The sequence below is a fragment of the Gluconobacter kanchanaburiensis NBRC 103587 genome (assembly GCF_007988905.1).
Lineage (GTDB): Bacteria > Pseudomonadota > Alphaproteobacteria > Acetobacterales > Acetobacteraceae > Gluconobacter > Gluconobacter kanchanaburiensis.
Genome location: NZ_BJVA01000007.1, coordinates 1 through 115002 on the forward strand (window position 1 = coordinate 1; position 115002 = coordinate 115002).

The 115002-nt window shown below is 58.4% G+C and carries 105 protein-coding genes and 2 pseudogenes (1 of these 107 only partly in view); 70 read left to right on the forward strand and 37 right to left on the reverse strand.

Going from position 1 to position 115002, the window contains the following annotated elements:
* The coding region (locus tag GKA01_RS07090; RefSeq protein ID WP_307724940.1) for a carbohydrate porin at positions 1 to 1520 on the forward strand (1520 nt) is incomplete at its 5' end.
* A gap of 85 nt (positions 1521 to 1605) precedes the next feature.
* On the opposite strand, the gene GKA01_RS07095 is transcribed toward GKA01_RS07090, so the two are convergent.
* Positions 1606 to 2625 (reverse strand): LacI family DNA-binding transcriptional regulator, encoded by a 1020-nt coding sequence (locus GKA01_RS07095; RefSeq protein ID WP_146860737.1) that lies wholly within the window; start codon positions 2623 to 2625, stop codon positions 1606 to 1608.
* A gap of 186 nt (positions 2626 to 2811) precedes the next feature.
* On the opposite strand from GKA01_RS07095, the gene GKA01_RS07100 reads away from it, so the two are divergent.
* The 6 genes from GKA01_RS07100 to GKA01_RS07125 all read left to right on the forward strand — a co-directional run bounded on the left by GKA01_RS07100 (position 2812) and on the right by GKA01_RS07125 (position 9360).
* The gene (locus tag GKA01_RS07100) at positions 2812 to 3510 is read left to right on the forward strand and encodes a gluconate 2-dehydrogenase subunit 3 family protein (RefSeq protein WP_146860740.1); all 699 of its coding nucleotides are present in this window, start codon (positions 2812 to 2814) and stop codon (positions 3508 to 3510) included.
* A 13-nt stretch (positions 3511 to 3523) separates the two neighbouring features.
* Entirely contained in the window at positions 3524 to 5302 is a 1779-nt protein-coding gene (locus GKA01_RS07105) for a GMC family oxidoreductase (RefSeq protein WP_146860743.1), read from the forward strand.
* Positions 5299 to 6627, forward strand: coding sequence for a c-type cytochrome (locus GKA01_RS07110; RefSeq protein ID WP_146860746.1), 1329 nt, complete (start codon positions 5299 to 5301; stop codon positions 6625 to 6627). Before GKA01_RS07105 ends, GKA01_RS07110 begins: the two co-directional genes overlap by 4 nt.
* 164 nt (positions 6628 to 6791) lie before the next feature.
* Complete coding sequence (locus GKA01_RS07115) at positions 6792 to 7709, forward strand: LysR family transcriptional regulator (protein ID WP_146860748.1); 918 nt, start codon at positions 6792 to 6794, stop codon at positions 7707 to 7709.
* 104 nt (positions 7710 to 7813) lie between these two features.
* Entirely contained in the window at positions 7814 to 8596 is a 783-nt protein-coding gene (locus GKA01_RS07120; RefSeq protein WP_146860751.1) for a class I SAM-dependent methyltransferase, read from the forward strand.
* A 17-nt stretch (positions 8597 to 8613) separates the two neighbouring features.
* Positions 8614 to 9360 carry an SDR family oxidoreductase gene (locus tag GKA01_RS07125; protein ID WP_146860753.1) on the forward strand — a complete coding sequence of 249 codons (747 nt, stop codon included), beginning with the start codon at positions 8614 to 8616 and terminating at the stop codon, positions 9358 to 9360.
* 64 nt (positions 9361 to 9424) lie between these two features.
* Here GKA01_RS07125 and GKA01_RS13795 read toward each other — a convergent pair.
* Positions 9425 to 9986, reverse strand: a pseudogene (locus GKA01_RS13795) (IS5 family transposase); the annotation flags it as partial.
* Positions 9987 to 10028: 42 nt separating this feature from the next.
* Between GKA01_RS13795 and GKA01_RS07135 the strand changes: the two are divergent.
* Positions 10029 to 10361 (forward strand): MFS transporter, encoded by a 333-nt coding sequence (locus GKA01_RS07135; protein ID WP_146860756.1) that lies wholly within the window; start codon positions 10029 to 10031, stop codon positions 10359 to 10361.
* A gap of 530 nt (positions 10362 to 10891) precedes the next feature.
* Here GKA01_RS07135 and hutC read toward each other — a convergent pair.
* Positions 10892 to 11632: a histidine utilization repressor gene (gene hutC, locus GKA01_RS07140; protein WP_146860759.1), complete on the reverse strand. Its 741-nt coding sequence runs from the start codon at positions 11630 to 11632 to the stop codon at positions 10892 to 10894.
* Positions 11633 to 11804: 172 nt separating this feature from the next.
* Between hutC and GKA01_RS07145 the strand changes: the two are divergent.
* Positions 11805 to 12593 (forward strand): annotated as a pseudogene (locus GKA01_RS07145) (IS5 family transposase).
* On the opposite strand, the gene hutI reads toward GKA01_RS07145, so the two are convergent.
* Positions 12585 to 13853 (reverse strand): imidazolonepropionase, encoded by a 1269-nt coding sequence (gene hutI / locus GKA01_RS07150; RefSeq protein ID WP_146860762.1) that lies wholly within the window; start codon positions 13851 to 13853, stop codon positions 12585 to 12587. The pseudogene GKA01_RS07145 and the gene hutI sit on opposite strands and share 9 nt — an antisense overlap.
* 129 nt (positions 13854 to 13982) lie before the next feature.
* Between hutI and GKA01_RS07155 the strand changes: the two genes are divergently transcribed.
* The 3 genes from GKA01_RS07155 (at position 13983) to hutU (ending at position 17946) form a co-directional block, all read left to right on the forward strand.
* Positions 13983 to 15344 carry a formimidoylglutamate deiminase gene (locus GKA01_RS07155; protein ID WP_146860765.1) on the forward strand — a complete coding sequence of 454 codons (1362 nt, stop codon included), beginning with the start codon at positions 13983 to 13985 and terminating at the stop codon, positions 15342 to 15344.
* A 21-nt stretch (positions 15345 to 15365) separates the two neighbouring features.
* Complete coding sequence (gene hutG / locus GKA01_RS07160) at positions 15366 to 16163, forward strand: N-formylglutamate deformylase (RefSeq protein WP_146860768.1); 798 nt, start codon at positions 15366 to 15368, stop codon at positions 16161 to 16163.
* Between the two features lie 97 nt (positions 16164 to 16260).
* On the forward strand, positions 16261 to 17946 hold the full coding sequence (gene hutU / locus GKA01_RS07165; protein ID WP_146860771.1) for a urocanate hydratase: 1686 nt from the start codon (positions 16261 to 16263) through the stop codon (positions 17944 to 17946).
* A 16-nt stretch (positions 17947 to 17962) separates the two neighbouring features.
* Here the strand turns inward: hutU and GKA01_RS07170 are convergent, their stop codons facing one another.
* Together GKA01_RS07170 and GKA01_RS07175 are read right to left on the reverse strand one after the other, a co-directional pair.
* Positions 17963 to 18508, reverse strand: coding sequence for a HutD/Ves family protein (locus tag GKA01_RS07170; RefSeq protein WP_146860774.1), 546 nt, complete (start codon positions 18506 to 18508; stop codon positions 17963 to 17965).
* Positions 18509 to 18514: 6 nt separating this feature from the next.
* A complete protein-coding gene (locus GKA01_RS07175) occupies positions 18515 to 19651 on the reverse strand; it encodes a histidinol-phosphate transaminase (RefSeq protein WP_146860777.1) in 1137 nt (378 codons plus the stop codon).
* Between the two features lie 631 nt (positions 19652 to 20282).
* Between GKA01_RS07175 and GKA01_RS07180 the strand changes: the two genes are divergently transcribed.
* From GKA01_RS07180 to bfr, 4 genes are all read left to right on the forward strand, one after another.
* The gene (locus GKA01_RS07180; protein ID WP_244289178.1) at positions 20283 to 22592 is read left to right on the forward strand and encodes a TonB-dependent receptor; all 2310 of its coding nucleotides are present in this window, start codon (positions 20283 to 20285) and stop codon (positions 22590 to 22592) included.
* Between the two features lie 24 nt (positions 22593 to 22616).
* Positions 22617 to 23129 carry a Rid family hydrolase gene (locus tag GKA01_RS07185; protein WP_146860782.1) on the forward strand — a complete coding sequence of 171 codons (513 nt, stop codon included), beginning with the start codon at positions 22617 to 22619 and terminating at the stop codon, positions 23127 to 23129.
* 42 nt (positions 23130 to 23171) lie between these two features.
* A complete protein-coding gene (locus GKA01_RS07190) occupies positions 23172 to 24575 on the forward strand; it encodes a M20/M25/M40 family metallo-hydrolase (RefSeq protein ID WP_146861063.1) in 1404 nt (467 codons plus the stop codon).
* A 145-nt stretch (positions 24576 to 24720) separates the two neighbouring features.
* Complete coding sequence (gene bfr, locus GKA01_RS07195; protein WP_146860785.1) at positions 24721 to 25209, forward strand: bacterioferritin; 489 nt, start codon at positions 24721 to 24723, stop codon at positions 25207 to 25209.
* 42 nt (positions 25210 to 25251) lie between these two features.
* On the opposite strand, the gene GKA01_RS07200 is transcribed toward bfr, so the two are convergent.
* Both GKA01_RS07200 and GKA01_RS07205 read right to left on the reverse strand, forming a co-directional pair.
* A complete protein-coding gene (locus tag GKA01_RS07200) occupies positions 25252 to 25452 on the reverse strand; it encodes a (2Fe-2S)-binding protein (RefSeq protein ID WP_146860788.1) in 201 nt (66 codons plus the stop codon).
* Between the two features lie 92 nt (positions 25453 to 25544).
* Positions 25545 to 26009 (reverse strand): Lrp/AsnC family transcriptional regulator, encoded by a 465-nt coding sequence (locus tag GKA01_RS07205; RefSeq protein ID WP_146860791.1) that lies wholly within the window; start codon positions 26007 to 26009, stop codon positions 25545 to 25547.
* An 87-nt stretch (positions 26010 to 26096) separates the two neighbouring features.
* Between GKA01_RS07205 and alr the strand changes: the two genes are divergently transcribed.
* The 5 genes from alr (at position 26097) to GKA01_RS07230 (ending at position 30445) form a co-directional block, all read left to right on the forward strand.
* Positions 26097 to 27299 (forward strand): alanine racemase, encoded by a 1203-nt coding sequence (alr, locus tag GKA01_RS07210; protein ID WP_228119956.1) that lies wholly within the window; start codon positions 26097 to 26099, stop codon positions 27297 to 27299.
* 60 nt (positions 27300 to 27359) lie between these two features.
* Complete coding sequence (locus GKA01_RS07215) at positions 27360 to 27806, forward strand: RrF2 family transcriptional regulator (protein ID WP_146860794.1); 447 nt, start codon at positions 27360 to 27362, stop codon at positions 27804 to 27806.
* A gap of 218 nt (positions 27807 to 28024) precedes the next feature.
* Entirely contained in the window at positions 28025 to 28342 is a 318-nt protein-coding gene (locus GKA01_RS07220; protein ID WP_146860797.1) for a DUF2849 domain-containing protein, read from the forward strand.
* The gene (locus GKA01_RS07225; protein ID WP_146860800.1) at positions 28339 to 30012 is read left to right on the forward strand and encodes a nitrite/sulfite reductase; all 1674 of its coding nucleotides are present in this window, start codon (positions 28339 to 28341) and stop codon (positions 30010 to 30012) included. The genes GKA01_RS07220 and GKA01_RS07225 overlap by 4 nt, the downstream gene beginning before the upstream one ends.
* On the forward strand, positions 29999 to 30445 hold the full coding sequence (locus GKA01_RS07230; protein WP_146860803.1) for a DUF934 domain-containing protein: 447 nt from the start codon (positions 29999 to 30001) through the stop codon (positions 30443 to 30445). Before GKA01_RS07225 ends, GKA01_RS07230 begins: the two co-directional genes overlap by 14 nt.
* Here GKA01_RS07230 and corA read toward each other — a convergent pair.
* The gene (gene corA / locus GKA01_RS07235) at positions 30442 to 31419 is read right to left on the reverse strand and encodes a magnesium/cobalt transporter CorA (RefSeq protein ID WP_146860806.1); all 978 of its coding nucleotides are present in this window, start codon (positions 31417 to 31419) and stop codon (positions 30442 to 30444) included. The two genes, GKA01_RS07230 and corA, sit on opposite strands and share 4 nt — an antisense overlap.
* A gap of 181 nt (positions 31420 to 31600) precedes the next feature.
* Between corA and trpB the strand changes: the two genes are divergently transcribed.
* Complete coding sequence (gene trpB, locus GKA01_RS07240) at positions 31601 to 32839, forward strand: tryptophan synthase subunit beta (RefSeq protein WP_146860809.1); 1239 nt, start codon at positions 31601 to 31603, stop codon at positions 32837 to 32839.
* Entirely contained in the window at positions 32836 to 33648 is an 813-nt protein-coding gene (trpA, locus tag GKA01_RS07245; RefSeq protein WP_146860812.1) for a tryptophan synthase subunit alpha, read from the forward strand. The genes trpB and trpA overlap by 4 nt, the downstream gene beginning before the upstream one ends.
* 67 nt (positions 33649 to 33715) lie before the next feature.
* Here the strand turns inward: trpA and GKA01_RS07250 are convergent, their stop codons facing one another.
* On the reverse strand, positions 33716 to 34279 hold the full coding sequence (locus tag GKA01_RS07250) for an HdeD family acid-resistance protein (protein ID WP_146860815.1): 564 nt from the start codon (positions 34277 to 34279) through the stop codon (positions 33716 to 33718).
* A 258-nt stretch (positions 34280 to 34537) separates the two neighbouring features.
* On the opposite strand from GKA01_RS07250, the gene accD reads away from it, so the two are divergent.
* From accD to GKA01_RS07265, 3 genes are read left to right on the forward strand one after another with little or no spacing between them, the layout of a single operon-like run.
* Positions 34538 to 35407: an acetyl-CoA carboxylase, carboxyltransferase subunit beta gene (gene accD / locus GKA01_RS07255; RefSeq protein ID WP_146860818.1), complete on the forward strand. Its 870-nt coding sequence runs from the start codon at positions 34538 to 34540 to the stop codon at positions 35405 to 35407.
* The gene (locus GKA01_RS07260) at positions 35407 to 36729 is read left to right on the forward strand and encodes a bifunctional folylpolyglutamate synthase/dihydrofolate synthase (protein WP_146860822.1); all 1323 of its coding nucleotides are present in this window, start codon (positions 35407 to 35409) and stop codon (positions 36727 to 36729) included. The genes accD and GKA01_RS07260 overlap by 1 nt, the downstream gene beginning before the upstream one ends.
* A 45-nt stretch (positions 36730 to 36774) precedes the next feature.
* Complete coding sequence (locus GKA01_RS07265; protein WP_146860825.1) at positions 36775 to 38289, forward strand: replicative DNA helicase; 1515 nt, start codon at positions 36775 to 36777, stop codon at positions 38287 to 38289.
* 560 nt (positions 38290 to 38849) lie between these two features.
* On the opposite strand, the gene GKA01_RS07270 is transcribed toward GKA01_RS07265, so the two are convergent.
* Positions 38850 to 39158 carry a helix-turn-helix domain-containing protein gene (locus tag GKA01_RS07270; protein WP_244289179.1) on the reverse strand — a complete coding sequence of 103 codons (309 nt, stop codon included), beginning with the start codon at positions 39156 to 39158 and terminating at the stop codon, positions 38850 to 38852.
* A gap of 546 nt (positions 39159 to 39704) precedes the next feature.
* Between GKA01_RS07270 and GKA01_RS07280 the strand changes: the two genes are divergently transcribed.
* The 22 genes from GKA01_RS07280 (at position 39705) to GKA01_RS07390 (ending at position 58986) form a co-directional block, all read left to right on the forward strand.
* On the forward strand, positions 39705 to 40202 hold the full coding sequence (locus GKA01_RS07280; protein WP_228119957.1) for a hypothetical protein: 498 nt from the start codon (positions 39705 to 39707) through the stop codon (positions 40200 to 40202).
* 606 nt (positions 40203 to 40808) lie between these two features.
* Positions 40809 to 41261, forward strand: coding sequence for a hypothetical protein (locus GKA01_RS07290; RefSeq protein ID WP_146860841.1), 453 nt, complete (start codon positions 40809 to 40811; stop codon positions 41259 to 41261).
* Positions 41245 to 42561, forward strand: coding sequence for a phage terminase large subunit (locus tag GKA01_RS07295; protein WP_146860845.1), 1317 nt, complete (start codon positions 41245 to 41247; stop codon positions 42559 to 42561). Before GKA01_RS07290 ends, GKA01_RS07295 begins: the two co-directional genes overlap by 17 nt.
* A gap of 46 nt (positions 42562 to 42607) precedes the next feature.
* Positions 42608 to 44026 carry a phage portal protein gene (locus tag GKA01_RS07300; RefSeq protein WP_146860848.1) on the forward strand — a complete coding sequence of 473 codons (1419 nt, stop codon included), beginning with the start codon at positions 42608 to 42610 and terminating at the stop codon, positions 44024 to 44026.
* A 14-nt stretch (positions 44027 to 44040) separates the two neighbouring features.
* Positions 44041 to 44538 (forward strand): phage scaffolding protein, encoded by a 498-nt coding sequence (locus GKA01_RS07305; RefSeq protein ID WP_228119958.1) that lies wholly within the window; start codon positions 44041 to 44043, stop codon positions 44536 to 44538.
* 71 nt (positions 44539 to 44609) lie between these two features.
* Positions 44610 to 45989, forward strand: coding sequence for a DUF4043 domain-containing protein (locus tag GKA01_RS07310; RefSeq protein WP_146860851.1), 1380 nt, complete (start codon positions 44610 to 44612; stop codon positions 45987 to 45989).
* A gap of 53 nt (positions 45990 to 46042) precedes the next feature.
* A complete protein-coding gene (locus tag GKA01_RS07315; protein WP_146860854.1) occupies positions 46043 to 46444 on the forward strand; it encodes a hypothetical protein in 402 nt (133 codons plus the stop codon).
* Between the two features lie 10 nt (positions 46445 to 46454).
* Entirely contained in the window at positions 46455 to 47054 is a 600-nt protein-coding gene (locus GKA01_RS07320) for a hypothetical protein (RefSeq protein WP_194265861.1), read from the forward strand.
* A gap of 11 nt (positions 47055 to 47065) precedes the next feature.
* Positions 47066 to 48049 (forward strand): hypothetical protein, encoded by a 984-nt coding sequence (locus GKA01_RS07325; RefSeq protein WP_146860857.1) that lies wholly within the window; start codon positions 47066 to 47068, stop codon positions 48047 to 48049.
* Between the two features lie 98 nt (positions 48050 to 48147).
* Complete coding sequence (locus tag GKA01_RS07330) at positions 48148 to 49635, forward strand: phage tail protein (protein ID WP_146860860.1); 1488 nt, start codon at positions 48148 to 48150, stop codon at positions 49633 to 49635.
* Positions 49636 to 50061, forward strand: a complete 426-nt coding sequence (locus tag GKA01_RS07335; protein ID WP_146860863.1) for a hypothetical protein — start codon at positions 49636 to 49638, stop codon at positions 50059 to 50061. It abuts the gene before it with no gap.
* On the forward strand, positions 50058 to 50375 hold the full coding sequence (locus GKA01_RS07340) for a hypothetical protein (RefSeq protein WP_146860866.1): 318 nt from the start codon (positions 50058 to 50060) through the stop codon (positions 50373 to 50375). The genes GKA01_RS07335 and GKA01_RS07340 overlap by 4 nt, the downstream gene beginning before the upstream one ends.
* A 166-nt stretch (positions 50376 to 50541) precedes the next feature.
* Positions 50542 to 51390 carry a hypothetical protein gene (locus GKA01_RS07345; RefSeq protein ID WP_146860869.1) on the forward strand — a complete coding sequence of 283 codons (849 nt, stop codon included), beginning with the start codon at positions 50542 to 50544 and terminating at the stop codon, positions 51388 to 51390.
* 18 nt (positions 51391 to 51408) lie between these two features.
* Positions 51409 to 52323, forward strand: coding sequence for a hypothetical protein (locus GKA01_RS07350; RefSeq protein ID WP_146860872.1), 915 nt, complete (start codon positions 51409 to 51411; stop codon positions 52321 to 52323).
* 7 nt (positions 52324 to 52330) lie between these two features.
* The gene (locus GKA01_RS07355) at positions 52331 to 52540 is read left to right on the forward strand and encodes a hypothetical protein (protein ID WP_146860875.1); all 210 of its coding nucleotides are present in this window, start codon (positions 52331 to 52333) and stop codon (positions 52538 to 52540) included.
* Positions 52537 to 53598, forward strand: coding sequence for a hypothetical protein (locus GKA01_RS07360; RefSeq protein WP_146860878.1), 1062 nt, complete (start codon positions 52537 to 52539; stop codon positions 53596 to 53598). The genes GKA01_RS07355 and GKA01_RS07360 overlap by 4 nt, the downstream gene beginning before the upstream one ends.
* The gene (locus GKA01_RS07365; RefSeq protein WP_146860881.1) at positions 53595 to 54218 is read left to right on the forward strand and encodes a baseplate assembly protein; all 624 of its coding nucleotides are present in this window, start codon (positions 53595 to 53597) and stop codon (positions 54216 to 54218) included. Before GKA01_RS07360 ends, GKA01_RS07365 begins: the two co-directional genes overlap by 4 nt.
* A complete protein-coding gene (locus GKA01_RS07370) occupies positions 54215 to 54574 on the forward strand; it encodes a phage tail protein (protein WP_146860884.1) in 360 nt (119 codons plus the stop codon). The genes GKA01_RS07365 and GKA01_RS07370 overlap by 4 nt, the downstream gene beginning before the upstream one ends.
* A gap of 44 nt (positions 54575 to 54618) precedes the next feature.
* Positions 54619 to 55758 carry a baseplate J/gp47 family protein gene (locus tag GKA01_RS07375; protein WP_146860887.1) on the forward strand — a complete coding sequence of 380 codons (1140 nt, stop codon included), beginning with the start codon at positions 54619 to 54621 and terminating at the stop codon, positions 55756 to 55758.
* A 42-nt stretch (positions 55759 to 55800) separates the two neighbouring features.
* Positions 55801 to 57039 (forward strand): hypothetical protein, encoded by a 1239-nt coding sequence (locus GKA01_RS07380; RefSeq protein ID WP_146860890.1) that lies wholly within the window; start codon positions 55801 to 55803, stop codon positions 57037 to 57039.
* Positions 57040 to 57043: 4 nt separating this feature from the next.
* On the forward strand, positions 57044 to 57730 hold the full coding sequence (locus GKA01_RS07385; protein ID WP_146860893.1) for a hypothetical protein: 687 nt from the start codon (positions 57044 to 57046) through the stop codon (positions 57728 to 57730).
* Positions 57730 to 58986 (forward strand): glycine-rich domain-containing protein, encoded by a 1257-nt coding sequence (locus GKA01_RS07390; RefSeq protein WP_146860896.1) that lies wholly within the window; start codon positions 57730 to 57732, stop codon positions 58984 to 58986. The genes GKA01_RS07385 and GKA01_RS07390 overlap by 1 nt, the downstream gene beginning before the upstream one ends.
* A 19-nt stretch (positions 58987 to 59005) precedes the next feature.
* Here the strand turns inward: GKA01_RS07390 and GKA01_RS07395 are convergent, their stop codons facing one another.
* From GKA01_RS07395 to GKA01_RS07420, 6 genes are all read right to left on the reverse strand, one after another.
* On the reverse strand, positions 59006 to 59815 hold the full coding sequence (locus tag GKA01_RS07395) for a hypothetical protein (protein ID WP_146860899.1): 810 nt from the start codon (positions 59813 to 59815) through the stop codon (positions 59006 to 59008).
* 19 nt (positions 59816 to 59834) lie between these two features.
* On the reverse strand, positions 59835 to 60872 hold the full coding sequence (locus GKA01_RS07400) for a hypothetical protein (RefSeq protein WP_146860902.1): 1038 nt from the start codon (positions 60870 to 60872) through the stop codon (positions 59835 to 59837).
* Positions 60869 to 61798, reverse strand: a complete 930-nt coding sequence (gene hslO, locus GKA01_RS07405) for an Hsp33 family molecular chaperone HslO (RefSeq protein WP_194265862.1) — start codon at positions 61796 to 61798, stop codon at positions 60869 to 60871. Before hslO ends, GKA01_RS07400 begins: the two co-directional genes overlap by 4 nt.
* Positions 61798 to 62742 carry an ornithine carbamoyltransferase gene (gene argF, locus GKA01_RS07410; protein WP_244289180.1) on the reverse strand — a complete coding sequence of 315 codons (945 nt, stop codon included), beginning with the start codon at positions 62740 to 62742 and terminating at the stop codon, positions 61798 to 61800. Before argF ends, hslO begins: the two co-directional genes overlap by 1 nt.
* Positions 62739 to 63935, reverse strand: a complete 1197-nt coding sequence (locus GKA01_RS07415; RefSeq protein WP_167495487.1) for an aspartate aminotransferase family protein — start codon at positions 63933 to 63935, stop codon at positions 62739 to 62741. The genes argF and GKA01_RS07415 overlap by 4 nt, the downstream gene beginning before the upstream one ends.
* 168 nt (positions 63936 to 64103) lie before the next feature.
* Positions 64104 to 65681: a D-aminopeptidase gene (locus GKA01_RS07420; RefSeq protein ID WP_146860908.1), complete on the reverse strand. Its 1578-nt coding sequence runs from the start codon at positions 65679 to 65681 to the stop codon at positions 64104 to 64106.
* Between the two features lie 65 nt (positions 65682 to 65746).
* Between GKA01_RS07420 and GKA01_RS07425 the strand changes: the two genes are divergently transcribed.
* The 8 genes from GKA01_RS07425 (at position 65747) to GKA01_RS07460 (ending at position 72547) form a co-directional block, all read left to right on the forward strand.
* Positions 65747 to 66361 (forward strand): regulatory protein RecX, encoded by a 615-nt coding sequence (locus tag GKA01_RS07425; protein ID WP_146861079.1) that lies wholly within the window; start codon positions 65747 to 65749, stop codon positions 66359 to 66361.
* Between the two features lie 2 nt (positions 66362 to 66363).
* Positions 66364 to 66840, forward strand: coding sequence for a CHAP domain-containing protein (locus GKA01_RS07430; RefSeq protein ID WP_146860910.1), 477 nt, complete (start codon positions 66364 to 66366; stop codon positions 66838 to 66840).
* Between the two features lie 70 nt (positions 66841 to 66910).
* Complete coding sequence (locus GKA01_RS07435) at positions 66911 to 67165, forward strand: twin-arginine translocase TatA/TatE family subunit (RefSeq protein ID WP_146860913.1); 255 nt, start codon at positions 66911 to 66913, stop codon at positions 67163 to 67165.
* Complete coding sequence (locus tag GKA01_RS07440) at positions 67165 to 67791, forward strand: methylthioribulose 1-phosphate dehydratase (protein ID WP_146860916.1); 627 nt, start codon at positions 67165 to 67167, stop codon at positions 67789 to 67791. The genes GKA01_RS07435 and GKA01_RS07440 overlap by 1 nt, the downstream gene beginning before the upstream one ends.
* Positions 67792 to 67793: 2 nt before the next feature.
* A complete protein-coding gene (locus GKA01_RS07445; RefSeq protein WP_146860919.1) occupies positions 67794 to 68339 on the forward strand; it encodes a 1,2-dihydroxy-3-keto-5-methylthiopentene dioxygenase in 546 nt (181 codons plus the stop codon).
* Positions 68340 to 68348: 9 nt separating this feature from the next.
* Positions 68349 to 69032, forward strand: a complete 684-nt coding sequence (gene mtnC, locus GKA01_RS07450; protein ID WP_146860921.1) for an acireductone synthase — start codon at positions 68349 to 68351, stop codon at positions 69030 to 69032.
* Positions 69029 to 69952, forward strand: coding sequence for a bifunctional riboflavin kinase/FAD synthetase (locus GKA01_RS07455; RefSeq protein WP_146860924.1), 924 nt, complete (start codon positions 69029 to 69031; stop codon positions 69950 to 69952). The genes mtnC and GKA01_RS07455 overlap by 4 nt, the downstream gene beginning before the upstream one ends.
* A 189-nt stretch (positions 69953 to 70141) precedes the next feature.
* Positions 70142 to 72547, forward strand: coding sequence for a TonB-dependent receptor (locus GKA01_RS07460; RefSeq protein WP_146860927.1), 2406 nt, complete (start codon positions 70142 to 70144; stop codon positions 72545 to 72547).
* On the opposite strand, the gene GKA01_RS07465 is transcribed toward GKA01_RS07460, so the two are convergent.
* A complete protein-coding gene (locus tag GKA01_RS07465; protein WP_146860930.1) occupies positions 72541 to 73320 on the reverse strand; it encodes a tetratricopeptide repeat protein in 780 nt (259 codons plus the stop codon). The genes GKA01_RS07460 and GKA01_RS07465 overlap by 7 nt on opposite strands.
* Positions 73320 to 74285 carry a TraB/GumN family protein gene (locus tag GKA01_RS07470; RefSeq protein ID WP_244289181.1) on the reverse strand — a complete coding sequence of 322 codons (966 nt, stop codon included), beginning with the start codon at positions 74283 to 74285 and terminating at the stop codon, positions 73320 to 73322. The genes GKA01_RS07465 and GKA01_RS07470 overlap by 1 nt, the downstream gene beginning before the upstream one ends.
* A 182-nt stretch (positions 74286 to 74467) precedes the next feature.
* Here GKA01_RS07470 and ileS point away from each other — a divergent pair, with 182 nt between their 5' ends.
* The 5 genes from ileS (at position 74468) to dld (ending at position 82271) form a co-directional block, all read left to right on the forward strand.
* Positions 74468 to 77338, forward strand: coding sequence for an isoleucine--tRNA ligase (gene ileS / locus GKA01_RS07475; RefSeq protein ID WP_146860936.1), 2871 nt, complete (start codon positions 74468 to 74470; stop codon positions 77336 to 77338).
* Complete coding sequence (gene lspA, locus GKA01_RS07480; RefSeq protein ID WP_146860939.1) at positions 77338 to 77862, forward strand: signal peptidase II; 525 nt, start codon at positions 77338 to 77340, stop codon at positions 77860 to 77862. The genes ileS and lspA overlap by 1 nt, the downstream gene beginning before the upstream one ends.
* Positions 77863 to 77939: 77 nt before the next feature.
* Positions 77940 to 78512, forward strand: a complete 573-nt coding sequence (locus GKA01_RS07485) for a DUF3035 domain-containing protein (RefSeq protein WP_062030712.1) — start codon at positions 77940 to 77942, stop codon at positions 78510 to 78512.
* 87 nt (positions 78513 to 78599) lie between these two features.
* Positions 78600 to 80459: a DNA mismatch repair endonuclease MutL gene (gene mutL, locus GKA01_RS07490; RefSeq protein ID WP_244289182.1), complete on the forward strand. Its 1860-nt coding sequence runs from the start codon at positions 78600 to 78602 to the stop codon at positions 80457 to 80459.
* An 81-nt stretch (positions 80460 to 80540) separates the two neighbouring features.
* The gene (dld, locus tag GKA01_RS07495; RefSeq protein ID WP_146860945.1) at positions 80541 to 82271 is read left to right on the forward strand and encodes a D-lactate dehydrogenase; all 1731 of its coding nucleotides are present in this window, start codon (positions 80541 to 80543) and stop codon (positions 82269 to 82271) included.
* Between the two features lie 31 nt (positions 82272 to 82302).
* On the opposite strand, the gene GKA01_RS07500 is transcribed toward dld, so the two are convergent.
* The 5 genes from GKA01_RS07500 to GKA01_RS07520 all read right to left on the reverse strand — a co-directional run bounded on the left by GKA01_RS07500 (position 82303) and on the right by GKA01_RS07520 (position 88648).
* The gene (locus GKA01_RS07500; protein ID WP_146860948.1) at positions 82303 to 84441 is read right to left on the reverse strand and encodes a TonB-dependent receptor; all 2139 of its coding nucleotides are present in this window, start codon (positions 84439 to 84441) and stop codon (positions 82303 to 82305) included.
* 114 nt (positions 84442 to 84555) lie between these two features.
* On the reverse strand, positions 84556 to 84990 hold the full coding sequence (locus GKA01_RS07505) for a DUF2946 family protein (RefSeq protein WP_146860951.1): 435 nt from the start codon (positions 84988 to 84990) through the stop codon (positions 84556 to 84558).
* 105 nt (positions 84991 to 85095) lie between these two features.
* Complete coding sequence (locus tag GKA01_RS07510) at positions 85096 to 85986, reverse strand: EamA family transporter (RefSeq protein ID WP_146860954.1); 891 nt, start codon at positions 85984 to 85986, stop codon at positions 85096 to 85098.
* Between the two features lie 2 nt (positions 85987 to 85988).
* Positions 85989 to 88004 carry a DNA topoisomerase IV subunit B gene (parE, locus tag GKA01_RS07515; protein ID WP_146860957.1) on the reverse strand — a complete coding sequence of 672 codons (2016 nt, stop codon included), beginning with the start codon at positions 88002 to 88004 and terminating at the stop codon, positions 85989 to 85991.
* Positions 88005 to 88087: 83 nt separating this feature from the next.
* Entirely contained in the window at positions 88088 to 88648 is a 561-nt protein-coding gene (locus GKA01_RS07520) for a hypothetical protein (protein ID WP_146860960.1), read from the reverse strand.
* Between the two features lie 312 nt (positions 88649 to 88960).
* Between GKA01_RS07520 and GKA01_RS07525 the strand changes: the two genes are divergently transcribed.
* Entirely contained in the window at positions 88961 to 89506 is a 546-nt protein-coding gene (locus tag GKA01_RS07525) for an Ig-like domain-containing protein (protein ID WP_167506331.1), read from the forward strand.
* 134 nt (positions 89507 to 89640) lie between these two features.
* Here the strand turns inward: GKA01_RS07525 and GKA01_RS07530 are convergent, their stop codons facing one another.
* The 9 genes from GKA01_RS07530 to gltX all read right to left on the reverse strand — a co-directional run bounded on the left by GKA01_RS07530 (position 89641) and on the right by gltX (position 101465).
* Complete coding sequence (locus GKA01_RS07530) at positions 89641 to 90789, reverse strand: OmpA family protein (RefSeq protein WP_146860963.1); 1149 nt, start codon at positions 90787 to 90789, stop codon at positions 89641 to 89643.
* A gap of 144 nt (positions 90790 to 90933) precedes the next feature.
* Complete coding sequence (locus tag GKA01_RS07535; RefSeq protein WP_146860966.1) at positions 90934 to 91275, reverse strand: DUF1491 family protein; 342 nt, start codon at positions 91273 to 91275, stop codon at positions 90934 to 90936.
* Positions 91276 to 91300: 25 nt separating this feature from the next.
* Positions 91301 to 93073, reverse strand: coding sequence for a S41 family peptidase (locus GKA01_RS07540; RefSeq protein WP_228119959.1), 1773 nt, complete (start codon positions 93071 to 93073; stop codon positions 91301 to 91303).
* A 177-nt stretch (positions 93074 to 93250) separates the two neighbouring features.
* Positions 93251 to 95947: a type I DNA topoisomerase gene (topA, locus tag GKA01_RS07545; RefSeq protein ID WP_146860969.1), complete on the reverse strand. Its 2697-nt coding sequence runs from the start codon at positions 95945 to 95947 to the stop codon at positions 93251 to 93253.
* Between the two features lie 25 nt (positions 95948 to 95972).
* Complete coding sequence (dprA, locus tag GKA01_RS07550) at positions 95973 to 97157, reverse strand: DNA-processing protein DprA (RefSeq protein ID WP_146860972.1); 1185 nt, start codon at positions 97155 to 97157, stop codon at positions 95973 to 95975.
* Between the two features lie 43 nt (positions 97158 to 97200).
* A complete protein-coding gene (gene plsY, locus GKA01_RS07555; RefSeq protein ID WP_146860975.1) occupies positions 97201 to 97833 on the reverse strand; it encodes a glycerol-3-phosphate 1-O-acyltransferase PlsY in 633 nt (210 codons plus the stop codon).
* A complete protein-coding gene (locus GKA01_RS07560; RefSeq protein ID WP_146860978.1) occupies positions 97830 to 99116 on the reverse strand; it encodes a dihydroorotase in 1287 nt (428 codons plus the stop codon). Before GKA01_RS07560 ends, plsY begins: the two co-directional genes overlap by 4 nt.
* On the reverse strand, positions 99113 to 100054 hold the full coding sequence (locus GKA01_RS07565; RefSeq protein ID WP_146860981.1) for an aspartate carbamoyltransferase catalytic subunit: 942 nt from the start codon (positions 100052 to 100054) through the stop codon (positions 99113 to 99115). Before GKA01_RS07565 ends, GKA01_RS07560 begins: the two co-directional genes overlap by 4 nt.
* The gene (gene gltX / locus GKA01_RS07570; protein WP_146860984.1) at positions 100047 to 101465 is read right to left on the reverse strand and encodes a glutamate--tRNA ligase; all 1419 of its coding nucleotides are present in this window, start codon (positions 101463 to 101465) and stop codon (positions 100047 to 100049) included. Before gltX ends, GKA01_RS07565 begins: the two co-directional genes overlap by 8 nt.
* Before the next feature lie 178 nt (positions 101466 to 101643).
* Here gltX and GKA01_RS07575 point away from each other — a divergent pair, with 178 nt between their 5' ends.
* The 4 genes from GKA01_RS07575 to GKA01_RS07590 all read left to right on the forward strand — a co-directional run bounded on the left by GKA01_RS07575 (position 101644) and on the right by GKA01_RS07590 (position 105855).
* Positions 101644 to 102231, forward strand: a complete 588-nt coding sequence (locus GKA01_RS07575; RefSeq protein ID WP_146861085.1) for a cupin — start codon at positions 101644 to 101646, stop codon at positions 102229 to 102231.
* A complete protein-coding gene (locus GKA01_RS07580) occupies positions 102228 to 102953 on the forward strand; it encodes an NADPH-dependent F420 reductase (RefSeq protein WP_146860987.1) in 726 nt (241 codons plus the stop codon). The genes GKA01_RS07575 and GKA01_RS07580 overlap by 4 nt, the downstream gene beginning before the upstream one ends.
* Before the next feature lie 89 nt (positions 102954 to 103042).
* Positions 103043 to 105268 (forward strand): ComEC/Rec2 family competence protein, encoded by a 2226-nt coding sequence (locus tag GKA01_RS07585; protein ID WP_244289183.1) that lies wholly within the window; start codon positions 103043 to 103045, stop codon positions 105266 to 105268.
* Between the two features lie 65 nt (positions 105269 to 105333).
* Complete coding sequence (locus GKA01_RS07590; RefSeq protein WP_146860990.1) at positions 105334 to 105855, forward strand: hypothetical protein; 522 nt, start codon at positions 105334 to 105336, stop codon at positions 105853 to 105855.
* An 8-nt stretch (positions 105856 to 105863) separates the two neighbouring features.
* Here GKA01_RS07590 and nth read toward each other — a convergent pair whose 3' ends face one another.
* Entirely contained in the window at positions 105864 to 106562 is a 699-nt protein-coding gene (gene nth / locus GKA01_RS07595) for an endonuclease III (RefSeq protein WP_194265863.1), read from the reverse strand.
* 151 nt (positions 106563 to 106713) lie between these two features.
* Here nth and GKA01_RS07600 point away from each other — a divergent pair, with 151 nt between their 5' ends.
* Complete coding sequence (locus GKA01_RS07600) at positions 106714 to 108552, forward strand: ABC transporter ATP-binding protein (RefSeq protein ID WP_146860993.1); 1839 nt, start codon at positions 106714 to 106716, stop codon at positions 108550 to 108552.
* 109 nt (positions 108553 to 108661) lie between these two features.
* Complete coding sequence (locus tag GKA01_RS07605) at positions 108662 to 110041, forward strand: amidohydrolase family protein (protein ID WP_146860996.1); 1380 nt, start codon at positions 108662 to 108664, stop codon at positions 110039 to 110041.
* On the opposite strand, the gene GKA01_RS07610 is transcribed toward GKA01_RS07605, so the two are convergent.
* The 3 genes from GKA01_RS07610 to rph all read right to left on the reverse strand — a co-directional run bounded on the left by GKA01_RS07610 (position 110042) and on the right by rph (position 112756).
* The gene (locus tag GKA01_RS07610) at positions 110042 to 111265 is read right to left on the reverse strand and encodes a cation:proton antiporter (RefSeq protein ID WP_146860999.1); all 1224 of its coding nucleotides are present in this window, start codon (positions 111263 to 111265) and stop codon (positions 110042 to 110044) included.
* 172 nt (positions 111266 to 111437) lie between these two features.
* Positions 111438 to 112034, reverse strand: coding sequence for an RdgB/HAM1 family non-canonical purine NTP pyrophosphatase (gene rdgB, locus GKA01_RS07615; RefSeq protein ID WP_146861098.1), 597 nt, complete (start codon positions 112032 to 112034; stop codon positions 111438 to 111440).
* On the reverse strand, positions 112034 to 112756 hold the full coding sequence (gene rph, locus GKA01_RS07620) for a ribonuclease PH (RefSeq protein WP_146861002.1): 723 nt from the start codon (positions 112754 to 112756) through the stop codon (positions 112034 to 112036). The genes rdgB and rph overlap by 1 nt, the downstream gene beginning before the upstream one ends.
* Before the next feature lie 83 nt (positions 112757 to 112839).
* Here rph and hrcA point away from each other — a divergent pair, with 83 nt between their 5' ends.
* Entirely contained in the window at positions 112840 to 113910 is a 1071-nt protein-coding gene (gene hrcA, locus GKA01_RS07625) for a heat-inducible transcriptional repressor HrcA (protein WP_146861005.1), read from the forward strand.
* A gap of 107 nt (positions 113911 to 114017) precedes the next feature.
* Positions 114018 to 115002, forward strand: partial view of a penicillin-binding protein 1A gene (locus GKA01_RS07630; RefSeq protein WP_146861008.1) — the start only. The gene runs 1646 nt beyond the window's last position; 985 of the gene's 2631 nt are visible here — the first part of the coding sequence; the start codon lies at positions 114018 to 114020; its stop codon lies off the right edge, out of view.

Genomic DNA, 115002 nt, shown 5'->3' on the forward strand with positions numbered 1-115002 from the left:
AAAACCAAAACCAAAACCAAAACCAAAACCAAAACCAAAACCAAAACCAAAACCAAAACCAAAACCAAAACCAAAACCAAAACCAAAACCTTGGGCCGCAGCAGAATGCCTCAACACCTCTGAACTCGGTTCAGCAGAATGCGCCGCCGCAGGCGGCCATTCCGCCGGGTATTTTCACAACTTATCCTGCACCTCCGCTTTCCCCTCCGCATGCGGCTGCATCACTTATTACGGAAGGACCACCATCCATTTTCTCTGACCCGTTCGGTATGACGTCCTGGTTGAGAAACAAAGGTATCGGGTTCCATGTTGATAATACCAACGAATACGCGGGAGCGCTCCAGAATCCAACACGTGGGCCTCACTATAAAAGCTACAGAAATGGATCCAGTAATGCGGGTCAGTATTCAGCAAACCTCATTGTGGATTGGGAGCATCTCGCAGGCATAAAGGGGTTTGTGACCCGGATGACAACTATTGGTCGCTATGGAACAACTGCTAACAGAATGTTTGGTGATTGGCTGGCTCATAGCTCCGAGATCTATGGTGGAGGGGGAAATGTGGTGGTGCATCTTGTCTCGCTTTATGGCGAGGAAAGTCTCTTCGGAGGACGCTTTCTGATTTCGGGTGGCCGCATGTCGCAAATGTCTGACTTCGCTTCCAGTCCTATTTTTTGCAGTTTTCAGAACAACTCGTTCTGCGGTCGACCCAAGGCGGCTGCCGACAGTACGTATTATGGCAGTTATCCAGCTGCGACCTGGGCGTTCCATATGAAAGGTCGCCCGCGGAAAGATCTCTATATTCAGACGGCTGTATATTTCGCTGAAAATGGAATCTACATGAATTATCAGCACCGAACGGGATTCAAATTTAACGGTGCAAATATCGTTGGTTATGAAATTCCAGTCGAGGCCCAATGGGAGCCGCATTTTGGGAGTCATCATGATCTTCCGGGTCATTATAAGGTCGGTTTTGTCTATGATGATGTTCGGCGGCCAGATAATTACTATAACACCAAAGGGCAGGCATATTATGTTTATGGGGGTGTTCAGCGGATGCGGAACTCATCCTGGCAGACATATTTCATGTTTGACCAGAAGCTTATGAACTACCCTCACAGATCGAAATCTGCAGGACTAACGTTTTTGGGAGGATTTATTTACAACTCTCCCCATACGGCCGTTCGAGATTTCGAGGTTTATGGCGCGTTGATAAGTCAGGGGCTAATTCCTGGGCGTCCCGAAGACATGTTTGGTGTGGCTTTCTCCTATGTCAGCATTGCTCCAGGCACACGTGATACGACGCTCGCCATGGTTGCTGCAGGAAAATATGCCGGCATGCCCAACCATGCTACGGGCGTTCAGACCAATGCCGAGGTTTTGGAAGTTGATTATTCCATAAATGTGATGCGTGGCGTAACGTTCAGACCTGATTTTCAGTATTATATGAATCCCAATGGACAGGTTGGTCTGCGCAATTCAGCTATGTTGGGCTTCAAGTCCTATGTGTCTTTCTTTTAGATCGATCCACGGATTTATGGTTATAATGATTTCCTATATGCTCACCTCTCTGCATCATCCATCGTCTGTGCACCGTCTTACGGGATCAGCGGGCGTCGCCTCCGCAACTCTGACGGACCATCAGCTGGCCGGACACGAGAATGCGGGTACTGGAGGGGCTGGAATTTTCTATTCTGTCCAGCAGCAGTCGGGCGGCATTGCGGCCAACGCCTACGGGATCGGTGACGATGGTTGTAAGGGGAGGAAAGGACGTCGCGCTCTGTGGCAGATTGTCGGCGCCGATCACTCCGAAGTCACGTCCGGGCATTATCCCCGCAGAAAGCAGATGCCCCATCAGCGACTGGGCCACCATGTCGTTATAGCAGATGGCAGCATCCGGCGGGTTGGAGGAGGACATCAGCTTCGGGAGCGTACCAAAATCGGAGAGGTTCCCCAGATCGGTTGGAATAATCAGATCGTGTTCGAGCTTGTATTTTCCGAGTGTCCTGCGAAAACCGTCAAGGCGTTCGCGGGCAGCGGAATGCCTTGCTCTTCCGCCGAGGAAGGCGATTCTTTTTCGGCCATGTCTTACAAGATGTCTGACCGCCAGAGATGTGCCTTCCGCGTAGTCAGGGCCGACATAATCGCCCCCCGTCTGCGAAACATGTCGCAAGACCTGAACACAGGGGATGCGAAGGGTTGCGATCTCGGAGAGGAGCTCCTCGGACGTTCCAACGGCGGGGCAGATGATCAGACCGTCCACTCCGTGCTCCCGCAGGCGTCTGATTTGTCTGATTTGTCTTTCAGGGTTTTCAGCGCTGTTGACCAGGATTGCGACAATGCTGGCTTCCACGATGATCTCGTCGATTCCGAGCATCAGCTGGCTGTAGAAGGGGCTGCCGATATCGCAAAGAACCAGCCCGATGGTGCCGGTCCGCTGCCCGCGAAGATTGGCCGCGCCGCGGTTGTAGATATAGCCCAGCTTGTCCATCGCAGCGATGACGCGTTCTCTCGTGTCAAGCGAAACCAGAGGGCTGTTTCGAAGAACAAGAGACGCGGTGGCGCGAGAGACCCCTGCTTCAACAGCAACAGAATTGAGAGTTACTGCTCTCTGACGGCCATTCATGTTCGTCAGATGCCTTTTGGGGGCGGTAAAGTGTCATAATTATTCAAAAGTGGTTCTCTCCGGCGGCTGATTTTCTTTTTGTGAGCATCCCATACTTCCTGAGGTGCGCAAAGGGAAAAGGCAGAGGGGTGGATTTGCGCAGAATGTTTTCATGTCGTCAGGCCATGTGTGTCAGTGGAGTATTCAATGAAACTACCCTCTTCAACGCGGCGTAATTTTACCGCCGGTCTTCTCGGATCAACGTCGTTCTGGATCTATGGCGGCCACAAAGTCTGGGCTGATGCTCTGCAGGCGGAGAGCGGACAGCCCTATCAGCCACGATATTTCACGGCAGAGGAATGGCGTTTCCTGAATGCGGCCTGCGCCCGGATTTTTCCTGCGGATGCCCACGGGCCGGATGCCGCAGCGCTTGGAGCGCCGGAGTTCATTGACCGGCAGATGAACACGCCGTACGGCCACGGGGAGTTGTGGTACATGTCCGGACCGTTTCGGTCAGGCGCACCCAATCTGGGGTATCAGCTTTCTCTGCCGCCCCGTGATCTGTATCGGCAGGCTATTGAAGCCGCGAACGCCTATGTGCGCGATCAGCATAAAGCCCATAGCTTTGCGGATTTGTCCGCCCCGGATCAGACCGCCGTGCTCAAGGCGTTCGAACAGGGAAAGATGATGCTGGGGACGGTGCCTGCTCATACGTTCTTCGAGCAGTTGCGCCAGAATACACTCGAAGGCGTTTTTTCCGATCCTCTGTATGGCGGCAACAAGGGGCTGGCGGGCTGGACGCTTCTCGGTTTTCCGGGAGCGCGGGCTGATTTCATGGACTGGGTCAATCAGAAAGGGGCGCCGTATCCTTTCGGGCCTGTTTCGATATCTGGCGAAACTGCCTGAGGATTTTCAGATTATGTGTGCGAAAAAAGTTGATGCCGTTGTCATCGGTGCAGGCTGGGCGGGTTCAATTCTCGCCAAGGAACTGACGGAGGCGGGGCTGTCCGTTGTCATGCTTGAGAGGGGTGACGAACGTGCTACCGCTGTCGAGGGTGATTATCCAAGCTCGATCGACGAGCTGAGAGGAGCGATCCGTCATCGGTTGTTCCAGAACCTGTCTCAGTCCACCGTTACGATCCGTAATACGCTGGACCAGGAAGCGCTGCCATATCGCCGGCTGGCTGCATTCCTTCCGGGAGAAGGGGTTGGAGGGGCAGGGCTGCACTGGTCCGGCGTGCATTTCCGTGTTGCTCCGGATGATCTGGCCCTGCGTACCAATGTAGTCGCCCGTTATGGCAAGGGCTTTATTCCTGAAGGAATGAATCTGCAGGACTATGGTGTAACCTATGAAGAGCTTGAGCCTTTTTTCGACAAGGCGGAAAAGGTTTTCGGTACATCGGGTGAGCCTTACACTATTAATGGAAAGGTTGTCGGCAAGGGGAACCGCTTTGCTCCCGATCGTTCCGATGCCTTTCCCCTGCCTGCCATGGGGGAGGTCTATTCAGCCAGCCTGTTCAGGACGGCTGCTGCCAGTGTGGGGTATCATCCCTATGCGCTGCCTGCCGCCAATGCGTCTGCGCAGTATACCAACCCTTATGGGGTGCAGATGGGGCCGTGCAATTTCTGCGGATATTGCAGCGGGTACGACTGCTACATGTATTCGAAAGCTTCGCCAAACGTGAACATTCTTCCTGCGCTACGTCAGGATTCAAAGTTCACGCTGATCACGAAGGCGCATGTTCTCAAAGTCAATCTGGATGCCGACAAGAAAAAGGCGACAGGTGTGACCTATCTTGATCTGCGAACCAAAAAGCAGGTTGAGCTTGATGCGGACCTTGTGATCATCAGCGCCTTTCAGTTTCACAATGTCCATTTGATGCTGCTTTCGGGAATTGGCCAGCCTTACGATCCCAAGCAGAACACAGGCACGGTCGGGCGGAATTTCGTTTATCAGACGATCACGACCTCACGCGCCTGGCTGTCTCCCAAACAGTACACGAATCTCTTTGTAGGAGCCGGCGGAGCAGGGGTGGCCATTGATGATTTCAACAGCATGAATTTCGATCACGGGCCACTTGGCTTTGTGGGCGGGTCGCCGGTCTGGGTAAATCAGGCGGGCGTCAAGCCGATTGCGGCGGCTGTTGGGGGACCGGGTGGCAAGGCTCCGACATGGGGCGAGGGGTACAAGGATGCGATGATGGATACTTATCGCCATTCCCTGACCATTGATGCGCATGGCAGCAATATGGCCTACCGGGATGTTTATCTGGATCTCGATCCAACCTACACCAACGCCTACGGGCAGGCATTACTTCGAATGACGTTTAACTGGAAAGACAACGACATTCGCATGAACCAGTATGTGGTGGGTAAAATTGAGCCTGTCATCAAAGCTATGGGTGCGACCCGGTATTCTTTGGGAATGCTGAAAGACGGTGAGGTTTTCGATACCCGTCGCTATCAGACCACGCATCTCGGAGGGGGCGCGATCATGGGGAGCGACCCGAAGACCAGTTGCGTCAATAAGTATTTGCAGAGCTGGGACGTTTCGAACGTTTTCGTAATTGGAGCCAGCGCGTTCCCTCAGGGAATGGGGTATAATCCGACCGGGATGGTTGCCGCTCTTGCGTACTGGGCAGCGTATCATATCCGGACGACCTATCTGAAAAATCCAGGTCCGATGGTGCAGGCATGACATACGGTTCGTTCACCCGTGCAGCGTTCTTTGGGGCTGCGATCCTGCTGACAGGCTCCGTTTCGGATCTGCATGCAGAAGATATGAGTGCCCTCGTCAAACAGGGAAAATACGTTGCTGAGGCTTCCGATTGCAGCGCCTGCCATACGGTGAGAGGGCGAGGCGAATTTGCGGGAGGCATGGAATTTAAGTTGCCGATTGGATCGATCTACTCGTCCAATATTACGCCTGACGCAACGCATGGCATTGGGGCCTATTCGGAAGCGGAATTTTCCCGCGCGGTGCGTGAAGGTGTTCGGCGTGATGGCGCAAGTCTTTATCCGGCAATGCCCTTCCCGTCCTATGCCCGCATGAGTGATGCCGATATCCATGCATTGTATGTATATTTCATGAAGGGCGTGCAGCCGGTGGCCCAGGCTGCTCCGGCCAATGGTATTCCCTGGCCGCTGTCCATCCGTCTGCCGATGACCATCTGGCGGGCTGTCTTTTCGCCATCAGTCAGCGCGGCGCAGAAAGATGTCAATCGCTCGCTGCCGAATGACGGTATCGCACGCGGCGCCTATCTTGTGGAAGGTCCGGGCCATTGCGGAGCCTGCCATTCTCCGCGAGGACTGGCTCTGGAGGAGAAGTCCCTCTCGAACAGCAGTGGGACGCTTTTCCTCTCAGGAGGGGCAGCCATTGATGGCTTCGTCCCTACCAGCCTGAGGCAGGACCAGCGAAGTGGCCTGGCGGGATGGTCCGAGGATGATATCGTCCAGTTCCTTGCGACCGGCCGTAACCGGCGGGGTGAGGCGTTTGGAGGTATGACGGATGCCATTTTCCATGGAACGCAGCATCTGACGGATGCAGATCTTCATGCGATGGCGCAGTACCTGCTGTCGCTGCAGCCTCATAACCCGGCACTGTCAGCATGGGCGTATGATCCGGCAGCGGCTTCTGCTCTGCAGGCGGGAGATGTTTCGGCTCAGGGTGCCAAGGTTTATGTGGATCACTGTGCGGCCTGCCACCGTTCTGACGGTCGGGGATATGCGCCAGCCTTTCCGCCTCTCGCGGGTAATCCGGTGCTCATGAGTGATGATCCGGCATCTCTGGTGCATGTGGTGCAAAGTGGTGCCATTCTGCCGGGCATGACAAAGGCACCCACAGCTTTCGCCATGCCTGCGTATGGAAATATGCTCAGTTCGCAGCAGATTGCAGACGTAGTGACGTTTATCAGAAAAGCTTGGGGAAACAATGCAGCCCCCGTCTCTGTGGCAACAGTTGAAGCACTTAAAAAGACCGCACCGGAGCCAGTGCTGAACCAGGGTGTTATTCCATTGAACTAATCCCAAGAATATGAATGACCTGATGATCTTAGAACACTGCCGCATGGAGACAGTGTCTTAGGCTGTGGTAACCGGTTACTGTGGGAAAACATCTGACTGCGTCTCGACGCAGTCAGATGTTTATTTTAGGATAATGTGAGCATTTTTATGAAAAGGGCTCATATATGTCTCGCGAGAACCTTAATGATCTGCTCGCGTTTCTGGCTGTAGCTCGTGAGAAGAGTTTTACGCGGGCGGCTGCAAAACTTGGAGTGTCGCAATCGGCGCTGAGCCACACGGTCCGGCTTCTTGAAGAGCGGCTCGGGCTCCGTCTGCTGACGCGGACAACGCGTAGTGTGACGCCGACAAATGCGGGCGAATATCTGTTACGCAATATTGGTCCACATTTTGACCAGATTGAAACGCAACTTGCCGCGTTAGGGCAACTGCGGGGCACACCGAGTGGGGTAATCCGCATTACAGCAACCGATGATGTGATTGCCTATATTCTTCGGCCGCGGATTGAAGCGTTCATCAGAAAATATCCTGATGTAAAAATCGAAATCAATGCTGATCTGAAGCTGGTGGATATTGTGGCTGAGCGATTTGATGCGGGAGTGCGGTTGGGTGAACATGTAACAAAAGAAATGACATCGGTGCCGCTGACTCCAGATATCCGGTTTGTCGTTGTTGGATCGAAATCATATTTTCAAAAAAACCCGAAACCCAAAGTTCCACATGATCTGCTGAAGCATCGTTGCCTCACGATCCGCTTGCCGACCCATGGAGGCATCTATGCCTGGGAGTTCGAGAAGAACGGACGGGATGTCAAGGTCCGGGTTGATGGCCCCCTCATATTCAACAGCATTTTTCCCATACGCGATGCCTGTCTGGATGGGGTAGGCTTGGCGCACATGCCGGAAATGATTGCGGAAAAATATATTGCAGAGGGGCATCTGATCCCGGTTCTCGAAGACTGGTGTCCTTACTGGACTGGCTATCACCTCTGTTTTCCGCGTCATCATCAGAATACGATGCCGTTCTTGTTGTTTGTCGAAGAAATGCAGCATGAACATAAAATAGAAAATACAGTGCATTCATGAGTGAAATCGAACACTGTATGCGTAGTTGAGGGGCTAATCACACAGGCGCAGAAGTTTTACGCAGAGAAGCGTAAAAGATTTTCGTAGCGACGAGGGCCAGCATCATGAAAGCAGTTTATCCTGTCTTGTGTGCAGTTTCGGTAATGGTGTCAGGTTCGGCGCTGGCCGCTCCCGATCTGAGCCAGGCGGTCCAATCTTCAGGCCGCGATGCGCGGTTTGTAGCTCGGGATGTAGTGCGTCATCCTCTGGAAGAGCTGCAGTTTTTTGACTTACGCCCCGATGCAAATGTTGTCGAAATTTGGCCGGGTGGTGGGTACTGGACGCAGATTCTCGGACCGTATCTGCATGACAGAGGCGCCTATACACTTGCTCTGGGACCGGAAGACAAAGCCGGTTCGGCATTTAGCAAAATGCTTGCTACGCATCCGGCGCTTGAAGGAACGTTCAAAACTACGCAGTTTGATGGCGGGCATCTTGATTTTGCTCCGGCGGGGAGCGCGGACCTGGTTCTGACATTTCGCAATCTGCATAACTGGATGGAGGCAGGGAATGCGCCTCAGATGCTTGCCGCCATTCATCGCGTCCTCAAACCAGGCGGAATTTTTGGGGTTGAAGATCATCGTGGCCATACAGATGCTCCACAGGATCCGCGGGCAGAGGATGGATATGTTCGCCAGTCTTATGCAATTGCTCTGATAGAGAAAGCTGGCTTCAGGCTCGTCGGTACGTCAGAAATCAATGCTAATCCCAAGGATACGGCCAATTGGCCAAAGGGCGTGTGGACGCTGCCGCCGACCTTCGCGCTTAAGGAAAAGGATCACGCTAAATATGCCGCCATTGGCGAGGGGGACAATTTTGTTCTCAAATTTCAGAAAATTGACCGTTAAAAACGCGGAGAATGATCATGAATAATACTGTTGCAAACAAAATTGTTGTCATCACGGGGGCTAGCAGCGGTCTTGGGGCGGAAACTGCACGCCATCTTGCGGATCATGGTGCGACAGTCGTTCTGGGCGCGCGGCGGGAAGAGCGGATCAGGGATCTTGCGCAGGATATAACGGCCAAAGGTGGCAAAGCACTTGCCGTCGAAACCGATGTGACGGACCGTAATTCGGTTCAAAACCTGATCGAAACGGCAGTCAGCACTTATGGTCGAGTTGATGTCCTGTTGAACAATGCGGGTGTCATGCCGCTTTCGCCGCTGGAAAATCTGCGGGTTGATGAATGGGATCTAATGATCGACGTGAACATCAAAGGTGTTTTATATGGCATAGCTGCGGCTCTGCCTCATATGAAAACGCAGAAAAGTGGCCATATCATCAACGTGTCATCTGTCGCTGGGCATCATGTTTTTGAAAGCAGCGCTGTGTATTCCGCCACAAAATTTGCTGTGCGTGCTCTTTCGGAAGGGCTGAGGGCGGAAGTGAAACCTTACAACCTGCGTACGACCATAATTTCACCGGGGGCGGTCCAGTCGGAACTTCTTAACGGCATTCATGACGCAGCAACCGCTCAACAGCTTCAGAGTTTCGTGCCGGACATTGCGATTGGTGCTGACTCTTTTGCGCGGTGTGTGGCCTTCGCAATAAGCCAGCCCGAAAATGTCGATATCAATGAAATTCTCTTCCGTCCAACAAAACAGAAATTATGAAACAATTAGGAATAACCGATCATGTGTGTAAATCATGATTGTGTTTGATCGTTAGGCTCAGGACTCATAGCCAGAACATGACGGTTGCTGCGAGGTAGATTGTTGAGAAGAAGACGGTGGGGCATCTGTCATAGCGTGTTGCGACATGCCGCCAGTCCTTGAGGCGGCCGAACATGATTTCGATGCGGTTGCGTCTTTTGTATTTTCGCTTGTCGTATTTGACTGGTTTTCCGCCCCGGAATGTAGGGCCTGATGCCTTTTTCCTCTAAGGCATCCCAGAACCAGTCAGCATCATAACCCCCAGTGCGCCAGCATCCATAGTGCTGCAGGAAGACTGTCCAGCAGAGCAGCGGCACCGGTGTAATCACGGACCTGTCCCGCCGTCATGAAGAAGCTCAGCGGTCGTCCGTTCTGATCCGTGATCGCATGTAGCTTCGTATTCATGCCACCTTTTGTCCGCCCGATCAGACGCCTTGGATCCCCTTTTTTAGCCGCAGGCTTGAAGCCGTACGGTGCGCTTTGAGATACGTCGCATCAATCATGATTGTCCGAGGTTCGGCTTTCGCAGCAGACAGGCCATCCATCATCCGCATGAAAATGCCCATGTCGCTCCATCTGTTTATCCGTCAGCCAAAACAAGTCGCTCATCTTCAGTCTCCTCACAGAGCATGAATCAGAGTTCCACAATCAAATCAATGGGTCCTGAGCCTAGCCTGTTCTTTATGGGACAGTTTACGCTGTTCACGTATATACGCCCTTTTCTTGAAGCGGTGGATCATGTTGACGTGTACGTTCTTTCTCTGATTCTGCTGTTGATGGCAGTGTCCGGTTTTATTGGTGCAGTATTGAAAACCAGCCTTTATCCGACCTTGATTGCTATTCCAGCACTGATGGCCGTTCTGGAATTTAGACTTATCGTATTGGGAAACTGGATAGCCGTTTGCACTGTCATTCTTGCGGTCTGGGGTTTGTTCGCGACATCTGCACCTGTGGGATGGTAACCTGGTTGGCCCAAACCATGCCTCAAGAGGTTGAAGCAGGCGGCGGTCTGATGGTAGTGGTGGTGCAACTTGCCATCACATTGGGTGCGACCTGTGGTGGTTTCCTATTGGATCGGATATCAGGCCACGTTTGCCGCGAGTGCTCTTGCCCTCGTGATGGCTGCCATGCTGGCCTTTGCAACAATGCGATTGGCGAGGACATCATGATCCCGTGTGAGACAGGCAGTATTGAAAGGCCTATTCAACAGTTTTACAGGCTATTCAGAAGTAGCGGTTATGGAAAGCAAGCGTATAGGAACGCAGCCTTCCGGGCGAGGATCATTTGCTTGATTTACCGGAACGGTGCGGATTGATCCGCGTTTCAACCCGCCCGAACTTGAGCAGATGACGACGGCTTTTGTCACGTTTGATCCGAGAGCCCGTACGGTGTGGCACGTCCATCCGTTCGTTGCGGTCGGGTGCAACGTGATGGTGCCCGTGGAGGAAATATCATCCCGGCGATACCGTGTGGTCTGCCGGTCCTAGGCCGCCTAAAATCTATCAGTACCGGATTTTCTATGGCCGCCGAGACTGTAGCGGTTGCCCGGGTAAGTGAAAATTCCTTTCATAACGACGCGGTTTTTGACCCATGTTCGGCGGACTAGTTGAAGGCAAGGTTCATTTGGGCCGATATCGAGAAGGGTTTGGAGGTCCGGCGTAGGAGAAACCGCGAAGACAATATGTTCGATCTCATCGGGGCCTGATATATGATAAAGGTGTCGATGGGGATGCGTAAGCGTAAAGTCCTGTTGCAGGTATTCCGGAGCAAAAGCCGGCGAGACAAACCGTTCTTCTACCTGAAGCGGGATATCGTCTTCGAAATGTACGATAACGGAATGGAAGAGTTTGCTGCCCGGTCGCATGTCGAAGGAAAAGGCGAGATCGATGTCGGCCCTGATGGCGTCCAAGGTGATGACCTGGGCGGTGTGGGTATGACCGGAATTGAGAATATCGTCGGCGATGTCGTGCAGTTCGAGTAGATCGGTTTTGGGGGCAGGGCGGGAGACAAACGTGCCAACTCCCTGCGCTCGTACTACAATTCCTTCTGTCATCAGTTCGCGCAGGGCGCGATGAACCGTCATGCGTGAGACCCCAAGCAGATCGACCAGTTCGCTCTCGGAAGGAAGTTTCTGCCCCTCTTTCCAGTCTCCGTTCTGGATCCGACCAGTAATATGGAGCTTGACCTGCTCATACCGGGCCGGAGAACGATCTCTGGAAACGCCCATTTTCATGTCGCAGACTGTCCTTCAGCTAAGGTGCGGCAATCCAGAAAACATCCTGACGAAAATGCTTGGACAAGAGGTTGTATGGATAAGAATATGGCACTTCATATCATGTTAGAGTCTTTTTGGAAATTGAGCGTGAGGTGTTTTCAGGGAGTCTGGTCGGTGATTCATGCTCTGGATGTGGACGCCAGAGCAGAGAGGCCGTATGGCCGACATCACCCGCAGGACGAAACGTTATCAGTCTGATCTGGCCGATGAAGAATGGGAGCGCATATCGCCCCTGATGCCGCCTGCGAACCGGCGTGGCCGGAAAAGGGCGATTGATTTTCGCGAGATCATCAATGCGTTGCGGTATCTTGTCAGCTCGGGTTGTGGTTAGGAAATGCTGTCTGTTCACTTTGGTCCGTGGCTATTTTCTGCTGGTTCCGCAGGCTGATGCGCCGTTTTCTGTTACGGACGATCCTTAATGTCTGTCTGGTGCTCGATCATGAAGCCAGCCCATCGGGTGGTGTCATCGACATCCCGAGGATCAAGGCTTTTCATGCCAAAACCTGAGGTTATGACGCAGGCAAGATGATCGTTGATCGTAAGCGCCATATTGCGGCTGATACAGATGGCCGACTGCTTCTGGTCAGGCTGACGCCAGCCGATATTTCAGATAGCGCGGAAGGGCGGATGATTCTGGAAGCCATCCGCAAACGCTGGCCGTGGATGAAGCATCTCTTCGCGGATGGAGCTTATGACCGCCTTCAGTTGATGGATATGCAGATTTTTTCGACTTCACGCTCGAGGTTATTTGCTGCTTAGACACCGTAAAATGTTTGAAATCCTGCCGCGACACTGGATCATTGAACGGACATTCGGCTGGATGATCCGATGGCGCCGACTTGTGAAGGATTACGAGCAGCGCATCGATGTGGCTCAGGCTATGATCCATATTGCCATGGGAAGCCTCATACTACGTTGAACCGCTTATCCCTGAATTTCCAAAAGGGCTCTTAGAAAGTTTACCGTCAAAAATGCGGTGGACGGGTCGTCTACCTCCGATCCAGTATGACAGTTCATGGGGACCGGCGATGTCCCACAGCAGCATGTCTGCCGCTTTACCGAGGGACAGGCTGCCGGTCAGGTTCTGAAGGCCCAGAGCCTGTGCTCCGATCCGGGTTACGGCTGCGAAGGCTTCTTCGGGGGTCATCCGAAACAGGGTGCAGGCCATATTCATGATTCCTGTCAGACTGACGCTGGGGGAGGTGCCCGGATTGCAGTCCGTAGCGAGTCCCATCGGTACACGGTGTTTTCTGAACAGGCTCACGGGGGGTAGGTGTGTTTCACGGATGAAATAGAAAGCGCCGGGTAGCAGCATGGCAACGGTTCCGGAGTGAGCAAGCTCCATCACATCGTCTTCGGTGACATATTCCAGATGGTCGGTGGAAAGCGCGCCATAACGCGCGGCCAGTTTTGTTCCGCCACTGTTGGAAAGTTGTTCAGAGTGAAGGCGAACCGGAATTTCAAGATCTGCAGCGGCGCGGAAAAGGCGCTCAATCTGGTTGGGGGTGAAGGCGATGGTTTCACAGAAGCCGTCCAGACTGTCGATCAGGTTCTCTTCGGCAGCCAGAGGAAGGATTTCTGCGATGAGATGGGAAACGTAGTCGTCCTGCCGATCCCTGAATTCGGGTGGCAGGGCATGGGCACCGAGAAATGTGGCATGGACGCGTACGGGAAGGGTTTTGCCGATGGTGCGCGCAACTCGGAGCTGTTTGAGTTCGTCTTTGAGAGTTAGGCCGTAACCGGATTTCATCTCGATCGTGGTGGTGCCTTCGGACATCATGCGCTGGACGCGACGTGCAGTGACGTCAAGCAACTCCTCCTCCGTCGCGCGGCGAGTGGCATTAACAGTCGAGAGGATGCCCCCCCCCCTCTGGGCGATTTCTGCGTAGGTGGCGCCGTTGAGGCGTTCCGCAAACTCGGAGCTTCGATCACCGGCATAGATGACGTGCGTATGCGCGTCGACAAGTCCTGGTGTCATCCAGAAACCCTGTCCAGAACGGACATCCTGCGCAAGTTTCTGGGGCGTATCAGGAAGATCCGTAGCGGTGCCGATCCAGCTGATGCGGCCGTTTTTGATGCCGAGTGCCGCATCGCGGATGCAGCCATAACCGTCCAGTGTTGATATGCGGGCTGGATCGGCGGTCGCGACATGAATGTCTGTCCAGAGTGTGTCCCACATTCTTGTCTTCCTTACGCGCTCAAAAGGATCTTAAAAGTATATACAAGTGATATAAATCCATTATCATGATGTAATCAACGCGCAAATCCAAGGCTTTCCGCTTAAGGGTGGAGGGAAGGTTGAGAGGTTATGGAACTGTTTGCCGATCAGGCTCTTTTGCCCGGAGGATGGTGCAGAAATGTGCGGATAACCATTTCCTCTGCGGGGCGGTTTGAAGCGGTTGTCCCGGATAGCGTGGCGCCCGTCGGAGTGAGACGGGAGGCGATGATTGTTCCGCCTCAGTTGAGTCTTCATTCTCATGCGTTTCAGCGAGGAATGGCCGGGCTGACGGAAAGTCGACAGAATCCGGCGGACACGTTCTGGACGTGGCGGCGGCTGATGTATCGGCTTGCGCACCGGATTTCGCCTGAGCAGATGCAGGATATCGCCAGCTATTTATATATGGAAATGCTTTCGGCCGGATATACGCAGGTTGCGGAGTTCCATTACCTTCATCATGCTTCGGGGGGCACATCTTACGCCCGGATGGCGGAGATGTGTCTGCGGCTGGGAGACGCGGCCCAGATGACTGGAATCGGGCTGACAGTTCTGCCGACGCTGTATGAGCGGGGAGGGTTTGACGGCAGTCCGTTGCAGGATGCGCAGGAACGGTTTGCGACGACGCCCGACCTGATTGCGAAGATCATCGATCAGACCCGCTCCGCATGGATGGGGATGCTGCATCTGTCTGTGGGATTGGGGCTGCATTCTTTGCGGGCTGTGGATCTGGCGTCGGCGTCGGATCTTCTGGCGGTTCAGACGGGGCCTGTTCATATTCATGTGGCGGAACAGCAGAAGGAAGTGGAGGACTGCATGTCGGCTACCGGCGCGCGTCCTGTGGATTATCTGTTGTCCCATGCGGATGTCGACGGGCGGTGGTGCCTGGTGCATGCGACACATCTCTCTGCGTCTGAAATTACGGGTCTGGCCCGTTCGGGAGCTGTGGCGGGGCTATGTCCGATCACGGAGGGTAATCTGGGAGACGGCCTGTTCCCCCTTGTTTCTTATGTGAATGAAGCAGGGCGTTTCGGGATTGGAAGTGACAGCAATGTGCTGATCAGCCCATGGGAAGAGCTGCGCCTTCTGGAATATGGGCAGAGACTGGTTACGCAGACACGGTGTGCGTCCCTGCCTGTGGATGTTCTGGGGTCTACAGGGGGATGGCTGTACCGCCAGGCGCTGGAGGGTGGGCGGCAGGCCTGCGGGCTGGACTCCTGGGGGCTGGTAGCGGGCGCACGTGCTGATCTGTGTGTGCTGGATGAAGACCTGCTGCCGCTTCCTTCTCTCCAGAGCGATGCCATCCTGGACGCTGCTATTTTCGGATCGCGCCAGCCGCCCGTGAAAGATGTCCTATGTGGCGGTCAGTGGCGTGTGCGTGATGGGCGGCATGTGGATCATGATGCCATTACGACGGCTTTCCGGCGCACGGTACGAACACTTCTCGATCTCTGAGTTCAAAAGGAAATCCTGACCATGACGGATGTCTTTTCCCTCGTTCGTGGCACCATGCCCGTGCTTGTGACGCTGCCTCATTCCGGATGTCATCTGGCGCCCGGTATGGAACGCCGGATGACCGCCCGGGGGCGGCAGCTTCCTGACACGGACTGGTATATGGAGCATCTTTATGCTGGGGCACTGTCGAGCGGTATCGGCGTTCTGAAAGCCAGTCATTCCCGTTATGTGGTGGATCTGAACCGTGGGGCCGACGACGCAGCCCTCTATCCGGGGCGACCGAGTACGGGGCTTGTGCCTTCGCTGACGTTCGATGGCCTGCCCATTTACCGTGCGGGACAGGAGCCTGATGACTGTGAGATTGCCGAACGTCGGGAGGCTTACTGGCGTCCCTATCATGCGGCTGTTACCGAAGAGCTTGAGCGCCTTCGCCAGAAATGGGGATGGGCGGTTCTGTGGGACGGCCATTCCATTAAATCGGATATTCCTCGCCTGTTCGAAGGGACGCTTCCCGATCTGAATATCGGGACCAACAGCGGACAGTCCTGCAATGTGGATCTGGAGGCTCGTCTGGGGCTGCGTATGGCAGAAAGCCCGTTTTACAGTCATGTCGTCAACGGCAGGTTCAAGGGGGGCTATACGACACGACATTACGGGCAGCCCGCGCGCGGCATTCATGCCGTCCAGCTTGAGATTGCACAGTCCACCTATCTGAAGAGCGAGGACGGACCGTGGCCGATCGATCTGGAAAAGGCCGTGCGGCTGTCGCGGATGATCAATGCGCTGCTTGAGACGGCGCTCTGCTGGCGCCCGGAATAAGGCAGATGAAAAAGGCTGATATCATTTCATAAATGGATTGACAGGAGTGCTATGTGATCTGAATAATGGTATATACAAGTTCATACAGGAGATTTCCATGAGTGATTCCGGCAGCCGCCTGTCGAATGATCGTGTCATCCGCGCTCCGACCGGACCCGGACTTTCGGCAAAAAGCTGGCAGACGGAGGCTGCGCTCAGGATGCTGATGAACAATCTCGATCCTGACGTTGCGGAAAAGCCGTCCGAGCTGGTTGTCTATGGTGGTATTGGTCGTGCTGCCCGGAACTGGGAGTGTTACGACAGGATCGTCGAGGTGTTGCGGGATCTCGAGGGGGATCAGACGCTTCTCGTGCAGTCCGGAAAGCCGGTTGGCGTTTTCCGGACGCATGCCGATGCGCCGCGGGTGCTGATTGCGAATTCCAATCTCGTGCCTCACTGGGCGACCTGGAAGACGTTCAACGAGCTCGATCGTGCGGGGCTCATGATGTACGGTCAGATGACGGCGGGATCGTGGATCTATATCGGGTCCCAGGGCATTGTGCAGGGCACCTACGAGACTTTCGTGGAAATGGGGCGCCAGTCTTATGGTGGCAGCCTCAGGGGGCGCTGGATCCTGACGGGTGGTCTGGGGGGCATGAGCGGTGCGCAGCCTCTGGCAGCCGTTATGGCCGGTGCGTCCATGCTGGCTGTCGAATGTGAGCCATCCCGTATCCGGAAGCGCCTGGAGACGGGATATCTGGATCGTCAGGTCGAAACCCTTGATGAGGCTCTGGCTATTATTCATGACGCCTGCGCCAAAGGCGAAGCTGTTTCGGTAGGTTTGCTGGGCAATGCCGCCGAAGTTTTTCCGGAACTGGTACGGCGTGGTATTCGCCCGGATGGTGTGACGGATCAGACGTCTGCGCATGATCCGCTGAACGGCTATCTGCCCGCCGGGTGGTCGCTGGAGCAGGCCGAGAAGATGCGGATTACCAACCCTGCGGCGGTCGAGAAGGCAGCGCGTGAATCCATGCGGCTTCAGGTTGAGGCCATGGTGGCGTTCCATCGCATGGGTGTGCCGACGTTCGATTATGGCAACAATATCCGGCAGATGGCCTTCGAGGAAGGGCTTGAAGACGCTTTTGCCTTTCCAGGATTTGTGCCGGCCTATATCCGGCCGCTGTTCTGCCGGGGGATCGGTCCGTTCCGCTGGGCTGCGCTGTCCGGCGATCCGGAGGATATTTTCAAGACCGACCAGAAGGTCAAGGAACTGCTGCCGGACGACAGACATCTTCATAACTGGCTCGATATGGCGCGGGAGAAGATCCATTTCCAGGGACTGCCTTCGCGGATCTGCTGGGTGGGTCTGGGAGACCGCCATCGTCTCGGGCTTGCGTTCAACGATATGGTTGCGAGCGGGGAACTCAAGGGGCCGATCGTAATTGGACGCGACCATCTGGATAGCGGATCGGTCGCCAGTCCCAACCGGGAGACCGAAAGCATGTGTGATGGCTCGGATGCCGTATCGGACTGGCCGCTGCTAAATGCGCTGCTGAATACGGCGTCAGGTGCGACCTGGGTGTCGCTGCATCATGGTGGAGGTGTTGGAATGGGCTTTTCGCAGCATTCGGGCATGGTGATTGTGGCGGACGGTACACCGGATGCGGCACGGCGTTTGGAGCGGGTATTGTGGAATGATCCTGCGACGGGCGTTATGCGACATGCGGATGCCGGTTACGATATCGCAAGAGACTGCGCGCGGGAGAAAGGGCTCGATTTGCCCATGTTGACGCGCGGTTCCTGATCAGGGCGTCAGAGACTTACATGATGCCGTAAGCAATAGGGCGCAACGTCGATTCCGTTTTCAGAATGGTCAGTGCAAAAGGGCGATCTCCAAGAAGGATGTCGCCCGGAGCAAGTTGGTAGTGCTGGTGATCTGATGCCACGGTCCAGCGGTTCTGGACGACAACGAAGGCCAGGAGGGAATTCGGGAGCGGCTGTTCGGACGTTATGGAAATCAGGGTTGGGCCGGCTGCTTCCTGGGGACGCATCAGGTTCAGGACTTCGACCGGCCCTGCCAGAGGTATGCCGGTCATGGGTAAGTCGCCGCTGTATGTGAGGATGCTTCCTAGCCTTTCAAGGCGCAGGGCAGGGCTGTTCGGAGCAGGAATGATCTGGACTCCCTGACCTTTGAGCAGACCGGTCTGGCGAAGGATGCCCGGGAAAACTGAAAATGGCGCAGGGCCGGTGATGAAAGCGACGCTCAGGCGCCACTCCGGCTGTTCGTTCAGCAGCCGGGTGGTCCCCGCTCCGTTTTTCCAGAGGATGTCGGGGAGATCGGCGAGGCGGATGTGACGGAGGGTCACAAGAGGTCAGGGCTGACGGACGTCATCGAGTGCCCGAAGGAAAATGCGGCTGTCTTCCGGACGCGCGACGCTGACCCGTATCCAGCTTTCATAACCATTTTCTTTCCAGGGTTTGACGATGACGCCATGCTCCAGAAGGCGTTCAGCCAAGGCTGCCGCAGGTTCACGGGCATCGAAAAAGAGGAAGTTGGCGAAGGATGGTGCGACGAAATAGTCCCGGTTTTCCAGGGCAGTCTTCAGAGTGCGTCCTTCCGATAGTGTTGCCTCCACGCTTGTGCGCATATGGTCCTGGTCAAGCAGGCTCAACCGGGCCATTTCAAGAGCGGCGCTGTTGCTGTTGAACGGGTCGCGGACGCGCGTCATGACAGATGTGAGATCGGCTCCGGATGTCAGGGCGTATCCGACGCGCAGGGCTGCCAGCCCGTAGGCTTTCGAGAAAGTTCTCAGAACCATCCACGGTCTGGGTTGTTTTTTGAGAATCGTGAGACTGTCTGCGTATTCTGGACTGCTTTGGGCGTATTCCCAGTAAGCTTCGTCGATCACGATCAATGTGTCTGTCGGACAGGCATCGATCAGATCTCTCATGGCGCTATCCGTCATGATGCAGCCAACCGGATTGGACGGGTTTGAAAACATCAGAACCTTGAGAGGGCCGGATTTTACGGCTGCAAGAAGAGCGGGCATGTCGAAACGTGCGTCGGCTGTCATCGGGATTGCGTCCGCTCGCGCTCCCATCATCTCTGGCCAGATCAGGTGCAGGCCAAAAGAGGGGAGGACGGTGACGAGTCGATCATCTGGAGACAGGAAAGCCTCACAGATCATGCGGATGATCTGTTCAGAGCCATTTCCGACAAGGATGCGATCTGTATCGATTCCGCTCTGACGCGACAGCTCTTCCCGCAACGCTTCGGCTGACGCGTCGGGATATCGGAAAAGACTGAATGAGATATCGTTCCAGTGGCTCAGGGCAGCCGGGGAAGGGCCGTAGGGGTTTTCATTGCTCCCGAGCTTGGTGATGTGTTGAACGCCATATTTATCGCGCACCGCATCTTCCGATAGTCCGGCATTATAGACGGGCAACTGACGGATTTCAGTACGAGCCAGGGCAAGAGGTGATGTCCGGCAATCGAAAACGGCGGTCATGGAATGGCTCCGGCAGGGAGGGGGGGCAACCCAGCAGATGAAAGAAAGCTGTCATGTAAAGACAAGTATGGAATATCGTATATAGACAGAATACGACAGAGTGCTGGTTCGTTTTTCCGGATCTTTTGTATAGCTTTTTAAAAAGACGTTTTCTTGCAGGGGTCAACGCAAAAAAAAATTCTATTAAACATATGAAATAAAACGGAAAATATTGAGATCTGGATTTTGGTTGTGAGTGGGAGGTGAGATGCGAGCACCAAAAAACCGGTTCGGTATCAGAATAGACATAGACAACCATTTTCCGGAATGACATGGTTTTTCCAGCTAAGGCGATATGCCTCTCAGTTTCCTCTGTAGCCTGTCAGCGACTGATGGCGCCTTTTTAACGACTGCTTTGGGAAAGTACTGGAATAAGATGTCGAAAAATAACGTTCCATCATCGGACCAGCCAGCCTGTTGTTCTGCCTTTTCGGGTGGAGAACGCTTTGTCTTGGCTGGGAGGGGGACGTCATCTTTTCTTGTCTGGATTCTCGCAACAACCGCGTTTTCATGTTTTTCGGCACGTGCAGCCGTTCCTGGCTCTCATTCTGTCGTCCATCATGCGGCCCATAAAACATCTTCGGCAGTCTCTGTGCCGACATCTTCCCGCAGTAAGGCTGTCCGGTCCCGGCGGGTGACGGCGAGAGAGGCGCTTGAAAGCGAGAACATGCATGTGACGGCCCGCCACGTTCCCCGCGGTGCTGTCACAACCGTCTCTTCTGAAACGCTTGCGGATGCGGTGCCGGGCACCAATCCGCTCAAGGTTCTGGCGCGTCAGCCGGGCGTGATGTTCCAGTCCGATGATCCACAGGGCATGGATACCTGGTCCACCCAGTTCTATATGCACGGGTTCCTGCAAAACCAGATTGGCATGACGCTGGATGGTATTCCGCTGGGTGATCAGGAATTCCATACTTTTAATGGTCTGAATTCCGTGAACGCCATTTCTGCCGAGAATGTCGGGCGCATGGATGTTTCCATGGGAGCAGGAGCAGAATCGGTCGCCAGTACGAGCAATCTCGGTGGTGCGGTCGAATATGTTTCCTCCGATCCGAAACATAAGGCAGGTGGCCTTGCATCGCAGACATTCGGGTCAAACAGCGGATTTCATACATTCCTGCGGATGGATAGTGGTGATCTGAACAAGAGTGGGACACGGTTCTATGTGTCTTACATGCGTAATTCGCAGGACAAGTGGAAAGGCGGCGGCGGCCAGTTTGGTCAGCAGGTCAACGCAAAATTTGTCCAGCCGATCGGTGAGCGCAGCAGCATCTCGTCTTTTTTTGATTATAATCTGACGCAGAGTTATCTGTATCAGGATATGTCGTTCGACATGTTGAAAAATGGCGGATACGGTATCGATAATTTCTACGGGACACCCAACGCTTATCGGAAGGGTTATCTGTCCGCGCTTTCGGCGAATGGACTGCCGGGTGGCGCGCTGCCAGCGGGTTACTCCAAAATGTCTGATCCTTGGGATGCGTCGTATTATGATGGTGCGTTGGTTGAGCGGGACTATCTGGGTGGCCTGAAGGCTAATCTGGCCCTGACGGATCGTTTGCGCTGGGAAAGTGTGGTTTATGGACATGGCCAGTATCTGCGGGGGACTTGGGCGAACCCGTATGTGTCGTCTCCTAATGGTGCGCCTCTGATCGATCAGGCGACCGTGACGCATTCTCAGCGTTTTGGTTTCACATCTGCCCTGCATTATGAAATTGCACATAATGATATCAGTGGCGGTGTCTGGTACGAGAACTTCCATACGAATGTAGGACGTTTTGCTTACGAAGAGCCGCTGTTGTCGGATGTCGAGGCTGGGCGCGCTAAACCTGTTAATTCCGTTGGAGAGCTTCCGGACCCGTTTGCAACGCTGTGGGGACAGAACCTAAATTCCAATAGTTTTACGGCTTTTGTGCAGGATACCTATCATGTCCTTCCTAATCTTTCGCTGCACTTTGGTTTCAAGTCGCTTTTGCAGACGGTGCGTGGCGGTCAGTATGCTAATGATGAAAGCTATACTGGTGTCGGTCAGATCGCTGGTGGCAGTATTACGACAGCCAGGGCTTTTCTGCCGCATTTCAGCGGTGACTGGCATTTCCTGAAGCATCATGAGCTTTATTTCGATATTGCGGAGAATGTGAAGTCGTACCCGGTGCAAGCCTTCAAGGAAGGAGCTTCTCCGTTCTCGGTATCGCAGTCCGCTTATAACCAGCTTCTGCAGAACGGTGGTCTGAAGCCGGAGACAGACTGGAATTTTGCGGTCGGTTATCGCTTTACGCATAAATATGCGCTTGCGTCAGTGCATGCTTACCGTACCAATTTTCATAACCGGTTGCAGCAGGTGACGTCGGGATCCATCGTTAATCCGGTTTCGACTGTGGCGAATGTCGGAGGTGTGACCATGAATGGTGTGGATGGTGGTCTGACCTTGATGCCGGTTAAGGGTCTCTCGCTGTATAACAGCATCAGTTATAATCATGCGACCTATGACAATAACGTCACCGAAGCTGGAACGACCTATCATATCAAGGGTCAGCAGATCGTTGCCTATCCGCGTTTCATGTACAAGGCCAGCCTTGCGTATGAGTGGCACGATTTTTCGGCGCATCTCGATACCCAGTTCCTCGGGACGCGCAACTACAGCTACACCGGAGACATGAAAATCCCGTCTTACTGGATCGAGACGCTTGGTGCGCGGTATCGTTTTGGGAATCTCGGAAAGTACTCGAAGAACCTGAATTTCGTGAAAAACCTGACCTTCGAATTCAATGTCTATAACCTGACGAACACGAAATATATTTCGACGATGGGTGAGACGGGTATCCCGATGTCCGGTGACTATCAGTCATTCCTTGTTGGTGCGCCGCGCCAGTATTACGGAACCCTCAAGGCAGAATTCTGAGAACACAGCGAGGAAGCGGAAAGCATGTTTCGTCGGTTTGGTACGGTTTTGTGTCTGACGGCTAGTGTATCCGCGGGATTGGGCGGAGCCGCGGCGCAAAGCGTACAGCGCTATTCCGATCCGAAAGATGATTTTCCAATCTCGACTGCTGTTCGGGTGCCGGCGGGTTCGGAGACTGTTTATGTCTCGGGTCTTGGTCCGGCATCCGACATCGGTTCGGGGGCGACGACCGCAGTCCAGACACGGAGTGCTCTGGATCAGATTGCCGCGGCACTTGGTCATTTTGGAATGACGCTTCGGGATATTGTGCAGATGCATGTCTATCTGGTGGCGGACCCGAGGCTGGGGCACATGGATTTTGATGGGATGATGCAGGCCTATCGGGACAGGTTCAGGAGTGGATTTCCTGCCCGGACTGTCATCGAGGTTCCTCATCTTGGTAATCCGCACTGGCTGGTCGAGATTGATGTGACGGCTGCTCGTGATGGCAGAGCGGTAGATCATGGTTCTGGGTTTTCAGATAATCAGAAGGAATAAGGCATGAACGTCATCAAGCGGGCTCGGCTTTCCGGGAAAACTATGGGTGGGAGACTGCTGCAAGGCGGTCTTCTGATTCTGGCTGGTGAGCTGATGGCGGGCCCGGCATTTGCTGCTTCGGCAGATCATCACGTTGCCGCTGATCAGGCACTGGATCTGGCCGAAAAAGCGATTGCCCTACGTTCTGTGGAAGGGGCAGGGAACAAGACACCTGAAGTGGCCGCGCTGTTTCGCGATGCTCTGGTCAAAGGTGGGTTTGCGCCGTCTGACATCACGATCACGCCTTACAAGGATACGGCCTATCTGATCGCGCGATGGCCCGGACAGGATCCCTCCCTCAAGCCTTTGGTGATTTCGGGACATATGGATGTAGTGGAGGCCAAGGCCTCGGACTGGACGCATGATCCCTTCAAGCCGCAGATTGAAAACGGCTATCTTCTGGGCCGCGGATCGACGGACATGAAGCTGGATGACACTCTGGCCATTGCTGCGCTGCTGGAACTGCGACGGGAAGGATACCATCCGCGCCGGGATATCATTCTCGAGTTTTCAGGTGACGAGGAAACGACGATGGCGACGGGAGCCATCATTGCGGACAAGCTCTCCAATGCCGAGCTTGTGCTGAATATGGATGGTGCGAACGGGACCCTCGATGAGAAGACGGGAAAGCCGGACTATTTCACTTGGGAAGGGGCGGAGAAGAATTATGCGGACTTCCGCCTGACCGTGACCAATCCGGGCGGACACTCCTCTGAACCGCGTCCGGTGAACGCGATTGACGAGCTTGCGGCAGATCTTCTGCGGATTCAGCAGTATCGCTTCAAGCCTGAAGTTAATGAGCTGAGCCGTAGCTACTTCCAGAATGCCGCACGCTGGCAGAAACCTGAGATGGCGGCTGCGATGAAGGCTTTCGCGCGCAATCCGGGAGACGAGAAGGCCATTCGTGTTCTCTCGGCGGATCCGTCCTATATCGGCCGCATTGGCACGACCTGCGTTGTGACCATGATCGAAGGTGGCCATGCGCTGAATGCCTTGCCTCAGAAAGTGACGGCCAATATCAATTGCCGGATTTTCCCAGGGCACCCACGAACAGCCATTATGGAAGAGCTGCGGCAGGCAGCCCGGGATCCGTCTATGAAAATCGAGGATGCGACGGAGGGCTCCGTTCAGACGGCCGCATCCCCGATGCGTCCTGATGTCGTCAAGGCCATCGAACATGGCATGCAGGTTGCCTATCCGGGGGTTGCCGTATTCCCCGCTCTGTCTTCGGGCGCGAGCGACAGTATGTGGTTCCGCTCACACGGCGTGCCGAGTTATGGAATCAGCCCGATCTTCATTAAGAATTCGGATTCATTCATGCATGGCCTGAACGAGCGGACGCCTGTGGCCAGCATTGTGCCGGCTGTGGAAGATTTGCTGGTCCTGATTCCGGATCTCTCTCACTGAAACGGGGTCGATCCTGACTGACTGTATCCGGTTGCGGGATGTCTTCTCTGTCAATGGCAACAGCAGGGGACATCCTGTCGCAGGGAGATATGATTTTCTTTTGCCGCCGGCTTCGATATTCTTGTTTTTTTAAGGAGTTTGAAACATGGCTATCAAAGATCCGGTGGTGATTGAACACCTCAACACGCAGTTGACCAACGAACTGACGGCAATCAACCAGTATTTCCTTCATGCCCGAACCCTGCGCCACTGGGGTGTTACCCATCTGGGGAAAAAGGAATATGACGAGTCCATCGAAGAGATGCGCCATGCGGATTGGCTGATCGAGCGCATTCTGTTTCTTGGGGGACTGCCCAACGTCCAGCGTCTGAATCCGATCCTGATCGGGCAGAGCGTTCAGGAAATTCTGGAATGTGATCTGAAGCTTGAGGAAAAGGCCATTCAGGATTTGCGGGACGGAATTGCCTATTGCGAAAGCGTCCGGGACTATGTTTCCCGTGATCTTCTGTTGAAAATCCTCGTTAACGAGGAAGAGCACGAGGATTTCCTGGACCGTCAATTCGACCTCATCAAGCAGGTGGGAATCGAGCGTTATATCCAGAAGAACTCTGCTGCTGCGCCTGAGCAGGAATAAGGGATCGAGCTTCAGACAGCCCGGAGTTGTCCGGGCTGTCTCTTATACGACATTGAGCTGCGTCTGTTCGGCCTGGGCTTTCTGTAGTGCCGAGCGCAGCAGGCAGACAATACCTGGCACGCAGTTCCCGCACTTTGCCTTGCATTTTCGTGCTGAATAGATTTCGGCCGGCCGGGACGCGCCGTTGTGGATGGCAATTTCGATATCCTGATGGGACAGCGCGTTACACGAGCATACGATCATGGATGGGCGGGCTTTCGTTCACGGAAACCGATGGCCCAAGCCTAGTTCAATTGCAAATAGTTCGCAAACTCATTTTTTTTGTTTGAAGCGGCTCAGGACAATTCCTGCCCTGTCCAGCGTTGGACGACAGGGCGGATCGCGAAATTGCTCTGGATGCGGACGACGCCGGGCAGGCGCGAGAGTTCTTCTTTGTGAATGCGTTCGTAATCCGCCAGGTCGCGGGCGGCGACGTGCAGAAGATAATCGGCTTCGCCAGTCATGAGGTAGCATTCGCGGATATCCGGGCACTCCCGGATGCGGGCTTCGAAGCGGCGAAGTGATTCGTCGGTCAGGCGTTCGAGGGTAATCTGGACGATCACGGTCGTCAGTTTGTGTGCGGAGCGTTCGTCGATGATGGCGCGATAGCCACGGATGACTCCCTGCTCTTCGAGTAGTCGGACGCGGCGAAGGCAGGCGGATGGCGAAAGGCCCACACGTTGTGCCAGTTCGGCGTTGCTTAGGCGGCCGTCATGCTGAAGGATGCGAAGAATGGATTCTGTAATGCGGTCGAAGATCATGTTTGAATTATCGTTCTGTTTTCGCATTTTTGATCATAGTTTTTTCGTTAGCTGAAAGATTATGTGATTGTCCGGCAGGATATTCTGATGAGGAAAGAGATAGTATCACCTCTCATGATGAGTGCATGTTCTGAGTCTTCCTGGCCTTCCTATCGCGCTGGTGCCTGCCTGACGGTGGATCTGGATGCGATTGCCTCGAATTACCGCTTCCTTCGGGAAAGGGTAGGGCGCGCATCATGCGCTGCGGTCGTCAAGGCTGACGCTTACGGTCTGGGAGTGGAACAGGTTGCTCCTGTTCTCGAAGCCGCTGGGGCACAGGATTTTTTCGTTGCGCATGTTGATGAAGGAATACGACTCCGCTCCGTTGTTTCGGAGAATGCCCGGATTACGGTGCTGCATGGTCCTCGCCCCGGGGTGGCGAATGACTGTCTGCGTTATGGTCTGCGTCCTGTTCTGAACAGTCTCGAGCAGATTGCGATCTGGCGTGATGAAGCGCATCGTGTCGACGTGCCTCTTGAAGCGGTTTTTCAGGTTGACAGTGGAATGTCTCGATTTGGTCTGTCGGTGGCGGATATCGAACGCCTGCGGGAGAACTCAGATCTTATGGCGGGGCTGAAAATCGGCCTGGTCATGAGCCATCTTGCCTGTGCGGACATGCCGGACCATTCTGCAAACCCGCTTCAGAGGGCACGAATGCTGGAGATGTGCGCGCAGTTACCGTCTGCGCCCATGAGTCTGGCTGCGTCCTCAGGAATATTTCTGGGATCGGACTACCATCTGGACATGGTGCGTCCCGGGGCTGCACTGTATGGGATTGCTCCTAACCATGTTGGCCCCAATCCACTGTCCGCCGTCGTCCGGCTTCAGGCGCATGTCCTTCAGGTTCGTGATCTCCTGCCCGGCGATGGCGTGGGTTATGGAATGATTTATCGGGCGGCTGAGCCGCGCCGTATCGCAGTTGTTGCGGCAGGGTATGCAGATGGTTTCTCACGGCATGGCGCGGGGCAGGGTTGCGCTTGGTTCGAGGAGTTCCGTCTGCCGCTGATTGGGCGTGTCTCGATGGACTCTCTCATCGTGGATATTTCGGATGTTCCGGAGGGCAGGCTCGATGCGGACATGATGGTTGATCTCATCGGTTCACGGCGCAGTGTGGATGACGTCGCTGTCGCGGCAGGGACAATTGGATATGAGGTGCTGACGTCCCTGGGGCACCGCTTCTATCGGAATTATGTTGGAAAAGCGGAGAGTTCCGAAAAGGCGATTGACACTTCAGCACAAAACACAAGATAGACGAACTGAAATCGGATTATGTTAAGATGATGTTGTCTGTCGCAGAAAATCGGAAGTCTCATGTATCTCCGTCGTGATAGAGCTTTGACCGCGATATCCATTATGCTGGATGTTGCATTCCACGCGGGCCGGTCTGGGGTTGTCAGCGGTGCTGATATTGCCCGGCGGGGTGACATGCTTCGCCGTGGGATCGAGCCTGTGCTGCAGGCTCTGTCCCGTGCCGGAGTGCTCTCAAGTGTTCGTGGTCCAAAAGGGGGATACCGTCTTGGTAGGCCGCCACGGACTATCACGCTGAATGAGATCGTGCGGACGGTTACGGAAGATCCCGAGCTGTCTGATGATGGTGTAAATCTTTTGCGGACCAAGGTCCTTGAACCGTTCTGGCGGTCTGTGGATCATGATGTCTCGGAAAAAATGGCATCTGTCACGCTGGAACACCTACTCCAGAACGCGGAAGAAGCAGGTATGCAGCGACCGAGCCGAGCCCCCATTTCGTTTTCCATATAACTTTACGAGAAAGTATTTTACAAAAATCACGAAATAAGTTTAACAGACTGGAGCATCGCACCATGTCCGATCAATGATTGATTGGCTATGGCGGGATGCTTTTTCGTGGTCTGTCCCTGAACGTCTTTTCGGCTGTCTGTTCGGACCGGAGAGCGGGACGCATTCATGATGGGTCCGTCCACGGGTAGAACCGGACTTCATCAGGAAGGTGAGTGCTGATGAAACGTCCTGTTCGACTTGAGGCGGGCCAGAAGCTGGTTCTGACGGCGAACCGCCTTCTTGATGGGCGAACCGTCTGGTGGAGCGCGGAGGGAACGTGGGTTCCTCATATCGGTCATGCCTTGCTTCTGGATGCTGAAGAGGCACAGGTTCAGCTTGCACATGCGACGGAGCAGGCCCAGCATGACGGGGTCGTGGGTGTCTATGACACGGCGGTGCAGGATTCCGTTCCTCCGGAGCCTGTCACAGTCCGTGAGAAGATCCGGGCTCATGGCCCGACCGTACATCCGGAATTTGCAGTGGAGACCGCACAGTGAGCGTTCCTGTCGGCCATTATCAGTATGACCGGATTGACCGGGATTTTCTTCAGGCGCGGATTGCCGAGTTTGAGGGGCAGGTGAAGCGTCGTCTGGACGGGACGCTGAGCGAGGACGAATTCAAGCCATTGCGGCTGATGAACGGGCTGTATCTCCAGCTTCACGCATATATGCTGCGGGTGGCCATTCCTTATGGAATTCTGGACAGTCGGCAGTTACGAAAACTGGGCCAGATTGCCCGACGCTATGACCGCGATTATGGTCATTTCACGACACGGCAGAACATCCAGTTCAACTGGATCCGGCTGGAAGATACGCCGGATATTCTGCGTGAACTGGCTGAAGTTGACATGCATGCCATCCAGACCAGCGGGAATTGCATCCGCAATGTGACGGCGGATGAGTATGCGGGGGCGGCGGCTGATGAGCTGGTGGATCCCCGGGTTCATGCGGAAATCCTGCGGCAGTGGTCCACGCTGCATCCCGAGTTCACGTTCCTGCCGCGCAAGTTCAAGATTGCGATTTCGGGCAGTCCGAATGACCGGGTGGCTGCACGCTTTCATGATATCGGGATTCTGGCCCGTCCGGGTGAGGATGGGGCTCCGGTGTTCCGGATTTTCGTGGGCGGGGGACTAGGGCGGACGCCGGTTATCGGCGAAGAGCTGTTTGACAGCGTGCGGGAAGAGCATCTTCTGGCGACGCTTGAGGCAATCCTGCGCGTTTATAATGCGCATGGACGGCGGGACAATATCTACAAAGCGCGGATCAAGATCCTCGTTCAGGCGATCGGGGTTGAGGCCTATCGGGAGGCTGTGGAAGCCGAACTGGGTCAGATGGATCTCGAGCAGTATCGGCTGACGCCCGAAGCGGTTGAGGCGATCCGGGCGCGTTTTGCTGTGCCATTGCTTGAGGCACCGGACGATGCGGATGCCGTGCTGACGCAGCAGCGGAGGGATGATCCGCTGTTTGATCGCTGGGTGCGGAGCAATACGCACGTTCATCGCGATCCGGGGCATATTATTGCGACCATTTCGCTGAAGCCTGCCGGAGGGATCCCGGGGGATGCGACGTCGGCGCAGATCGAGCGTCTGGCAGATCTGGCGGATGCGTATTCGTTTGGCGAAATCCGGATCACGCATTTGCAAAACGTGGTTCTGGGGCATGTCCGTAAAGACCGGTTACGGGATTTGTGGCTTGGATTGTCGGAAGTCGGGCTTGCGGAAGCGAATATCGGGCTGATTGGCGATATCGTGGCGTGCCCGGGACTGGATTACTGTGCGCTGGCGAATGCGCGCTCCATTCCGATTGCGCAGAAGTTGGGTGCGCGTTTTGCGGATACGGCGCTTCAGGCGGAAATCGGGGCGTTGCGGATCAATATTTCGGGCTGCATCAATGCCTGTGGACATCATCACGCTGGGCATATCGGACTTCTGGGCGTGGACAAGCGTGGAGAAGAATTCTTCCAGCTGACGGTTGGTGGTCGGGCCGAGAATGGTGCGGCGATCGGGACGATTCTCGGGGCGGCGCTGCCGGAGGACGAGACTGTGGACGCCATCGCACGCGTTGTAGACTGCTATCTTGGGCGTCGTGAGAGCGGGGAGACGTTTCTTGATACTCTGACACGTCTGGGGCACGAGCCTTTCAGGGAGGCGGCGTATGAAGCTGTTTGAACTTGGTGAGCGGACGGCGCAGGTTCATAATGTGCTGGTGACGGTTGCGGAACTGGCGGATCGGGATGATGTGCGGGCTGTCCTGTTAGAGAGTGCGGATGATCCCGCGCTTTTGCGGCCTTATCTGAATCGGCTGGATCTCGTGGTGCTGCGGTTTCCCATTTTCAGGGATGGGCGTGGATTCACGCAGGCCCGCGAGTTGCGGGAATATCTGCGGTTTTCTGGCGAAATCCGTGCGGAAGGGCATATTCTGCCGGATCAGGCGGCGTTTCTGCGTCGGTGTGGGGTGGATAGTGTCGTTCTGCCGAAGAACGGTAATGGTGACCCGGGCCTGTGGGAGAAGCAGCTTCGGCAGTTTCCGATGGCGTATCAACGGTCGGTCTTGCCAGAGCGTGGGATAGGGCCGGGCCTTCGGGTTGAGGAAGCTCCCTAACGGGCGCCGAACCAGCCGCGTCGCCAGAACCAGAACAGCGGCAGGACGACAGACAGTGCCATCATAGCCAGGCTGTAGGGGTAGCCGTATTTCCACGCCAGTTCGGGAATGTCATGGAAATTCATGCCGTAAATCCCTGCGATTAGGGTGGGCAGGATGCCGATGGCACTGACTACGGTCAGGACTTTCATGCCGTCATTCTGTTCGATGCTGATGAAACCAAGTGTGGCATCGAGCAGGAACTGGACCTTGTTGACGGTCTGGGCATCAAAGTCGTTGAGAGAGGCGATGTCGCGTCCTGCGACCTTGATGCGGGTTCTCAGGGCCTGGGGATCCTTTTCGGTTCTGTCGCCGATATAGATCAGGATACGGTCGAGGCCGAGCAGGCTGTCCCGGGTCATGGAAGCGAGATCGCCTGCATGACCGAGGCGACGGAGGGTCTCGCGAAGCATCTCGCCTGTGCGGGCCGGGTTGCGTCTGCGGTTCGCCCTGAAAACCTGTTTCGAGATGGCATCCAGTGTCCTTCCCAGTCCCTCGAGAATATCCGCCAGACGATTGATGATTTCCTCGATGATTTCGACGAGGAGTTCGTTGGCGCTGGGCTCTCCTTTCGTGGCATCACGTTCCGCCTGACGGCGGCCGACCATGTCAAAGCCGTAATAGTCGGCATAACGAACGGTGACGAGGCGCCGGTCTGTCAGGACAAAGCCGATGGGCAGGGAGATGGCCGTGTCTTCTTCACGTCTGACGAGGGGCGTTGAGAGATAGAGAACGCCATTGTCTTCGTGATGTCGTGACGAACTTTCGATTTCCTCGAGTTCGTCACGGCGCGGAATGTGGGTTCCGAGAATTTTTTCCGCGCGTGCGATTTCGTCGGAAGTCGGATTGATGAGATCGAGCCAGACTGCCTTGGAAAGATCGACGTCCGGACCGGTTTCCCGGGCCGGAGCACCAGCGGGGCGCACCAGGAACATCAGGCGGGTCCTTGCGGAAAATGAAAGGGCTGTGAGGGACTTTCATGTCCTGCCTGTCGTGTAATCGCAAGTCCTTGAGAGGTGAATTGTTTCAGAATGCGTCGGGAACCGGTGAGACGGATGGACGGCAGGGGCTGCCCTTGGTATCGCTTTGGGGCCCTGAAGTGGAACCGAGCGCGGTATGACGAACACATCTTCCTCCCAACCTTCCCCTCTTTCCAATTCGCTTCGTTCCGGCCCCGATGACCGGGGACGGTTCGGGATTTTTGGTGGCCGCTTCGTTGCGGAAACGCTGATGCCGCTGCTGTTCGAACTGGATGAGGCCTATCGTGCGGCGCAGGCCGATCCGGCGTTTCGTGAGGAGTTGGACTATTATCTGAAGGATTATGTTGGTCGTCCGAGCCCATTGTGGTTTGCCCGGCATCTGACGGAAGAGCTTGGCGGAGCGAAGGTCTACTTCAAGCGTGAAGAGCTGAACCATACTGGTTCTCATAAGCTTAACAACGTCATGGGCCAGATTCTCGTCGCCCGGCGGATGGGTAAGACGCGGATTGTCGCGGAAACCGGTGCGGGGCAGCACGGGGTGGCGACGGCGACGGTCTGTGCGCTTTTCGGGTTGAAATGCACGATTTACATGGGTGCTACGGACGTTGAGCGTCAGAAGCCCAATGTGTTCCGTATGCATCTGCTGGGCGCGGAAGTGAAGCCGGTGACGGCTGGGGCAGGGACGCTCAAGGATGCGATGAACGAGGCCATGCGTGATTGGGTGGCCAATGTTGCCGACACGTATTTCCTCGTTGGTACGGTCGCGGGGCCGCATCCGTATCCGGAGATGGTTCGTGATTTTCAGTCCGTTATCGGGGTGGAGGTCAAGGAACAGATTACGCAGGCTGAGGGACGTCTGCCGGATGTGATTGTGGCGGCCATCGGGGGTGGATCGAACGCGATGGGGATTTTCCATCCGTTCTTGGATGATGCGTCCGTCAGGTTGATTGGTGTCGAGGCGGCGGGGCATGGGCTGGATTCTGGGAAGACGGCAGCGTCCATTTCCCGTGGGAGGCCGGGTGTGCTGCATGGCAATCGGACATATCTGCTCCAGGATAAGCACGGACAGATTGAGGAAGCTCATTCGATCAGTGCGGGGCTGGATTATCCGGGGATCGGGCCGGAGCATTCATGGCTGAACGATATCGGTCGTGCCGAGTATGTCGGTGTGACGGATGACGAGGCGCTTGAGGCGTTTCAGGTCTGTACGCGGACGGAGGGCATTATCCCGGCGCTCGAATGTGCGCATGGACTGGCGCATGTCATGAAGATCGCGCCCACGATGGCGAAGAACCAGATCATCGTTCTGAATGTCTCGGGTCGTGGGGACAAGGATATTTTTACTGTGGCGCATCATCTGGGAGTGAAGCTGTGAGCCGGATCCAGACACGTTTTGCAGCTCTGAAAAAGGAAGGGCGCGGGGCGCTGATTCCGTATCTTCAGGCTTGTGACCCGGATTATGATACCTCGCTGGAACTGCTGCGGGCGATGCCGGCGGCGGGGGCGGATCTGATCGAGATCGGTGTACCATTTTCCGATCCGTCCGCGGATGGGCCGACGATTCAGGCGGCTGCTCTGCGTGGGTTGAAGGCCGGGGCGACGCTGGGGCTGGTGCTACAGATGGTCCGGGCGTTCCGTGAAACGGATAATGAGACACCGATCGTGCTGATGGGGTATCTGAACCCGATCGACAGTTACGGTCCGGCGGAATTCTGTTTCGATGCTGCGCAGGCGGGTGTGGACGGGATTATCGTTGTCGATATGCCGACCGAGGAGGCGGACCTGCTGGATGCGCATGCGCGGGAAGCCGGGCTGGATATCATTTCGTTGGTGGCGCCGACGACGTCGAATTCCCGTCTGTTCCATGTGCTGCGGGACGCGACCGGGTTTGTCTATTATGTGAGCATTACCGGGATTACCGGGACGAACAGTGCGAGTGCGGCGGATCTGGAGAAGGCGTTGCCGCGGATCCGGGAAGCCACGGATCTGCCGGTTGCAATCGGGTTCGGGATTTCCACGCCGGAACAGGCGCGGACGGCGTCGCGGATCGGGGATGCGGCTGTTGTGGCCTCTGCGCTGATCAAGACCATGGCGGGGACGCTTGAGGACGGGCACGCGACGGAGCGGACGGTTCCGGCTGTTTTGTTGCAGCTTGAGGCATTGGCTGCGGCTGTAAGAGCCTGAGTTTCTGGTCGGGTTTTCGGGTTTGAATATGCGTTCCGGCAGGACTTGCCTGCCGGAACGCACCAGATCAGATTGTGTTTCGCAAGGAAAATCCGAACAGCAGTGTCGCGAAGCCTGCCATTAGCAGTTCTATGGCGATGAACATGCCGATCAGCCAGAGGCCGGACCAGGGCAGCGTCATGTAGAGCAGGATGCCAACCAGAAGCGTGACGAGGCCGCTCAGGGCCAGTACGATCCAGTGTTTGTTAGTTCGGTGGCCTCCTGCCCAGAAGGTTCGTGCAAGACCTGCGAAGATCAGGCAGCCCGCGAGAATGGCTGTGATGAAAATCGAGCCTGTCGCGGGCTCCTCGATCAGAAGAATGCCACCAAGGATATAGAGGCCGCCGATCAGTCCGGACAGCCATTGGTTAGGAACGGGAAGTCCCCGGTGAGCAAAGCTCTGCATGACCTGGGCGACGCCGCCAATGATCATCAGGGCCCCAAGAATCACCATGCTGGCAAGGGTTGTTGTAATGGTGTCGAGGGCGGCAAGGGTGCCGAGGACGATCAGGAAAGCCCCGAAGCCTATGAACCAGCCGGGCTTCAGGCCGTGTGGCGGTAGAAAGCGGGGAGGGTTGAAACTGTCTGACATGGAGCTGTTCTTTCCGAAATGTGGTCCCGCTCTTTTCGGGAAGCCTATAGGGCGGACACGACGCCCGCTGTCGTGGTCTGTATAGCGGAAGATGGCATGTTGTGCATCGCAGGCGGGAGAGATAAGAGACACACAGATGGTCGGGCTGGCATAATTGGTGTTGCGGCGTTAAAACGCGCGAGAGAAAGTGGCCCTTCGTTGGGCTTTGACCCCATTCCGCCCTTTGTCCTGAAGGCGGCCAGAAAGTAACGAGACGACATGAGCTGGATGACCGACTACGTCCGACCCAAGCTGCGTGGCCTGCTTCAGCGGGACGTGCCGGACAATCTGTGGACCAACTGCGAATCCTGTGGGCAGATGATGCTTACCAAGGAGCTGGAGCGGTCCGAGAAGGTCTGTCCGCATTGCGGGCATCACATGCGGGCAACGGCGAAGGAGCGTCTGGGCTGGACGTTCGATGGTGGGGAATACACCACGATCGAGCTGCCGAAGATGCCGGTTGATCCGCTGGGGTTCAAGGATTCCAAGCGTTATACGGACCGTCTGAAGGATGCGCGGAACAAGTCGCATCTCGATGAGGCACTGGTCGTTGCTCATGGCATGATCAAGGGGCAGAAGGCTGTTGTTGCGGTCATGGCGCCCGAGTTCCTTCTGGGGACGATGGGGGCTGCGCTGGGCGAGGCATTCGTGGCCGCCTGCCGTCTGGCTGTTCTGCAGAAGGCGCCGCTGGTGATCTATACGGCTTCGGGTGGTGCGCGGATGCAGGAAGGCGTTGTTAGCCTGATGCAGATGCCGCGGACGACGATTGGCGTGCAGATGCTTCGGGAAGCAGGGCTGCCGTATGTCGTCGTGTTTACAAACCCGACGACGGGAGGGGTCACGGCGTCCTTTGCGATGCTGGGTGATGTGCATATTGCCGAGCCTAATGCGCTGATCGCATTTGCAGGGCCGCGTGTCATTCAGGATACCGTCCGCGAGAAGCTGCCGGAGGGCTTTCAGCGGTCGGAGTATCTGCGTGAGCATGGGATGGTTGATATCGTAGCCAAACGGTCCGAACTGCCTGAACTGCTGGGACGGATTCTTGGCATCATGATGGGTCATAAAACCGTTTCTGACGCAGCGGCCTGATGGCGGCCGAGCGTGGAGAGCCCGTGAAGCTGTCCGGTGAATATCGGGGGCGGCCTGGGGCTGTTCTCGCGCGATTACAGGATCTTTATCCCGCGCTGATTGATCTTTCGCTGGGGCGGCTTGAGGCTTTGCTGGCAAAGCTTGGTCATCCTGAACGAAATCTGCCTCCTGTCATTCATGTGGCGGGAACGAATGGCAAGGGAAGTACCTGTGCCAATCTGCGTGCGATTGCTGAAGCCGGTGGGCTGCGCGTGCACGTTATGAGCAGTCCGCACCTGGTGAGCGTGACCGAGCGTTTTCGGCTGGCTGGCCGGCTGGTGGACGAAGATGTTCTGGTTACTGCCCTTGAAAAGATTGAGAAGATCAATGCCGGTGCCCCTATTACCGTTTTTGAGGTTCTGACGGCTGCTGGCTTCCTTCTGTTCTCGCAAGTTCCGGCGGATTTGGTAGTGCTGGAGGTCGGCCTTGGAGGTCGGCTGGATGCGACCAATGTCGTTCCCAGACCTGCGGCCTGTGTGATTACGCCGGTCAGTCTGGATCATGAGGCATTCCTGGGCGGTACGGTTGCGGCTATTGCGGGAGAAAAGGCCGGGATCATCAAACAGGGCGTTCCGGTGGTCTCTGCTGCGCAGTCACTGGAGGCTCTGGAGGTCATCCGTCGCCGGACTGCAGAGATGGAGGCCCCTCTCCGGGTGATCGGGGAGGATATTTTTTATGCCACAGGCGCTGACGGACTGGAGTATCGGGATGCGGATGGAGTTTTGTCATTGCCGTTACCTGCCCTGAAAGGGCGGCATCAGGATGGTAATGCAGTGCTAGCTGTGGCCGCGCTTCGGGTTTCAGGAGTGGGGCTTTCGCTTCCGGCTTATCAGGGGATTGCTCATACCTTCTGGCCTGCACGGCTGCAGAAGCTGGATGGAGCGCTGGCTCGCCTTCTTCCCGCAGGATGGGAGCTTTATCTGGATGGCGGACACAATCCTGACGCCGGACAGGTGTTGGGAGAAGTCCTCGATGGCTGGCAGGATGGGCCTGTGCATGTCATTGCGGGTGTGAAGCAGACCAAGGATGCATCGGGTTTTCTGAAACCAATTGTTGAACGCGCGTCGTCGGTTCAGGCGGTCTCCGAACGTGGTCAGCATCTGGCAATGTCTGTGGAAGAGATTATTGCAGCTTCCGGTGGGCGGGCGATCGCGGGACCAACAGTCAGAGATGCTCTGCTGCGTCTGACGGCGGCGGGTGGGCCGCCAGCTCGGGTCCTGATTTGTGGAAGTCTTTATCTGGCAGGTGTTGTTCTGGCGGAGGATGGCTGGCTCGGGAGGTAAGCCGTTTCTGGTAGCCGGGCTGAGTGGTAGAAGGACTGTGTGAATATGATCGAATCGCACTCCTCCTCATCCGCTTCCGACAAGTCCTCCGGCGAGGGAGACCTCAGCGCTCTGCTGAGGCGTAGCCCTCCGTCCAGCACAGCGGCGGAACAGGCGCTGCTGGGCGCCATTCTCACCAATAACAAGGCGTATGAACGGGTTTCGGACTTCCTGGAGCCTGCTCATTTTTCGGATGCTCTTAACGGGCGCATCTATGAGGCCATTGCCCGGCGTATCGAACGAGGGCAGCTGGCCGATCCCGTAACCATGCGGGCTGAGTTTGAACATACGGGTATTTTGGATGCTGCCGGGGGACCTGTCTATCTGGCCAAGCTGCTGACGGCGATGGTGGGTATCGTCAATGCTGGCGACTATGGGCGTGTGATTCATGATGCCTGGGTCAGGCGGCAACTGATCGATATTGGCGAAACAGTCGTTAATAATGCTTTTGGTGCTCGGCCAGATCTGGACGGTTCGGATCAGATTGCCGCGTCCGAAGAGGCCCTGTTCAAACTTGCTACGGAGCGTGGGCAGGAAGGCGGGTTTGTCTCGTTTACCAAAGCGTTGACGGACGCGGTCAATGTCGCGACGAAGGCTTATCAAAGAACCGGCGATGTGGTCGGGTTGACGTCGGGTCTGCGGGATTTCGACAAGCGCACAGGTGGGTTGCATCCTTCCGATCTGATCATTCTTGCGGGACGCCCTGCGATGGGAAAAACGGCGCTTGCGACTAAAATCGCGTTTTCGGCCGCGCGTTCCATTCTGCGGGATGCTGAAGATAGTGGAGAGAAGCCGAAAGGTTCGGTTGCGATTTTCTCTCTGGAAATGTCCTCCGAGCAGTTGGCGACGCGTATTTTGTCGGGTGAAGCCGAGGTGTCGGGTGAGAAAATCCGGCGTGGCGATATCGGGCAGAAGGAATTTGACCGGTTTGTCCGTGTTGCGCGTGAATTGCAGAGATTGCCCCTCTATATTGATGACACCCCAGCGATCTCGCTCTCGGCAATGCGGACGCGGTGTCGGCGCCTGGCACGAACGCAGGGGCTTAGCCTGGTGGTCGTGGATTACCTGCAACTGATGCGGCCTGCGATCGGGACGAAACCTGATAGTCGCGTGCTGGAAATCTCGATGATCACACAGGGACTTAAGGCAATTGCCAAAGAGCTTGCGGTGCCAGTGATTGCTTTGTCGCAGCTTTCACGGCAGGTCGAATCGCGTGAGGACAAACGTCCCATGTTGTCAGATCTGCGCGAATCGGGATCCATTGAACAGGATGCAGATGCGGTCATGTTCGTTTATCGCGACGAATATTATTTGCAGCAGCGTCAGCCCAAGGACAGTGCTTACGATAGTAATGACAAGTTTCAGGTTGCGACAGAGGAGTGGCAGCGCAAGATGGCTCTGGTGCACAACAAGGCAGAACTGATTCTTGAGAAGCAGCGACATGGACCTACTGGAACCATTCAGCTCTACTTTGAAGGCGAATATACCAGATTTGGAGATCTGGATATCGTTCACGAATAACTGCGAAATTGAGATGGGTATCTCATTGCGAGGTCTTTAAAATATAACATATAGATATGTGGTGTCTGGACGAATTGCATAAAAATTGGTCAGGGTAAAATTTATTTCCGTGAGCAGAAAACTTTTCTGATTCAGGCCCACAACGGCATAAATCGGTAATTAATATCGTATTGGTACAAATTACCGAAAGAACCAGTTCCTGAAAAAAGCTGCAATATGAAACCCTTCAGTGTGATTTCTAGCTGGAATTGCGTGAAAGCGCATGCAGCCGAAGCACATATTATGGCGTAAATCCCCAAAAATGATGCCGGTCAAAATCACGCATATTGGCTCAACGCCATATTTGTTCCTTGACCCATTGGCACAGTGCCATTAATTTATCGTTAATCGGTGGTTGCCATGGGGGTGATCGACCGGGAGGAACGGAGCTGGTCAATGAATTTAGACTATCTGGCAGCCAGCAATGTTTCCGATTTGTTCATTCCATCGATGACGCGAAATGATCGCATCGTATCGAATGGGGGGCGCCTGAATGCGTACGGAAACCGGTGAAACGGTCACTAATGGATCTCCTCATCTGGTCTCTTGGGCGGATCAGGTATGTCGGAAGACGTGTTTCTGTCCGTGCTTGGAGCCATGTCTTGCCGCTGGAGCACCAGTTCTGGGTGCAGGGCAGCCAGCCGCAGGGCCAGTTCTTCGTCGGTACGACCGTTCAGGACGCCTTTCAGAAGAAAATCTGTCGAGACGCGCAGGCGGTTCGACAGTGCCGCAATGAGGAAAACGCTGGGTGCGCGGTCTCCCCGTTCGATCTTGTTGAGGGTGGAGGCGTCAACGCCCAGAAGGCGGGCGCACTCACTTTGGTTGGGCATGACGAGTTCACGAGCCCAGGAAATGCGAGTTCCGATGGCTCGTTGGAGTGCAGTCAGAGAGTCCGGGCGCTTGTGTTTGGCCATAAGGCCTTTTTAGCAATGGCTTTATGCCAAATCCAGAAGAAGTTTTTTTTATCACCATCTATGGCATTTTGCCAAAGTTGGTAACAGTCCTGTACTGATGAAGGGTATTGAGATGAGGCAGGTCAAATCAGGTTCTGTACCCCGCCGGGTTTCCGCAGATGCTCTGGCAGCCATGCTGGCTTCTGACGGTTGGCTACCTGAGCAGGGTGGACCGCGCAGGGGGCGTGGACGTTCTGCCATAAAAACATCCGGGCGCTCGAAACAGCGGGCGCGACTGGCAACGGACAGGGAAACGATTGACGCCCTTCCGGCAGGTCATCCTGTTAGTTGGAACGCGCTTTGGGGGGCTGATTTGGCGCCTGTTTTTCCTGGACTGCAGCCGATGGGTGGGCGTGATTCTGGAATGGAGATCAACTGATGTTTGATAGCGTGCAGGACGTCTCGTCGACGGGATCTTATGGAATGTCCGATGCTGTGGTGAGGCCCACGGCTGAGCGTTACGGCCATTCGGATATCCGCGAAGTGTCAAATACATTCCGGGTCGTGAATGCGGTGCAGTCCATGTATGACGCCGGTGACATTGGCGACGACGAACTGAGTGCGGCAGACCGTTGGTATAGAGAGTATGTTTTTGCTTCTCTTGGGGTGATTGAAAATTCGCGGTCTGATGGTCGGGTCAGGGAGCGGGGAGATATTCATACATGGATGATGGGTAGAGGAGAATGTTCCGCGCGGATTACGCGCATCCGTGACATGCTTGGACTGTGCGTCCATGTTCGTCTCGAAATGCTTCTGGCGCGTGAGATGTCATTTTCTGCGATGGCGCGTCATCTCTATCCGGCGTTGTCTGAGGGGCGCGCCAGAATGAAGGTTTCTGCTCAGTGCGCGCTGGTTCTGGAACAGCTGGCGCACGTCTATGAAGTGTTGTCTCAAGATAAAACGAGAAAAAAAATACGTTAACGATAAATTATCGCTTGCTATCCGAATGCAGTTTTATTATAAATAATTCATAATGAAGAATTAAATCCTGAATACAAAAAGCCTCAGATCAATTGATATGAGGCTTTTATTTTGGAAGTTTCCTGATTTATGCAAAAAAACGACATTTATCCTGGTAGCGTTGTTTTGTCAGGTCGGCAGATATTTATTGTTCTTCAGAAAAATGTGAGTTCAATTTTGGGGTGCCCTCTCGTCTATGAAGGAGAGGTTGTTCATCGAGCCGATGTCAGACTGGAGTGGCATGAGCTTGTGGATGCAGGTCTCTCCCGTCTTGATGTGCGATGCAGATCCATTCTTTGTCAGCGGTCGCTCCCTTCGGTTCGTGTCATTGGTGTGGTAGCGCAGGAAACTCTTTCTCGAATTGGTGCGCGAGCCGAGCGTGAACAGAAACAGAGGAATGTTGAAGTTTCACAAAGGGGTGAGCGAGAGCATAGGGGTCGATCACGAAAAGAGCCGGTCCGTGCTGTCTGGCTGGAAGCCGGTATGATGATGAGCCGCCGGGAGGCTTTGCTGAGAGCCGGGTGATGAGTGCTTCTCAGGTCAGTCCGGGAGAAAAGGTTTAGGCAGATGGTTGAAGACGTGTTTGGTAAATGTTCTCTGCGACGGGAACAGTCATGGGAACGGAAAAAGAAATTCCTCGAACATCTGTCTGCAAGTGGAAATATTTCGGAAGCTGGTCGTGTCGCAGATGTCCGGCGGAGTACGTTATATCTGTGGAAAGATACGGATAAGGAATTTTCCTCTCAATGGGAAGAAGCTCTGGAGGAAGCCGCGGATGCCCTTGAGGCTGAGGCAAGGCGCAGGGCCATAGAAGGCTATGATGAGCCCGTGACGTATGCCGGTCGGGTGGTCTGCGATCCGGATACGGGAAATCCTCTGGTCCGCAAACGTTATAGTGACGGGTTGATGGCTTTTCTGCTGCGGGCGCATCGTCCCGCACGTTTCAGGCCGGGCGCCGAGGCAGAAGGGCGTTCGGGTATGATTTCGATCAGTATCAGCCGTGATGACAGCGCCCTTTAGGCTCAATGATTCGCAGCGTGAAGCGGTGCGGCTGCTTGGTGGGCCGGCAAGGCATATTCTTCTGAGAGGCGGATCGCGGTCGGGAAAGACCTTTGTTCTGGTTCGGGCTGTTGTGATACGGGCGCTGAAAGCGTCGCAAAGTCGACATGGCATTTTTCGTCATCGTTTGACGGCGCTGAAGGCGTCGGTTTTGCGGGACACGTTTCCGAAGGTCATGCGGATGTGTTTTCCGCAGGTCGGGTGGAAGCTGGACCGCCAGGACTGTGTTGTGACGTTCCCGAATGGATCGACGATCTTTTTCGGGGGGCTGGATGACGAACAGCGGACCGAGAAAATTCTGGGTCTGGAATTTGCGACCGTTTATTTGAACGAGGCCAGCCAGATCAGTTATGGCGCGCGGAACATGCTTCTGACGCGCCTGGCGCAGAAGACGGGTCTGGCGGTGAAGGAATATATTGATGCCAATCCGCCGAGCATGGGGCACTGGCTTTATGCGCTTTTTGAAAGCGGGATCGAGCCGAAGTCGGGAGAACCGTTAGCGGACAACAGGTCGCTGTATGCGACGATGATCCTCAATCCGCAGGCTAACCGGGATAATTTGAGCGAGGATTATCTCGCCAGCCTTGAAGCGCTCCCTGAGCGGGAAAGGCGGCGGTTTCTGTATGGTGAATATCAATCGGTTGTTGAAGGCGCGCTGTGGCGGCTGGAGATATTCCGGCGCGAGCTGGCGATTACGTCACAGAGCCGTTCGGATGTTGCGGCTCGGATGCGGCGTATTCTGGTGTCTGTTGATCCTTCGGGGGCTGCGGGACCGGAAGATTACAGGTCCGACGAGATCGGGATTGTGGTCTGCGGCGTTGATGCGGCTGGTGTGGGGCATGTTCTGGAAGATCTTTCTGCCAGGGATAGTCCGGCGGGTTGGGCTGCAAGAGCCCTGCGGGCATTTGATGAATGGGGTGCTGAACGCATTGTTGCGGAGCGGAACTTCGGCGGGGCTCTGGTAGAGGGCACGATCCGGAGTGTGCGGTCGCATGCCTCGGTCAAGCTGGTGACAGCGGCGCGGGGGAAGGCGGCACGCGCAGAGCCGGTTGCAGCGCTCTATGAGGTTGGCAGGGTTGTGCATCATGGGCGGTTTCCGGCTCTGGAGGATCAGCTCTGCCATTTCTCGGTCAGTGGATATCGTGGTCCACGGTCTCCGGACCGGGCGGATGCGATGGTCTGGGGGCTGAGTGAACTGATGCTTGCCGGAAACGGCGGCATGACGGGCTGGAGCTCGTCTGGATTTTCGCTGGCGCGCTGAACCGATCTTTGCGGGTCGGGATGTGGCCTGAAACAATGGAGAACACATGGACTGGTTGTCCCTGCAACAGCGTTATGCTGTTCCCGCGGGTGCGTCCGCGCGGACGGCGCGGCTGCTGGCGCTTAAGCGTGTTCTGGACGGAACGCAGTATGATGCGTTGCCGCATCCGTTCTCGATGGAGAAGTCTGGGGCGGGAGAATATATTCCGCTGTCCAGCCGGCGTCCTTCTGTTCGCACGAATTTGTGCCGGACGGTTGTGGATGAGTCGGTTTCGCTGCTGTTCGGGGATACGCACTGGCCTGGTCTGGTGACGGATGATGCGCGGGTGGCGCATGCTTTGAGCGCGTTTGCTTCGCAGGCCCGGCTGGCGTCGTTGCTGATGGAAGCGGCGCGGCTGGGGTCGGTGGGATCGGTTGCGATCCTGTTCGAGGTCTCGGCCGGGGTTCCGAAGTTGTCCGTGCTGGAAACAGCATATCTGACGCCGTTCTGGGATGATGCGACAGGGGAACTGCTTCGGGTTGAGGAGCGGTTTCTGGTCCGGGGGCGGGATCTGGCGGCGCAGGGTTATCCGATTGCGGATGAGCTTCTGAGTGCCCAGTTCTGGTGGCAGCGGGTCTGGACGCCGTTGGATTGTGCGGTTTCCGTGCCCTGGCTGGTGGGAATGGATGGCGGGGTTCGGGACGAGAGCCGCTCTGTTCGGCATGGGTTGGGGTTCGTGCCTATTGTGTGGATACGCAATCTGGGTGGGCCTTGTGGGCGTGATCCGGAAGGTGAGTGCACGTTCGAGCGGGCCATCGATACGGTGATCGAAGCGGATTATCTGCTGTCACAGGCAGGTCGGGGGCTGAAATATGGCTCAGATCCGACGCTGGTTCTGAAGACAGGTGGATTTTCCGACGGGATTGCACATCAGGGGGGGGCAGCTTCGGCGTTGACGCTTCCCCCCGAGGGTGATGCCAAACTGCTGGAAATTAACGGGAACGCAGCGGGGGCGGTGCTCGATCATTATCGGGAATTGCGTCTGGTGGTGTTGGAGCAGTTGCATGGCAACCGGGCTCATGGTGACCGGGTTGGCGGCGCGCAGTCGGGGAAGGCCATGGAGATGATGTGTCAGCCTCTGATCTGGCTGGTGGATCGTTTGCGCCACTCCTACGGCGAAGGTGCGCTGATTTCGATTTACCGGATGGCGTGCCAGTTTTCCTGTGTTCTGGAAAACGGGCTTCGGATCGGGGGAACGCTGGTCAAGGACCTGCCGTACTGCCGCATGAGTTTGCGGTGGCCGGCGTGGTTTCCGTCCACGGATCCGGAGCTTCTTTCACTGACGCAGGGGCTGGTGACGGCTGTTTCCAATGGAATTCTGAGCCGCGAAACGGCGGTTCGGATGTTTGCGATGGCATCGGGAAATTCTGATCCGAATACGGAATGGAAAATGCTGGAGCAATGGTGTGCTTCTGAACAAGCATGAGTGTTGACGGGGGAATGATGTCCGGAACTGATGACACCATCGAGGATGTGGAGGCTCTGCGTCGGGCGCTGAATGAAGCGCGGAGCGAGGTTGAGGCGGTTCGTCAGGAGATGACGGATGTGGTGACGCGACAGGAGACGCTTCAGCGCAGTCATGAGGAAGCGCTGGCCCGGGTGCGGCAGGATAGTGACCGGGAGGTCATTGTGGCGGCGCTTCGTGCTGAAGCGATCCGCAATGGTGCGCATAACCCTGATGATGTCGTGCGGTTGATTGACCTGAAGGGGATCGATCGGGGCGAGGACGGCTCAGTGGTCGGTGTGGTTGAGGCTTTGCAGCAGGCCCGTCAGGAGCGGGCCTATTTGTTCGGCGAGGCGCTCCGGCCTGGATATTCGAGCGGAACGACTGTCGGGCAGGCAGCGCCGCGGCCGGGTGGGATTGAACCGTTCAATGCGCGCGCCGCCAGCGAGGCGGATTACGAAACGCGCAAATGGCAGTTTCTGGCCCAGGGTTGAAGCCCGGGACGATCTTTGACCGGGTCTGATGGCAGGCCGGGTTCAGAAAACACATTTACGGAAAAAAACACATGAGCATTGATAATTTTCCTGTTCAGCTTCAGGCCGCCATTCAGCAGGGTTTTCTGGCCCGCGAATTCGAGAATGGTCTGAAATCCCGACTGGGTTTCCGGCAGGTTGCCGATCGTGAAGTGTTCCCGAATGCCATTGGTGAGACGCTGACGAAAACCCGCAAGAGTCTGAAGGCTCCAGTGACGACGCCGCTGAACCCGACGGGTAATACGAATTTCGACAATGGTCTAAGCCCGTCTGGCTGGTCGGTTGAACAGTATACGCTGTCCATCAACCAGTATGGCGATACGATTGATCTGAACATGGTCACCAGTGGTGTGGGGATTGCGTCGCAGTTCCTGGCCAACGCCAATACTAATGGTGTGCAGGCCATGCAGTCTCTTGACCGTCTGGCACGCAATACGCTGTTTGGTGGTGCGCAGAATGGTGTGGGCGGTTATCTGGGTGGCAACACGCGTGTGACGGCGACGCTGGGGAGCGCTGGTGACACCATTGCGGTGGATGATATTCGTGGTTTTCAGTCCGTGATCGTGAATGGCCAGGTTACGCCAATCAGTGCAACCAACGGCATGACGGTCACTATTGGGAGTGACGTTTATACACTTGTTAGCGTTACGGAAGATGCGACGAATGTTTCTACAGCACCTGGCGGTGTTTCGGGTCAGATGACGTTTTCGGCTTCTGTGTCGGTTTCGGATGGTACGGAAGGTCAGGCCGTTGTGGCGTCCACGGCACCGCTGGTGATCCGTCCGAATGGTCGTCTGACGACTGCTGCGTTGCAGACGGCGAGTGCGAACGGTCTGGCAGATACGTTGGGCATTCAGCAGGTTCTGGCCGGTGTGGCGACGCTGCGGCGTAATAACGTGCCGATGATTAACGGTGCGTATCACTGTTATCTCGATGACCTTCAGCTTCTGTCGCTTTTCCGGGATCCGGATTTCAAGCATCTGTACCGTGGGGCTTATGGTTCGGAAGAGTATCGTTCTGGACAGGTTATAGAGCTTCTGGGTGTGCGGTTCATACCGACGACTGAAGCGCCTCAGCAGGTATCGCTGGGTGCAGGTTCCATTCACCGTGCGCTGCTTCTTGGGCAGGGTGCGCTTATTGAGGGTGACTGTGCTCTGACAGGGCATTCCGATATTCCGGATGCGGAGAGGGCGCTGATCGAGATGGTGGATAGCGTGGCCATGGTGACGCGTGAACCGCTTGATCGTCTGCGCCAGATCATTGCGCAGTCCTGGTACTGGATTGGTGGCTTTGCGCTTCCGACAGATGTGACGGCGGATATGACCGTCATTCCGACGGCAACGAACAGCTATCTCAAACGTGGTGTGGTGATCGAGAGCCTTGGTACGGATGCTCTTGGTCTGACGTTCTGAGGTCTTCCGGCCCCTGCCTGAACGGCGGGGGCCTCTCTTGCGGGGAGAAGGATATGTCCGGAACGGTTGGTTTGTCGACGGATCTTCTCTCGGAAGGAGAGAAGATGGATATTCGTCGGTTCTGTGGTTATCCCGCCACCGGATCGCGGGAAGGGAATCAGGAATCCTGGCGTTTCTTCCAGGTCGAAGGAGCGCTGGAGTGGCGGATGAACTGTCTGTCAGGGGCGGAGCTTCAGCAGATACGGCTTTATCTGGAGCAGCTTTATCCATTGGAAAATGCGATCACTGCGTCTTCAGACAATCTGGATACGGCGCGGGCTGCGGCTTGGTATCACAACGGTCGGGAAATTCAGGACCGGGTGATGCTTTTCAATCTGTGGCGCCGACGGCTGTGTGTCTTTCTTGGTGTAACGGGCGGCCTCGAATTGCAGGACGGACGGGCAATTGTAGTTTGAGGAGCGCGGTGTGCAGCAGACAATGATCGCAGCCAGGCTCTCCCGGGGATACGCTCGGGCAGCGACGGTGCTGGGTGCTTCGGGGGAGCAGTATCGCCCTTCGGGTGGAGTGTTGCCGATGGAGACGCTCCATGCCCAGCCCACGCTGGCTTTCGACGTGGATGCGGAATTTTCGTTTACGCAGCCGATCGGGTGGGGAATTCCGACGGAGTATGTTCTGACGGATCGACGTGATGATACGGAGGTAGGTGATATCCTTGTCGCGAGTGGTCGGACATATTTCGTGGCGTCTGTTGAGCCTTTGCGGCCCCCGCTCTGTGTGGTGTGCAGCAGGACGGTTTCGGTCAGCGGGGTAACGGGAACTGTGCAGACGCTTGTTTCCGAGTGTCCTGCGGGCATCATCATGCGGGCGAAGGGGGAATCTTCAGGAAGTGGAGTTCCTGGTGCGACCCGACCGGGACAGTCAGTCATATATCTGCCGCTTCTGCCCGGGGTGGTGCTGACGCCTTACATGACGGTGACGACGGATCTGGGAACGACATATACCATCAATGCAGTGGAAATATCGGAGTTCGGCATCCGCTGTACCATGTCGCTTCAGCAGGTCTGAGGAGGACGGGAATGACAGACGCTTCCAGGGTTGGGTTGGCGCTTGCCTATAACTGTGCACAGGTTCTTTATCCGCAAGGACTGTCGGGCGCTTCCGTGACGGGACGTCAGGTGGTTCTGAGGCGGGGATGGCTGTTGCCCAGCGATCTTTTTACGGCGCAGAATATCCGGAATAACATCGATTTCGTTACCGTTACAATGTCGCCCCGAAAGATGCCTGAATGGATTGAACCCTTGGGACGTCCATGGCGGGTGCAGCAGAAGGTTGCTCCTACGGTCGGGGTCGTCGTTGTGGATGGGACAGTAAAAATTGTCTTTTCCGGGGATGTTACGCCTGCAGGTGTCGTGGCGGTCTGGCTGGATGATGTGCTGTATGAGGGCGCTCCTTCCGCGGCTTATGCGGTGATGGCACAGGACACACCTGAGACAGTCGCAGCCGCTCTTGCGGCAGCGCTGAGCGGGGGTGTCGCGACTGGCGCAGTGATCAGCGTGCCGGGTCGCATGGTGAACGGGCATGCCGGTGGATACGGTCAGTCGGTTCGGGTGACGCGGCGTCAGGCTCAGCTTTATCGCGTATCGATCTGGACAGCGGATGCAACGGCGCGTGAAACGTTGGCTTCCGTTCTGGATACCGCGCTTGCTGAACAGAGTTGGATCAGCACTCTGGATGGGCGGGAGGCTCAGCTCCGCTTTCAGAGCGTGGAAGATGTCGACACGATGCAGAACGAAGCGCTGTATCGGCGGGATTATTTCTATGAGCTGGTTTTTGACACCCTTCAGGTGCAATGGGCTTCTGACATGCTGTGTGGCATCGGAACCCTGTCTGGTGAAAAGGGACTTCCAGCGTCTTTCGGCATTCTGGCTCCCGGGGCTCAAAACCAGACTGTTACGGCGGCTTTGGAGGCGATGCAGGCGGTGATCGCCACACGGGCTGCGGCGACGTCCTACCCCGGTCTGGGGGTTGATCGGTTCGGGACAGTGGTTGCGGCTGCCTGACTTCAAGGCTGTGTTAAAGAGCTGAAATTTCATTCAGGAAAGCGGGTTATTTCCTCGGGGAAGTGCCCGCTTTCTGCATTTTGGAGAGCGATCCGGGGATGTCTCTGGTCTATCAGGCGGGAACACTGAATACCACGGCACTGACTGTGCCAAATCTTTATGTGCAGATCGCCCAGCCGCAGACGTTGGCTTTGGCGGGGGCTGCGTCTTCGCAACTGGGGGTCGTCGGAACTGCCGGCTGGGGCCCGGTGGGAATGCCGCTGCCAATCGGCGGCATGAGCGATTATATTGCGGCGTTCGGCGCCAAGCAGAATAAAACGACAGATGCGGGCTTGGCAGTGAATATTGCCGTGATGCAGCAGGCGTCATCTTTTGTGGTTGTCCGGGTAACGGACGGCACGGATGTTGCTGCGACGGGCAGCATTGTTGGTGTGGCAATCCAGGCTGTTCATACGGGGAGTGCAGGAAATGGCATCGGGGCTGCGGTAACGGCGACGGGGTCTGGCTATGCTCTTGCGGTTACACATGCCGACCTGGGTGCGACGACGTATGCTGGAGCGGACTGGTCTGCGCTTGCGTCTGCTGTGGCGCAGGATCTGAATGCTCTTGTGAAGATCGTATTGCCGGAGACCGTCCCGGCGTTGGCGGTTGGGAATGTGGCGCTCTCGGGCGGTACGGATGGTGGAGAGCCGACGACCGCACAGTTTGTGGGAGAGGATAGCGCGGTCCGGACGGGCATGTATGCGCTGCGTGGTCAGGGATGCGCGGTGGCGCTGCTGCATGGTGTGACGGACAGCACGTCTTATACGGCACAGTCGGCTTTCGGAACCTCGGAAGGGGTTTACATGATTGCGGTAGGTCCAGCCTCCGACAGCGTGACGAATGCCATTTCGGTCAAGGCGGGTAGTGGGCTGGATGCGGCATCGGTCAAGCTCATGTTTGGCGACTGGCTCTGGTGGAGTGATGATACGTATGGTGTGATGCTGGTCAGTCCTCAGGCATTTTCGGGAGGAAAGTTGGCAGCGCTTTCGCCTGAGCAGTCCAGCCTGAACAAGGCTCTTGCGGGGATTGTGGGCAGCCAGAAGGCTGGCCTGACCGGAAGCAGCGCAACATATTCAACTGCCGAGTTGTCCGCTCTATTTACGGCGGGGATCGACGTGATCTGCAATCCGGCGCCAGGTGGCGCTTACTGGGCGGTGCGCTGTGGGCATAACTCGTCCAGCAAGAGTACTGTGAATGGTGACAGTTATACACGCCTGACAAATTACATTGCGTCGTCGCTTGCTGGTGGCATGGGCGGATATGTGGGTGAAGTTATCAACGACACGCTTTTCAGCGATATCCGTTCAACTCTTCTGGGTTTTCTGTCGTCTCTGCTGTCGCAGAACATTCTGGGCGTTCAGAATGGTGAGCTGCCTTACAGTGTAGTGTGTGATTCCAGTAATAACCCACAGTCTCGGACGGCACTGGGCTATGTGCAGGCGGATGTGGCGGTCCGCTACCAAGGCATCAACGAGAAATTTATTGTCAATCTGCAGGGTGGCGCTTCCGTTACGGTGTCGTCTGCGTCGGGGAGTGTCGGCTAAATGGCAAATCCATACAGCATTGGCCGGGATTGCCGGATTACGGTTCTGTGGAACGGGCAGCGGGTTGATCTGCGGGATGTCACGTCTTTCAACGCGTCCCAAGAAACACAGGCCCTGCGCGCCAATCCCCTGAACGGGGTTCCGCTGGAATTCAATGTGCCCAATGGCTGGCGGGGCGTATTTCAGATCGCTCGTGCCAATGCAGCTCTGGACAATCTGGTTGCGGCTATTGAGGCGGCGTACTGGAATGCCGGTACTGTCGGGAGCGGCACGATCTATCAGTACGTGACTGAACCGGACGGAACGACCAGTACCTGGGAATTCAGCAATGTCTCGATGCAACTGAAGAGTGATCCCTGGCAGGCGGACCATATGATCCATCAGACGGTTCAGTTCTTTGCTTCTACGAGGACGAAGATTTCGTGAGTGATTTTCCGCAGGAACTTGTTCTTTCAGATGACCGTCGTCTTGCGCTTCGTGAAATCGATCCTGCCGATATGCTGGATCTGATCGAGGCGGCAGGAAGCGCGATCAATGGTGCGTCTGCGTCCGCGTGGCTTGGCTATGCGGAAATGATCTGCTCGGTGACGGCTATTGATGGCGTTCCGGTTCAGATGCCGCAGACCAAGGAAGAAATCAGGGATCTGGCACGTCGGGTCGGAAAAACCGGAATTGCAGCGCTTACGCCCCTGTTTGAACGGGGTGTGGACGAGGATAGCCGGGACGTCGCAAAAAACTGAGCCGGCACCCCGGGTTTCAGGAGATGCTTTATCTGCTGGATCACGGGGTGCCTTGGGATGTGTTGAGGGGATGGTCCCGGGCCCGGCGGATGGCTGCCTGTGTGATTACTGCTGAGCGGAACGGGCACAGCTTTGACTGGGATATGATGTCCTATCGGGGAGAAATATGATGCGGAAAACTTTCTGGCGAAATATTCTCCTGATCAGACCATTTTTTGTCGGTTCTTCTGTGGCGCTTATGCGGGGATCACTGCTGAGAGCAGCGGTTCCTCGCATCAAGAGACAGGCTGGTGTCGCGGGTGTCAGAAAACGCCCGGTTTTTTCAAAAAACATGACCTCGGTCAGAACGAGGCCTAATATTCTGGTGAACGAGGTGGCGCGGGTGCAGGATATGACACGGGGTGTGATGCCTTCAGTGCCATATGCGCGCATTCTGCGACATGGATCTGAAGTGCTTGCTCCGTTGCAGGTGTCTTTTCCGGAAAAGGCTCAAAAATTTACAGGAAAAACGTGTCGGCCAAGTGTCAAATGGCAGATGGATAGTGTCACGAATAAGGTTGTTGGACGGAACAGAAAAGATTTTTCAGCTTTCAACCTGCGGAAGCGGACTGTTTTATCGGTAACGGCCGCAGCAAGCGCTGTTCGGCATCCTACGTCGCCGAAAGTGGTGGGGGCTGGAAGACAATACCGCTTCGACCACGAGAATGGGCAGGTTCTTCATAAAGCGACTATTTCGCAAGAGGGTGCTTTACATGTGCCTAGGGTGCGGCAGTCAGTCAGTGTGGAGAGTGCGGTTCACAGAGATGGGCAAGAAAAACGTTCCTTATCAGGAATGGATCGTGAGATTGCACGACATGATGCTCAGTTCCACGAACTCTATTCCGGCTCCGACGTGAAGGATACAAATTTTTCGTTGGGAGATCGACGAGTACGGATGGCGGCCCGGCGCTCTGGGAGTGGCGTGGACGAAATCATGCAGCCTCAATATCCGGGGCGGAGTATTGGCTTTCTCTGAGAGAGGAGATGTCCCCTGATGGGAGTTGGGCTTTCTGATATAGAAAACGCCATTGGCGCTGTAGGACGGCTCGGTGCATCATCGCCTGTAATACTGGGAAATCTTGTTCTGACAGGAATTGAGGTTCCTGACTCGCTACAGGTCGGCGGTCGCCAGATGCTGGTTGTGCATCGCTTGCCTGGCGGTGGGAAAGTTGTTGATGCTCTGGGAAATGACCCGGGGCGTCTGGAACTTAAGGGGCGTTTTCTTGGACCGGACGCGCAGATGCGAGCGCAGGCGGTTGAGCGTATGAGAATGGTGGGACAGCAGGTCGTCTTTTCAGCGGCCGGTCTTTCCGTACAGGTCTGGATTGCCCAGTTTAATTATGTCTATCAGGCCAAAGGAGCCGTCTGCTCCTACACGTTGATTCTTGAACGGCCCCAGGAAACGACGTCCACGCAGGCTTCAAGTACCTTATCCGGAGTTCTGGGAGAAGATGTCGGGAGTGCTCTGGACAGTTTCTCGGGCGTCGTTTCCGAGGTTTCCGAGGGCTTATTTGCGGCAGCAGGACAAGTATCCTCTGTGGTCGGTCAGGTCATGCCTCTGGCCAGCCTGATCGGTGTGGGAGGATTTGCTGCAAAGGTGACCGATGCTCTAGGAACTGTTGGGAGCGTGGCACAAAGTGGAATGAATCTTGCGGCTGTGCCTTCAGCCCTTACCTCTGTTGCCGGAGGTCTGGAAAGTGCCGGGAATGGCCTGAATTCCCTTATTGCAGGTACAGGACAAAATATTGAAGCTATTCAGCCGGTCAACAGCGTTTCTCTAAATGCGCTGGGGCAGAATGCAGCATTATTGAGTGCCGCGGCGGATGCAGGCGGCCTCGTTAACCGGGCGGTGGCGAATATTTCACTATCGCAAGGGCAAGAGATGTCTCCCCCGTCTGTTTTCGCGTGAGGAAATAATGCAGGATTTTATTGTTAGTGCTGCGGATATTTCTCTGTTTCATGTGGCCGCGCGCGAACTGGGGGATGCTTCCCAATGGTGGAGAATTGCGCAGGTTAATGGGATGACGGATCCGGATCTGGGAAGAATTTCCCAGACAGTGGTTCTGAAAATTCCATCGATTGAACAAGATCTGACATCTGGTTTGCCGGATGGAGCGGGTGAATGAGTTTCAGAACTTTTGAGGCTCAGGTTCTTTTTGACGGTGAGGTGGACCCCGCTCTTGCGCTTGCTCAGTTCGAAATTGATTCCAGCCGGTATGAGGCGTGTGATGTGGCTTCACTCTGTTTCGCTGTCAGAAAACAGGGAAAGCAGAATCTGTGGTTCGACGCGGAACAGCCTGAGCGAAAATGGGTCGCGGTGAAGATGCGTGATGTCAGCGGTACCGATCCGGGATGGACGACGCTCTTTGAAGGGTGGCTCGATCACATTGAGTATGCGGCAGAAAATGCATATCTGGAGATGGAGTGCCGGGATGCGCTGGCGGCGCTGATGGATCTGCGTGTTCAGGATGCATGGCTCAATCACACCCAGCAGGAACTGCTGGAAATCATGGCGCAGGCTGCGGGACTGGACGCAAGGGTCTTGCTGCCTTCGGATCAGGCCACTCTCATGGCGGGACAGTTCTGGCAGATCGAGCATAAACGCGGTGCCCTAATGGGACAGCATCGTTTTCAGACGGCTGCGGATCTGGCTTTTACCATCGCCCGGGACGCATTTTGCGATCTGTATGCAAAAGGAACGTCCATGGTCTGTGAGCCGCTGGGGTCTTCTTCTGACGTTGGTGCTAAAGTGACTGATATGCGCCGTAATGTTCTTGAGACGAATATTGCAAGAGATTTGCAGCTTTTGTCCGGGGTGGTTGTGCATATGGCTTCATGGGACTCCAGGCAACGAAGTACGACGCATGTTTATTACGATGGGGTTTCATTTTATCAGGATGCGCCGACAGGAAACTCGGTTATCCATACGTTCCGTATTCCTGGACGTCGGTCTGAGGAATTACAGCGACTGGCGCGCGGAAAGTATGCACGGATTTCGGCTCATGCTCTTTCTGTTCGGATCAGAATGCCGGGTGTAATCGGGATTGTTCCTAGAGATTTCATGACGGTCGTTATGGGGGCTCAGGAGAAAACGTTGGGAATCGATCAGGTTATTTCACGCTTTTCTGCTGAAAAAGGGTTTGTGCAGGACGTTGTTCTCAGGGATCGCGGAGGAAAGGCATGATAGATGGCCGTTTTGATGCGGCTGTGGTGCAGGGACGGACCGCGCATACGATGTTTGGCATCGTGTCAGCAGTCGATCCTGTCAATCATGCCGTAAAAGTCCGGATACAGCCTGAAAATGTAGAGACTGGCTGGATCCCGGATGCAGGGAGCGTGCATGCGGGGGATTTGCGGGTTTCCTGCCCGTCTTCGCCAGGAACTCACGTTATTTTGCAGCCGGTTGAAGGCGATGGTGAACACCTGGTTGTGACGGGATGTATCTTCGATACGGTGGTGATGGCACCTGTTTCCCCTTTGACGGGAGCTGTGGCGCAACCAGGCGAGTTTCTGGTGAGGGGCGGCAGCGGGCGCCCTCCAGTATCATCCTCGGGAGCTGTTGGAGTATCGTCTTCGGAAGCTGGCTGGTTGCATGTCGGTTCGGATTGTCTCGCTGTGGGAGCGGGGAATGCGCAGATTGTTCTCAAAGATGGTGAAATAAAATTTTCGGTAGGCAACACCTCCGTCACGCTGACGTCTACTGGACTGAAAGTTGCCGGCGGGGATGTTCAGACTGACCAGCATTCTCTTAATCAACATATCCATTTGGTGGGAAGTCAGAAGACAGAGGGACCGCTTGGATGATTGGGCTTTCACATATTTTTGGAAATGATCTGCTTCTGGAGGCGGGCGCTCTTCAAACGGTGTCAGGTACGGAACTGACGAGACAAGCGTTGCTGAGACGTCTTCTGACAGTTGCGGGTGATTATATCTGGCAGCTTGATTATGGCGTCGGACTGCCTCTCATGGTCGGGCAGGTAATCGCGCCGGAAGCTATGGAATCTGTCATACGGGTGCAGGTTCAAGCTGATGCCGGAGTTGATTCGTCGCAGGCTGTGAATGTCCAGGTCGAGGACAGGGGAAACGGTGTTTGCAGATGTGACATTTCCTATGTCGACGCCGGGTCCGGTCAGCAGCAGCAGTTGTCATTTTCCTACTGAAATTATGAGAGCGGCACATTACTCAACCGCTCCACGAGGATGCGATGTCTCTCTCCTTACGTTCTTTTTCCACGACTGTTTCAACTGCTGTCACCACCGCGCAGGCATCCTGTTCGCAACTGCTTGATGTGTCCGTTGGATCTCCTGTCCGTGCGTTGATGGAAAGTGTCGGTGGTGTGGGGCTGTGGCTGCAGTATCTGGTGCTGCAGTTTCTGCTGAAGACCCGGCTGGCAACATCTGTGGGGTCTGATTGCGATAGTTTTGTTAACGATTTTGGTATGACCCGACTGGCTGGAACGCCGTCGACAGGATTGGTGACGTTTGCATCGTTTACCGCCAGTGACCAGTCCGCGGTTGTTCCGCCGGGGGTCATTGTTCGCACCGTAGGTGGTATTTCGTTTGCCGTAACGAAGGATCAATCCCTTTCTGCCTGGTCTGAATCCGCAGGCGGATATGTTCGGGCTGCTGGTGTTTCCAGCCTGTCGGTACCAGTTGCATGTCAGGTTGCTGGTGCCTCAGGGAATGTATCGATCGGGGCGATCTGTCTCATGGGTACGGCAGTATCTGGCCTTGATACCGTAACGAATCCTGCTGCTTTCCTGAATGGTTCGGATCAGGAGACGGATGCGCAGTTGAGAACGCGGTTTCCGCTCTGGCTTGCTGCCAAAGCTTCTGCAAGCCGGGCAGCAGTTGGGAATGCGATTGCCAATGTCCAGTCTGATTTAAGCTATTCATTGCGTGATGGTATCGATGCGGCGGGCGTGGCAAGGAGCGGGTATTTCACGGCTGTTATTAACGACGGAAGTGGCGTCCCATCGGATCAGCTTTTGTCCGAAGTTTATGGTGTGATTGAGACGGTCCGCGCGCTGGGGGTCGGGTTTGGTGTGCAGGCGCCTCAGGTTCTGAGCATCAGTGTTTCCATGGATGTCGTGGTGCCTTCTTCGGTACCGGTCCAACAGGCAGAGAGTGCCATTCAGTCGGTGATAGCGCAGGATATTGCTTCAATGGCTGTTGGCGACGGCTACCCTTACAGTCGTCTGTCTTATCTGGCCTATGTAGGAGCAGGCGTTTCAGTATCGTCGGTTCTGAATGTGCGTCTGAATGGAGAGCAGGCCGATATTCCTGCAAATGGCAATCAGGCGCTTGTTGTCGGAAGCATTCAGATCAATGTCACTCAGGGCTGAGAATCCGGAATCTGGCTCTATCGAAAAGGATGAGGAATTCTCATGGCTGTTTTTAATACTTATCCAAAACTTGAGTCCCTGACGGGAGAAGAAGTTCTTGTTCTGGCAGATGCCACCGGCACCCGAACAGTCACCGCCACTGTATCTCAGGTAATTGAAGCTCCTGTAACCATTGAGGCCAGTGGTCAGTTTTACTCCGACAAGGGGGCGCAGATAAAACGGTTTGCGGATCGGCTTCTGGTGGGTGTTGCTGCGGAAAACCCTGCTTTGAGTGATCGTGCCAGTTCTTCGCAATATGACTGGCTCTCCGAGACGATGGCGGCAACGTCCATTGGTCCCTGGGCGTTGCAGGATGCACAATGCGCCTCCGTTGCCCAGTTCGGAAACAGTGCCTTTGTAGCGGGTTCGCGAACGTCGGATGCGTTGAGCGGAGCCTCAGTTCTCGGTTTTCAACCCAGCACTATCGGGGTCGCATCATGGGGGATTGCTGATGATACTACCAATCCTACGACGACGACGGCCTATGCTTATTATGGCGAGGCCTGGCGCATGTCGGGAGTGGATTATCAGCCCACTTTCGGGATGGAGCTCGAAGCGGTCAATTTTGGTGGCCTTGCTGTGGGGCAGTCGACGCCTTATGCGCCCAATGTTGGAGGGGGGGTCTACGGTATCCAGCTTGGTGCGGGCGGAGGGCAGACATCCGGAACATCGGATGCTGCGGCAGGGCTGGTCTTTGTCTCAAATCCTAATTCTTGGCAGACCGGAATTGTCTTTGGTGCCCAATCACTGACCGGGACCGATGGTAAAGACACAGGATACGCATCGGCAGTTTCCTTGTCTCGCAATCAGGCCATCGAATGGCATACCCCCGAGACTGTTTCAGGGGTGGCGGGAGCGAACGTTGGAGCGTTCATCCGTTCCACTGTTACGGAACGCTCCAATGGCACGCGACAGGAATTTACGGATAACGGGATCCTGTTCTCCAATATCGATGGTGAAACGCTTTTCTCGGTCTCCAGTATTGCAAGCCCGACAAACGCTCTGCAGGTTCAGGCAGGGGCGGGAACACAGGCTGCGGGTCTCTATGTTCAGGAGGGAACGGGCGGTTCCGGAAATCTGGGGCTCTTTCCTGCAAGTGGAGGGGAGTTGCAGATAACGTCTCCGGTTACGGGGGTGGGCGGTACGATGCCGACCGTAGCTGATGGAGGCTTCCTCCATATCAACATCAATGGTTCTGATTATCGTATTCCGCTGATGGGTCCCACTCAGGTCGGAGGATGACGGCATGGGTATTCTTTATGATGAAGACAGGAATATCCTGCGGGCTTCGGATGGCAGCATTCTTTTTGATACTGGTCCTTCTCCGGGATCAGTAGACGATTTTGCAGGCAGACTGAGACGACTGCTCCCTGCAGGATGGTTTCCGCCGGAAGCTCAGGGGCTCGATGAAGAAGCTGCCCCTGTGCTGGCTGCTCTCCTGAAAGGTTTTGGTACTGTTCTGGCCGGGATCTGGCAGTTGATGCTGGAATGCTCGCAGCAGATGCGTCTGGCGACGATGAGCGGCGCTTTCCTGGATATGGCGGCTGAAGACTATTTTGGTGAAAGCGGTCTGGTGAGACAGACTTCGGAACCGGATATTTTATATCGTCGACGTATCCGGGCCTCCCTTTTTGCCGAGCGCAATACACGTCAGGCTGTGACGAATGCGATCATGGCCGTAACGGGTGTGCAGCCGGTGATTATTGAAACGATGAACGCCGCAGACTGCCATGCTCTGGCCTGCATGCCGTCTCCCGCGATGGGAGGCGGATATGGTTACGGTGCGGCTGGCCTGCGTTACGGAAGTCTGCTGGGTGGTCAGTTTTTTGTAGAAACGCAGTTGGGAAAAGCCGCGGACCTGGCAGTTATCTGCCGCGCCGTCGATCAGACGGCAGCCATGGGCGTTACCGGCTGGATCAAGGTGAAGAATTAATGGATCGGGCAATCGTTTATGCGGGATCAATCCCGCTTGATACTGATCTCCTGCGTGCTGGCCGTTACACCAAAGCCGCGTTCGGAAATCTGGCATCAATGCTGTATGGCTCCAACGTGGCTGCCGCTTCGGGGCTGGGATATGCAGTCTCTTCTAGCACGTTGAGCCTGACGATCTATGCGGGCTCCATCATTGCCCCGGGCGTCATGGATGTTTCTACAATCGGAGGTAACGGAGGGGGGCTGGGGGCGGACACAACCGCCGTGACCTGTCAATACTGCAGCCCTGCAGCCCAGACGGTTACGCTGCCCGGAACGGGAAATACCTATACGGTTTATGCCGTCTGTTCGGAGCAGGATGCCGATCCGACAGTGTTGCCGTTTTTCAATGCCAGCAATCCTTCCCAGACACAGGCGGGTATCAGAAACAGCGGTGGTGCTTTGCCGGTCAGACGGTCAGGCGTGATTACTTTGGTGGCTGCAACAACTCCCCCGATTGCTCCAGTTGGCGGCTATGTGGTGGCTCTGTATACGATTGTGGTGCCTCAGGGGGCTACTAGTCTTGCGGGTGTCACGGTGCAGCCAGGGCAGATTTTCTGGCCAACCATCCCTGAACTTGCAACGCAGGCTCTTCTCAAGGCGTCTACGGAACCCATGACCCTTGTGACGGGTAACGGGTCGATTTTGGTTCCTGCCTGGGCATCCCGTGTGGAGTTGCGTGTCATTGGCGGTGGCGGCGGTGGTGCAGGCTCGCAGGCGACGACGACAGCCAGTTCATTCTCGGGTGCAGGCGGCGGCGGCGGCGGTGACGCCTGGGGAATTTATGTGGTCAGCCCAAATCAAGGAAATGGACTGGCAATTACCGTTGGCAATGGGGGAGAGTCCGAACAGACAGGAGGAACCTCGCTGGTCAGTTATAACGGACAGACTCTTTTGCAGGCTGAAGGTGGTCAGGGAGGAACATTTTATTCCACTACCGGATCAGCGGGTGGTGTCGGAGGAAATGCCTCCGGTGGCACAGTCTGGAATCAGAGCGGTACGTCCGGGGGGGACGGGCAGTGTAACGCCTATACATTTTCCGGATATGGAGGAGATGGCCCGTGGGGTGGAGCAGGGCGTTGCGGCAATCAGGGAGGCCGAAACGCCACACGTTATGGAGCGGGTGGAGGTGGGTCCTATTCAGCGACTGCCGATGGCACCGTCTCTGGTGGTGGGGCAGGATATCAGGGCTGTGTCCTGTATCGTTTCCTACCCTAAAAAACGTAGAGAGGGCTGATCAGTGCGTCGTAGCACTGTCTTTTGAAGGTAACTGTAACGTTCCCGGTTGGGGGGAATGCTGCGTATCGGAGGATGTTTCGGCATCTGTTCCCGTTGGGAAAATGGCGTCCGGACCGTTTGCGGTTGCAATCGGGGAGGTGGCTTTTCCTCCGCCGGCAGAAGTATTGAATGACGTATTCGTTGTCTGCGGAGCGGGTGCCGTCGATTGCCCGGTACCAGGGACTCCAAGTGTCTGTTGCTGTACACCACCATTGACAAGAGGTGTCCCTGTGGCATCCGTCATCCAGGACATGAGCTTTTTGCGGATTTGAAATTCCAGTTCCACATTCATGTCCTGCATCATCTGGCTGGTCAGATTGTACAGTTCCCTGCGAGACGTCGGATCGCGATCTCCCGTGTCCAGTTTGCGCGTGATGCGTGCATGCACAAATCCTGTGTGCTGGTTTCCGGCATCAGCGACGTTCAGCTGAACATCCATGGCACCTGTTATCGCATTGTCGCCAGCACGATTCAGGTAGGCCTGCTTGATGATGAAATCTGCCTTTCCGGAAACGCCGCTGGCCACCAGACGCTGCGCAGCCATGGCTTTCAATGCTTCGTCCGGGGCAATGGGTGCCTTGGCCGACAGGGAGTCTGGCGTTGCAGGCGCTTCATCATGAACATCCACAGAGCCCACGTTCAGGTGGATCTGGGAGAGATAGCCGTAGTCGAGAGGCGGAAAAGACTGCTCCGCATCGCCATCAGAGCATGCGCCAACACTCAAAGAGAGCGCCAAGGCTCCCAGACCGCTCCAGTAACGTAAACGCATATCCGTCTCCTAAGGAAGCTCACTGACGCCCGAAAAGGGATTTGATACGATTCTTAAGGCCTTGCTTAGCTGGCTGAGGCTGAGGCTGAGGCTGAGGCTGAGGCTGAGGAGCGGAAGCCTTGTCTAGAGAGCGGGCCTCCTGATCTTTCAGGGGGGATATAGGAGAATGCGAGAGCTGGTTCTCTCGGTTCTGTTCGGCAGCGACGTCGCCAGAAAAACTCTCAGCAGGCGTCAGCTTCAGACCTGAAGCCTGCCCCACACCGAAATCCTCTGCTTTGAATGGTTTGGCCTCGCGAATAAGCGTGACATGCTCAGGATGACGAGCATACCAGCTCAGAACAAGTCCGGGAATGACGGCCGCGCCCGGATCGTCGCTGATCAGTAATGGAGCGTCTGGATAGTAAAACGACGGACGGCTGTCTGGAAGGTTGTCATTCCAGGCGAGATAGAAAACCGTTCCGTCGTCCTGAAATCGGCTGATACTCAGGTTATCCGCCTGAAACGTGATCTGCGCCAGGAGTGGCAAGGCCGTAAAAGGTGATGAAACGATCAACGGCCCATTTTTGCGTCCGCTTTCACGCTGGGCGGACAGAAGGGCTGTCATCCGGTTTTCGGCAATCCGTCGACCATTCTGACAGACAAGGGCTTCTCCGCTGTCAGCATGACCGGATGCGAGTAACAGCGTGTGAGGCGCAAAACCGCCCAACCATGAACCTGAGAGTTCGTTGACGGCAATTTCGGGAAGGCTGCCACAAGATGGTGCCTCCCCCTCAGGCAGAACTGCGCCTAAAACTCCCGTTGCCAAAGGCCAGAAAACAGGATCCATGGCTTTTAGAAGTCGGGCCTGTACAGACGGTTCCAGGGCAAGGAGATGGCTCGCCGTGTAATCATCTCCTTCAAGCCACCAGCACGCTTTCCGACCGGTCTCCTCCTCGGCAAAAACCATGACAGTGAAATCGTCCGCGACTGGTGTCCGACTGGCAGGGCTCCAGCCGGGATAAAGCTGCTCGACTGGAAAGCCATCGAGCTTCACACCATCAAGCAGGGGCAGCGTCATGCAGTCCGTTCTCCCAGTTCCCCGCGCGTAAAGCGGAAACCGACATTGCAGAATTCACAGTTCATCGTGATGGCGCCATTTTCGACCATGTGGTCGAGGTCGTCTTCCGGGAATGTCTCCAGAACGGAGGCCAGCCTCGCCCGGCTGCACCGGCAGCCATAAGCCAGGGCGCGCGGCGTTCCTACGCGGACGTCCAGCGTGCCGAAAAGCCGTTGGATCAGGCGCTCGTTGGACAGGTCCGGATCAAGGATTTCCTGCTCCGTCACTGTCGTGGCCAGCGTACAGGCAGTTTCCCAAGCATCCTCATCCTGTTCGGACGCCTCGACCCCGCCTTCTGCCGCGATCCGCTCCAGAACAAGCGCCCCGGCCTTCCATCCATCGGCCGATTTCGCACAGAACAGCCGGATCCAGCAGTCATGCTGCTCGCTGGTCTGGAAATAGTTCACGGCCATGTCCGCCAGCGTCGTGCCGGTCAGATTCACGATGCCCTGATGCCGGTCCATGTCCGGCCCCTGGTCAATGGTGAACGCCATGTAGCCGTCCCCCAGAAGGCTCTTGGCCGTCTCAGGGAGGGCATCCCGGTCCACATCCTCGCGCAGACGTGCGAAGAACCGCAGATCCCCGCTGTCTGTGGCATCCGTCACCAGCATTGAAACCGGACCGTCGCCCTTGATCTGGAGGGAAAAGGCCCCCTTGAACTTTAGGGCCGACACCATGGCCGCCACGAGGGCCAGTGCCTCTCCCCCAAGCTGCGAAACCGCATCGGGATTGTCATGCCGCGACAGGATGGCATCTGCCAGAGGCCCAAGCCGCACCAGACGTCCCCGGACCGGGGAGCGTTCCAGATAAAAGGGCGTAACGCCGCCCGAGACGACCATGTTCGGAACGTCAGGTCGGTTCGTGTCGAGGAAAGGTGGTGTATCCATCAACCGTTTTCTTTCCCAAGAGCCCAGAGCAGCAGGCCCTTCTGCGTGTGCAGGCGGTTTTCCGCCTCATCGAAGACAACGGACGCCTGGCCTTCAAAGACCTCCGGCGTCACTTCCTCTCCGATATGGGCAGGCAGGCAGTGCAGGAACAGGGCATCGGGCGCAGCTTTTGCCATCAGCGCCGTATCGACCTGATAGGGCTGGAACACCTTGAGGCGCGTTTCACGGTCCTTGTCCCCCATGCTGACCCAGGTATCCGTCAGCACTGCATCCGCGCCCGTGACGGCTTCCGCGGGGTCACGGAAGATCTCGATCGTCGCACCATGGGCCCTTGCCCACGCCACGGCGTCCGGATTGGGCGCGAACCCTTCCGGCGTTGCCAGACGGACATTGAAGCCCAGCAGGGCCGCGCCTTCCATCAGGGATGTCGCGACGTTGTTGCCGTCCCCGATCCAGGCCAGCGTTTTGCCGCGGATCGGCCCGCGATGTTCCTCGAACGTTAGGACATCCGCCAGAATCTGGATCGGATGGGAGACGGGCGTCAGGCCGTTGATGACCGGAACCGAGCTCCATTCCGCCAGTTCGCGCAGATTGGCGTCATTCCCGGTCCGCAGCACTATCACGTCCAGAAAGCGCGACAGGACGCGGGCCGTGTCGGCCACCGTCTCGCCCCGGCCAAGCTGCATGTCGCCCGGCGAAAGGACTGAAACGGACCCGCCAAGTTGCCCCATCCCGACCTCGAACGACACGCGGGTGCGCGTCGAAGGCTGGGCGAGGATCAGGCCGAGGGTACGGCCTTCCAGCGGGCGATCCGGATGCAGAGGCTGACGCCGCCCGTTCTGCATGGCCTTGACCTTCGCTGAAAGGTCGATGATCTGCCTGATGATTTCGGGGCTGAAATCGCGCAGATCCAGAAAGTGCCGGGGGGATGTTGTCGCGCTCACGATACTTTCTCCTGCGCGGCAGAGGCTTTCAGGGACAGGGCGGCCTTCAGCAGCCGCTCGCAGGCCTCACGGCATTCGGCTTCTGTGACGATCAGCGGCGGAACAAGACGCAGCACATTGTCCCCCGCGCCTACTGTCAGGAGTCCCTGATCCAGAACGGCCTGCATGACGTCAGCGACCGGCGGCACACAGTGCAGGCCGCGCATCAGTCCAAGACCGCGGACATTGTCGAAAACGCCTTCCGAGCGGCTGACAACGTCTTCCAGCATCTTGCCGAACGCGTCTCCGACCGTGCGAACATGCTCCAGAAAGTCGGGGCTCAGGATTTCTTCCAGAACGGTAACCCCGGCTGCGCAAGCCAGCGGATTGCCGCCAAAGGTCGTCCCGTGGGAGCCCGGTGTCAGGTGTCGCGCCAGCTCTTCCGTCGCAAGAACGGCGCCAAGCGGGAAGCCACCGCCAATGCCTTTGGCCACTGAAATCACGTCCGGACGGATGCCATACCATTCATGTGCAAATAGCTTGCCCGTCCGGCCAACGCCCGTCTGGACTTCATCAAAACCCAGATACAGCCCGTATTCGTCACAGACGGCGCGCAGCCCTTCCATGAACTCGCGCGTTGCGGGCTTGATACCGCTCTCGCCCTGAACAGGCTCGACGATGATGCCCGCCGTGTGCGGCGTAATGGCCTCACGCAGCGTGTTGGTGTTGTTGAACGGCGCATGGTCGAACCCTTCCACCACAGGGCCAAAGCCCTTCTGATAGGCGGGATTGCCCGTCGCCGAGATCATGGCGAGCGTCCGGCCGTGGAAGGCCCCGTCAAAGCACAGGATGCTGGTCCGCTCCGGATGCCCGTTCTCGAACTGGGCGCGGCGGATCATCTTGACCATGCCTTCATTGGCCTCGGCGCCCGAATTGCAGAACAGCACGGAATCCGCGAACGTATTCTGCACCAGCAGTTCCGCCAGCGCCTCCGCCTGCGGAACCCGGTACAGGTTCGAGACATGCATGACCTTCGCGGCCTGTTCCGCAATGGTTTTAACCAGTTTCGGATGGGCATGTCCCAGCGAAGTCACGGCAATGCCGGCCCCGAAATCCAGATATCGTCGCCCGTTCGTCGCCGTCAGCCAGACGCCTTCGCCCTGCTCGAAAGCGAGGTCGGCACGTTTGTAATTCGGCATCAGCGCGGGGATCATGATGGATCTCTGAATATCTGGTTGAAAACGAAACGGTTTATGCGGAATCGCAAAACCCTGCTCCGGTTGCCCGGAGCAGGGCTTCAAATTCCGCCCGTGCATAGTGAAGGGCAGAACGGGGTTCCGTCAAACCCCGGCGTGCCGGAATGTGGCGGTCAACACGGCAGATCAGACCCGTTGATACAGCAGATCCCGTGCCAGCCAGCACCCGACCCGCACTGCCGTCACGCTGCCGCCCTGCCGCTCGAATGCCAGGGTCCAGTCTCCGGGAGCCGTGTGATCGAGTGCGCGCGGGCAGGGCAGAACCCACACATCCTTTGCCAGACGCTGGAGCATTTCCATTCGTCCATCGCCTAGGATTCCCGAAAAGCCGCCATAAACTACGCCACCCGCCAGTGTGATGGTGACTTCGGCTTCGTCCAGCTCCTCGCAGCGATAGACGCCAGCCAGTTCGGCAATATCCTCGCCGGGCGTCTCGTCACAGCGCATGAGGAGGCTCGTCCGGTTTTCTCCCGGGCGCTCCACCACGACTTCCGGCCCCTCCGCAGTCTCCTGAGCCTTTACGACGACGGATCCCGCTTCGGCCCGCGTTGCCGAAATCCCTTCCAGAGCCTCCGGCACCATCAGATAGCGCAGCGTTGCTCCACCAGGTGCAGGTTCGATTCGGGCCGACAGTCCCGTCTCCCGCTCCAGATAGGTCCCATACAGCGCAGTCGGAGGCTGCGTGCTGCGGTCCGGCTCATAGGGAACGCCCAGAGCCGCTGCCAGAATCTGCGCCGCCGCAACCTGTGCTGCGCTCATGTGATTGAACATTACCACGACTGACAGACGCTCGGACGCGACGTGCAGTCGATGGGAGCGCCAGCCCCGCAACGCGCCGCCATGCATCGTCACATCCCGTCCGAACATCGTGCTGCGTTGCAGGCCGAATCCATAAGGCGCGGCCTGACCGTCGCTGAACGTCACCGGCGCGGTCAAACGCCGGTACAGACTGTCCGGCGCTTCACGTGTGGCATCAATGAACCGCTCCCAGGCGATCATGTCTTCCAGAGACGCCCCAAGCCCGGCATCTCCCGTCCAGATGACATTGTTGACCGCCGGGCGGAAACCGCTCTCCACGGTTCCTTCATAGCCGACTGTCCCATCCGGCATGGCACGCGTATCGGCGGCCAGAATGGCGCGTTCCATGCCCACCGGATTGAAAATGGATGTCTGGAGCAGTTCGGCAAAGCTGCGTTCTGTCCGGTCCTGAAGAATGTCGGAAATCAGCCGGAAATTCTGGTTTACATAGGAATAGGACGTGCCGGGCTGAAACTGGAGCGTCCGCGTTCCCTCAATGACACGCCGGGCCTCGCGGTCTCCGAAATCCCCTTCGATGGGCGCGCCATGCAGCATCGCTACGGCCCAGTAATCCCGCAGGCCCGACTGGTTATGCGCCAGATGCAGCATTCCCGGCGAAGGCTCGTCGAGCTGCGGCAGCCGCGCATCCACATCCGCGTCCAGCTCCGACGGATCGTCATACAGATCCAGCAGCGTGCCGCAGGTGAACTGTTTGGTGATGGAGCACATGCGAAACAGCGTGGAAGGCGTGAACGGAATGCGCCGCTCCACATTCGCATAGCCCCAGCCATGCCGGACCAGAACCTCACCGTCCTTCAGAACGGCCACAGCCCCGCCGGGGCCGGGAAAGCGGGCAGGGAGGGCGGAGATGGCCGCTTCAACGCGGGTAAAAAGTGAATCACTCATGGATGGAATGATGGCTCCAGACCGTCTTGCCGTAAATGCCTTTCACCCTGCATAGTTGTCCCATCATGGAGGACAATCCCGCCCCGCCCCCCGTTCCGGATGCCGCGTCCCTGCGTGAGGCCGCGCTGGCGCATCTCGCCCGCTTCGCCACGACCGAACAGGGCCTGCGTCAGGTGCTGGATCGTCGCTTGCGCCGCTGGGGCGTTCGCGCTTCCCGGGCGGGGCTGCCAAACGAAGATATCGAATCCGCTATTGCGGCTGTCCGCCCTGTCATCGATGCAATCGTCGCGTCCATGACCGATCTGGGCGCCGTGGATGATGCAGGTTATGCCCGCAGTCGCGCCACCAGCCTGACCCGCACCGGCCGCTCCCGGCGAGCGGTGGAAGCCCATCTCGCCAACAAGGGTGTCGATCAGGACACGGTCCGCGACGCCCTTAACGACTCGCTGGGCGAACGCTCGGACAGCACCGCACGGGAAGCGGAACTCGCGGCCGCCCTCGTTCTGGCCCGCAAACGCCGCCTCGGCCCGTTCCAGAGGCCCGACCGTGAAGACGATGATCCCCTCAGGGGGCTTGGAGTCTTCGCCCGGAACGGCTTTTCACGCGATGTTGCGCAGAGCGTGCTCGACATGGACCCCGATGAGGCAGAAGACCGCATTATCGCCTTCCGGAGTCTGTGAGCATGACATTCCGCTTCCTGCCGCTCGGCCTTCTCGTGATGCTCGCAGCCTGTGGCAACCGCTACGAATACAGCCGCGCCAGCTTTAACGGCCCGTTGCAATGCGCGCCCTATGCCCGCGAACGCACCGGGCTGAAACTGAGAGGAAGCGCGGCTTCATGGTGGGGGCAGTCCAGCGGGCGCTATGCCCACACCCATACGCCCCGTCCCGGAGAAGTACTGGTTTTCCGCGCCACGTCCCGTGTCCCGAGTGGTCATGTTTCCATCGTGCGCCGACAGGTCTCGGATCGCACGATCCTCGTCGATCACGCCAACTGGGAACCTGGACGCATTGATCGCGCCGTTCCCGTCACGGACGTCTCGGCCAGCAATGATTGGACGCAGGTCCGCGTCTGGTGGGCACCGGTTCATGGTCTGGGAAGGCGTTCCTATCCGACTTACGGCTTCATTTCCCCACGGGACAGTGACGACTCTTCCTGAGAGGAACGCTTGCACAATCGTCCAAGCCTTGCCACATGAGGGGAAGCCTTGGCTTTTCGGAGTATACACTATGGGTAGCATGAGCCCCGTTCACTGGCTGATCCTGGCGGTCGTCCTGCTCGTCGTGTTTGGCGGCGGCGGCAAGATCAGCGGCCTGATGGGAGACTTCGCGAAGGGTATCAAGTCCTTCAAGAAGAACATGGCCGACGATGAATCCATGACCACGACGGACGCCCCGCAGTCGCCAGGTCATATTTCTCCGCCGAACCAGAATCCCGGCTATAGCCAGACAACCACCAGCGAAACCCATCGCAACCAGGCCTGATGCAGACTCTCAAGGCTGATGAAAACTGGGGCAATGCCTGCCGTCAGATCGTGCAGGCCGGCCAGCGGATGGACCAGCGTGGCTGGGTGCCGGCAACGGCTGGAAACCTATCCTGCCGCCTGCCTGATGGTCGGATTGCGATCACCCGCTCAGGTGGTCATAAAGGCTTCCTGACGGACAGTGACGTTATCGAGATCACGCCGGATGGCGTGCCGGTCGATCCTGCCAATCGCGCGAGTGCGGAAACGCTGCTGCATACGCAGCTTTACGCCCATGACCCCGCGATCGGCGCCGTTCTGCATGGCCATTCCGTCGCCGCGACCATCCTCTCCATGGATGAACCGTCCGACGCGATCACACTGGCGGGCTATGAAGTCCTCAAGGTCTTCGAAGGCCAGACGACCCACGACACCAGCCTTGAACTGCCCCTGTTTCACAATGATCAGGACATTGCCCGTTTGGCCACAGTCGTCGCCCCAAAGCTTGCGGACATGCGTTTAGGCTATCTGATCCGTGGTCACGGTGTCTATGTCTGGGGTAAGGACATGTTCACGGCTCTTGCGCGCCTTGAGGGGCTTGAGTTCCTATTGGCCTGCGAGCTCGCTCGTCTGCAGAGAAAGGCCTGACCATGAGCCGTCTGACTGTATATCGTGACGATGCCCCCGATACGATCCTGCTGGACGTCACCACACCCGGCGAAATCGCGGAAACCCTGCGTCCTCACAACATCCGTTTCGATCGCTGGTCCGCTCCGGTCACACCGGCCCCCAATGCCCCGACGGAAGAGGTTCTAGAGGTCTATCGCCCCTATCTCGACACACTGATGGGTGAGACAGGCGCAGGCAGTGCGGACGTGGTGCGGATCAACGCGTCCACGCCAAACCTTCCGGAACTCCGGAAAAAGTTTCTGTCCGAGCATACCCACAGCGAAGACGAAGTCCGCTTCTTCGTGCACGGGCAGGGCGCGTTCGTCCTGCATATCCGAGGGCGCGTCTATTCCGTCTTGTGCACCCAAGGGGACCTGATCTCTGTTCCCGCAGGCATCCCGCACTGGTTCGACGCCGGGCCGAATCCGGACGTGGTGGCCCTGCGTGTCTTCACCGACACGACCGGCTGGATCGCGCAATATACCGGCGATGACATCGCCAACCGCTTCCCCGCTGAAGTTCCCTGAAAGTCCCCCATGATCCGTCTCGTCCTGCTTGATATCGAGGGCACAACCCTGCCGATCTCTTTCGTGCGGGACGTCATGTTCCCTTATGCCGCGAAAGCCCTTCCGGCCCTGATGCAGGACCACACGAACCCGACGGTCGTGGCGGCGCGCGCGGATATTGTCATGGAACATCCGGGACAGGACCCGCTGAAAGTCTGTCAGGACTGGATGAAGGCGGACGTGAAGGCAGCTCCCCTGAAGACGCTTCAGGGCCTGACCTGGCGTCAGGGGTTCGAGGACGGCACCCTTCGGGCCGACCTGTATCCGGATGTGCCACCCGCTCTTAAAGCATGGTCGAAAGGCGGCCTGCGTCTGGCGGTCTACTCGTCCGGTTCCATCTCGTCGCAAAAACTGCTCTACGGCCATACAGCACAGGGCGATCTGACGCCTCTGTTTGAGGATTTTTTCGATCTTTCGACCGGCGGGAAAAAAGACGCAGCCTCCTACGAGAAGATCACTGCCGCCGTCGGCCTGCCTGCAGAGCAGATCCTGTTCCTGTCCGATATCGGAGCCGAACTGGACGCTGCCCGGACAGCGGGCATGAGCGTCTGCCAGCTCGTTCGAGAACAGGATGGCACCGTCCCGCATCCGGATGTCGCACAGGCTCCCGACCTGAACGCCGTTTCCAGTCAGTTTGGCGTGCCCGTCGCATGATCCTGCACACGGACTGGCGCGATATCCCTGCCTCCGCCCGCAATACGGTGGCAGCGCTTGGCAATTTCGACGGCGTACATCGCGGCCATGTGCATCTCCTCGAAACATTGCGGATGGCGCGGCCCGATCATCCGCTCTCGGTTGTCACGTTCGACCCGCACCCTCGAACACTGTTCCGGCCGCAGGACCCGCCGTTCCGCCTGATGCTGCCGGATGTTCGCGCCGCAGCCCTCGGCGGCCAAGGCGTTGAACACGTCTTCCAGATCCCGTTCGATACGGAATTTTCCCGTCTGAGCGCCGACCGGTTTGTGAACGATGTTCTCGTGAAGGGCCTCGGTGTGGCGCATGTGGCCTGTGGTGCGGATTTCGCATTTGGCCACCGTCGTCACGGCAATATCGACCGTCTTGAAGCACTCCTCAAGCCCCATGGAATCGGCCTAACCATCGTGCCCCAGCTTGTCGATGACGGCGGCCCGATTTCCTCTAGTCGCATCCGTCGCCTGTTGCAGGAAGGTTATCCAGAGCGCGCCGCCGAAGAACTGGGCCGTCTCTGGAGCGTCATCGGTCCCGTCATGCACGGAGACCAGCGCGGGCGTCTTCTCGGCTTTCCAACGGCCAATATTCCCCTGACTCAACATCTCGAACCCGCGCGCGGCGTCTATGCTGCCCGTGTTACACTGCCCGATGGCCGGGTGATCCCCGGTGTCGGCAATATCGGCCGTCGTCCCACGATCAATGACGGCCGAGAAAGTCGTCTTGAAGTCCATCTCTTCGACTTCAATGAAGACTTGTACGGCCAGACCCTCAGCGTTGCCCTGCTCGCGCTGCTGCGTGAGGAAAAGAAATTCTCCAGTCTGGACGAACTCAAGGCCCAGATTGGCTCCGATGCGACGCAGGCACGATCCCTTCTGAACGTCTGAATTTTTATTTTCTTTATTGTTCTTTGCCATTCGCCCCGTCAGGGGAGAGGTGTGTCTTTTTGTGTCATTTATGCCACGATCCGACGTAGAGAATGCGAATCTTTCGCAATATTGCAGAATTCGTATTGAGAAAGAGTCGCATTAACATTTTAAGGACTGCATCAATGTCGTTTACAGGATCGTGACCCGATGTCGTCCCCAGCTTCCCGTCGCCCGTTAGGTCGGCTTTCTCTCGCGGCCAGTCTCACACTTGTCTGTTCTGCCGCACATGCGGACGAGGCCCGGCATCACCACAAAGCTCGACGCCATCCCGTGCCCAAGGGAGATGCAGTTAATCCCAAGGATGCACATCCAGCTGAAGCGACACATACCAGCCCGATCCAGCCTCTTCCGAAGGCCAGTCCCCTCAATGCAGGCATAACGGCTGCTCCCGAGGAAACCGAGCACCTCAAAGTCACTGCTGCGCCCATGAACATTCTGCATGAGACCATGGGTCTGAGCCGGATGCCGGAAGACGCATTGCATACCCCGCAGACGATCAATATCGTCCCCCAACTCCTGATGCAGCAGCAGAACGTCAAATCCCTCGACGAAGCCCTGCGCAACGTGCCAGGCATTACAGCCTCCGTTGGCGAGGGTGAGGGCGGGATGGCGGGCGACCAGTTTCTCATCCGCGGTTTTCAGGCCCAGAACGACATCTACGAAAACGGCCTGCGCGATTTCGGCGTCTATACACGCGACAGCTTCGATTACGATCATGTCTCGGTCATCAAGGGACCTTCTTCCGAAGTCTTCGGTAATGGCACCACGGGCGGTGCCATCAATATCAGCACCAAAGTCGCCCATCTCGGCGACAGCTATGGTGGCAGCTTCTCAGGCGGCTCGGCGGACTACTACCGAGGCACGCTCGATTTCAACAAACAGATCGGGGACTCCACGGCCATCCGCATCACTGGCATGGGGAACGAGAACAATACTGTCGGCCGTGACAACGTCTATTCGCACCGCTGGGGTATCGCACCCTCGATCGCATTCGGTCTAGGGAAGCGCACGACGTTTACGCTGGAATATTTCCATCAGACGGACAACCGCGTGCCGGATTATGGCGTACCGGTCGGGACCAAGCCGGGCACGCAGATTGCAAAGCCCCTGACGGAATATGGCCTGAACCGCAACAACTGGTACGGCACGACCTACGATCAGGATGCTTCGAACGTGGACATGTTGACCGGTCGTCTGAAATTCGACCTGAACAAGCATATCACGCTGTATGACGACCTGCGCGGCGGCATGTACAGCCGGTATTTCTCCGCTTCACAGCCCGGCTGCGATACAACCTGCGTGGCCAATTATTTTAATAATCCCGAGGCTGCGACCATCAACCGGCGCGGTCATCTGGGCGGTCCAGAACCATACCAGCAGGATGACTGGTCCGTGCAGAACGTCTTTTCGGGCGTCGCGAAATTTTCCACAGGCGGCATCCGCCATCAGATCATCGCGGGCGTCGACATCGCGCATATCTATGACCGGCGCACCAACTACGCCTATAATTTCAATGGCCAGAACGGCACGCGGACCGATACGACAAGCCTGATCAATCCCTCCGCCACGCAGCCCGGCCTGCTGCTCGGCACGCTTGGTCAGTATAGTGGGAATCTTGTGAACATTTCTGGTGTTGGTCATGCCATGTACAAGACAGGCGATGCCACCGATGTCGGTGCTTTTTTCTCCGAACAGATGTGGCTTCTTCCGGAATTCTCGATCCGTGGGGGCTTCCGCTGGGACCACTGGGATAGCCACTATTCCGCCAATGGCGGAACCACAGGTGCCGGAGTGTCTTACGGACAGCAGCAGGATACGTTCAACCCGACCGTCAGCCTGATGTACACACCGACCAGCGATCTTATGGTCTATTTCAACTGGGCGCAGTCCACTACGCCGCTTGGCCTGTATGTGACGAACAGTTCCGAACCCCTGAAATCCTCGACGCAGGGCTTCAGTCCCGAACGCAGCAGCCTGTACGAACTGGGTGCGAAGTATAACGCCTTCCACGGTCGGATGGGTTTTACGGCCTCCGTGTTTCGTCTGGAGAAGGGCAACGCCCTCATGACCGATCCTTCGACCGGGAATGTGTCGTCTTCCAGCGACCGTCAGCGGAACCAGGGTGTCGAACTCAGCGTCTCGGGTGAGATTCTGAAGAACTGGACGATGATCGGAACCTACGCCTATTACGATGCCACAACCGTCTGGTCCCAGACAGCGGCCAATGTCGGCAAGCGTATCCAGTACGCTCCGAAAAATTCCGCTACGATCTGGTCCACCTACACGATCGCGCCTAATCGCCCGTGGAACGTCACCTTCGGCGGTGGCCTGACATGGCGTGATGGCGTCTATCTGAATGCCGCCAATACGGGCTGGGTGCCTGCGACCATGGAGTGGGATGCCGTCGTTTCACATAATTTCGGCAAGCACTGGCGCGTGGCCATGAACGGCTACAACCTCGACAACCGTCTGAACTACAGCAACCTGTTCAGCGATCGCGCCACTCCGGCTGTCGGACGGTCCTTCCTCTTCAATCTTTCGGCGAATTACTGAGCCGAAACAGCCTCGCCTGAAGGAGCAATTCCCATCTCCTTCAGGCGCGCTCGGACCCGCTCCAGCAGGTCCGCATCGCCTTTCAGCCCCAGCGCCGTAAGCTTCTGGTCCATCGCCAGCAGGATGTCGGACGTCGCATCCACAACCGCCTGACGCCACCAGTCCAGCGCTTCTTCGACCTTCCCCGCATCTACGAGCGCCGTCGCGTAATTGTGCTGCCCCCGGTAATCGCCGCCTTCTGCTGACTTCCGGTACCAGTCCAGCGCCGCTGCCCGGTCCTGCGGTACGACCCAGCCTTCTTCCAGAAACCGCGCATAGAGGTTCATGGATTTCGCATGACCGTGACCAGCGGCCGTGCGGAACAGATCCAGCGCCCGCGGCAGATCCGCGTCCATGCCAATCCCGCGCATGGTCAGGATGCCCAGATTGTACCGGCCCCATTCGTCGCCCGCAGCGGCAGCGGCAGCGTAACATTGCGCCGCCTGTTGCAGATCCTTCTCGCAGCCCCAGCCGAACTGGAAACACCGACCGCGCATGTTGTGCCCCGGCCCGAACCCGGCACTGGCCGCGATCGTGAACCACTCCAGCGCACCCGCCGGATCGCGCGGAACATGCACGCTGTCCAGCAGTACCTGTCCCCACTGCACGATCTGAAGATGCTGACCCTTCAGCGCCTCCTGCCGGATCTGCTCGATTTGCGGCGGCAGGGCAGGGGTCTCAGGACGACGGGGACGGGATTTGCGCCCCAGAAATTTCCGAACGATCCGCTTCATCAGAGTGCCGGCACGATCTGCTGGACCGTAAAACCGTCCTTCCGCAGAAGAGCGGGCAGTCCTTTTGGCCCCGCCATATGAAGGGACCCCACTGCCACGAACAGCGAGGTTCCGCTTTCATGGATCTTTGCAATCTTTGCAGCCATTCCAGCATTCCGATCGTCCAGAAGTCGCGACATGAAGCGCCGTTCCTGCGCGGTGTTCAGGCAGTCACACCACTCATGGTACGCATCCAGCCGCTTCACGTCGCTGGACGCCCACATTTCAGCAAGCCGCCGGTTTTCAGTCTGTGTCTTGCCCGATGACACGCCCTTGATGATGCCGTCGATGAACGCATCTTCATCCGCCTGATTCGGGCCGATCAGCAGGTCACGCTGCATCTGTACCGTCTCCAGCCCGATCAGCGGTTTTTTCAGACTGCCCGCCATGCCCTGAAGCACCGCATCCACGGCATAATCCGGATAATATCCATCCCTGCGCGCTGAAAGCGCCTCGACGCCTGCTGCTTCCACGCCCACAGCTACATGCGCGAACGCTGCACTTGGCACACATTGCTGGTCCATGAGCGCATCTACCTTAGCTTTGCGTCCGGATTGCACGAGATGCGCCCATCGCACCGCATCTTCGGGCTGGCGCAAGCTGGTCGCAGTCTCGGGGGCGTTCAGATCAAGCTCCAGCGCCACTTCGCTGCTTTGTAAAATCGCAGCCCGCGTCAGCGGACCGGGCATCAGCCAGTCCTGCTTCGCCACATGCAGCGTGCCGTACAGCCAGGACGAATGGCCGTCTTTCGTCACTTTCCATAAAAAGCCCCGGTCCGGCGCCGTCCTGAACATCTCTCCCATCCGGGCCTTGTCCGGCACGCTCGCTGCCGCCGGACAACGGGGCGCCTGCGCGAAGACTCCCCCCGTCGCACAGAAGCCCAGAACAAGCATGGCGACAGACTGGAAGAGATGGCGTTTACGCACGGATATGCCTTCTGGAAAAAGCCTCATATTCCCCATCATCCGTTACTCCCGCCGACCCCGCAACCCGCCCGGCTTACGAGCCTTGTGCAAGGCTGCTCCGCAACCCGCACTTGACCGGATTGGCCCGCGATCTCCATATGGTCCCTACTTTTGTGTGAATGACCGAAACTGGCCCGTCCCTGATGTCCAACAGCCCCTCCGACCAGACCCCTGATCCTTCTGTCGCCGCTTTCAAGGAACAGCAGGACCGCTATCGCGATACCGTGTTCCTCCCACGCACCGGCTTTCCGATGCGCGGTGGCCTGCCCAAGCGTGAGCCCGAGACGCTCGCCCGCTGGGCCGAGATGGGGCTGGACGAAAAGATCCGCGAGGCCGGGAAGGGACGCCCCGTCTTCACGCTGCATGATGGCCCGCCCTATGCCAACGGTCATATTCACATCGGACACGCCCTGAACAAGGTGATGAAGGATGTGGTTAATCGCGCCCATCGCATGTCGGGCTACGAAGTCCGCTATCTTCCGGGCTGGGACTGCCACGGCCTGCCGATCGAATGGCGGATTGAGGAACAGTATCGCAAGGCCGGCAAGGACAAGGATCAGGTGCCGCTGCTCCAGTTCCGCGCCGAGTGCCGCCAGTACGCCGCCGAATGGGTCCAGAAACAGGCCGAAGACTTCAAGCGTATTGGCGTACAAGCCGAATGGGCCAACCGTTATGTGACGATGGACTTCAGCTCCGAAGCCAAGATCGTCGATGAAATTGGCAAGTTCCTGCTCAATGGCAGCCTCTATCGTGGCTTGCGTCCCGTCATGTGGAGTCCGGTCGAGAAGACCGCCCTGGCCGAAGCTGAGATCGAATATCACGACATCGATTCCACTACGATCTTCGTGGCCTTCCCGGTCATCAAGGACCCCACACCCGCCCAGGCCCTGAGCGGTGTTTCGGCCGTCATCTGGACGACCACGCCCTGGACTATCCCGGCAAACCGCGCGCTCGCCTATGGCCCGGACATCACCTATGTCGTCCTGCGCATTGACGAGACGAACGAAACCAGCCTCGTCCCGCAGGGCGCAAAATTGCTGGTAGCCGAAGACCGTGTGGAAGCGTTCTGCACGGAAGCCGGGATCACCGCCCATCATACGCTCTACACTCTTCCGGGCACCGCCCTGGAAGGTGCGGTCTGCGCTCATCCGCTGCGTGGTCGTGGCTACGAATATGACGTGCCGATGCTGCCGGGCGAGTTCGTCACGACCGATGCTGGTACGGGCCTCGTCCATATGGCCCCGTCGCACGGTCAGGACGACTTTGCGCTCTGTCGCCAGTACGGCATCGAAGTCCCCGAACTGGTTGAAGACGATGGTCGTTACGCTCCGTGGGTTCCGCATCTGGCCGGTATTCACGTCTTCAAGGCCGCCGATCCGGTCTGCGACCTGCTGACGGAAGCCCGCCAGTCCGCCGAACATGATGATGCGCCCGCCACCGGCCTTATGGCACGCGGCTTGGTTCGCCATTCCTACCCGCATTCCTGGCGCTCCAGAGCCCCGATCATTTTCCGCGCCACGCCGCAATGGTTCATCGCGATGGATGGCGAGACAAAGCTGCGCGAAAAATCCCTGAGCGCGCTGGACAACGTTACCTTCGTTCCCGAAGCGGCCCGCCGTCGCCTGACTTCCATGATCGAGCAGCGTCCCGACTGGTGTATCTCCCGCCAGCGCGCTTGGGGCGTGCCAATCGCGGTCTTCGTTGAAAAGCGCACCGGCGAGGTCCTGCGCGACCCCACTGTTATGCAACGCATCGTCGATGCGTTCCGTGAGAAGGGGGCCGATGTCTGGTATGAGGCCGATCCGGCCGTGTTCCTTGGCGCCGATCGCAATCCTGCCGATTACGAACAGGTCTTCGACATCGTGGATGTCTGGTTCGAAAGTGGTTCGTCCCATCGCTTCGATCTGGGGCAGGAGGGGCTGAACTTCCCCGCCGACGTCTATCTCGAAGGCTCGGACCAGCATCGCGGCTGGTTCCAGTCTTCCCTGCTGGAAAGCGTCGGCACGATGGGCGTTGCTCCTTACAAGGCGCTCGTGACCAACGGCTTTGTCATGGACGAGCAGGGTCGCAAGATGTCCAAATCGCTGGGCAATGTCGTGGCCCCGTCTGACGTGACTGATAGCCTCGGCGCGGACATCCTGCGTTTGTGGGTCCTGAACTCCGACACGAACGAAGATCTTCGCATCGGACAGGAAATCCTCAAGCAGCAGGGTGAGCTTTACCGCCGCCTGCGCAACACGCTGCGCTGGCTACTCGGCGCGCTTGATGGCTTCGTGCCTGAAGAGGCCGTGCCGTATGCTGATCTGCCGCCGCTGGAGCAGTATATCCTGCACCGGCTGTCCGAACTGCGTGGCCTGATCTCCAGCGCGGTCGAAACGCATCAGTGGGTGGGCGTCTATCCGGCGCTGCACGGGTTCTGCACTACCGATCTTTCGGCGTTCTATTTCGACATCCGCAAGGACGCGATCTACTGCGACGCCAAATCTGATCCGACGCGCCGTGCGGCCCGCACGGTTCTGGACGTTTTGCATCGTGCGCTTTGCACCTGGCTGGCGCCTGTTCTTGTCTTCACGGCGGAAGAAGCCTGGCAGGCCCGCTTCGGCGAGAACGACAGCGTGCATCTTGCGCAGTTTTTCGAGCCGGACGCCGAATGGAACGACCCCGAACTTGGCAATCGCTGGGAAGACATCCGAGCCTATCGCCGTCTGGTCACGACCGAGCTGGAAACAGCCCGCCGTGATGGCACGATCGGCTCCTCGCTCGAAGCCAGCGTCACGCTGCCACTGTCGCAGGAAGAAGCCGGAATTCTGGGCGGTCTCGACTGGGCCGAACTTCTCATCACGTCCCATGCCGAAACCGAGTTGCTGCCGGGCGACACGGCTCATGGCGGCCCGCAGGTCGAGCGTGCGCCGGGCCATAAATGCGCCCGCTGCTGGAAAGTCCTGCCGGAAGTTGGCGAAAATGCCGAACATTCGGCCCTGTGCCGCCGCTGCATCGATGTGGTGAGCGCCTGATGTCCCTGTGGCATGACGGTATGAGCCGCGCGGGACGCATGGTTCTGGGCTTCGTTCTGCTGCTTCTGGTCCTTGTTCTGGATCAGGCCAGCAAGGACTGGATCCTGTATGTTTATCATCTGCCGGATCGCGGTTCGGTCGAGATCCTGCCGTTCCTGAACTTCACGATGGTCTGGAATCACGCCGTGACTTTCGGAATGTTCGGCGGTCTGGGCAGCCGGGGGCCATGGATTTTCTGTGCTGTCTCGCTGATCGCGGTGGGGCTTCTGGTCTGGACGCTGACGCGCACGAAGCGCACGCTGGTGGCGGCGTCGTGTGGCGCGATCGCCGGGGGTGCCATCGGCAACGTCATTGACCGCCTGCGCTATGGCGCGGTCGTGGATTTTCTGCACGCCCATGCGTTCGGCTGGTCATGGTATGTCTTCAATGTCGCGGATTCAGGGATCGTTTGTGGCGTCATTGTCTGGCTGATCGACTCTCTTCTTGCGGAACGTCAGGCCGCCAGAGCGTCGAGCGCGAAGTGATACGCTGGCGGAACTTGTTTCCACGCTCTGCTCCGGCCTTGCTCCCGCGCCGCGCGGACTGTAGGAGTGTTCCAATCATGATCGCGTCCCAGGGGCCCTCCATGCGTCGTAACCGTCTTTTCGTTGCCCGTCTCAGTGTTCAGATGGGTGCCATGGCTTCCGTCGGCCTGTTGCTTTCGGGCTGCTCGGGCGCCGATGTGTCACGCGCGATCGGTCTCGAACGGGCTATGCCCGATGAGTATACCGTTACTACGCGCGCGCCGCTGTCGATGCCGCCTTCCGAGCAGATGCAGCTCCCTGGTGCCGCAGATGCCCATCGCCCGGACGAAAGCCCGCGCATGCAGGCGCTCGAAACGCTTTCGCCGGACACGGCCCTGCACCCGGATTCCGGTAAGGGAAGCACGGGTCAGACTGCACTGGTCGGACAGGTGGACAAGTCCGCCAATGCGCCGAACAATGCCGAACTCGGCGCGGCCGATGCCGGTTTCGTAGACAACCTGATGTTCTGGAAAGGCGGCAATGCCGGGTCCGTCGTCGATGGTGACGGCGAAAACCGTCGCATCCGCGAGAACTCGGCTCTGGGTCGCAACCCCGCAACGGGCGCAACTCCGACGGTTCGTAAGAAGAAAGCCTTCCTCGGCGTTCTCTGAGTATGCCTGTTCCTTCCGCTCCCTGACGGGGCAGAAGGAATGGCCCTGTCTGCCGTCCGGCTCCACTCCGGACGATGAGGAGGCATCGTGACCGAGGCCCCGTCCTTTCCCCGCCCCACGATTCGTCGCCTGTCCGGTCATGTCATCGACCTGATCGCAGCGGGTGAGGTCATCGAACGTCCTGCCGCTGCGCTGAAGGAACTGGTCGAAAACGCCATTGATTCCGGCGCAACCTGCATCGTGGTCGCGCTGCGTGCAGGCGGGACGGACCGGATCGACGTTACGGATAATGGCTGCGGCATGAGTCCGTTTGAGCTGGAACTGGCGGTCGAACGGCACTGCACCTCCAAACTTCAGGACGACCACCTCGTCCAGATCCGGACGCTCGGGTTCCGAGGAGAGGCTCTGCCCTCCATCGGCGCCAGCGCGCGGCTCTCCATCACGTCCCGCACGCCCGATGCCGACACCGCCTGGTGCATCCGCGTTGATGGCGGCGTCATTACCCCGCCACAACCCGCTTCCGGCCCGGTCGGCACGCGCATTGTCGTAACGGACCTGTTCTTCGCCACCCCGGCGCGGCGCAAATTCCTTAAAAGCGCGCGCGTTGAGAGCGGGCATGCCGAGTCCGTCATGCGGCGGTTGGCCCTGTCCGCTCCCCATTGCGCCATGCGTGTCCTGCTGGACGACAAGGTCCTGTTCGACCTGCCCGAACAGAGCCCGATCAGTCGTGCGGCGTCCATCCTCGATACCACGCCCGATACCCTGATCCCGCTCGACGAACAGCGCGGTGCGGTGCGCCTGTCGGGTTTTGCCTGTGGTCCGGCCCGAACCCGCGCGACAGGATCGGGACAGTTCATTCTGGTTAACAATCGCCCGGTGACGGACCCGATGCTGCGAACCGCCATTCGCGTGGCCTATCGTCCCGTCATTGAGCGTGGCCGTTTCCCGGTCATGGCGCTGCATCTGAAAGTGCCGCTGGAGCGTCTGGACGTGAACGTCCATCCCGCCAAGACGGAACTCCGTTTCGCCGATGAAGCCGAAATCCGCTCCCTCGTTATCGGTGGTCTGGGTCGGGCGCTGGGGCATGGCTCGAAGGGCGGAGGCGGCATTCACGCAAGTTTCGCCCCGCGTTCTTCCATTGTCTATCCGCCGCGCCCGCCGGAACCCCGCGAGACGCTGACGTCGCTCCCGTTACAGGCCAGTCTGCCTACTGCCTCGACGTCAGGAACTGAGCGTGCGCCCCAAACCCCGCAAGCTGTCCCTCGTCAGGGTTTCGCGGAAAAGGACCCGGCTTTCGCCCCGGCAGCCCGCGCCCCGCAGCAGCCTGAGGCACTCGATCCAGCATTCCCGCTCGGCGCGTCCATCGCGCAAGTCTTTGACACCTACATTCTCGCGCTGGCGCCCGATGGCGACCTGATCCTCGTGGACCAGCATGCGGCTCATGAACGCCTGACCCATGAGCGGCTGCGCGAACAATATGCAAGCGGCGGTACGCTGCGTGCGCAGGCCCTGCTCCTGCCCGAAGTGGTGGATCTGCCCCGCCGTGAGGCCGAGGCTCTCATGGCGCGGGTGGAGGATCTGGCCAGACTCGGGATCGATCTTGAATCTTTCGGTCCTGGCAGTGTGCTGCTGCGGTCGGTTCCGGCTCTTCTGGGCGCGCAGGACATTCAGGGCCTTCTGAAGGACGTTGCTGACGAACTGGCCAACGATCCGGATCTGGACGCCGCCAGTACTGGAAGTTTCGCGCATCATCTGGATGCCATTCTCGCGCGCATGGCATGTCATGGCAGCATCCGCGCAGGTCGTCGGCTTAAGCCTGAAGAAATGGATGCGCTGTTGCGGGAGATGGAACGCACACCACGTGCAAATACATGCTCGCATGGACGTCCGACATGGCTCAGACTGACTCGACGTGAACTTGAACGTCTTTTTGGGCGCGTTAAATAGCACGTAGCCTTGAAGAGTCATTTCTTGCATCACCATGTTAGGACCGGCGGAGATCCGTTTGGCGGCAGGAAAGACAACAGAATGTCAGCGTCACTCCAAGACAGTTTCGAGGTCAGTAATGACTCTCTTCTCCACTCTTTCCGCTCCATCGTCGGTTCACGCCACGTCCTGACTTCGCCAGAAGCGACTTATCGCTTTCGCAAGGGATTTCGTTTCGGCATGGGAGACGTGGTGGCGGTGCTTCAACCGGGCAGCCTTGTCGAATTGTGGCGTGCCGCGAAGCTTTGCGCCGAGTCTGGACGGATCATCATCATGCAGGCCGCCAATACGGGCCTGACGGGCGGCTCCACCCCGGACGGCAACGACTATGACCGGGGCGTGGTCATCATCAGCACGAACCGTCTGGACGGCATCCACCTGATTGGCGAGGGGCGGCAGGTCGTGTGTCTACCCGGCTCCACCTTGCACGATCTGGAAGACAGGCTTGCCGCCATCGGCCGTGAACCGCATTCCGTGATCGGCTCGTCCTGTATCGGTGCGTCGGTTCTGGGCGGTGTCAGCAACAATTCCGGCGGCGCGCTGATCCAGCGTGGTCCGGCCTTCACCGAAATGGCGCTGTTCGGCCAGATGGGTGCGGACGGCAAACTGCATCTCGTCAATCATCTCGGCATCCGTCTGGACGGCAATCCGGAGCAGATCCTCGCCGCCGTGCAGACGGGACAGTTGCCCGAACCAGCCATCGACTGGAACGCCGGACGCGGTCACGACGAAAATTACGCCACCCATATCCGTGATGTGGATGCCGATACGCCCGCCCGGTTCAATGCCGATCCCAGCCGCTGGTATGAAGCTGCGGGATGCGCGGGTAAGCTGGTCGTGTTTGCGGTGCGTCTGGATACGTTCGAGGCGGACAAAAATCCGGCCGTGTTCTATATCGGAACGAACAGCACGTCCGATCTTGAAGACCTCCGCCGTCATGCCCTGACCCATTTCGACGAACTGCCGATCGCCGGTGAGTATCTGCACCGCGATGCATTCGACATCGCCGAGAAATACGGTAAGGACACGTTTGCGGTCATTCGCTATTTCGGCACGAAATACCTGCCGAAATTTTTCTCGATGAAGTCCCGCTTCGACGTTTTCGCGCAGAAACTGCCATTCCTGTCCGACCATTTCAGCGATCTGGCGATGCAGTTCCTCAGCCGTTTCCTGCCCAAGCAGCTCCCCAAGCGCATGTGTGAGTATCGTGACCGTTTCGAGCATCACCTGATGCTCAAGGTCTCGGCCTCCATGACTGGGCCTGTTCGGACCTATCTGGAACAGTGGGCCTCAGGCACGGGGGGCGCTTTCTTCGAATGTACGCCCGAAGAAGGCAAGCTTGCCTTCCTGCACCGCTTTGCCGCGGCCGGTGCTGCTGTGCGGTACCGCGCAATCCACACGAAAACGGCCGAAGATATCGTGGCGCTTGATGTCGCCCTGCGCCGCAATGATCGTGAATGGTTCGAGGTTCTGCCGAAGGAGATCGAGGACAAGATCATCGTCAAACTCTATTACGGTCATTTCTTCTGCCACGTGATGCACCAGGATTACGTGATCAAAAAGGGCTACAACGCCATGCAGGTGGAGCACGACATGCTCCCCGGACTGGACGCCCGTGGCGCGCGCTATCCGGCGGAACATAATGTCGGGCATCTCTACAAGGCGCCGGACGAGATGGTCGCTCATTACCGCAGCCTTGATCCCTGCAACTGCTTCAACCCCGGCATTGGCCTTGCGCCCAAGACCCGGAACTGGGTTGCCGAGAGCGTCTGACGCTCTCGGTTCTGTTGCGGTCCGACTCCCCTTAGAATGCGGCGGTCAGGTTCATGTTGAAAGACCGCCCCATTCCCGGCAACGGCCCCAGAACACCCGTAGCGTCGTAATCTCCTAGCGAGAGACCGCCGAGCGGCAGGTAATATCGCTGGTTCAGCACGTTCGCGAGCTCGGCATTGAGCGTGAAATACCGCCAGCGATAGCTTCCCCCAAGCCCCAGCAGAGCATAGCCGGGCGTGCGGGGCTCGTTGCGCAGCCAGTCCACGGTGTTCTTGGATTTCACGAGCGTCACCTCGACGCGACCTGTCCAGTTTTCATAGGTCTCGTGGAGCCCGATCAGGCCATTCGCAGGCATCTGGTGATACAGGCCCGAATGCGTGACCAGATCCACACCGCGCACCCAGTTGATATTCCCGACCAACTCGCCCCTGCCGTAAGCTCGTTTGTCCCACAGGCGCACGGAGCCTGAGGCGTTGATGCCGTAGCTTTGGGCATTGTGATTGACGAATTTCAGCATCGACAGCCCGTTTGAGAAGCGGCTCAACCGCCGGACGTTAATGTAATTGTGCGTGTAGGTATAAAACGGCTGGATCTTCAGATCCCAGCGCTGGGTCGGGTTCGGATCATGCCAGTCCACCGTGACGCTGGCCGTATTGGCGACTTCGGGCGACAGGTTCAGGTTCCCCACATAACCGTTGCCATCGCCAAACCAGCCGATCATCCGTGTCGCCATGCTGCCCATGCCCCAGGCATAACGTTCATACAGGTTTGGCGAGCGCGTCTTGCGGGCATAGCCGCCTTCGATGGACAGGCTGTCCAGCGGCTTCCAACGTCCTGTTGCGGTCACGTCGAAATTGACGTCCGTGCGCCCGCGTGACGCCTGATTGAACCGCTCCGCAGCCATCGCATCGGCCATGGACATCATCCCTGTCCAGGAATAGGGCGCGACCTTGCCCGTATTCATCATCACCAGATCGTTGCGGAATCCGAGTTGTGTGGAAAAGCGGGGCAGCCACTGCGCGTCCCATTCCGCGAAATGACCCAGCCGGTCCCGATGGCCGTTGTTGATGTTGTGATAGGTGCCCGGCCCCATCATCATGCTGCCCTGAAGCGGCGGCCACCAGTCGTTCAGTCCGTTATGGTCGAAGGAGCTGCCCAGTTTGAGCGTGTGCTTCAGCCCGAGCGGAATAGTCGCCTTGATTGCATAGGTCGCCGTTCGCGCATCCGTGTTCATTGGCATACCCGTGGTCGCGCTGTGCCCGCCCTTGTCCGAAAGCATGTCCATGACATGCGTTACCCGTTGCCAGGAGCCGCGCACATCGAGCGTGCCCCAGTTGAAGTCGCCCTTATACTTGCCGTTCACGAAGGTCGAGCGGTTGTTGGTCATGTCCATGTACTGGTTGGGAAAACCTTCATAGGGGATATCCTGCTGACCGAAGGTCAGGGCCAGAAGATGGTTGGCCTTCTTCACGCCCAACGTCACGGCATGGTTGAAGCTCAGATACTCGGTGGAGCGCACGCGCTGCCCGCTCCCGCCTGCCTGATAGTCGCTGGCATGGGAATAAGAGGCCGTATAGCGCAGGCTGAACATGTCATTGGCGACCGTCAAAGACCCCGAAGCCCCCGAACCGCCGCCATTGCTGCGATAATCCCCCCGCACATGCCCAGTCACGAGGATATTGCCCGTTTTGGCAAAGAGCGGGTCTTTGCGCTCGATCTCGACGGTCCCGCCGATACTGTCTCCGCCCAGACTCACGGGCGTGATCCCCGCAATCGCTACGGCACGCGAGACGCTGTCCGGATCGACGTAAGACATGGCGGGATTCATATGGTTCGGACAGGCGGCATCAATCCGCATGCCGTCCACGAGCGTCGCCACCCGGTCGTCGGCCATGCCGTTCAGGACAGGCAGGGCGGAGACGCCGCCTGCGGAATAGGTGCTGTAACCGAGCGCATGGTCCAGAAGATGCGCTGTATCCGCGCTGCTTGTCTGGGGCTGGTGTACGCCGATGACGCTCAACTGTTCGGTCTTGGCAGACTCGACGGAGTCCGGCTGAGAGAGGGCATCCTGTGCGGATGCTCCTGAAAAGGTACTCAGGGTAAAGAAAATGGCCGTCAGGCACGGGCGCGCATAACCTGCGTCAGTGCGGGTCCTGTAAAGGGGGAGCATGATCCACATCCTCGACTGATCTGAAAACCAGTCACGGCGGATCATGCTCCGCAGGCTGTCCCGAAAGAGACAGACCGCAGGCAGTTTCGTCTTCCGCCATGACCACAATGGGGGTCAGACGAGGTGAGGTGGCCCTCGGGAAGGGGGAAGCAGTCGCCAGATCGAGGGAGGCGCACGCGGTGCACCAGGCGTCTGGCGGATCTGACGTCCTATGATCCCACAGGCTGGTAGCACAGGCAGACTGACCAGAATGACCGTCAGAAGCTGCAACAGCGGACAGAGCGGGCAGGTACCGTCATGCGAATGGTGATGATGCTGATGTCCGGCGGTCATGCCGGGCATCGGCCCGGCCATTTGCTCTGTCATCACCATGGGGGATGGTGCAATGTCGATGCCCGTCAAGCGCTCGATCGTCGCCCGGGGACTTTCTTCGGGGTAGGAACATCCCTGAAGAACGAGCTGCCCTAGAAACCCCAGAAGAACCATGGCGATGACTGCAAGCGCAGACAGACCGGACCGTCGGTTCGAGGGGAAGAAGAGGCGAGACATGACACCGGCATCTGGCGCGCGCCTCCCGCGTCGGTCAAGAGTGCGAAATACGTCCCGACCCTATGTTTCTGCCTGTTTTGAGCCGATTATAGGATCTGTGTTGCGTCAGTGCAGAGACTTCTGTCGGCCAGTCAGTACATTCCCCGCTGAGGCGGCAGCAATACACAGTACGCCCATCCAGCGCATTGCGGACAGGGCCTCATGCAGAAACACGAATCCTGACAGAGCGCCCAGCATTGGCTCCATGCTCAGCAGGATCCCCAGGTCGCGCGGACTGAGGGTCCGCATGGCCATCATGTCCAGAATATACGGCACTGCTGAAGACAGGACCGCCACACTCAGCGCCGCTCCGCCCTGCCAGGGATGGGTCAGGACCGTCGGGATCGTCGGGATCAGGCAGGGCAGCAGCAAAATTCCCGCGGTACTCATGCCTAGTGTCGTGGCGACAGGGGCCGGGAAGATCTTCCCCATCCGCGTGCCGGTCAGGATATAGACTACCCAGCCGCAGCCGCTCAGAAGGGCCGCTGCCACGCCGAACAGATTGAGCGACGCCAGACCCGCTGTCGGTCCTTCGGGCCGCAGCAGCAGGAACAGCCCCATAACCACAAGCCCTGCCCAGCACAGATCCAGCCAACGGCGGGAGCCGACCAGTGCCAGTGTCAGGGGACCGGTGAACTCAAGAGCAACGACCACACCCAATGGCAGCCGCACCAGCGCCACGTAAAAGCAGAAATTCATGATCGCGACAGAAGCGCCATAGGGCAGCAGCAGCTTTAGCCGCTCGACCGTCAGCGTGCCTGGCGTCGGCCGCCAGATGCACAGCAGGATCACAGCCGCCAGACAGACGCGCAGTCCCACCATGCCGGTCGGGCCAAACAGCGGGAACAGTCCTTTCGCGAGCGTTGCGCCGACCTGAAAGGAGGAAATTCCTCCGATCAGACATCCGACGGCCTTGAGCTGGCTATTCGATTCCGTGGAGCTGGCCGGTGATGACACGCTCAGACGTCGAGCTCGTCAACGGAGCGGGCGTGTTCCTGAATAAAGCGGAACCGCAGTTCCGGCTTGCGGCCCATCAGGCTTTCCACACGTTCGCTGGTCGCCAAACGGTCCTCGGGCGGCGTGATGACGCGCAGAAGCGTCCGCCGGGCCGGGTCCATGGTCGTTTCCTTGAGATCCTTCACCGGCATCTCGCCCAGACCCTTGAACCGGGAGACCTCGACCTTCGCATTGGCCTTGAAATCTGTCTTGATCCGCCGCAGCCGGTCCTGATCGTTCATGGCATAGACCGTCTTTGGTCCATGCGTGATGCGATAGAGCGGAGGCTGGGCCAGATGCAGATGCCCCTGACGGATCAGTTCAGGCATTTCGCGATAGAAAAACGTCATCAGAAGCGAGGCGATATGCGCTCCGTCCACGTCGGCATCCGTCATGATGATGACGCGCCCATAGCGCAGACGGCTGATATCGAACGATGCCCCGATGCCGCAGCCCAGTGCCTCGGTCAGATCCCGAAGTTCCTGATTGGCCCGCAGCTTGTCGGTCGTGGCGGAGGCCACGTTGAGGATCTTGCCCCGTAGCGGCAGCACGGCCTGTGTCTCGCGGTCGCGCGCCTGACGGGCGGAACCGCCAGCCGATTCGCCCTCCACGAGGAACAGTTCCGTCTCGGCGGCATTTTCGCGTGTGCAATCCGTCAGCTTGCCCGGAAGGCGCAGCTTGCGCGTGGCGCTCTTGCGAGCCGTGTCCTTGACTTCGCGGCGGCGCAAACGCTCTTCCGCACGTTCCACCATGAAGGCCAGCAGACTGTCCGCCTGTTGCGGATTGCCGCCCAGCCAGTGATCCACGCGGTCGCGCAGCGCACCCTCGACCAGTCGCGATGCCTCCTGAGAAGTCAGCTTGTCCTTGGTCTGGCCCTGAAACTGTGGATCGCGAATGAAGACCGAGAGCTTGGCGGCCACGGAGCCGAGAACATCTTCCGCCGAAATGGCCGCCGCCCGCTTGACCTTCCGCTGATCGCCCCAGGCCCGCAACCCCTTCACCAGAGCCGCGCGGAACCCGGCTTCATGTGTGCCGCCCTGAGGCGTGGGAATCGTGTTGCAGAACGAGGACAGGGTCGCTGTTCCGCTCTCAAGGAACGCCACAGCCCATTCTACGCGCCCCCCCGTGCGGCCGTCGGCTGCGATCGGTAGGTCCACGTCTCCCGCCCAGAGCGGTGTCAGCAGATCCGGATCAGGCCCGAGTTCCGCGGAAAGGGCATCTTCCAGCCCGTTGGGGAACTGGATGGTGGCCTCAACCGGCGTCTCGTCGCCTGCCTTGATCAGGGAAGGTTCGCATTTCCACTGGATCGTCACTCCCCGGAACAGTGCTGCTTTGGAGCAGCACATCCGGTAGAGCCGGGCAGGAGAGAAATGATGATTGCCGAAGATTTCCGGATCGGGCGTAAAGCGCACGGTTGTGCCGCGTCGGTTGGGCGCGTTGCCCACTTCAGCCAACGGCGCCAGCGAGACACCGCGCACGAAATCCTGCCGGTACAGCGTCCTATCCCGTGCGACCTCGACTTCCAGCTTCTCGGACAGCGCGTTGACCACCGAACTGCCCACACCATGCAGGCCGCCGGACGTGTCATAGGCCTTGCCCGAGAATTTTCCGCCCGCATGAAGCGTGGTGAAAATCACCTCAAGCGCGGATTTTTCGGGAAATTTCGGATGAGGGGCAGTCGGGATGCCACGGCCATTGTCGCGCACCATGAGCGTGCGCGAGCCTTCCAGCCGCACGTCGATGGTTGTGGCATGACCCGCCACCGCTTCGTCCATCGCATTGTCGAGGATTTCGGAGGCGAGGTGATGATACGCGGTATCATCCGTCCCGCCGATATACATGCCCGGACGGCGCCGGACGGGTTCAAGCCCTTCCAGCACCTCAATGTCGTGGGCACCATATTCCGTATCGACCGGCCCCTTGCGGGATGTTCCGGCCTTTGGTTTGCCTGTCTTGCCTGACTCGAACAGATCGCTCATGTTTGCGTTGTCGCCGCCCGGCTAAGGAACGTCAAGCAAACCCTTTTGGTCAGGAACTCAAGCCGTTTGAGCAATCCAGCGTCTCAGGCGCGGTTCGTGCGGCGCGTCGCAGCCTTTTTCGTGACGCCCTTGCGGGAATGGCGGCTTACCGTCGAGGGTGCTTCGCAGCTTTCATAGGAAGCCGGCTGGGCAACGTCCTTGGCTTCGGCGTAATGGGCAAGGTCGGAAGACGTTTCCAGTGCGTTGATTTCGTCGAACATCGCTTCGCGCTGTTGGCAGAAGACCGTCCCGGACTTCAGGCCGCCGAGCGACTGGATGTCGGCGAGCTGCGTGATGTAATCATCATGCTCGACCTGCGCACGACGACCATAAGTCGTGCGGAAATAGCTGTTCAGGCGCTCGTCCGCATTCAGCAGGGCCGGACGGAACTTGCTGACGAAGGCATTGTACCGTTCCTGAGCCTTGCAGGACAGTGCTGTCACCATAAGTTCGGATTTCAGACCGGCCACGTCGAAAGCTTCGTGAGCGGGCGAATTACCGCAGTCCGCAGCGCGGGCGGAGAGGGGGTGAACGGCAGCAAGCGTAGCGCAGGAAAGCCCGACGGCAAACAGGCTATTGACGGAACGGCGAAAGATCGACGGCATTGACAGACTCCACAAGACCGGGACGCCCGGCCACAACCACTGGAACAGACTACCCGCGGTCGACCCCCTGCGAAAGCTGATTCTGCGTCTGAGGAACGTGCGGCAAGCCATTAATCCGAAACATTATTTCGTGGCAGAAAATTGGCGTTCTCCACCTCAAAGCCAATTTATCGCGTCGGGGGTATAAAATACCGTCAAAATGGCGACAGTGCCTCCATGCAGTCTTTCGCCTCGTGCGGTCCTGTTCTACATCCGAACGTCTGTCCGCTGTGAAAACGCGGCCTGTCCAGTCACGATGCGTTGGAGTTGACCGTGCGTCTGCGAGGTTCTGCCATTACCCTGGGTTCGGCACTGGCCGTTTCCCTGCTTCTTTCCGGTTGTGCCCAGCAGCCGATCGTCCAGCGTTCCGTGGCCCCGAATCCCTTCGGCTACCAGCGGGCTTCTGCCGTCTGCCATGTCTCCGCCGTCAAGAAGGCTGCCGATGGTACGATGAGTGTGGATATGACGGTTCGCAGCGATGACGGCCTGTGTTCCATTGCCATCCAGAAGCCGTTAGGCGGTAGCTACGCCTCTTTCGGCGTCAATCCTCCGCCGACACACGGCAAGGCCTTCCTCTATAACTACGATGGCAAGACCTACGTGGATTACACGCCGGCCACAGCCTATGCCGGAACAGACTCGTTTACGGCCGAGCTGATCCCCGGCGGTGGCCAGAAGCGCGAGCATCTGACAATTCACGCCACAGTGGATGCGACCGGCGTCGTTGTTGCAAAGCCGCCCGCAGTTGTTGCACCGACTCCAGCAAAGACGACGGCCCGGAAGGCCACCGTGCGTCATACGGTGCGTCGCAAGAAGTAAGTTTCCTTCCAGCCATGGATCGGAACAGGGCGGGGAGGCTTCTCTCCGCCCTTTTTTTGTCTGACAGGCGCGAAAAAACCGGCGGCTCCTTACGAAGCCGCCGGTTGAGCAGAAGGCTGGATCTGTTTTCCCGTTTACTTGAAGTCGATCTCTACACGCCGGTTCTGCGCTTCGCGGGTGTTGGGGCCTGTGACCACGAGCGGATGGGCCTCTCCGAAACCGTGAGTTGTGATCAGACCGGCAGCAACACCATCACGCACCAGTTCTTCTTTCACAGTATTCGCACGGCGCTGGGAGAGCGCCATATTGTAAGCTTCACCCCGGTGACCCGGATGCGCTGCCGAACTGTCAGTATAGCCGCTGACTTCAATATGCGTGACCTGCACGGAAGTGGAATTGCGTGCTGCCGTAGCCACAACAGCTTTGGCGCGTGTGCTGAGTTCAGAAGAATCCCAGTCGAAGAATACGAGATAGGTCCGCGTGGGCGCAGGAGCCGGGATCGGCATGGGAGCCGCAACCGGTTTCGGCGGCGGGGGCGCCGGATTGAACTCGTAGCGCAGACCCAGCATCAGCGAATGGTTGAAATCCGTTCTCGTATCGCGGTTACCGCTGGAGACGCCGAATTCTTTCGTCTTGTCCCAGCCACCATAGATTCCGGTCGCCGTGGCCTTATGTCCGTTCGGCCCCATCAGTGTGTAGAAGCGGTATTCCGCCGTCGCTGACAGACCCACAACCCAGGGAACGGGGAAGGAAAGACCGAAAATTCCCTGATAGGCAAAATTTCCGGTCGTGCCGCCGACATGCTGGTCAAAGGCACCGTTCGGGGCATGAACATAGGTGTTCATCGCCTGCCAGCCATAGCCGACGCCAGCACCAAAATATGGGAAAACCCACGATTTGCCGATATCCATGTCGAACAGGGCGTTAGCCATGACGCCATAGCCCTGCTGACGGCCACCGACGGAAGACGGGAAGGTGCTGGACCGGAACTGCTGCAGACGATTGTTGCGGTAGTTGCCCTCGACCTCGACGCGGAACCCGTTGCCAAGGCCATATCCCAGGCTGCCGATGCCGGTGACGCCCGCCTGATAGTGGTCCCGCCCGCTTGGAAAGACCGGGGATAGGCGCGCGGTCTGGTCCTGGTTGAAGCTCGCTCCGCCTTCTCCGGCGATGTACAGACCTTTGATGGGCTGCGCGGTTGCGGCACCCATGACGAGCATTGAAACGCCTGCTGTGAACCCGGCTCGGGTCAGCCAGGTTCTGACAACGGATCGCTGCGTCATGTCCATTTCTCTCCAACCAGCCAAATCTTGTGTGTGTTCTTGCCGAAAGCTCGGACGATGGCAACGCATCACACAGCACAATGCCGCATCATACGGTTTTCTTTATGGCAGGTTCGCCATGTGCTGTGTCTTCACTCCCACAGTTTACGCCTCTTCGTCCAGATCGAGGCGTCTCGATCCCAGGGTGCGTTCTACGGGCTGGGCAACGTCACGCATCTCAAGTTCGATAATCCACAGATCGGGATCATAGGTCTTCTGCCGTTCCAGATAGGCGTTGACGCTTTCCGCGTCGGTGGCGTCCACACGGACCCAGTCGCTGCCATCTTCCCGCAGGACCCCGAGTCCCCCGCTCCGGTCCGTCAGGACGATCAGGACTGCGCCTGCGTCTTCGTCACCTTTTTTCAGCACCATGGCCGAGGTGCCGTCGGAAGAAATACGGCGCAGGACAGCCCGTACCCAGAGTCCCGTTTTCAATCGTGCGGCCATGGTTGTTTCCGTTCGTCCTGCATGATTAGTGGAGAGGTGCGCTGTTCTCGTCCGGAACAGACTCCAGCGCTGCCCGGTAAGCGGCCGGAGAAGACAGCAGCGCCCGTGCTGCTTCCATGTCGGAGTCCGATCCGATCGCGGCGGGACAGTGCTTCCGGATCTCGAGGATTTTCGCAACCGGAACCGGGTAACGTGCTGCGCGTGCCATCTGTATAGCTTCGCCCTGAAGGGTATGGCCCTCTCTGAGCGCGGCGAGCTGCGCCTGAAGTGAGTCCGTGCCCAGGGATGTGCAGATCTGGGGCATGACCCCCAGCCCCTGGATCGGCCAGCCGAGAGGCGCCTGATTGCGACTCCACGTCACGAACAGCTCGCCTCTGTTGGGCATCTGTCCAATGACCTGCACGAGGCCTTTGCCAAGCGTTTCGCTGCCGATCACGACAGCGCGCCGGTGATCGGCGAGGGCAGATGCGAGGATTTCCGCCGCGCTCGCCGTTCTGCCGTCTACGAGAATGACCACAGGGGTGCCATTGGTCATGTCGCCACCCTGAACGGCCCAGATATGGTTGGCCAGTGGATTCCGGCCATGCGTGGTTACTGCCACACCATGATCGAGCAGGAGTGCTGCCGTAGTGACGGCCTGCTGGAGGACGCCGCCGCGATCGCCCCGCAGATCAATGATGATGCCCGCTGCTTTCTTGCCCGGAGAGGTGGTTGAAGGGGCAGTCTGGGTTGGATCGTCCACGACCTGATCCAGAAACTGGCTGACTTCCTCGGCGGTCTGGGTCGAGAAGGAGGCGACGCGTAGCAGGGTGAAGGGGCCGTCGCTGGACGCGAAGACGGTCTCTGGCGGAACCTGCGTCCGTTCCAGCCGGACCGTCGTTGTGCGGTGCCCTCGGGAGGAAATCCCCAGCGTGATGGAGGTGTGGTTGTCTCCTTCAAGCCAGCTCTGCACGGTTGCGGCATCCTGTCCGTGCGTCGTGCGCCCGTTGACGGACACCAGATGCTCGCCCGTATCTACCCCGGCCTCCCAGGCAGGTCCGTTGGCGTTGACGGCGGCGATCACGATTTTCCGTCCGCTTTGTCCGAGTGTCAGTCCCACGGTTCCCGTATCTCCTGAACGGCGCGTACGGTCCGACAGGGCAGGCGCCGGCGCAAGATAGCGGGAATAGGGATCCAGGTGATTGAAAAGCTCGTCGAAAAAGCCCTGCAAAAGTGCGTCCGGCCCGGCATCACGCAGCGTGGAGGACTGTTTCCATGCCGCCTGCATGGCCGCCGTGACAAGTTCCGCCCATGCGCCATTGCTGTCGGCCGGGGGAACAGGCTGAGAAAAAATGACGGTCTGCCCTTGCAGGACGGTCAGCACCGAGGGGGACTGTGCCGAAGCGTCCGAGGCCTTCTCTGCGGCGACCGCCGTGCTTGGAGCTGACGCAAGGGGGGTGGGAGGAGCAGGATGGGTTTCCGTAACGGAGAGGGTCGGGTCAATCGCGGTCAGGCCATCCAGCCCCCAGATGCAGAAATCCCGGGCGGAATGGGCCTCAAGGGTCCGGGGCTCCAGAAAACCGAGCGCCGCGACCAGAACTTCGCGTGTCGCCGAGACTGAAAAGGAGGGGGCTGGCGGCGGAATTACCGGTGCGGGTGATGGCTGTGTTTCTGCCGGATGGCCGTTTGGCAGCGGTGATCCGGCAGCAGGGATGTCCTGTGTCCTGGCGGATCCTGTGGAGGTCATGAAGATCAATATGCAGACCGCCAGACCCAGACCCCGGGCCGGACGACATGCCGCCTCTCGGCTGCGCGGCATGGTGAAAGTCATAGGGCGGACAGCATGACGCAAAACGGGGTCCTTGGAGACGGGATAGCAAAAGACGGCTGCTCCCGTAACGTGACCACGCCACAAACTTCAGCCACGGTAAAGACTTGCCAGATCAAATCTGGGGTCGGCAGTGCCATCTGGCAACACTGCCGACCCGATCTGTTTTCAGTCTTCCGACGAGGTGTCGGAAGCAGTCTTACGCTTCCGCGCTGTTGTGGTTTTCGTCTTTGTGGCAGATTTGGCCGGGCTACGCTTCGTTACTTTCTTCGCCGCAGTCTCATCCCCTTCCGAAGACGCAACAGCTTTCTTGGCTTTTGCCGTTTTCGGAGCTGCTTTTTTCGCGGAAGTTTTTTTTGCGCCGCCTTTCAGTGGCTTGCCCTTTTCCGCCAGAAGCGCCACCGCTTCATCGAGCGTGACCTCCTCCATGTCCTGCCCCTTCGGCAGGTTGGCGATCAGCTGACCATGCTGGGCGTAAGGGCCGAACCGTCCCTTGCGGATCATGACTGCTTCGCCGTCCTTGGGGTGTGGTCCCAGATTGCGGATGGAGGCGAGCTTTTTTGCCAGCGAATCTACGGCCCGGTTCAGCCCGACTGTCAGGACGTCGTCGTCCTTGTCGAGCGTGCCATAGATGGCGCCCATCTTCACATATGGCCCGAACCGTCCAAGGCCGGCCTCGATCTTTTCGCCCGTTTCGGGGTGAAGTCCGACCAGACGCGGCAGGGACAGCAGTCCCAGCGCCTGTTCCATGGTCATGGTATTGCCGTCGATTCCCTTGGGAATGGTCGTCCGCTTGGGCTTGGCTTTCTTGTCCTCGGGATTGGGTTCGCCGCGCTGGATATACAGCCCGTACGGTCCGCGCCGGATCGAGATGTCCTCCCCGGTATCCGGGTCCTGGCCTAGAATTTTCGGCCCGTCGTTCAGCCCTTCGGTATCGCCTTCCTCGGCCACCAGACGACGGGTGAACTGGCAGGTCGGATAATTCGAACAGCCGATGAACGCGCCGAACTTGCCAAGCCGCAGGCCCAGCCGTCCGGTTCCGCAGGAGGTGCAGACGCGCGGATCGCCACCATCGGGGCGGGGCGGGAAGAAATGCGGCGCGAGGTCTTCGTCCAGAGCGTCGATGACGTCCGAGATTTTCAGATCCTTGGTCTGCGCTACAGCAGCCGAGAAATCATGCCAGAACGCCGCCATGACATCATGCCAGTCCGCACGGCCGCCTGAAATATCATCAAGCTGTTCTTCAAGCGAGGCTGTGAAACCTGAATCCACATAGCGCTCGAAGAACGATGTCAGGAACGCTGTAACAAGCCGTCCGCGATCTTCAGGCACGAAACGCCGTGCATCAAGCCGCACGTAATTGCGGTCCCGCAGTACGCCGAGAATGGAGGCGTAGGTCGAGGGACGGCCAATGCCGATCTCTTCCATTTTCTTGACGAGCGAGGCTTCCGAATAACGCGGAGGCGGCTGGGTGAAATGCTGCTCGGCGTCCACGGCGCCGGTCGTCAGGCGGTCGCCTTCCTTCATCGGCGGCAGGAGCTTGCCGTCTTCGTCTTCAGCCTTCGTATCGTCTCGGCCCTCGATATAGAGCTTGAGGAAGCCGTCGAATGCGATGGTCGAACCCGTGGCGCGCAGAAGCGTCTGGCCACTCGCATCCGCTAGCGTTACCGCCACCTGATCCAGTTCCGCCGACTGCATCTGCGAGGCGACGGAACGCTTCCAGATCAGCTCGTACAGCTTCTTCTGGTCGGGTGTCAGCGCATGGCCGACCTGTTGGGGTGTCAGAAAGACGTCAGTCGGGCGGATGGCCTCATGGGCCTCCTGCGCGTTCTTGGCCTTGGTGGAATAAGCGCGCGGGAAATCCGGCACATAGTCATCGCCGAACGCCTTGCCGATATGCCCGCGGATGGACCCGATGGCTTCCTTCGCCATCGTCACACCATCGGTTCGCATATAGGTGATGAGGCCGGTGGTTTCGCCGCGCAGATCCACACCTTCATAAAGCTGCTGCGCCGTACGCATCGTCGTCTGTGCGCTCATGCCGAGTTTGCGGGACGCCTCCTGCTGGAGGGTCGATGTCGTGAACGGCGGCGGCGGGTTGCGCTTGGTGCGCTTGCGCTCGACGGAGCGCACCGTGAACTGTCCGCCGAGGACCGTATCGCGCGCGCCGAACGCCAGTTGTTCGTTGTTCAGGTCGAACTGGTCGAGCTTCTCGCCCTTGAGATGCGTCAGACGGGCCTGAAAGGCGGCCTTGCCGGGCGTCGTGAAGCCGCCGGTGACGGTCCAGTATTCTTTCGGACGGAAAACCTCGATTTCGGCTTCGCGCTCACAGATCAGACGCAGTGCGACGGACTGCACCCGCCCGGCGCTCCGGCTGCCCGGCAGTTTGCGCCACAGGACGGGGGAGAGCGTAAAGCCCACCAGATAGTCCAGCGCACGACGAGCCAGGTAGGCGTCAATCAGCGGACGGTCCAGCTCGCGTGGAGCTGCCATCGCTGCCGTGACGGCTGATTTGGTGATTTCGTTGAAGGTGACGCGATGGACATCCACGTTCTTCAGAAGCTTCTTTTCTTCCAGAACGCTGCGGACATGCCAGGAAATCGCTTCGCCTTCGCGATCCGGGTCAGTGGCGAGATAGAGGTTTTTCGCCCCCTTCAGCGCCTTGGTGATTGCTGAGATCTGCTTTGCGCCGCGCTCGTCCGTCTGCCAGCTCATGGCAAAATTTTCGTCCGGGCGCACGCTCCCGTCCTTGGGCGGCAGATCCCGCACATGTCCGAATGAAGCGAGCACGGTATATCCGCTTCCCAGATACTTGTTGATCGTCTTGGCCTTTGCCGGGCTCTCGACCACCACAACGTCCGTCATCGCCACTCCGGTATTCCGCGTCACTTCAGTTCGGCAGCAACGCCACGCGTCCGCCGGGCACAAACTCCACGACCCCGCCAAGCTCCAGCTCGGCCAGCGTCGCAAGTACTGCCGATACGGAGAACTGGCAGCGGTGCACCACGTCGTCAACTGTTACGGGTGTCACGGAGAGGAGCGCGCAAACCGTTTTTCCGACCAGATCCGGGTCTGTCCAGTCTGCTTCACTGGTTGCACTCCATGGGTGAGACGGTTCGGAAAAGCCGGTTAAGAGCGGATTATGGGATGCTGAACGCTGCCACGGAGCTGGTTCTCGTCGAGGGAGGTCCGGGGGAAGAGCCTGTAGAATGTCACCGATATTTTCTGTCAGAGTTGCCTGGCCCGTCTTGATCAACTGGTTTCCGCCCCGGGACCGCGGATCGAGCGGCGATCCGGGCACGACCAGCAGTTCGCGGTTATAAGACTGGGCCAGTTCAGCCGTGATCAGTGTGCCCGATCCCAGTGTTGCCTCGATGATCAGACATCCCAGCGAAATCCCGGCGATCAGGCGGTTGCGCCGTGGGAAATGGCGGGCCAGAGGGGCAGTCCCGAGCAGAGATTCCGTGACCAGACAGCCCTGTTCTGCAATTCGTTTCTGGAGGGAGGTATTTTCGGGCGGGTAGACATGATCGAGGCCTCCTGCGATTGCGGCCACCGTCAGTCCCGGATGAAGCGCAGCCGCATGGGCCGCCGAGTCGATTCCCCGGGCCAGACCGGAGATGATGCAAAGCCCGGCCTGTGCAATTTCGGCAGAAAGACTTTCCGCAATCCGGATTCCCGCCGCCGAAGCATTCCGTGCGCCCACAACCCCGACAGACCGCATCGACAGTTTGCGGACATCACCAAGAGTGAACAGGACGGGGGGTGCGTCCGGGATCCGGGACAGCATCAGTGGATAGTCCGCATCGCCCCGTAGAAGCATCCGTCCGCCCAGTTTTTCAAGGCGTTCGAGCTCGTCCGTCATGGACGAAACGCTGGGGATGACGGCTTCGTCCCGGCGTCCCGCCTTGCGCATCCGTCCGGGCAGGGCGGCGAGTGCCACGCCCGCACTTCCATACTGGGTCATCAGTCGCGTAAAGTTGACCGGGCCCACCCCCAGCGTGCGTGCGAGGCGCAGGGCGTCGATTCGGTCAGTGAAGGACGTGGTGGCGGGAAGGCCCAGAGAAGCGGTCATGATGCTCTGCTTTAAGGCAGATTCATTAATAGTCGCTTAAAATCTAGCGAGGGGGCGCCTGATCGACCGTCACACGAGGCTCCCGACCTGTCAGGAGGCGGCCAATATTGCCGGCGTGTCGCACCCAGATCAGCAAAGAGACGAGCAACGTCGCGATGGGAACAGGAGAAGAGACGGGTTTTCCCGACAGAAACACCATCAGCACGGGGGCCAGAAGGAAAGCTGCCAGCGCTCCTGCTGAGGAAATCCGGCTCAGGCGGGCGACAAGCAGCCAGATCACACAGCATGCCAGTCCGACAGGCCAGCTCAGGACCCAGAGTGTACCAAGGCCGGTGGCGACGCCCTTGCCGCCCCGGAAGCCGAGCCAGACCGGAAAACAGTGCCCGAGGACGACGGCGACGGTCGCCACGGCCATGGTCATCTCGCTCGCGCCGGGGAAGAAAAACCGTGCGATCAGGACTGCCGCAGCTCCCTTGAGTGCATCCAGTAGTAGCGTGGCCGCAGCCAGGCCGCGTCGTCCCGTGCGCAGGACGTTGGTTGCGCCGATATTGCCCGAACCGATCTTGCGGATGTCGCCGCCGCCAGAAAGCGCCGTCAGGAGCAGCCCGAACGGGATGCTTCCGATGACGTAGGACACGAGAAAGAGCAGGATGAGCTGTGCCTGAAAACCGCTCATGACTGTGCCTCCGCCAGCCCGTCAGCTGTGAAGACTTCCACGCCCCGCTTGAACGTCCGCAGGACACGGCCTTTCAGATCCCGACCGTCAAACGGTGTATTCTGCGCGCGTCCCGGGAGCTCTCCGGCGACCACAGTCCAGGAGCCTTCCGGATCGAACAGGCATAGATCGGCATCGCTCCCGACTGCCAGCGTCCCGGCGTCAAGGCCCAGCAGGGCTGCCGGAGCAGATGTCACCAGCCGCAGGGCATTCACAAGCGGCAGTCCCGCGCCAAGCGTGACGCCCAGCAGCGTGACCAGTCCGGTGCCGCCAGCGCGAGCCTGCGCGAAAGGCAGGCGCTTGTCATCTGGGTCTGCCGGAGCGTGGTCCGAGGCTACGGCGTCGATCGTTCCATCCGCCAGTGCTGCGCAGACGGCCTGTCGGTCCGTATCGTTGCGTAGGGGGGGCGAGAGTTTCGCGTAGGTGCGGAAGTCGCCGATATCGTCTTCGGTCATGGCGAAATAGGGCGGCGCCGTATCGCAGGTCACACGGACGCCCCGGCTCTTGGCCGCACGGATCAGATCCAGCCCCTCTGCCGTCGAGACATGGGCGAAATGCAGCCGCGCCCCGGTCATGGCCGCCAGACGCAGATCGCGGGCGATCATGATGGCCTCGGCTTCGGCCGGAACCTGCGGCAGACCCATCCGCACCGCGCGTGCTCCGGCCGTGGCACAGGTCCCTTTGGCCAGAGACGGATCTTCCGGATGCTGCACCACGATGGCGTCGAGAAAGCGTGAATAGGATAGCAGGTTGCGCATCTGCTTGGCGTCTGAAATCGCGCGGGTTCCGTCCGTGAACGCCACGGCTCCGGCGTTGCGGAGCAGCCCGAGTTCGGCCATTTCGCCGCCCTCGCAGCCGCGCGTCAGCGCGCCGTAAGGATGGATCGAGACCATGCCCGTCTCTTCGCCCCGGACCCGCAGCAGATGCACGAGCGCCGGATTGTCGATCGGCGGGGAGGTGTTGGGCAGGACCGCCATGGTGGTGATGCCACCCGCGACGGCAGCCCGCGCCCCGGAAGACACGCTCTCACGGTATTCCGATCCCGGCTCTCCGAGGGCCACGCGCATGTCCACCAGACCGGGACACAGCACGGCTCCCGCGCCATCAATGACCCGCGCGCCTTCGGGGACCGACCCGTCTTCGCAGGCGACGATCTTCCCCTGACGTACCACAAGTCGTCCGGTCTCATCGCGGCCTGAAGCCGGATCAATCAGGCGGACATTCTCAAAAACGATATCAGTCATACCGGCATCCGTGCCCGGGACAGACGGTCCAGAACCGCCATCCGCACAGCCACGCCCATTTCAACCTGTTCGGAAATCACGCTCTGATCCGAATCCGCTACGTTCGAAGCGATTTCGACGCCACGGTTCATCGGTCCCGGATGCATGACGAGCGCGCCGGGTTTGGCCAGTGCCAGACGGCGGCGGTCCAGCCCGAAGAAATGAAAATATTCCCGTGCGCTCGGCACCAGCCCAGCCCCCATGCGCTCTTTCTGGAGCCGCAGGGACATGACAACATCCGCGCCCTCGAGCGCCTTGTCCATGTCGGAATATAGTTCGACATTGCCGAGGCTGGCCATGGCACCCGGAAGAAGCGTCGGTGGTCCGACCAGCCGTACCAGGTTTCCGAATGCTGTCAGCAGGTGGATGTTGGAGCGTGCCACCCGGCTGTGTCCGACATCCCCGCAGATGGCGACCGTAAGGCCCTCAAGGCGGCCGAAATGCCGGCGGATGGTCAGGGCATCCAGCAGCGCCTGTGTCGGGTGTTCATGTGTGCCGTCGCCAGCATTGACGACGCTGGCTTCGACTTTCTGCGACAGCAGGGCCGGCGCACCGGACTGCGCGTGGCGGATAACCAGCAGGTCACAGCGCATGGCGTTCAGCGTCGCTGCTGTATCCAGCAGCGTCTCGCCCTTGTTCACTGAACTTGTGGCGACGGACATGTTGATGACGTCCGCGCCAAGCCGCTTCCCCGCGAGTTCGAAACTCGTACGGGTGCGGGTGCTGTCTTCATAGAACAGGTTGATGACCGTCCGCCCCCGCAGCGCATCGCGCGGCGCGGAGCGCGAGCGGCTCAGCAGCGCATAGCTCTCCGCCAGATCGAGGAACGGCACGAGCTGTTCGGCCGACAGCCCCTCGATTCCCAGGAGATGCCGGGGGACGGCGGGCCGCTCAGCCATCGTTGGATGCGGATGCAAGAACGGCTGCGATGCGGGCCAGAACCTCGTCCTGTCCCAGCGCCGCGAGCGTCAGGTCAATGCCCGGAGACGTCGTGGAACCGGTCATGGCCGCGCGCAGCGGCTGGGCCACGGAGCCGAGCTTGATCTCATGTTTTTCAGCATAGGCGCGGAGCGTTGCGTCGACGGTTTCGGGCGTGAATTCCGAAAGCGCGGCCAGATCCTTGCCTACGCCTTGAAGAACCGTGCGCCCGTCCTCGCCCAGCAGCTTCTCGGCTTTGGGGGTGAAGGTCAGGGGCAGGGTGAAGCCTGCGAAAGCGGCGTTGTCCGCCAGTTCTACGAGTGTTTTTGCGCGTTCCTTGAGGCCCGGCATCATTGCAAGAATGCGTGCACGGGTGCGGTCGTCGGTCACAACGCCGTCGCGGCCTGCAAGACGCTGCATGACGTCATCCGTCAGGCGCGCATCATCGGCGACGCGCATCCAGATCCCGTTCAGATGCGCCAGCTTGACGTAATCCATCCGGGACGGGGAGCGGCCGACGCCATCCAGGTCGAACAGCTTGATCTGCTCCTCGCGGGACAGGACTTCGGCATCGCCATGACCCCAGCCCAGACGCAGCAGGTAGTTGCACAACGCTTCCGGCAGATAGCCTTCCTCGCGGAAATCCACGACTGACTGCGCGCCATGGCGCTTGGACAGCTTGGCACCGTCCGGCCCATGGATCAGCGGCAGATGCGCGAAATGCGGCAGGTTCCAGCCCATGGCGCGATAGATCATGGCCTGACGGAAGGTGTTTGTCAGATGATCGTCACCGCGCATGACATGGGTGATGTCCATATCGTGATCGTCCACGACCACGGCGTGCAGATAGGTCGGCGTGCCGTCTGAACGCAGCAGGATCAGGTCGTCCATTTCGGAGTTTGCGACCCGGACTTCGCCCTGCACCAGATCCTTGATGACCGTCTCGCCGTCACGCGGGGCCTTCAGACGCACGACATAGGGTGCACCGGCGGGCGCTTCGGACGGATCGCGGTCCCGCCATGTGCCGTCGTAACGGGGTGGGCGCTTCTCGGCCATGGCCTTCTCACGCATGGCGGTCAGTTCTTCGGGGGTGCAGAAGCACTTGTAGGCCTGACCCTTTTCCAGAAGCTCAAGCGCCACTTCCGTATGGCGGTCCTGCCGGGCGGACTGGAAAACCGGTTCCGCATCCGCCTCGATTCCCATCCAGGCCAGACCGTCAAAAATCACGTCCACGGCTTTTTGAGTGGAGCGTTCCTTGTCGGTGTCCTCGATCCTCAGGAGGAATTCGCCGCCATGATGACGGGCAAAGAGGAAATTGAACAGGGCGGCGCGGGCGTTGCCGACATGCAGCAGACCCGTCGGGGAGGGGGCAAATCGCGTACGGATGGTCATGCCGCCGTCATATCATGCTCTGACCCGCGCTTCCATCCGCCTGCGCCTGCGTGACTCAGGTGCTTCGTCACGCGCCATCGCTTTACAAAACGCTAAGGTTCTTCAAGCGCGTGTGATTTCCAGCCGCCTCCCGAAGCGGCCTATTGTGGGATTCAATAGTCCGGGTGGTGCCTTTCCAATGAACAGACGAGATTTCAATGCCCTGCTGGCAGGGCTGGGTCTGACCTTCGGAGAGGGGAAGATCCATCACGCCAGCGCCACGACCTCCCGTGTGGATGTCTTTAAGCTGCGCGCCAATGACTGGGTTCCGAACAATCCGGATCTGCCCGTCATCGTCTATCGCAATGTGCTTGAATCCGGGCCGGATCGCGAGGCGGTGTATGAAGACCTGTTCAGCCGGAACGGCTGGCCGCCGCAGTGGCGCAACGGTGTTTATCCGTTTCATCACTATCACAGCCTTGGTCATGAAGTTCTGGGCTTTTCCAATGGTTCCGCACGCCTGATGCTTGGAGGGCCGAATGCCCGGACGGTCGAGGTGCGCGGTGGCGACATCGCCGTGCTTCCGGCCGGAACGGGGCATTGCAATTTTGGCTCGGATGAGGATTTTACCGTCATAGGCGCTTATCCGCCCAACCAGTCCTTCGACATTCTCCGCGCCGCGCCTACAGCGGAGCAGAGTGCCCGTATTCACGGTCTGCCATTCCCGAAAACCGATCCGGTTCAGGGCGCAGCAGGTGTTCTCGCACGGGAGTGGCACCCATCATGACGGGTTTTCCTCTCAGGCGCCGTCCTTTCCTTGCAGCGCTCGCGGGGCTGGCTACGGTCAGTAGCGCCAGCGCGGTTGAAGCACCCACCCAGAAAACCCGGATCGGCATCATTGGCACGGGTCATGTGGGCACGACGCTGGCTGAACTCTGGGTTCGTGCGGGCTATCACGTCATGGTTTCGGCCCGTTCCCTGATGGAAGCCCAGTCGCTTGCGACATCTCTCGGCCCGCTTGCTACGGCTGGCACACCCGCGCAGGCTGCGGTTTTTGGAGACGTGGTGGTGCTCGCTGTCCCCTATGGCGCCATTCCTCAGCTCGGCCCGCAACTCAGCCGGACATTGATGGACAAGATCGTGCTGGACCCTTCCAATCCCTATCCCTGGCGGGACGGAGCGATTGCGGATACGGCGCAGCGGGACGGGGCAGGGGTGACGACCCAGCGTTATTTTCCGTCCGCGCATGTGGTGCGGGCATTCAATTCCATCGACATGAGTACGCTGCGTTCCGAAGCGCACCGTGTCGCGCCGCTGCTGGCGGTGCCGGTAGCGGGTGATGATGCGCAAGCCGTGTCTCAGGTGAGTGTTCTGGTGAAGGCAGCGGGGTTTGACCCTGTCGTGACCGGAAATCTTGCGACCGCAAAGCTGTTTCAGCCGGGGAGCACCGGGTTTGAACTCGAGCGGGATGTCGCTGGTCTGAAGCAGGCGCTGAATCTTCCGCAATAACAGGCCACGTTAACGCATCTACGCCGCAGGATCCGCTGACTCCGATCGGGGAGGAGCGTCCTGCGCAAAAATCCGTTACGGTCCTGTCCGTGAAGACAAAGACCCTCTCCGTTCCGGATCTTGAGCCGCGCGAACTTCTGGAAAAGGCGGAACGGTCTGTAACCGTGCAGACGCCTTCTGCCGGCATAATCCGTTTCATTCTGGATCAGGGGCGGCAGTTGATCTGCTGGATTCCGGTGGGTGTCGGGCTGGGGGCCATGCTCTATCTCGCGCTGCCGTTCGAACCCTCCGTTCTTTGCGTGGTGCTTCTTACTCTGCTGTTCGGCCTGTCAGGGGCTGGGTGTTTCTGGTGGGGCTGGCAGCGGCTGTTTCCGCGCCTGTTGGGATTCGCGTTTCTGGCTCTTGCAACCGGTTTTGGGGATCTGGCTTTTCAGGCCCGGATGCAGCCCCCCATGCCGGTCCTGCCGACTCATGCCACCATTCTGACGGCGCGCGTTTTGTCGCTTGAGATGCTGTCTCCGCGCAGTGATGACGAGGATGATGGTCATCGTGTCACGCTGGGGGATGCGGTGTTTGACACGCCTGTCGATGCTGGAATGGCTCCACTGCGCCGCACGTTACATATCCGGCTGCGCGACGATGAGGATCTCTTGCCCGGCCCTGGCAGCATGATCCACCTGCGGACCATGCTCCGTCCCCCACCACCACCGTCCTGGCCCGGAGGACGCGATCTTCAGCGCGAGGCCTGGTTTTCGGGACTGGCGGGAAGCGGTTATGCACTGGGTCCGGTCAGCCTCGACAGCGCATCTGCTAGCCGGTCCGGGCCGGGTGGTCTCGTCAGGGGGGTTGTCGAATCCCTGCGTGAAACCGTGACCCTGAGGGCCAATGCAGCCCTGTCCGACCAGACGGCGGCCATTGCCGCCACGCTTCTGGCAGGTGAAGCCGGAGGCATCGACCCGCAGACGAGGGAAGCGTTTTCGGCATCCGGTCTGGCGCACCTCCTCGCTGTGGCGGGGTTGCATCTGGGTCTGGTGATGGCCGCTGTCATCGTAACAGTGCGCTGTGGTCTGGCGTCCATCGAATATGTCGCCCTGCGCTGGCCGTGCCGGCAGATTGCAGCCGTTTCCGGGCTGCTGGCCGGAGCAGCCTATGTGCTGCTGACGGGTGCGCATCTGCCCAGTCTGCGGGCGCTGGGCATGGCTAGCCTTGTGACGCTGGCCATCGTGACCGGGCGGCGCGTTCTGTCCATGCGTTCGCTCTCCATTGTAGCGCTTCTGATTCTGCTGGTTTCGCCGGTTTCGGTGGTGGATGTGTCGTTCCAGATGTCCTTCGCTGCCGTGATGGGGCTGATCGCGGGTTATGGCGTGTTGCGCGAACCGCTCATGTGGCTGCGTGGGGAGGGTGAATGGTACAGGGTTGTGGCTTCCCATGGCGCGGCCCTGACATTGACGAGCCTTCTTGCCGGACTGGCGACGCTGCCGGTCAGCATGGCGCATTTCGGCGCGCTTCAGCCCTGGTTCGTGCTGGCCAATCTCGTGGCTGTGCCGCTGGCTGCTGTCTGGATCATGCCAGTCGGGCTTCTGGCTCTTGTGACCATGCCGTTTCATGCCGAAGCGCCGTTTCTGAAACTGATGGGCGTAGGCATTCGTATCGTTCAGACACTGGCGGAGCGCGTGGCGGCGTTTCCGATGGCGCATCAGCCTGTTCCGGCCATGCCGGGCTGGGGGCTGCTGCTCGTAATGCTGGGGCTCTGCTTCCTGTGTCTGTGGAAAGGCCGGATTGCCCTTGCTGGTCTGCTGCCGGTTGCGATCGGGGTGGGGTCCATCTGGATGGCCCCGAAACCGGATATTCTCGTGTCGGCGGATGCGGGGCTGATGGCGGTTCGCAGTCAGGGCATGCTTTTGGTCGGTCCGCATTCGGGTCTGGAACGTCGCACGTTGGAAGACTGGCAGAAGGCTCTTGCGCTTCCCACGGGGGTTCTGCCGTCAGACTGCCTCTCCGGCCCGTGTCGGGTGGCGGTTGGCTCCGGGACTGTCCTGCTGCGGGTCCGCGACCCATCGGACGGAACCGCGCTGCCGACGGCGGCACAGTGTGAAGGCGTAAGCCTGTTCATCAGCGCATCCCCCGCCCGCAAAGGTTGCCCTGATGTGCCGTCCATTGATCGGTTTTCGGTCTGGCGCGACGGGGCCTACAGCGTGTTCGCCGGCCGCGTCTTCAGGATCGTTTCGGATCGGATCTGGCGGGGAAACCGGCTCTGGGTTCCGCCCGTGGGCTGGCACGGCATGCCCAATCTGCCTCTGGCCCAATCGGAATAAGCCGCGTCTCAACGTTTTGGAAAGTAATCGCCCTTTAGGATTGCTCCATAAGGAGATCCGTTATCGTGGCTCATAAAACCGCAAGGGCTGTTCTGGGAGCCGTTTTGTCTGGCCTGTCACTGATGATCGCCCGCCCGGTGCAGGCTGCTCCGGCTGCGATCTGGGAGGGGCTGACTCTGGGCATGAGCGTCCCGGAAGCGCAGATCAGCCATCCGCAACTGACGGCGCTGCCCTTTCCGGTGCCGCGTCCGGGTTTTGCGCGTTACGTCATGCAGGGACCGTTCATCGGCTCCTGCCTTTCGACCGTGGACGTGAATTTTCTGGGCGGGCGTCTGGCGTCCGTTGAGGTTCATGCCCTGACGGATACGGATTCCGGTGATGTCCGCATCTGCGCGGAGGAATGGGGACGTGCCATTCGTCAGAAATATGGTCAGCCCCTGTTCGACGTCCGCGCGCCCATGACGGAAAACATCACCTGGAATGCGAACGGTTTTTCCGTGACGACCCATATGCGCGTTCTGAACAGCATCGTGGTCTATTCCGTGTCCTATCAGGCCCCGCGCCGGACAGCCGCCCAGATTTTCTGAAGGGGCGTCTAGCGCGCGGCAGCTTTCCGTGTCGCGGGAGCCACCATGCGTTTGTCCGGATACAGGCACCACGTCGTGGCCGGGCAGCGCCAGCATTCTGGCGCGCGGGCTTTGCAGACATAACGTCCGTGCAGGATCAGCCAGTGATGCGCAGGGCGGAGCATGTCCTTCGGGATGCGTGCAATCAGCCCGTCCTCGACCTGTCGCACGGTTTTGCCGGGGGCCAGACCGGTGCGGTTGCCGATACGGAAAATATGGGTATCGACCGCCATCGTATCCGCGCCGAATGCGACATTCATCACGACATTTGCTGTCTTGCGCCCTACACCGGCCAGCGCCTCGAGCGAGGCTCGGTCGGATGGTACCTGTCCGCCGTGACGCTCCAGCAACTGATGGCAGAGTAGGTCCACATTATGCGCTTTCGCCCGCCACAGGCCGATGGTGCGGATGTGCCGCGCAATACCCTCTTCGCCGATGGCCGCCATGGAGGCCGGGTCGGGGGCTTCCTCGAACAGGCCTTTCGTCGCTTTGTTGACGGATTTGTCCGTCGCCTGTGCCGACAGCACGACGCTCACCAGTAATTCGAACGGATTGTGGAACACCAGTTCGCTTTCCGCATCGGGATTGGCTTCGGCCAGTGCTGTGATGAAGGCTTTGGCCGCCGCCTTGCTCATGGCCCGCTTCGCGGTTGCGGGGGCATCGGTCATGACGGGCACTCCAATAGCGTGTGTTGCGTCCGGTTCGGACACACAGCAAGATACGGCAAAGTTTTGAAAATTCCATGCCATCACACCCCATGCCATTACACCGTGGCCTGTCTTGCATGACACCGCAGACAGGCATACGGCGGAGCGTCCTGTGTCTGATACCTCTCTTTCCATGAGCCGCCAGCAGCAGGAGGGCCGTAAGCAGGATGTCTCCTTCACGGAGGTCCTGTCCTTTGTCTGTGGCCGCTGGTGTGACCATCCCCTTCTGCTTGCCAAGACCCTTGGTGGCGTTGCCCTCGCTACGCTGGCCGATGTCTGCACGCCCATTCTCGCAGGCCGTCTGGTGGAGGATGTTTCCCGTCATGCCGCTGGCCCTACTGTAGAGAAAACCTCGGAACTGCTGCATCTGCGCGACGATGCGGGGCTGATGGTCGCGGGGCTGATCGTCCTTGGGTTGGTCGGGCTGTTCGGGCGGCGTTCCTCCTTCATAGGGATTTCGTATCTCACGCTTGCCATCATGCACCGTGTTGCCAATCAGGCGTTCGATCGGGTGCAGCGCTTTTCGACGGACTGGCATGCCAACAATTTCGCGGGTTCGACTGTTCGCAAGCTGACGCGCGGCATGTGGGCCATTGATACGCTGGACGACACGCTCTTGCTTCTGATCGCGCCGGAAGTGCTGGTTCTGGGCGGGACGACGGCGGTTCTTATGGTCCGTTCGCCGCTGATGGGGTCGGTTCTGGCGGTTTCGGTGGTGCTGTTTGCTACGCTCTCTATCATGTTGACCCTACGCTATGTCGCGCCCACCGCCCGTGCGTCCAATGAATGGGACACGAAAATGGGTGCGGCCATGGCGGATGCCGTGACCTGCAATCCGGTCGTCAAGGCATTCGGCGCGGAAAGCCGCGAGGATGACCGGCTCGACAGCATCATCCGTGGCTGGCGTCAGCGCACTCTGAAGACCTGGGTGCGCGGGACCAACAGCGCCAATCTTCAGGCTCTGGCCTCGCTCGCCATGCGAATGCTGCTGATCGGGCTGGCCGTCTGGCTGTGGTGGGACGGCAAGGCCGGTCCGGGGGATGTGGCGTATGTCCTGACCATGATGTTCCTCGTGCAGGGGTATCTGCGCGATCTGGGGCAGCAGGTCAGTCAGGTGCAGCGTTCGGTTAATGAGATGGACGAACTCGTGGCGATTTTCCGTCGCGATCCCGCCATTCAGGACGCAGACGATGCCCAGACAGCCCGTTTCACGACAGGGGCGATTCACTTCGATCATGTGGACTTCCAGTATCCGGGGCAGGCCAAACCGCTTTACCGCGACCTGAGCATCGACATCGCGCCTGGCTCCCGCGTGGCGCTTGTCGGGCCGAGCGGATCGGGCAAGACGACCCTGACCAAGCTGCTCCAGCGCCTTTATGACGTGAATGGCGGGCGGATCGTGGTGGACGGGCAGGATATTGCCCATGTCACGCAGGAGTCCCTGCGCGCGCATATCGCCATTGTTCCGCAGGAACCGGTCTTGTTTCATCGTACGCTTGCGGAAAACATAGCCTATGCGCGGCCCGGTGCGAGCCGCGCCGAGATCGAGGAGGCGGCCCGTCTTGCCAATGCGGCGCCGTTCATTGAGCGGCTGCCTGAGGGCTATGAAACCATGGTCGGTGAGCGTGGCGTGAAGCTCTCGGGCGGGGAGCGCCAGCGGGTTGCCATTGCCCGCGCCTTTCTGGCCGATGCGCCTATCCTGATTTTCGACGAAGCGACGTCCAGCCTCGATTCGGAATCTGAATCCCTTGTGCAGGATGCGATGCGTCGCCTGATGCAGAACCGGACCGTCATCGTTGTGGCGCATCGTCTTTCAACCGTCATGGAACTGGACCGCATCCTCGTGTTCAGTCAGGGGGCACTGAAGGAAGACGGAACGCACGCCGAACTGATTACACGCGAAGGCGGGATCTACCGCCGTCTGTTCGATCTTCAGTCGCTGGAAGGGTGAGGTCGGCGGCGTCTTTGCATCTTTTCGTGCCTGGTCGCGTTCCATCACTGATGGACGTTTCCGCGCGGACCGCAGTATGCCCGACGGAATTCACACAGGAGACCGTCGCATGACCATCCGTTCCGCTTTCGCTGCCCTGCTGCTTGCAACCCCTGCTGCCCTTGCATTCGGGAGTGCGATGGCGGAGCCTGTGGCGTTCGATCATGCGCGGTTGATCGACGGAACAGGCGCCCTGGCACAGCCGGACGCGACAGTCGTTATTGAAAACGGCACGATCCTCTCTGTCGGCATCCCGGCTCCCGCTGATGCGCGGCACGTGGATCTGACGGGTAAGACGCTGATGCCTGCTCTCATCAGCGATCATGTTCATATCGGCCTCGTGAAAGGTACGGGGGCCAGTCGTGACAACTATACCCGCGCCAATATTCTCGCCGCATTGAAGCAGTATTCTGATTACGGTGTTTTAAGCGTTGCATCGCTGGGTCTGAATCGCTCTCCGCTGTTCGATACGCTGCGTCAGGAACAGCATGAGGGCCGCAATCCGGGGGCGGATCTGTATGGCGTGGATCAGGGGATTGGTGCGTTTGCGGGTGCTCCTCCTGCTGCGATGGTCAAGGGTGTTGGCTCCGATCAGGTCTTTCGTCCAACCACGCCTGAAGAAACCCGCAAGGATGTGGACCAGATGATTGCGGAGCACACCGATCTGGTGAAGGTCTGGGTGGACGATTTTCGTAACGATATTCCTGATGGCAAAACATATCCGATGATGCCCCCCGCCATTTATCAGGCGGCTATCGACGAGGCGCATCAGCATGACACGCGGGTTGCTGTCCATATCCACGATCTCGCCGTCGCCAAGGCCATCGTGGCGGCAAAAGCCGATATTCTCGCGCATGGCGTGCGGGACCAGCCGGTGGATCATGATCTGATCGCGGCGATGCTCCGTCAGGGTACATGGTACATTGCGACGCTGGATCTGGATGAAGCGAATTATCTTTATGCCGAACAGCCGGAGTTGCTCTCCAATCCGTTTGTTCTGGCAGGTATCGACAAACCCCTGCGCCGCCAGTTTACAGACCCGAAATGGCGCACGGAGACACTGGCCAAGCCTCTGACCAAGGCCTCGCATTACGCGCTGTCGGTGAATCAGAAGAACCTTGCCGTGCTGTATCGGGCCGGGGTGAAGATTGGTTTTGGCACGGATTCCGGGGCCTCCCCGACCCGTGTTCCCGGCTTTGCCGAGCATCGTGAGCTGTATCTGACGGTGCAGGCCGGGCTGTCCCCCGTGCAGGCCATCAGTCTGGCCACGGGCAATGCCGCGGCCCTGCTGCATCTGTCAGACCGGGGTGTGATTGCTCCCGGCCGCCGGGCGGATCTGTTGATCGTGGATGGTAATGCGGATGAAAACATCGCCGCCGTGGATCAGATTGATCAGGTCTGGCAGCGGGGCGCGCTTGTCAGTCATGGCCCCGTGCGTTCGAAGGATTGATTATATTACGGTTTCGGGACGCGAACGTCCCGAGACGAGCCGGAACATCGGCCCGGTCAGCGTCGTTGAGATTACGGCCAGAACCATCAGCGAGGCGAAGGCAAATTCCGAAATCATGCCATGCGCGTGCAGGATGGTCGCAGCCACAATTTCCATCAGCCCCTTGCACTGCAACAGGGAGCCGATGCCCAGCGCCTGACGGTTCGTCAGGCCCGGAGCAGGCGGGAAAATCCAGACGGCAAGGATTTTCGTGACGATCGCAATGACGACCAGAAGCAGGGAGGCCAGAACAGATGGCCAGGTCAGCGCATCGCCGTCGATCCGCAATCCGCTATGGCCAAAGAACATCGGGGCCAGCCAGATCAGCGAGAATGTCCCCACAGCTTCGACCGGCAGGCGACGGACCCAGCGCGGTGGCATGAGCGCGCCTGCGAAATAGGCACCGATCAGTTCGTGCAGCCCCAGTTCGTGGCTCGCCCAGGACCCGGCGGCCAGATAGGCCGGAACAGCGGCCCAGATGATCCAGATCGGCGGGTTCTTCAGGTTTCGCGTGGCCCAGCTGCTCAGGAGCGCCATGCCGACCAGAAGCAGGACGGCCAGTCCTTCAAATCCGCTCCAGCCATGCAGTGCATCCGATCCGCGTGCCGCGAACTGGAGGATGGCCAGCCCGATCCAGAGGGCGGCATCGTCCACGACCGCGAGTTTGAGGGCAAGCTGTCCAACGGGGCGGTACACAGGCTCCAATTCGCGCACGATCCCGATCAGGACCGGCAGCGCACTGACGGAAATGCACAGCCCGATCGACATGGCGCCGATCCAGCTATTGCCGTGCGGGGCCTGCCAGCCATGCAGCGGCAGGAAGAACAGCTTGACCAGAATGGTCCCGATGACGAACGGAACGCCCAGCGCCACAAGTGCTCCGCCCAGCAGGCGACCCAGCGTCGGGGAGGGGAGGTTTTCGGCTTCGGGAGAATGGGTCGGATTCTGCCACATTTCCAGTCCGGCGGTGAACGCCAGAACCAGAACGGCCAGCCAGCCGATGTAATCGCCGTAAAGCGAGGGAATACCGACCTTTGACGCTGGAAAATGCAGGACCGCTAGAACAATGCCCACCAGAATGGGCAGGATGGCAATGGGAATGGAACGCCTGAGCAGTTGCCACAGTCCCCACGGAACGAGGACAAATATAAATGCATCCGCAAACAGTGCTGTCACATTCCCCATGACAATTCCTTTTTTGTTTCAGGTCCGTTCAGGGTAACATGGATCAAAAAAATTTGGGTAAAGTTTTATTTCTATGTAATAAATAATTCTATGTTTCTGTTTTCAGAAAACTGTTTTTGAAAGGAATGAAAGCCCGGAATTTTCTTTTGGAAAGACCGGGTTTTTCCAGTCATCAAGCGATGAAATTCTTCAGGAATTGCTCCAGCGCCCGGCCGCGATGACTGATGGCATTTTTCTCCGCCTCCGTCATTTCCGCAAAGGTCTGGCTTCCGCCTTCCGGTACGAACATTGGATCATAACCGTGTCCATGGTCGCCTCGTGGAGGCCAGACGACCGTACCGTGACATTCACCCTGCACGGTCCGCGTTTCGCCATCCGGCCAGGCCAGACATAGGGCCGCGACGAAAAAGGCCCGGTGATCGGCACTGTCGCCCATTTCCCGATGTACGCGGTCCATTGCAATCTGCATGTCTTTGGTCGGGCCGCCCCAGCGCGCGGAATAGACGCCCGGACGATTGTCCAGCGCCGCGACGCAGAAGCCGGAATCATCGGCCAGCGCGGGTAGTCCGGAAGCCCTGGCCGCGGCCAGGGCCTTGATGGCGGCGTTGCCGGTGAAGGTCTCTTCCGTCTCTTCGGGTTCCGGGAGGTTCAGTTCCGCTGCCGAGATAACGGTGATCCCGCTCTCGGCCAGCAGAGTGGAGAATTCGCGCAGCTTACCGGCATTATGGCTGGCCAGAACGATTTTTGAGCCTCGGGACAGTGTCCGCATCATGCAGTCTCCAGTACGTGATTCTGGGCGTCGAACAGTCGGGTCGTGCCGAGTTTTGCCAGTCGGAGGAGTTCGAAAAATTCGCTCTCCTGAAACGGCTTGTCCTCGGCGGTCCCCTGAATTTCGATGATGCCACCATCCGCCGTCAGGACGAAATTCGTATCGGCTTTCGCACTGCTGTCTTCGAGGTAATCCAGATCCAGCACGGCTCCCGCCTCTGTCAGCCCGCATGAGACTGCTGCGACCTGAGCTGTGAGGGCCTGCGAACGCTTGATTTTCTTCAGTGCGATTGCCAGAGCCACCCAGGCGCCCGTAATGGAGGCGCAGCGCGTGCCGCCATCCGCGTTCAGGACGTCGCAGTCGAGCGTGATGGTCCGCTCCCCCATCTTTTTTAGATCTACACAGGCTCGAAGTGAGCGGGCGATGAGTCGCTGGATTTCCTGTGTGCGGCCGGACTGTTTGCCTTTGGCCGCCTCGCGCTGGCCGCGATTATGCGTCGCCCGGGGGAGCATACCGTATTCGGCCGTGATCCAGCCCTGCCCCCTGTTGCGCAGGAACGCCGGAACACGCTCCTCGACTGTGGCCGTGCACAGGACTTCCGTGCCGCCCACACGGATGAGTGCGGAGCCTTCGGCATGGCGGGCAAAGCCTGTTTCGATTGAAACAATGCGGTTTTCGTCCGGCGCCCGCCCGGATGGACGCTTGCGTGCGGTGTCAGTCATGTCAAAAAAGATCCCGTGGAAGAATATGTCCCGCCTCTAGCGCGTTTGACGCAGACCCATCCAGCCCCGACAGTGGGTTTACCATGATGCGACCACAGCCTCCCTTGTTCCGCCCTTCCATCCCGATGCCGCACGGTCTGGGAGATCGTGAAGCTGCGATTTTGCGCGAAATCGTCGAGGAATATGTCGAAACGGGCGAGCCCATCGGCAGCCAGACGCTGGCCCAGCGCCTGCAACCGGCCCTGTCTTCGGCTACGATCCGCAATGTCATGGCGGATCTGGCGCGGGCCGGGCTGCTGTTCAGCCCGCATGTTTCAGCCGGGCGTCTGCCGACCGAAAAGGGCGTGCGTCTGTTTGTGGATGGGCTGCTCCAGTTTGGTACCCTGACGGAAGAAGACCGCGCCAGCATCGACAGCCGGCTCGATATTCACGGGCGGTCCTATCAGGACATTCTGTCCGAAGCGTCGTCCCTGCTGTCGGGTCTGTCTTCCGCTGCAGGGCTGGTGCTCGCGCCGAAATCGGATGCCGCGCTCAAGCATATCGAGTTCGTGGCGCTTGGCCCGGGGCGGGTTCTGGTCATTCTGGTGGGTTCGGACGGACAGGTGGAGAACCGCATCATCGAGACCCCGCCCGGCGTGCCGCCTTCCGCTCTTGTCGAGGCCGGGAACTACCTGAACGCCCGCCTTGGTGACCTGACGCTCGGCACGCTGCGCGAACGGGTCCGGAACGAAATGGACGCCAGCCGCCATGAACTCGATGCCCTGACGGCCAGTGTGATCGAAAGCGGTCTTGCGACGTGGGACGCCGATGGGGGGACGCTGTTCGTGAAAGGGCAGGGGAAGCTGCTGGCCGACATCACGGAAATCGAGCGTCTGACAACGATCCGCATGCTGTTCGACCATCTGGAGACACAGGAGACCATGCTCCAGCTTCTGCAACTGGCCGATGCGTCCGAAGGGGTGCGGATCTATATCGGGCGTGAAAGTGGCATGTTCGGGATGTCGGGCGTGTCGATGATCGTGGCGCCTGCCCGCAATGAAGCCCAGAAAATCGTGGGTGCGATTGGCGTGATCGGCCCGACCCGTCTGAATTACGGACGGATCGTACCTGTTGTGGACTACACCGCGCGAATGGTTGGTCGTCTGCTGGGCTGAGGGCTTCTGGACGTTTCGGGATGATGATCCCGGAGTTACGCCTCTTTCATGAAATGACCTTTTTAGACGGGGCGACTAAAGGTGCGGAATAATGCTATGCAGGGGACATGACGCGACGCTCTTTCCGCTCCCGTAACCCTCAAGGTCCGGGCGCCACGCCACCACGCCCTCCCCGTTTTCGCCGCTACCGGCAGTCCCTGGCGATCATCGCCGGTGTGGGGCTTGTGGGCGTGGCCGGGGCGGGCGTTCTGGGCTGGACGACCTACGCCAAGCTTGTGGCGGATCTGCCCAGCGTGGACAGCCTGCGTGCCTATCAGCCGCCGACCGTCAGCCGTATCTATGCTGCCGATGACCGTCTGATGGCCGAGCTGGCGAACGAACGGCGGATCTTTGTCCCGATCAACGCCATCCCCGAGCGCGTGAAGAATGCCTTCATCGCGACCGAAGACCATAATTTCTATACGCATGGCGGCGTGGATTTCATGGCGATCGGCCGTGCGGGCCTGACGGACATTTTCGCGCGTCATGGCCGCCGTCCGCTGGGTGCTTCGACCATCACCCAGCAGGTGGCGAAGGTCATGCTGCTCAATAGCAACGTCGTGAGCCTCGATCGCAAGATCAAGGAAGCCCTGCTTGCCATGAAGATGGAGCAGGTGCTGTCCAAGGACAAGATCCTCGAAATCTACCTGAACGGCATCTATCTCGGGAACGGCGCCTATGGTGTCGCCGCGGCCGCGCAGAGCTATTTCAACAAGCCGCTCGACCAGCTCGACGATGCTGAAGCCGCCTCTTTGGCAGCACTTCCCAAATCGCCCACGAACTACAATCCGTTCCTGCATCCGCAGGCCGCAATGGGTCGCCGCAACCTTGTGCTGGACCTGATGGTCGAGGCAGGCGTTCTGACCCGTGAGCAGGCCGATCTGGAAAAGCAGGAGCCGCTGGTCCCTCAGCAGAAGCAGCGTTTTGGGCCTTTGCCGGATTCCGAATGGTTCGGCGAGGAAGTCCGTCGTCAGCTCATCGCCCAGTATGGTCAGGACCGTGCGGCGCAGGGCGGTCTGGAGGTCCACACCAGTCTGGACCAGAACCTTCAGA

Coding starts and splice junctions, on each gene's coding strand:
- hutG (WP_146860768.1), top strand. CDS start 15,366: ATGACGGATGTCTTTTCCCTCGTTCGTGGCACCATGCCCGTGCTTGTG.
- GKA01_RS07610 (WP_146860999.1), bottom strand. CDS start 111,265: ATGGGGAATGTGACAGCACTGTTTGCGGATGCATTTATATTTGTCCTC.
- GKA01_RS07330 (WP_146860860.1), top strand. CDS start 48,148: ATGTCTCTGGTCTATCAGGCGGGAACACTGAATACCACGGCACTGACT.
- GKA01_RS07355 (WP_146860875.1), top strand. CDS start 52,331: ATGCAGGATTTTATTGTTAGTGCTGCGGATATTTCTCTGTTTCATGTG.
- GKA01_RS07365 (WP_146860881.1), top strand. CDS start 53,595: ATGATAGATGGCCGTTTTGATGCGGCTGTGGTGCAGGGACGGACCGCG.
- GKA01_RS07310 (WP_146860851.1), top strand. CDS start 44,610: ATGAGCATTGATAATTTTCCTGTTCAGCTTCAGGCCGCCATTCAGCAG.
- hslO (WP_194265862.1), bottom strand. CDS start 61,798: ATGGATACACCACCTTTCCTCGACACGAACCGACCTGACGTTCCGAAC.
- GKA01_RS07270 (WP_244289179.1), bottom strand. CDS start 39,158: ATGCCCAACCAAAGTGAGTGCGCCCGCCTTCTGGGCGTTGACGCCTCC.
- GKA01_RS07110 (WP_146860746.1), top strand. CDS start 5,299: ATGACATACGGTTCGTTCACCCGTGCAGCGTTCTTTGGGGCTGCGATC.
- GKA01_RS07395 (WP_146860899.1), bottom strand. CDS start 59,815: ATGCGTTTACGTTACTGGAGCGGTCTGGGAGCCTTGGCGCTCTCTTTG.
- GKA01_RS07385 (WP_146860893.1), top strand. CDS start 57,044: ATGGGTATTCTTTATGATGAAGACAGGAATATCCTGCGGGCTTCGGAT.
- GKA01_RS07135 (WP_146860756.1), top strand. CDS start 10,029: ATGAATCAGAGTTCCACAATCAAATCAATGGGTCCTGAGCCTAGCCTG.
- ileS (WP_146860936.1), top strand. CDS start 74,468: ATGTCCAACAGCCCCTCCGACCAGACCCCTGATCCTTCTGTCGCCGCT.
- GKA01_RS07325 (WP_146860857.1), top strand. CDS start 47,066: ATGACAGACGCTTCCAGGGTTGGGTTGGCGCTTGCCTATAACTGTGCA.
- GKA01_RS07420 (WP_146860908.1), bottom strand. CDS start 65,681: ATGAGTGATTCACTTTTTACCCGCGTTGAAGCGGCCATCTCCGCCCTC.
- hutC (WP_146860759.1), bottom strand. CDS start 11,632: ATGAAAATGGGCGTTTCCAGAGATCGTTCTCCGGCCCGGTATGAGCAG.
- GKA01_RS07345 (WP_146860869.1), top strand. CDS start 50,542: ATGATGCGGAAAACTTTCTGGCGAAATATTCTCCTGATCAGACCATTT.
- dprA (WP_146860972.1), bottom strand. CDS start 97,157: ATGACCGCTTCTCTGGGCCTTCCCGCCACCACGTCCTTCACTGACCGA.
- alr (WP_228119956.1), top strand. CDS start 26,097: ATGAGGAAAGAGATAGTATCACCTCTCATGATGAGTGCATGTTCTGAG.
- GKA01_RS07100 (WP_146860740.1), top strand. CDS start 2,812: ATGAAACTACCCTCTTCAACGCGGCGTAATTTTACCGCCGGTCTTCTC.
- GKA01_RS07295 (WP_146860845.1), top strand. CDS start 41,245: ATGACAGCGCCCTTTAGGCTCAATGATTCGCAGCGTGAAGCGGTGCGG.
- GKA01_RS07300 (WP_146860848.1), top strand. CDS start 42,608: ATGGACTGGTTGTCCCTGCAACAGCGTTATGCTGTTCCCGCGGGTGCG.
- GKA01_RS07290 (WP_146860841.1), top strand. CDS start 40,809: ATGGTTGAAGACGTGTTTGGTAAATGTTCTCTGCGACGGGAACAGTCA.
- GKA01_RS07280 (WP_228119957.1), top strand. CDS start 39,705: ATGTCCGATGCTGTGGTGAGGCCCACGGCTGAGCGTTACGGCCATTCG.
- GKA01_RS07360 (WP_146860878.1), top strand. CDS start 52,537: ATGAGTTTCAGAACTTTTGAGGCTCAGGTTCTTTTTGACGGTGAGGTG.
- GKA01_RS07305 (WP_228119958.1), top strand. CDS start 44,041: ATGATGTCCGGAACTGATGACACCATCGAGGATGTGGAGGCTCTGCGT.
- GKA01_RS07350 (WP_146860872.1), top strand. CDS start 51,409: ATGGGAGTTGGGCTTTCTGATATAGAAAACGCCATTGGCGCTGTAGGA.
- rdgB (WP_146861098.1), bottom strand. CDS start 112,034: ATGCGGACACTGTCCCGAGGCTCAAAAATCGTTCTGGCCAGCCATAAT.
- GKA01_RS07380 (WP_146860890.1), top strand. CDS start 55,801: ATGGCTGTTTTTAATACTTATCCAAAACTTGAGTCCCTGACGGGAGAA.
- GKA01_RS07185 (WP_146860782.1), top strand. CDS start 22,617: ATGTTTCGTCGGTTTGGTACGGTTTTGTGTCTGACGGCTAGTGTATCC.
- GKA01_RS07400 (WP_146860902.1), bottom strand. CDS start 60,872: ATGACGCTGCCCCTGCTTGATGGTGTGAAGCTCGATGGCTTTCCAGTC.
- GKA01_RS07265 (WP_146860825.1), top strand. CDS start 36,775: ATGATCGAATCGCACTCCTCCTCATCCGCTTCCGACAAGTCCTCCGGC.
- GKA01_RS07175 (WP_146860777.1), bottom strand. CDS start 19,651: ATGACCGCCGTTTTCGATTGCCGGACATCACCTCTTGCCCTGGCTCGT.
- hutI (WP_146860762.1), bottom strand. CDS start 13,853: ATGTGGGACACACTCTGGACAGACATTCATGTCGCGACCGCCGATCCA.
- GKA01_RS07580 (WP_146860987.1), top strand. CDS start 102,228: ATGACGGGTTTTCCTCTCAGGCGCCGTCCTTTCCTTGCAGCGCTCGCG.
- GKA01_RS07540 (WP_228119959.1), bottom strand. CDS start 93,073: ATGCCGCGCAGCCGAGAGGCGGCATGTCGTCCGGCCCGGGGTCTGGGT.
- rph (WP_146861002.1), bottom strand. CDS start 112,756: ATGACTGACACCGCACGCAAGCGTCCATCCGGGCGGGCGCCGGACGAA.
- GKA01_RS07215 (WP_146860794.1), top strand. CDS start 27,360: ATGTATCTCCGTCGTGATAGAGCTTTGACCGCGATATCCATTATGCTG.
- GKA01_RS07095 (WP_146860737.1), bottom strand. CDS start 2,625: ATGAATGGCCGTCAGAGAGCAGTAACTCTCAATTCTGTTGCTGTTGAA.
- GKA01_RS07530 (WP_146860963.1), bottom strand. CDS start 90,789: ATGACGCAGCGATCCGTTGTCAGAACCTGGCTGACCCGAGCCGGGTTC.
- GKA01_RS07155 (WP_146860765.1), top strand. CDS start 13,983: ATGGAACTGTTTGCCGATCAGGCTCTTTTGCCCGGAGGATGGTGCAGA.
- GKA01_RS07230 (WP_146860803.1), top strand. CDS start 29,999: ATGAAGCTGTTTGAACTTGGTGAGCGGACGGCGCAGGTTCATAATGTG.
- GKA01_RS07370 (WP_146860884.1), top strand. CDS start 54,215: ATGATTGGGCTTTCACATATTTTTGGAAATGATCTGCTTCTGGAGGCG.
- GKA01_RS07430 (WP_146860910.1), top strand. CDS start 66,364: ATGACATTCCGCTTCCTGCCGCTCGGCCTTCTCGTGATGCTCGCAGCC.
- GKA01_RS07505 (WP_146860951.1), bottom strand. CDS start 84,990: ATGTCTCGCCTCTTCTTCCCCTCGAACCGACGGTCCGGTCTGTCTGCG.
- mtnC (WP_146860921.1), top strand. CDS start 68,349: ATGATCCGTCTCGTCCTGCTTGATATCGAGGGCACAACCCTGCCGATC.
- GKA01_RS07440 (WP_146860916.1), top strand. CDS start 67,165: ATGCAGACTCTCAAGGCTGATGAAAACTGGGGCAATGCCTGCCGTCAG.
- GKA01_RS07125 (WP_146860753.1), top strand. CDS start 8,614: ATGAATAATACTGTTGCAAACAAAATTGTTGTCATCACGGGGGCTAGC.
- GKA01_RS07190 (WP_146861063.1), top strand. CDS start 23,172: ATGGGTGGGAGACTGCTGCAAGGCGGTCTTCTGATTCTGGCTGGTGAG.
- GKA01_RS07500 (WP_146860948.1), bottom strand. CDS start 84,441: ATGCTCCCCCTTTACAGGACCCGCACTGACGCAGGTTATGCGCGCCCG.
- GKA01_RS07520 (WP_146860960.1), bottom strand. CDS start 88,648: ATGCCGTCGATCTTTCGCCGTTCCGTCAATAGCCTGTTTGCCGTCGGG.
- GKA01_RS07390 (WP_146860896.1), top strand. CDS start 57,730: ATGGATCGGGCAATCGTTTATGCGGGATCAATCCCGCTTGATACTGAT.
- GKA01_RS07375 (WP_146860887.1), top strand. CDS start 54,619: ATGTCTCTCTCCTTACGTTCTTTTTCCACGACTGTTTCAACTGCTGTC.
- GKA01_RS07425 (WP_146861079.1), top strand. CDS start 65,747: ATGGAGGACAATCCCGCCCCGCCCCCCGTTCCGGATGCCGCGTCCCTG.
- GKA01_RS07560 (WP_146860978.1), bottom strand. CDS start 99,116: ATGACTGATATCGTTTTTGAGAATGTCCGCCTGATTGATCCGGCTTCA.
- GKA01_RS07535 (WP_146860966.1), bottom strand. CDS start 91,275: ATGGCCGCACGATTGAAAACGGGACTCTGGGTACGGGCTGTCCTGCGC.
- GKA01_RS07120 (WP_146860751.1), top strand. CDS start 7,814: ATGAAAGCAGTTTATCCTGTCTTGTGTGCAGTTTCGGTAATGGTGTCA.
- GKA01_RS07460 (WP_146860927.1), top strand. CDS start 70,142: ATGTCGTCCCCAGCTTCCCGTCGCCCGTTAGGTCGGCTTTCTCTCGCG.
- corA (WP_146860806.1), bottom strand. CDS start 31,419: ATGTTCCTGGTGCGCCCCGCTGGTGCTCCGGCCCGGGAAACCGGTCCG.
- GKA01_RS07415 (WP_167495487.1), bottom strand. CDS start 63,935: ATGATCCCCGCGCTGATGCCGAATTACAAACGTGCCGACCTCGCTTTC.
- topA (WP_146860969.1), bottom strand. CDS start 95,947: ATGACGGACGTTGTGGTGGTCGAGAGCCCGGCAAAGGCCAAGACGATC.
- plsY (WP_146860975.1), bottom strand. CDS start 97,833: ATGAGCGGTTTTCAGGCACAGCTCATCCTGCTCTTTCTCGTGTCCTAC.
- GKA01_RS07445 (WP_146860919.1), top strand. CDS start 67,794: ATGAGCCGTCTGACTGTATATCGTGACGATGCCCCCGATACGATCCTG.
- trpB (WP_146860809.1), top strand. CDS start 31,601: ATGACGAACACATCTTCCTCCCAACCTTCCCCTCTTTCCAATTCGCTT.
- GKA01_RS07605 (WP_146860996.1), top strand. CDS start 108,662: ATGACCATCCGTTCCGCTTTCGCTGCCCTGCTGCTTGCAACCCCTGCT.
- nth (WP_194265863.1), bottom strand. CDS start 106,562: ATGACCGATGCCCCCGCAACCGCGAAGCGGGCCATGAGCAAGGCGGCG.
- dld (WP_146860945.1), top strand. CDS start 80,541: ATGTCAGCGTCACTCCAAGACAGTTTCGAGGTCAGTAATGACTCTCTT.
- GKA01_RS07105 (WP_146860743.1), top strand. CDS start 3,524: ATGTGTGCGAAAAAAGTTGATGCCGTTGTCATCGGTGCAGGCTGGGCG.
- hutU (WP_146860771.1), top strand. CDS start 16,261: ATGAGTGATTCCGGCAGCCGCCTGTCGAATGATCGTGTCATCCGCGCT.
- lspA (WP_146860939.1), top strand. CDS start 77,338: ATGTCCCTGTGGCATGACGGTATGAGCCGCGCGGGACGCATGGTTCTG.
- GKA01_RS07465 (WP_146860930.1), bottom strand. CDS start 73,320: ATGAAGCGGATCGTTCGGAAATTTCTGGGGCGCAAATCCCGTCCCCGT.
- GKA01_RS07485 (WP_062030712.1), top strand. CDS start 77,940: ATGATCGCGTCCCAGGGGCCCTCCATGCGTCGTAACCGTCTTTTCGTT.
- gltX (WP_146860984.1), bottom strand. CDS start 101,465: ATGACCATCCGTACGCGATTTGCCCCCTCCCCGACGGGTCTGCTGCAT.
- GKA01_RS07315 (WP_146860854.1), top strand. CDS start 46,043: ATGTCCGGAACGGTTGGTTTGTCGACGGATCTTCTCTCGGAAGGAGAG.
- accD (WP_146860818.1), top strand. CDS start 34,538: ATGAGCTGGATGACCGACTACGTCCGACCCAAGCTGCGTGGCCTGCTT.
- GKA01_RS07115 (WP_146860748.1), top strand. CDS start 6,792: ATGTCTCGCGAGAACCTTAATGATCTGCTCGCGTTTCTGGCTGTAGCT.
- GKA01_RS07205 (WP_146860791.1), bottom strand. CDS start 26,009: ATGATCTTCGACCGCATTACAGAATCCATTCTTCGCATCCTTCAGCAT.
- GKA01_RS07575 (WP_146861085.1), top strand. CDS start 101,644: ATGAACAGACGAGATTTCAATGCCCTGCTGGCAGGGCTGGGTCTGACC.
- hrcA (WP_146861005.1), top strand. CDS start 112,840: ATGATGCGACCACAGCCTCCCTTGTTCCGCCCTTCCATCCCGATGCCG.
- GKA01_RS07250 (WP_146860815.1), bottom strand. CDS start 34,279: ATGTCAGACAGTTTCAACCCTCCCCGCTTTCTACCGCCACACGGCCTG.
- GKA01_RS07220 (WP_146860797.1), top strand. CDS start 28,025: ATGAAACGTCCTGTTCGACTTGAGGCGGGCCAGAAGCTGGTTCTGACG.
- bfr (WP_146860785.1), top strand. CDS start 24,721: ATGGCTATCAAAGATCCGGTGGTGATTGAACACCTCAACACGCAGTTG.
- parE (WP_146860957.1), bottom strand. CDS start 88,004: ATGAGCGATCTGTTCGAGTCAGGCAAGACAGGCAAACCAAAGGCCGGA.
- GKA01_RS07335 (WP_146860863.1), top strand. CDS start 49,636: ATGGCAAATCCATACAGCATTGGCCGGGATTGCCGGATTACGGTTCTG.
- GKA01_RS07455 (WP_146860924.1), top strand. CDS start 69,029: ATGATCCTGCACACGGACTGGCGCGATATCCCTGCCTCCGCCCGCAAT.
- GKA01_RS07200 (WP_146860788.1), bottom strand. CDS start 25,452: ATGATCGTATGCTCGTGTAACGCGCTGTCCCATCAGGATATCGAAATT.
- GKA01_RS07435 (WP_146860913.1), top strand. CDS start 66,911: ATGGGTAGCATGAGCCCCGTTCACTGGCTGATCCTGGCGGTCGTCCTG.
- GKA01_RS07260 (WP_146860822.1), top strand. CDS start 35,407: ATGGCGGCCGAGCGTGGAGAGCCCGTGAAGCTGTCCGGTGAATATCGG.
- GKA01_RS07565 (WP_146860981.1), bottom strand. CDS start 100,054: ATGGCTGAGCGGCCCGCCGTCCCCCGGCATCTCCTGGGAATCGAGGGG.